97 protein-coding genes, 1 riboswitch and 1 other annotated feature (1 of these 99 only partly in view) are annotated in these 115,343 nt (G+C 39.8%); of the genes, 60 read left to right on the top strand and 37 right to left on the bottom strand.

The features are described from left to right. Positions 1 to 17 precede the first annotated feature (17 nt). A complete protein-coding gene (locus bsdcttw_RS24410; protein WP_185257355.1) occupies positions 18 to 1,319 on the top strand; it encodes a UDP-N-acetylglucosamine 1-carboxyvinyltransferase in 1,302 nt (433 codons plus the stop codon). A 213-nt stretch (positions 1,320 to 1,532) separates the two neighbouring features. Here the strand turns inward: bsdcttw_RS24410 and bsdcttw_RS24405 are convergent, their stop codons facing one another. Continuing rightward, on the bottom strand, positions 1,533 to 2,609 hold the full coding sequence (locus bsdcttw_RS24405; protein WP_185257354.1) for an HD-GYP domain-containing protein: 1,077 nt from the start codon (positions 2,607 to 2,609) through the stop codon (positions 1,533 to 1,535). A gap of 185 nt (positions 2,610 to 2,794) precedes the next feature. Beyond that, a riboswitch (SAM riboswitch) is annotated at positions 2,795 to 2,891 on the top strand. A gap of 163 nt (positions 2,892 to 3,054) precedes the next feature. Here bsdcttw_RS24405 and metK point away from each other — a divergent pair. The 7 genes from metK (at position 3,055) to proS (ending at position 11,007) form a co-directional block, all read left to right on the top strand. Beyond that, complete coding sequence (gene metK / locus bsdcttw_RS24400; protein ID WP_185257353.1) at positions 3,055 to 4,242, top strand: methionine adenosyltransferase; 1,188 nt, start codon at positions 3,055 to 3,057, stop codon at positions 4,240 to 4,242. Between the two features lie 202 nt (positions 4,243 to 4,444). Further along, complete coding sequence (locus bsdcttw_RS24395; RefSeq protein WP_185257352.1) at positions 4,445 to 5,944, top strand: sensor histidine kinase; 1,500 nt, start codon at positions 4,445 to 4,447, stop codon at positions 5,942 to 5,944. A 1-nt stretch (position 5,945) separates the two neighbouring features. Further along, positions 5,946 to 6,635, top strand: a complete 690-nt coding sequence (locus tag bsdcttw_RS24390) for a response regulator transcription factor (protein WP_185257351.1) — start codon at positions 5,946 to 5,948, stop codon at positions 6,633 to 6,635. 81 nt (positions 6,636 to 6,716) lie between these two features. Continuing rightward, complete coding sequence (locus bsdcttw_RS24385; protein ID WP_185257350.1) at positions 6,717 to 6,995, top strand: TM1266 family iron-only hydrogenase system putative regulator; 279 nt, start codon at positions 6,717 to 6,719, stop codon at positions 6,993 to 6,995. A gap of 98 nt (positions 6,996 to 7,093) precedes the next feature. Further along, entirely contained in the window at positions 7,094 to 7,939 is an 846-nt protein-coding gene (locus tag bsdcttw_RS24380; RefSeq protein WP_185257349.1) for a cytidylate kinase family protein, read from the top strand. Positions 7,940 to 8,116: 177 nt separating this feature from the next. Beyond that, positions 8,117 to 9,199 carry an AI-2E family transporter gene (locus bsdcttw_RS24375; protein ID WP_185257348.1) on the top strand — a complete coding sequence of 361 codons (1,083 nt, stop codon included), beginning with the start codon at positions 8,117 to 8,119 and terminating at the stop codon, positions 9,197 to 9,199. Between the two features lie 43 nt (positions 9,200 to 9,242). Then, positions 9,243 to 9,444, top strand: a binding site (T-box leader). 129 nt (positions 9,445 to 9,573) lie between these two features. Next, positions 9,574 to 11,007 (top strand): proline--tRNA ligase, encoded by a 1,434-nt coding sequence (gene proS, locus bsdcttw_RS24370; protein WP_185257347.1) that lies wholly within the window; start codon positions 9,574 to 9,576, stop codon positions 11,005 to 11,007. 142 nt (positions 11,008 to 11,149) lie between these two features. On the opposite strand, the gene bsdcttw_RS24365 is transcribed toward proS, so the two are convergent. Both bsdcttw_RS24365 and bsdcttw_RS24360 read right to left on the bottom strand, forming a co-directional pair. Continuing rightward, positions 11,150 to 11,749, bottom strand: a complete 600-nt coding sequence (locus bsdcttw_RS24365; protein ID WP_185257346.1) for a nitroreductase family protein — start codon at positions 11,747 to 11,749, stop codon at positions 11,150 to 11,152. A 75-nt stretch (positions 11,750 to 11,824) separates the two neighbouring features. Further along, complete coding sequence (locus bsdcttw_RS24360; RefSeq protein ID WP_225903746.1) at positions 11,825 to 12,268, bottom strand: MarR family winged helix-turn-helix transcriptional regulator; 444 nt, start codon at positions 12,266 to 12,268, stop codon at positions 11,825 to 11,827. Between the two features lie 245 nt (positions 12,269 to 12,513). On the opposite strand from bsdcttw_RS24360, the gene bsdcttw_RS24355 reads away from it, so the two are divergent. Next, the gene (locus bsdcttw_RS24355; RefSeq protein WP_185257345.1) at positions 12,514 to 12,981 is read left to right on the top strand and encodes a hypothetical protein; all 468 of its coding nucleotides are present in this window, start codon (positions 12,514 to 12,516) and stop codon (positions 12,979 to 12,981) included. Positions 12,982 to 13,052: 71 nt separating this feature from the next. Here the strand turns inward: bsdcttw_RS24355 and bsdcttw_RS24350 are convergent, their stop codons facing one another. Beyond that, positions 13,053 to 14,117, bottom strand: coding sequence for an iron-containing alcohol dehydrogenase family protein (locus bsdcttw_RS24350; RefSeq protein ID WP_185257344.1), 1,065 nt, complete (start codon positions 14,115 to 14,117; stop codon positions 13,053 to 13,055). A 261-nt stretch (positions 14,118 to 14,378) separates the two neighbouring features. On the opposite strand from bsdcttw_RS24350, the gene bsdcttw_RS24345 reads away from it, so the two are divergent. The 3 genes from bsdcttw_RS24345 to bsdcttw_RS24335 all read left to right on the top strand — a co-directional run bounded on the left by bsdcttw_RS24345 (position 14,379) and on the right by bsdcttw_RS24335 (position 17,059). Beyond that, entirely contained in the window at positions 14,379 to 14,732 is a 354-nt protein-coding gene (locus tag bsdcttw_RS24345; RefSeq protein WP_185257343.1) for a hypothetical protein, read from the top strand. A gap of 199 nt (positions 14,733 to 14,931) precedes the next feature. Beyond that, entirely contained in the window at positions 14,932 to 16,005 is a 1,074-nt protein-coding gene (locus bsdcttw_RS24340) for an NADH:flavin oxidoreductase (RefSeq protein ID WP_185257342.1), read from the top strand. A gap of 280 nt (positions 16,006 to 16,285) precedes the next feature. Beyond that, positions 16,286 to 17,059 carry a LytR/AlgR family response regulator transcription factor gene (locus bsdcttw_RS24335; protein WP_185257341.1) on the top strand — a complete coding sequence of 258 codons (774 nt, stop codon included), beginning with the start codon at positions 16,286 to 16,288 and terminating at the stop codon, positions 17,057 to 17,059. Here bsdcttw_RS24335 and bsdcttw_RS24330 read toward each other — a convergent pair. Further along, positions 17,056 to 18,372, bottom strand: a complete 1,317-nt coding sequence (locus tag bsdcttw_RS24330) for a sensor histidine kinase (RefSeq protein WP_185257340.1) — start codon at positions 18,370 to 18,372, stop codon at positions 17,056 to 17,058. The genes bsdcttw_RS24335 and bsdcttw_RS24330 overlap by 4 nt on opposite strands. A gap of 219 nt (positions 18,373 to 18,591) precedes the next feature. Between bsdcttw_RS24330 and bsdcttw_RS24325 the strand changes: the two genes are divergently transcribed. From bsdcttw_RS24325 to bsdcttw_RS24245, 17 genes are all read left to right on the top strand, one after another. Further along, the gene (locus tag bsdcttw_RS24325; RefSeq protein ID WP_185257339.1) at positions 18,592 to 18,750 is read left to right on the top strand and encodes a hypothetical protein; all 159 of its coding nucleotides are present in this window, start codon (positions 18,592 to 18,594) and stop codon (positions 18,748 to 18,750) included. Positions 18,751 to 18,927: 177 nt separating this feature from the next. Then, positions 18,928 to 21,117, top strand: a complete 2,190-nt coding sequence (locus tag bsdcttw_RS24320; RefSeq protein WP_185257338.1) for a peptidase domain-containing ABC transporter — start codon at positions 18,928 to 18,930, stop codon at positions 21,115 to 21,117. A gap of 243 nt (positions 21,118 to 21,360) precedes the next feature. Beyond that, positions 21,361 to 21,603, top strand: coding sequence for a hypothetical protein (locus bsdcttw_RS24315; RefSeq protein WP_185257337.1), 243 nt, complete (start codon positions 21,361 to 21,363; stop codon positions 21,601 to 21,603). Between the two features lie 73 nt (positions 21,604 to 21,676). Then, entirely contained in the window at positions 21,677 to 21,868 is a 192-nt protein-coding gene (locus bsdcttw_RS24310; RefSeq protein ID WP_185257336.1) for a hypothetical protein, read from the top strand. Between the two features lie 73 nt (positions 21,869 to 21,941). Beyond that, positions 21,942 to 22,565, top strand: coding sequence for a CPBP family intramembrane glutamic endopeptidase (locus bsdcttw_RS24305; protein ID WP_185257335.1), 624 nt, complete (start codon positions 21,942 to 21,944; stop codon positions 22,563 to 22,565). 75 nt (positions 22,566 to 22,640) lie between these two features. After that, a complete protein-coding gene (locus tag bsdcttw_RS24300; protein WP_185257334.1) occupies positions 22,641 to 23,081 on the top strand; it encodes a hypothetical protein in 441 nt (146 codons plus the stop codon). 130 nt (positions 23,082 to 23,211) lie between these two features. Further along, entirely contained in the window at positions 23,212 to 23,940 is a 729-nt protein-coding gene (locus bsdcttw_RS24295; RefSeq protein ID WP_185257333.1) for a CPBP family intramembrane glutamic endopeptidase, read from the top strand. A 26-nt stretch (positions 23,941 to 23,966) separates the two neighbouring features. After that, positions 23,967 to 24,260 (top strand): hypothetical protein, encoded by a 294-nt coding sequence (locus bsdcttw_RS24290; RefSeq protein WP_185257332.1) that lies wholly within the window; start codon positions 23,967 to 23,969, stop codon positions 24,258 to 24,260. A gap of 134 nt (positions 24,261 to 24,394) precedes the next feature. Beyond that, positions 24,395 to 26,266 carry an HlyD family efflux transporter periplasmic adaptor subunit gene (locus bsdcttw_RS24285; protein WP_185257331.1) on the top strand — a complete coding sequence of 624 codons (1,872 nt, stop codon included), beginning with the start codon at positions 24,395 to 24,397 and terminating at the stop codon, positions 26,264 to 26,266. 14 nt (positions 26,267 to 26,280) lie between these two features. Then, positions 26,281 to 27,681, top strand: a complete 1,401-nt coding sequence (locus bsdcttw_RS24280; protein WP_185257330.1) for a GumC domain-containing protein — start codon at positions 26,281 to 26,283, stop codon at positions 27,679 to 27,681. Positions 27,682 to 28,411: 730 nt separating this feature from the next. Then, the gene (locus tag bsdcttw_RS24275; protein WP_185257329.1) at positions 28,412 to 29,290 is read left to right on the top strand and encodes a CPBP family intramembrane glutamic endopeptidase; all 879 of its coding nucleotides are present in this window, start codon (positions 28,412 to 28,414) and stop codon (positions 29,288 to 29,290) included. 132 nt (positions 29,291 to 29,422) lie between these two features. Beyond that, a complete protein-coding gene (locus tag bsdcttw_RS24270) occupies positions 29,423 to 30,757 on the top strand; it encodes a CCA tRNA nucleotidyltransferase (RefSeq protein ID WP_185257328.1) in 1,335 nt (444 codons plus the stop codon). A 110-nt stretch (positions 30,758 to 30,867) separates the two neighbouring features. Further along, entirely contained in the window at positions 30,868 to 31,944 is a 1,077-nt protein-coding gene (locus bsdcttw_RS24265; RefSeq protein ID WP_185257327.1) for a protein kinase family protein, read from the top strand. Positions 31,945 to 32,094: 150 nt separating this feature from the next. Beyond that, positions 32,095 to 33,549: a PEGA domain-containing protein gene (locus bsdcttw_RS24260; protein ID WP_207726466.1), complete on the top strand. Its 1,455-nt coding sequence runs from the start codon at positions 32,095 to 32,097 to the stop codon at positions 33,547 to 33,549. Positions 33,550 to 33,697: 148 nt separating this feature from the next. After that, positions 33,698 to 34,102 carry a protease complex subunit PrcB family protein gene (locus tag bsdcttw_RS24255; RefSeq protein WP_225903745.1) on the top strand — a complete coding sequence of 135 codons (405 nt, stop codon included), beginning with the start codon at positions 33,698 to 33,700 and terminating at the stop codon, positions 34,100 to 34,102. Positions 34,103 to 34,477: 375 nt separating this feature from the next. Continuing rightward, the gene (locus bsdcttw_RS24250; RefSeq protein WP_225903744.1) at positions 34,478 to 34,723 is read left to right on the top strand and encodes a Veg family protein; all 246 of its coding nucleotides are present in this window, start codon (positions 34,478 to 34,480) and stop codon (positions 34,721 to 34,723) included. Positions 34,724 to 34,894: 171 nt separating this feature from the next. Continuing rightward, positions 34,895 to 36,463, top strand: coding sequence for a DUF3794 and LysM peptidoglycan-binding domain-containing protein (locus tag bsdcttw_RS24245; RefSeq protein ID WP_185257325.1), 1,569 nt, complete (start codon positions 34,895 to 34,897; stop codon positions 36,461 to 36,463). A gap of 107 nt (positions 36,464 to 36,570) precedes the next feature. On the opposite strand, the gene bsdcttw_RS24240 is transcribed toward bsdcttw_RS24245, so the two are convergent. The 3 genes from bsdcttw_RS24240 to spoIIR form a co-directional block, all read right to left on the bottom strand. Beyond that, positions 36,571 to 37,158 (bottom strand): hypothetical protein, encoded by a 588-nt coding sequence (locus bsdcttw_RS24240; protein ID WP_185257324.1) that lies wholly within the window; start codon positions 37,156 to 37,158, stop codon positions 36,571 to 36,573. Positions 37,159 to 37,580: 422 nt separating this feature from the next. Then, positions 37,581 to 38,462: a 4-(cytidine 5'-diphospho)-2-C-methyl-D-erythritol kinase gene (gene ispE, locus bsdcttw_RS24235; RefSeq protein ID WP_185257323.1), complete on the bottom strand. Its 882-nt coding sequence runs from the start codon at positions 38,460 to 38,462 to the stop codon at positions 37,581 to 37,583. Between the two features lie 134 nt (positions 38,463 to 38,596). Next, the gene (spoIIR, locus tag bsdcttw_RS24230; protein ID WP_185257322.1) at positions 38,597 to 39,361 is read right to left on the bottom strand and encodes a stage II sporulation protein R; all 765 of its coding nucleotides are present in this window, start codon (positions 39,359 to 39,361) and stop codon (positions 38,597 to 38,599) included. 346 nt (positions 39,362 to 39,707) lie between these two features. On the opposite strand from spoIIR, the gene bsdcttw_RS24225 reads away from it, so the two are divergent. The 3 genes from bsdcttw_RS24225 to bsdcttw_RS24215 are packed head-to-tail and all read left to right on the top strand — an operon-like array spanning position 39,708 to position 42,074. Then, the gene (locus bsdcttw_RS24225) at positions 39,708 to 40,793 is read left to right on the top strand and encodes a D-alanine--D-alanine ligase family protein (RefSeq protein ID WP_185257321.1); all 1,086 of its coding nucleotides are present in this window, start codon (positions 39,708 to 39,710) and stop codon (positions 40,791 to 40,793) included. After that, positions 40,783 to 41,610, top strand: coding sequence for a glutamate racemase (gene murI, locus bsdcttw_RS24220; RefSeq protein WP_185257320.1), 828 nt, complete (start codon positions 40,783 to 40,785; stop codon positions 41,608 to 41,610). The genes bsdcttw_RS24225 and murI overlap by 11 nt, the downstream gene beginning before the upstream one ends. 38 nt (positions 41,611 to 41,648) lie before the next feature. Then, positions 41,649 to 42,074, top strand: a complete 426-nt coding sequence (locus tag bsdcttw_RS24215; protein WP_185257319.1) for a DUF1934 domain-containing protein — start codon at positions 41,649 to 41,651, stop codon at positions 42,072 to 42,074. A 41-nt stretch (positions 42,075 to 42,115) separates the two neighbouring features. On the opposite strand, the gene bsdcttw_RS24210 is transcribed toward bsdcttw_RS24215, so the two are convergent. The 5 genes from bsdcttw_RS24210 to bsdcttw_RS24190 all read right to left on the bottom strand — a co-directional run bounded on the left by bsdcttw_RS24210 (position 42,116) and on the right by bsdcttw_RS24190 (position 49,681). Further along, positions 42,116 to 42,577 (bottom strand): hypothetical protein, encoded by a 462-nt coding sequence (locus bsdcttw_RS24210; protein ID WP_185257318.1) that lies wholly within the window; start codon positions 42,575 to 42,577, stop codon positions 42,116 to 42,118. A 68-nt stretch (positions 42,578 to 42,645) separates the two neighbouring features. Then, positions 42,646 to 43,377, bottom strand: coding sequence for a lysophospholipid acyltransferase family protein (locus tag bsdcttw_RS24205; protein WP_185257317.1), 732 nt, complete (start codon positions 43,375 to 43,377; stop codon positions 42,646 to 42,648). Between the two features lie 147 nt (positions 43,378 to 43,524). Continuing rightward, positions 43,525 to 45,531, bottom strand: coding sequence for a leucine-rich repeat domain-containing protein (locus bsdcttw_RS24200; protein WP_185257316.1), 2,007 nt, complete (start codon positions 45,529 to 45,531; stop codon positions 43,525 to 43,527). A gap of 133 nt (positions 45,532 to 45,664) precedes the next feature. After that, positions 45,665 to 47,668 (bottom strand): leucine-rich repeat domain-containing protein, encoded by a 2,004-nt coding sequence (locus bsdcttw_RS24195; protein ID WP_185257315.1) that lies wholly within the window; start codon positions 47,666 to 47,668, stop codon positions 45,665 to 45,667. A 15-nt stretch (positions 47,669 to 47,683) separates the two neighbouring features. Then, a complete protein-coding gene (locus bsdcttw_RS24190) occupies positions 47,684 to 49,681 on the bottom strand; it encodes a leucine-rich repeat domain-containing protein (RefSeq protein ID WP_185257314.1) in 1,998 nt (665 codons plus the stop codon). 335 nt (positions 49,682 to 50,016) lie between these two features. Here bsdcttw_RS24190 and bsdcttw_RS24185 point away from each other — a divergent pair, with 335 nt between their 5' ends. From bsdcttw_RS24185 to ileS, 7 genes are all read left to right on the top strand, one after another. Next, on the top strand, positions 50,017 to 51,474 hold the full coding sequence (locus bsdcttw_RS24185) for a nicotinate phosphoribosyltransferase (RefSeq protein ID WP_185257313.1): 1,458 nt from the start codon (positions 50,017 to 50,019) through the stop codon (positions 51,472 to 51,474). A 199-nt stretch (positions 51,475 to 51,673) separates the two neighbouring features. After that, the gene (locus bsdcttw_RS24180) at positions 51,674 to 52,876 is read left to right on the top strand and encodes a M15 family metallopeptidase (protein WP_185257312.1); all 1,203 of its coding nucleotides are present in this window, start codon (positions 51,674 to 51,676) and stop codon (positions 52,874 to 52,876) included. A 371-nt stretch (positions 52,877 to 53,247) separates the two neighbouring features. Then, a complete protein-coding gene (locus bsdcttw_RS24175) occupies positions 53,248 to 53,484 on the top strand; it encodes a hypothetical protein (protein WP_185257311.1) in 237 nt (78 codons plus the stop codon). 221 nt (positions 53,485 to 53,705) lie between these two features. Continuing rightward, positions 53,706 to 54,089 (top strand): winged helix-turn-helix transcriptional regulator, encoded by a 384-nt coding sequence (locus bsdcttw_RS24170; RefSeq protein WP_185257310.1) that lies wholly within the window; start codon positions 53,706 to 53,708, stop codon positions 54,087 to 54,089. A gap of 67 nt (positions 54,090 to 54,156) precedes the next feature. Then, positions 54,157 to 54,726 carry a cysteine hydrolase family protein gene (locus bsdcttw_RS24165; RefSeq protein WP_185257309.1) on the top strand — a complete coding sequence of 190 codons (570 nt, stop codon included), beginning with the start codon at positions 54,157 to 54,159 and terminating at the stop codon, positions 54,724 to 54,726. Between the two features lie 350 nt (positions 54,727 to 55,076). Beyond that, complete coding sequence (locus tag bsdcttw_RS24160; protein WP_185257308.1) at positions 55,077 to 55,328, top strand: hypothetical protein; 252 nt, start codon at positions 55,077 to 55,079, stop codon at positions 55,326 to 55,328. A 463-nt stretch (positions 55,329 to 55,791) separates the two neighbouring features. Continuing rightward, the gene (gene ileS, locus bsdcttw_RS24155) at positions 55,792 to 58,992 is read left to right on the top strand and encodes an isoleucine--tRNA ligase (RefSeq protein WP_185257307.1); all 3,201 of its coding nucleotides are present in this window, start codon (positions 55,792 to 55,794) and stop codon (positions 58,990 to 58,992) included. An 88-nt stretch (positions 58,993 to 59,080) separates the two neighbouring features. Here the strand turns inward: ileS and bsdcttw_RS24150 are convergent, their stop codons facing one another. Continuing rightward, the gene (locus bsdcttw_RS24150; RefSeq protein ID WP_185257306.1) at positions 59,081 to 60,241 is read right to left on the bottom strand and encodes a DUF6709 family protein; all 1,161 of its coding nucleotides are present in this window, start codon (positions 60,239 to 60,241) and stop codon (positions 59,081 to 59,083) included. A 341-nt stretch (positions 60,242 to 60,582) separates the two neighbouring features. On the opposite strand from bsdcttw_RS24150, the gene bsdcttw_RS24145 reads away from it, so the two are divergent. From bsdcttw_RS24145 to bsdcttw_RS24090, 12 genes are all read left to right on the top strand, one after another. Next, on the top strand, positions 60,583 to 63,027 hold the full coding sequence (locus tag bsdcttw_RS24145; RefSeq protein WP_185257305.1) for a glycogen/starch/alpha-glucan phosphorylase: 2,445 nt from the start codon (positions 60,583 to 60,585) through the stop codon (positions 63,025 to 63,027). 15 nt (positions 63,028 to 63,042) lie between these two features. Next, positions 63,043 to 64,800, top strand: coding sequence for a methyl-accepting chemotaxis protein (locus tag bsdcttw_RS24140; protein ID WP_185257304.1), 1,758 nt, complete (start codon positions 63,043 to 63,045; stop codon positions 64,798 to 64,800). Between the two features lie 77 nt (positions 64,801 to 64,877). Further along, the gene (locus bsdcttw_RS24135) at positions 64,878 to 65,762 is read left to right on the top strand and encodes a M23 family metallopeptidase (RefSeq protein WP_185257303.1); all 885 of its coding nucleotides are present in this window, start codon (positions 64,878 to 64,880) and stop codon (positions 65,760 to 65,762) included. A gap of 388 nt (positions 65,763 to 66,150) precedes the next feature. Beyond that, a complete protein-coding gene (locus tag bsdcttw_RS24130; RefSeq protein ID WP_185257302.1) occupies positions 66,151 to 67,992 on the top strand; it encodes a glycerophosphodiester phosphodiesterase family protein in 1,842 nt (613 codons plus the stop codon). Positions 67,993 to 68,090: 98 nt separating this feature from the next. Then, positions 68,091 to 68,555: a hypothetical protein gene (locus bsdcttw_RS24125; RefSeq protein WP_185257301.1), complete on the top strand. Its 465-nt coding sequence runs from the start codon at positions 68,091 to 68,093 to the stop codon at positions 68,553 to 68,555. A 173-nt stretch (positions 68,556 to 68,728) separates the two neighbouring features. Next, a complete protein-coding gene (locus bsdcttw_RS24120; RefSeq protein WP_185257300.1) occupies positions 68,729 to 71,038 on the top strand; it encodes an AraC family transcriptional regulator in 2,310 nt (769 codons plus the stop codon). Between the two features lie 520 nt (positions 71,039 to 71,558). After that, a complete protein-coding gene (locus bsdcttw_RS24115) occupies positions 71,559 to 72,476 on the top strand; it encodes an ABC transporter permease (RefSeq protein ID WP_185257299.1) in 918 nt (305 codons plus the stop codon). Positions 72,477 to 72,613: 137 nt separating this feature from the next. Then, a complete protein-coding gene (locus bsdcttw_RS24110; protein WP_185257298.1) occupies positions 72,614 to 73,492 on the top strand; it encodes a carbohydrate ABC transporter permease in 879 nt (292 codons plus the stop codon). Between the two features lie 60 nt (positions 73,493 to 73,552). After that, entirely contained in the window at positions 73,553 to 75,166 is a 1,614-nt protein-coding gene (locus tag bsdcttw_RS24105) for an extracellular solute-binding protein (RefSeq protein ID WP_185257297.1), read from the top strand. A 163-nt stretch (positions 75,167 to 75,329) separates the two neighbouring features. Further along, the gene (locus bsdcttw_RS24100; RefSeq protein ID WP_185257296.1) at positions 75,330 to 76,769 is read left to right on the top strand and encodes a phosphoglucomutase/phosphomannomutase family protein; all 1,440 of its coding nucleotides are present in this window, start codon (positions 75,330 to 75,332) and stop codon (positions 76,767 to 76,769) included. A gap of 16 nt (positions 76,770 to 76,785) precedes the next feature. Continuing rightward, complete coding sequence (locus tag bsdcttw_RS24095) at positions 76,786 to 79,413, top strand: GH36-type glycosyl hydrolase domain-containing protein (RefSeq protein WP_185257295.1); 2,628 nt, start codon at positions 76,786 to 76,788, stop codon at positions 79,411 to 79,413. 148 nt (positions 79,414 to 79,561) lie between these two features. Beyond that, complete coding sequence (locus bsdcttw_RS24090) at positions 79,562 to 81,763, top strand: copper ion binding protein (RefSeq protein ID WP_185257294.1); 2,202 nt, start codon at positions 79,562 to 79,564, stop codon at positions 81,761 to 81,763. A 502-nt stretch (positions 81,764 to 82,265) separates the two neighbouring features. Here the strand turns inward: bsdcttw_RS24090 and bsdcttw_RS24085 are convergent. The 10 genes from bsdcttw_RS24085 to bsdcttw_RS24040 form a co-directional block, all read right to left on the bottom strand. Continuing rightward, positions 82,266 to 83,186 (bottom strand): ABC transporter ATP-binding protein, encoded by a 921-nt coding sequence (locus tag bsdcttw_RS24085; protein WP_185257293.1) that lies wholly within the window; start codon positions 83,184 to 83,186, stop codon positions 82,266 to 82,268. 1 nt (position 83,187) lies between these two features. Next, a complete protein-coding gene (locus tag bsdcttw_RS24080) occupies positions 83,188 to 84,294 on the bottom strand; it encodes an ABC transporter ATP-binding protein (RefSeq protein ID WP_185259946.1) in 1,107 nt (368 codons plus the stop codon). Positions 84,295 to 84,341: 47 nt separating this feature from the next. Continuing rightward, positions 84,342 to 85,403 (bottom strand): oligopeptide ABC transporter permease, encoded by a 1,062-nt coding sequence (opp3C, locus tag bsdcttw_RS24075; protein ID WP_225903743.1) that lies wholly within the window; start codon positions 85,401 to 85,403, stop codon positions 84,342 to 84,344. After that, complete coding sequence (locus bsdcttw_RS24070) at positions 85,396 to 86,337, bottom strand: ABC transporter permease (RefSeq protein ID WP_185257291.1); 942 nt, start codon at positions 86,335 to 86,337, stop codon at positions 85,396 to 85,398. Before bsdcttw_RS24070 ends, opp3C begins: the two co-directional genes overlap by 8 nt. A gap of 185 nt (positions 86,338 to 86,522) precedes the next feature. Continuing rightward, positions 86,523 to 88,235, bottom strand: a complete 1,713-nt coding sequence (locus bsdcttw_RS24065) for a peptide ABC transporter substrate-binding protein (protein ID WP_225903742.1) — start codon at positions 88,233 to 88,235, stop codon at positions 86,523 to 86,525. A gap of 392 nt (positions 88,236 to 88,627) precedes the next feature. Then, entirely contained in the window at positions 88,628 to 90,379 is a 1,752-nt protein-coding gene (locus tag bsdcttw_RS24060) for an NADH-dependent [FeFe] hydrogenase, group A6 (protein WP_185257290.1), read from the bottom strand. A gap of 30 nt (positions 90,380 to 90,409) precedes the next feature. Beyond that, complete coding sequence (locus bsdcttw_RS24055; protein WP_185257289.1) at positions 90,410 to 92,197, bottom strand: NADH-quinone oxidoreductase subunit NuoF; 1,788 nt, start codon at positions 92,195 to 92,197, stop codon at positions 90,410 to 90,412. A gap of 3 nt (positions 92,198 to 92,200) precedes the next feature. Beyond that, positions 92,201 to 92,575, bottom strand: coding sequence for a (2Fe-2S) ferredoxin domain-containing protein (locus tag bsdcttw_RS24050; protein ID WP_185257288.1), 375 nt, complete (start codon positions 92,573 to 92,575; stop codon positions 92,201 to 92,203). A 131-nt stretch (positions 92,576 to 92,706) separates the two neighbouring features. Then, the gene (locus tag bsdcttw_RS24045) at positions 92,707 to 93,264 is read right to left on the bottom strand and encodes an ATP-binding protein (protein ID WP_185257287.1); all 558 of its coding nucleotides are present in this window, start codon (positions 93,262 to 93,264) and stop codon (positions 92,707 to 92,709) included. Positions 93,265 to 93,272: 8 nt separating this feature from the next. Next, positions 93,273 to 93,767 carry an NADH-quinone oxidoreductase subunit NuoE family protein gene (locus bsdcttw_RS24040; RefSeq protein ID WP_185257286.1) on the bottom strand — a complete coding sequence of 165 codons (495 nt, stop codon included), beginning with the start codon at positions 93,765 to 93,767 and terminating at the stop codon, positions 93,273 to 93,275. A gap of 362 nt (positions 93,768 to 94,129) precedes the next feature. On the opposite strand from bsdcttw_RS24040, the gene bsdcttw_RS24035 reads away from it, so the two are divergent. The 5 genes from bsdcttw_RS24035 to bsdcttw_RS24015 are packed head-to-tail and all read left to right on the top strand — an operon-like array spanning position 94,130 to position 97,268. Continuing rightward, entirely contained in the window at positions 94,130 to 94,480 is a 351-nt protein-coding gene (locus bsdcttw_RS24035; RefSeq protein ID WP_185257285.1) for a DRTGG domain-containing protein, read from the top strand. Beyond that, positions 94,477 to 94,902 carry an ATP-binding protein gene (locus bsdcttw_RS24030; protein ID WP_185257284.1) on the top strand — a complete coding sequence of 142 codons (426 nt, stop codon included), beginning with the start codon at positions 94,477 to 94,479 and terminating at the stop codon, positions 94,900 to 94,902. The genes bsdcttw_RS24035 and bsdcttw_RS24030 overlap by 4 nt, the downstream gene beginning before the upstream one ends. 16 nt (positions 94,903 to 94,918) lie before the next feature. Next, entirely contained in the window at positions 94,919 to 96,202 is a 1,284-nt protein-coding gene (locus tag bsdcttw_RS24025) for a [Fe-Fe] hydrogenase large subunit C-terminal domain-containing protein (RefSeq protein WP_185257283.1), read from the top strand. Between the two features lie 21 nt (positions 96,203 to 96,223). Then, positions 96,224 to 96,559 (top strand): DRTGG domain-containing protein, encoded by a 336-nt coding sequence (locus tag bsdcttw_RS24020; protein ID WP_185257282.1) that lies wholly within the window; start codon positions 96,224 to 96,226, stop codon positions 96,557 to 96,559. After that, entirely contained in the window at positions 96,552 to 97,268 is a 717-nt protein-coding gene (locus tag bsdcttw_RS24015; protein ID WP_185257281.1) for a PHP domain-containing protein, read from the top strand. The genes bsdcttw_RS24020 and bsdcttw_RS24015 overlap by 8 nt, the downstream gene beginning before the upstream one ends. Here the strand turns inward: bsdcttw_RS24015 and bsdcttw_RS24010 are convergent. From bsdcttw_RS24010 to bsdcttw_RS23995, 4 genes are read right to left on the bottom strand one after another with little or no spacing between them, the layout of a single operon-like run. Continuing rightward, on the bottom strand, positions 97,265 to 98,725 hold the full coding sequence (locus tag bsdcttw_RS24010; protein WP_185257280.1) for a 4Fe-4S dicluster domain-containing protein: 1,461 nt from the start codon (positions 98,723 to 98,725) through the stop codon (positions 97,265 to 97,267). The genes bsdcttw_RS24015 and bsdcttw_RS24010 overlap by 4 nt on opposite strands. A gap of 26 nt (positions 98,726 to 98,751) precedes the next feature. Continuing rightward, entirely contained in the window at positions 98,752 to 99,924 is a 1,173-nt protein-coding gene (locus bsdcttw_RS24005) for a SpoIIE family protein phosphatase (RefSeq protein ID WP_185257279.1), read from the bottom strand. A 17-nt stretch (positions 99,925 to 99,941) separates the two neighbouring features. Beyond that, positions 99,942 to 101,693 (bottom strand): [Fe-Fe] hydrogenase large subunit C-terminal domain-containing protein, encoded by a 1,752-nt coding sequence (locus tag bsdcttw_RS24000; RefSeq protein ID WP_185257278.1) that lies wholly within the window; start codon positions 101,691 to 101,693, stop codon positions 99,942 to 99,944. Between the two features lie 4 nt (positions 101,694 to 101,697). After that, positions 101,698 to 101,949: a (2Fe-2S) ferredoxin domain-containing protein gene (locus bsdcttw_RS23995; protein WP_185257277.1), complete on the bottom strand. Its 252-nt coding sequence runs from the start codon at positions 101,947 to 101,949 to the stop codon at positions 101,698 to 101,700. Between the two features lie 333 nt (positions 101,950 to 102,282). Here bsdcttw_RS23995 and asnS point away from each other — a divergent pair, with 333 nt between their 5' ends. After that, positions 102,283 to 103,674 carry an asparagine--tRNA ligase gene (gene asnS, locus bsdcttw_RS23990; RefSeq protein ID WP_185257276.1) on the top strand — a complete coding sequence of 464 codons (1,392 nt, stop codon included), beginning with the start codon at positions 102,283 to 102,285 and terminating at the stop codon, positions 103,672 to 103,674. Between the two features lie 250 nt (positions 103,675 to 103,924). Here the strand turns inward: asnS and bsdcttw_RS23985 are convergent, their stop codons facing one another. The 8 genes from bsdcttw_RS23985 to bsdcttw_RS23950 all read right to left on the bottom strand — a co-directional run bounded on the left by bsdcttw_RS23985 (position 103,925) and on the right by bsdcttw_RS23950 (position 111,642). After that, on the bottom strand, positions 103,925 to 104,434 hold the full coding sequence (locus bsdcttw_RS23985) for a QueT transporter family protein (RefSeq protein ID WP_185257275.1): 510 nt from the start codon (positions 104,432 to 104,434) through the stop codon (positions 103,925 to 103,927). Positions 104,435 to 104,668: 234 nt separating this feature from the next. Next, the gene (locus bsdcttw_RS23980; RefSeq protein ID WP_185257274.1) at positions 104,669 to 105,688 is read right to left on the bottom strand and encodes an aromatic acid exporter family protein; all 1,020 of its coding nucleotides are present in this window, start codon (positions 105,686 to 105,688) and stop codon (positions 104,669 to 104,671) included. Between the two features lie 68 nt (positions 105,689 to 105,756). Then, the gene (locus bsdcttw_RS23975) at positions 105,757 to 106,344 is read right to left on the bottom strand and encodes a UbiX family flavin prenyltransferase (protein WP_185257273.1); all 588 of its coding nucleotides are present in this window, start codon (positions 106,342 to 106,344) and stop codon (positions 105,757 to 105,759) included. A 17-nt stretch (positions 106,345 to 106,361) separates the two neighbouring features. After that, positions 106,362 to 107,123, bottom strand: a complete 762-nt coding sequence (locus bsdcttw_RS23970; RefSeq protein ID WP_185257272.1) for an ABC transporter permease — start codon at positions 107,121 to 107,123, stop codon at positions 106,362 to 106,364. Next, positions 107,120 to 107,896: an ATP-binding cassette domain-containing protein gene (locus bsdcttw_RS23965; RefSeq protein WP_207726465.1), complete on the bottom strand. Its 777-nt coding sequence runs from the start codon at positions 107,894 to 107,896 to the stop codon at positions 107,120 to 107,122. The genes bsdcttw_RS23970 and bsdcttw_RS23965 overlap by 4 nt, the downstream gene beginning before the upstream one ends. 89 nt (positions 107,897 to 107,985) lie before the next feature. Then, positions 107,986 to 109,017, bottom strand: coding sequence for an ABC transporter substrate-binding protein (locus bsdcttw_RS23960; protein ID WP_185257270.1), 1,032 nt, complete (start codon positions 109,015 to 109,017; stop codon positions 107,986 to 107,988). A gap of 62 nt (positions 109,018 to 109,079) precedes the next feature. Then, a complete protein-coding gene (locus bsdcttw_RS23955) occupies positions 109,080 to 109,952 on the bottom strand; it encodes a UbiA-like polyprenyltransferase (RefSeq protein WP_185257269.1) in 873 nt (290 codons plus the stop codon). Next, positions 109,927 to 111,642, bottom strand: coding sequence for a menaquinone biosynthesis decarboxylase (locus tag bsdcttw_RS23950; RefSeq protein ID WP_185257268.1), 1,716 nt, complete (start codon positions 111,640 to 111,642; stop codon positions 109,927 to 109,929). The genes bsdcttw_RS23955 and bsdcttw_RS23950 overlap by 26 nt, the downstream gene beginning before the upstream one ends. Before the next feature lie 161 nt (positions 111,643 to 111,803). Between bsdcttw_RS23950 and bsdcttw_RS23945 the strand changes: the two genes are divergently transcribed. The 3 genes from bsdcttw_RS23945 to bsdcttw_RS23935 are packed head-to-tail and all read left to right on the top strand — an operon-like array spanning position 111,804 to position 112,934. Continuing rightward, positions 111,804 to 112,121: a PadR family transcriptional regulator gene (locus tag bsdcttw_RS23945; protein WP_185257267.1), complete on the top strand. Its 318-nt coding sequence runs from the start codon at positions 111,804 to 111,806 to the stop codon at positions 112,119 to 112,121. Continuing rightward, positions 112,114 to 112,701: a DUF1700 domain-containing protein gene (locus tag bsdcttw_RS23940; RefSeq protein ID WP_185257266.1), complete on the top strand. Its 588-nt coding sequence runs from the start codon at positions 112,114 to 112,116 to the stop codon at positions 112,699 to 112,701. Before bsdcttw_RS23945 ends, bsdcttw_RS23940 begins: the two co-directional genes overlap by 8 nt. Beyond that, entirely contained in the window at positions 112,698 to 112,934 is a 237-nt protein-coding gene (locus bsdcttw_RS23935) for a hypothetical protein (RefSeq protein ID WP_185257265.1), read from the top strand. The genes bsdcttw_RS23940 and bsdcttw_RS23935 overlap by 4 nt, the downstream gene beginning before the upstream one ends. A 31-nt stretch (positions 112,935 to 112,965) precedes the next feature. Here the strand turns inward: bsdcttw_RS23935 and bsdcttw_RS23930 are convergent, their stop codons facing one another. Next, positions 112,966 to 115,343, bottom strand: the 3' portion of a protein-coding gene (locus bsdcttw_RS23930) for an ABC transporter permease (protein WP_185257264.1). The gene runs 913 nt beyond the window's last position; the window shows 2,378 of its 3,291 coding nt (coding positions 914-3,291); its start codon lies off the right edge, out of view; its stop codon occupies positions 112,966 to 112,968.

Below are 115,343 nucleotides of genomic sequence, written 5' to 3'. Positions count from 1 at the left end.
CTGATAAGAGGTGTGTGATGGAACAATATATAATAAAAGGCGGTAGGGCCTTACAGGGAGAGGTCACTATTGGCGGCGCAAAAAATGCGGCACTTGGAATCATATGTGCGGCTATTATGACGGATGAACCGGTGGTTATCGGCAATTTACCGGATATCGGTGATATTAATGTACTTTTACAGGCCATTGAAGAAATCGGCGCGAAAGTGGAAAGAATAGATGAGCATACAGTTAGGGTAGATGGAAAATACATTGATTCCGAAATCGGAATTGATTATGATTTTATACGTAAAATCAGGGCTTCTTATTATCTTTTAGGAGCACTTTTAGGAAAGTATAAAAAAGCTCAGGTTGCATTACCCGGTGGCTGTAATATCGGCAGCAGGCCGATAGATCAGCACATCAAAGGTCTTGAAGCATTAGGAGCCGTTGTAAAAATTGAACATGGAATGATAAAAGCTAAAGCCGATGCCTTAAAAGGAAATCATATTTATCTGGATTGCGCCAGTGTTGGAGCTACCATCAATATCATGCTTGCAGCCTGTCTTTCGGAAGGAGTTACCATTATAGAAAACTCTGCGAAGGAGCCACATGTAGTAGATGTTGCGAACTTCCTGAACAGTATGGGTGCTAATATAAAAGGTACCGGAACGGACGTTATCCGTATTAAAGGTGTTGAAAAATTAAACGGCACAGATTATACAATCATTCCCGACCAGATTGAAGCCGGAACCTTTATGTTTGCGGCTGCAGCTACCAGGGGAGATGTTCTGATTAAAAATGTTATACCGAAGCATCTGGAAGCATTAACTGCCAAACTCATAGAAATCGGGGTGCAGGTAGAAGAATATGATGATGCCATTCGGGTAAATGCAAAGGGAACCCTTGGGCATACCCATGTCAAGACTTTGCCTTATCCTGGGTTTCCGACAGATATGCAGCCACAGATAGCAGCAGTGCTTGTTACTTCCGAAGGAACCAGTATCGTAACCGAGACACTATTTGAGAATCGACTTCGCTACGTAGATGAGCTTTCCAGAATGGGAGCAAATATCAAGGTGGAAGGGAATACCGCGGTTATTGTAGGAGTTAAGAACCTTACCGGAGCTATTGTCAGTGCACCCGACTTAAGAGCCGGAGCTGCCCTTGTAATAGCAGGGCTTACAGCTACGGGCTTTACTCTTGTAGAACAGGTTGAATATATTGAAAGAGGCTACGAGAACTTTGAAAAAAAGATGCAGGGACTAGGCGCTATTATGGCCAAAGTAGATGAGGAAGACGAAAAGGCTATCCAGAAGTTTAAACTTAAGGTAAGCTAATCAGATAATGATAGAGAAAAAGCCGGCAATATGAACTGCTCTATAAGTAGGATATGAATATCTAACTTATAGGACAATTCATTTTACCGGCTTTTATATGTTTTATTTACATTCACGACATATTATTATAGAACTATATATGAATTGTGTTATACATATATATGATAAATGCAACAGGTTATAAAATGGCTATAAATGGGTCACTGCAACCTATTATAAGATGGCTTCCACAGTCAGATCTCTTTCTTTTGATAAATCAACAAAGCTTGAATCAAGCTGAATCACAGGCTTTGACAGGGCATGCTGATTAATCAGACGAATTTCTCCTTCTCTGCCGTTACTTAAACGAACACGGTTACCAACATAGGCCTGTACTATCTTTTCCAAAAAGATCAGTATGTATGTGGGATCGTATTTCTGGAGTCCTTCCGATTCAAACACCGAGATTGCTTCAAAAGGGCTAAGGGCAGGGCGGTACACTCTGGAGGAAGTCATAGCATCGTATACATCAAGGATTCCGATAATCTTGGCAAAAGGCTCAATCTGATCACCTTTCGTTCTATAGGGATACCCGCTGCCGTCACATCTTTCGTGATGCATCAGGGCTACATTTGCAATTCTGGGGTCCAGGCCTTTATTCTTTAGAACATTATAGCCTTGAATGGTATGAGTTTTTATTGCTACATAGTCACTGGGAGATAATTTTTCCTGTTTGTTGATTAATTCTCCGGGAAGGGAGAGTTTACCAATATCATGGAGTAAGCCTGCCAGTGCTAGAGTTTCCAGTTCGCTTTTGGGAAGCTTAAGCCATTGTCCGAATACAGTCGCCAATAGAGATACATTCATACAATGGACATAGGTTATATCATCATATTCACGCATACAGTGAAGCATATCAAATACATGTAATCCATTTCTGCTTTTTTGCATCAGGTCGGAGGTATGCGCTAGAAGATTATCCACATCGATAGGTTCATTCTTGTCTGTCAATTTGTTTAATTGATTCTTAAAAGAATCCACTTTTTTGGTGAATTCGGAATGAAATTCCTTGAACTCAGCACTTTGGCGAACTTTTTCAGAATAACTTGATTCTTTCACCGGTACTTGTGGTTCATCTGTGTCAAGGACAATATTGAATTCGCTAACAGAATTAAATTTCAATCTTGTAATTATACGGTCAGTTAATTCTACTCCTTTGGATATTACCAATTGATTGTTTGAATTATAGACATCATCTGCTACTACTAAACCGGGCTTTGCCTGCCTTATGGATATTCTTTGTTTACTCACACTAATACGCTCCTATCCGCGTCTTTATCCGGCGCATATGGCTGCAGATGTTAAGGCATCTGTCAATACCAATATATAGCTTAAGTATAGAAAAAACACCGAAAGATGTCAATAAAAAAATGCTTGACAAAAGCTGACTAATACTATATTCTCATTTACGTAACATAAAATTTTATAAATTATTTCTCTTATTCAGAGTGACGGAGAGTAAAGGCTCTATGAAGTCACGGCAACCCCCTTTGCGGAAGGTGCCAACCTGAGCGAGTAATCGAACAATAAGAGGATTTGATGTATTTTTCAAGTCCACTTAGCAGGACTTTTTTTATTGCATAAAATAATCCTTGCAAAGGTTTTGCACAAGAGATAGGAAGAGAAGTAACCACACTTTTCATTGAACGCGTGCCGCAGGCTGTTTGCAGGCTGGCAGGCACAGATTGGAGATGACATGAACAAATTATTATTTACTTCAGAATCAGTTACAGAAGGGCATCCCGATAAAATATGCGATCAGGTATCGGATGCGGTATTAGATGCTATGCTAGAACAGGACCCTATGAGCCGTGTCGCTTGTGAAACAGCGATAACAACAGGACTTGTACTGGTAATGGGAGAGATCACTACAAAGGGCTATGTTGACATTCAGAAAATCGTACGTGATACCATTCGTGAGATTGGATATGACAGGTCTGAGTATGGCTTTGATGCAAATACTTGCGGTGTTATGGTTGCTCTGGATGAACAGTCACCGGATATTGCCATGGGCGTTAATAAGGCACTGGAAGCCAAGGAACACACGATGTCCGAAGATGAGATAGAGGCAATCGGTGCGGGAGACCAGGGTATGATGTTTGGCTTTGCCAGCAATGAGACGGAAGAATACCTTCCTTATCCCATATCTCTGGCCCACAAATTAACCAGACAGCTTACCAAAGTTCGTAAAGACGGCACACTGCCTTATTTAAGACCCGATGGAAAGTCCCAGGTTACAGTGGAGTACAATGAAGAAGGAAAACCCATACATCTGAATGCAGTAGTTCTATCTACTCAGCATGATCCCGATGTTACCCAGGAACAGATACATGCAGATATCAAAAAGTATGTCTTTGAGGAAGTTCTTCCCACAGAGCTCTTAGATGACAAGACAAAGTTCTTTATTAATCCCACCGGACGTTTTGTAATCGGCGGACCCAACGGAGACAGCGGACTTACAGGCCGTAAGATAATTGTTGATACCTACGGCGGATATGCACGTCACGGCGGCGGTGCTTTCTCCGGTAAGGATTGCACAAAGGTAGACCGTTCAGCAGCTTATGCAGCCCGCTATGTAGCAAAGAATATTGTGGCAGCAGGCCTTGCAGATAAATGCGAAATCCAGTTATCCTATGCTATCGGTGTGGCACAGCCTACATCTATCATGGTGGATACCTTCGGAACAAGCAGCTTAAGCTCAGAACAAATAGTTGAAATCATCAGAGAGAACTTTGACCTTCGTCCTGCAGGAATTATCAAGATGCTTGATCTTAGACGTCCTATCTATAAGCAGACAGCAGCTTACGGACACTTTGGCAGAAATGACCTTGATTTACCTTGGGAAAAGACAGATAAAGTGGAATTACTGAAGAAATATTTATAAATACCGGCAATAACGGCAGGAGGCACAAAGCATTAGCTTAAAGTGCCTCCTTTTTTTGTTTATGAGGCAAAGAATTAATCAGAAAACCCTATAAGTTCATAAAATATTTAGAAAGCTCATAGTTATTTTCGGTGTAGAACTATCAGGCATATGGTATAATACGAATAGAAACAATGGAATAATTTGATAGGAGGTCATTACCTTGAAATTAAAGAGCAGGCTTTTTACAGCCTTTCTTATTATAACTACAATACCTCTTATGCTGGTTTGCCTTGCCTTAAGCATTATTATCGGGTATCAGAATAATGCAATAAAGCAAACCTATGATGTTAAGACGAATTCAATCACCGCTATTTCTAATCCGGTACAGCTATTAAGCCGTTTGACCCGGGGTGTATATAATGAAATTGTTCTGACAGCACAAAAGGATCCGGAAAAGTTCGGGGATGAAGAATATATCAGCTATCTTCAAAAAGAATTAAAAGGAAAGTACTCCTACATTGCCGTTCGAAAGGACGACGACTTTATTTATGCCGGTGATACGGACAGGTTCGATAGAATAATAACAAGTATGCCTGCATTTGGAGAACACACGGGAAATGCAGAAGGCGGGTTATATGTTGACGGTAAATACCCGCTTTTATTAAAGCAGCAGGATTTTTATTTCGCAGATGGGTCAAAGGGAAGTATATTTATTATTACAGAGCTTGATACCCTCATTCCTCAGTTTAAAGCTTCCGCTATTCAGCTCCTGTTATCTCTGGTATCTATTGTTATCCTTACGGCTTCCGTATTGATACTATGGATATACCGAAGTATAATTATTCCTATTAATACACTTCATGCTGCTACCAATGCTATGAAGGAAGGGAATCTGGATTATTCTATTGAAGGTGACCCGGAGGATGAGATTGGAAGACTTTGTGTGGACTTTGAAGAAATGAGAATCCGATTGAAGGAATTGATTGATGTCAGGCTTCGCTACGAACAGGAGATGCAGGAATTAATCAGCAATATTTCTCATGATTTAAGAACTCCGATAACGGCAATAAAAGGCTATGCGGAGGGTATTATGGATGGTGTCGCAGACACCAGGGAAAAACAGGAGAAATATATAAAGACTATTTATACTAAGGCCAATGATTTATCCTCACTGGTAGATGAACTTTCTTTTTACTCCAAGATTGACTGCAATACCATGCCTTATACTTTTTCCTGTATTAATTTGGGTAATTATTTTGAAGACTGTCTGGGAGAGATTACTCTCGATCTTGAAGTTAAAAATATTGAAGTAGAGTACCATAATGAAACGGATCCGAGTACGATTGTCAATGCAGATGCAGAGCAATTAAAGCGCGTAATCAGCAACATCGTCGGAAATTCCGTAAAATATATGGGAAAGAAGCAGGGACGTATTAGCATACGGATTATGGAGGGTTCAAGTTTTAACAGAGCGGAAGAAGTTGTGATCAGCATAGAAGATAACGGACCGGGAATTGCAGAAAAGGATATACCTTTTATATTCGAAAGATTTTACCGGGCAGATGCTTCCAGGAATTCTACCAAGGGAGGTACCGGTCTTGGACTTGCTATTGTAAAGAAGATTATAGAGGACCATATGGGAACTATATGGGCCGAAAGTGAAGAAGATAAAGGAACTACCATTTATTTCACATTAAGAAAGTGCAGGGAGGATGTCTAGGATGAGCAGAATACTGATAGTGGAAGATGAGATGGCAATTGCAGAGCTGGAGAAGGATTACTTAGAGCTTAGCGGCTTTGAGGTGGAGATTGAAAACTCCGGAGACCAGGGGCTTACAAGAGCCTTAAAGGAAGAATTTGACCTGATAATATTAGATCTTATGCTTCCCGGTATGGATGGGTTTGAGATATGCAAGAATATCCGAAGCGAAAAAAACATTCCTATTCTTATGGTTTCTGCTAAGAAAGAGGATATTGATAAGATCAGAGGACTCGGCATGGGTGCAGATGATTATATTACTAAACCCTTTAGTCCAAGCGAACTGGTGGCAAGGGTAAAAGCACATCTTGCCCGCTATGAACGGTTGATCGGTGACAGCGCCAGGGAAAACGAAGTTATTGAAATCAGAGGCCTGAAGATTGACAAAACAGCCAGAAGAGTATACGTTAATAATGAGGAAAAGAGCTTTACTACGAAAGAATTTGACCTTCTTACATTTCTTGCGGAGAACCCTAACAGGGTTTATACCAAAGAGGAGCTATTCCAGAAGATATGGGACATGGATTCCATAGGAGATATTGCCACGGTTACCGTGCATATCAAAAAAATCAGGGAGAAGATTGAGTTCAACACTTCAAAACCTCAGTATATTGAAACCATATGGGGCGTGGGATATCGTTTTAAGGTGTAGTAGAGTTCGGGGCATTTATTTGGTACAGAATAATATTAGATTGTTATGTCTATATTAGAAAAATGAAAAGGAGAGGCGAAAATGGAGACGAGGATTGCGTTAGTTGGTATTATTGTTGAAAATCTGGAGCAGGTAGAGGAGGTCAACCATATTCTTCATGATTTCGGAAAGTTCATCATCGGCAGAATGGGGCTTCCAATCAGAGACCAGCAGATGAACATTATCAGCATTGTAGTTGAGGCTGACAATAACACCATTAATTCCTTATCAGGAAAGCTTGGTATGTTAGAGGGAATAAGTGCAAAAACAGTTTATTCCAAAGCGGGGGCACCTCAAAACGAAGATGTCTTAGGGCTGTAATACGTTACTCTGACGGGCTTTACTTGTGGCATATAGCGTGTTATAATGTTAACCATTAAACTTTTAAGACAAGCTTTTGGAAACAATAGGAGGACACTATGCATATCACAATAACAGGAAATCTGGGAAGCGGCAAATCTACAATCTGTAAGATATTGGAGGACAAGTACGGCTTTGAGATTTATTCCACAGGGAAGGTTCAGCGGGAGCTGGCGAGACAAATGAACATGACGACCCTTGAGATGAACCAGTTAATGTGCAGTGACCATAAATACGATAACATGATAGATGACACAACCGCCAGAATCTCCAGAGAAAATCCGGATAAGAATATTATTTTTGACTCCAGGCTGGCCTGGCATTTTGTAGAAAAATCTTTTAAAGTATTTCTTGCCGTGGATTTAAATGTTGCCGCAGAAAGAGTTATGAATGACAACAGAGGAACAGAAGAGCAGTATTCTTCCTTAGAGGAAGCAAAAGAAAAGCTTTATATGAGAGCACAGACAGAGAATGTACGTTACAAAGATATTTATAATTTGGAATACTTTGATTATTCCAATTATAATCTGGTTGTAGAGAGCACATACTCCTCTCCGGAGCTTATTGCTTCAACAATCATGAAAGAAGCAAAAGATTATTATGCTCTGGTAGCTGACAATCATGGTCAGATGGTACAGACAACCAGAGTATTGTTATCTCCGAAATCTTTATACAAAGACGAAATCGGAAATGAAGAAGCAGATATCTTAAAGGATAAGATTTCAGTTTATGAAAAGGCAAAAGAACGCTGGGATGCTAATCTTGTGGATGCTAACCTTCCGGAGGTTAAAATCATTGCAGAAAAGAACGGAGATAGTTATAAAATCTTAAGCGGATTAGAGGATGTAAAGGCTGCGAGAGAAGCCGGTATTCCATTTTTGTTTACAACCTTAAATAATCAATAAAGCCAATCTTTTGAAATTGATGAAATAATCACCTAACATACAAATAAGGTTTTGGAAGATAATAAAAACAGAGGTATTTAATCAATACCTCTGTTTTTATTTTTATTTCTTTGGTTCTATTCCTTAAATTAATTTTATCGGACAATATTTATGGAGCACAGAAAGGAGGCAGCTATTATGTTTAAGGTAAATAAAAAAGTAAAGATATTAGGGGTTGTTATTCTTACGGTTACAGGAGTGTATATCGGATTGGAATATGTGCTGCCTCTGTTTGCTCCCTTTATTATTGCATATCTAATAGCTGCGGCGCTTCTGCCCCTTGTGAGGTTTCTAAATCAAAAACTAAGGCTACCAAAGCTGTTAGGGGCAATCTTGTCATTGTGTTTACTAAGTGCTCTAGTCGGTTTTATCGTCTATTATGTATGTGATATGCTGTTACAGCAGGTGGTAGCATTACTAAAGAATTTCCCGATCTATTTAGCTGTTTTGACCGGTTATATCGATTCTCTTTGTTCCGGATGCGATAAAGTACTGGGTATAAAGCTTGGTACAGTGCAGAATTTTATTTATACCAATTTTGATGGGGTATTGATCGTTATTAAGAATAAGATAATGCCGGTGATTACCACAAGAAGTATAAATCTTCTGATTGGAATGGTAGGTTTTATTGGTATTCTCCTAATTATGCTGGTTAGCATCTTACTGCTGATTAAGGATGAGGAACAGTATAAAGAAGGGGTAAGAAATTCTTACTTCTATAAAGATATTCAGATAGTCACCTCAAAACTATCCCATATGGGAAAAGCATATCTGAAAACCCAGGGTATTATGTTACTGTTTATCTCTCTTATCTGTACCCTTTCCATGTTTTTGATTCATAATAAATACGCTCTTTTAGTCGGGATTGGTATCGGAGTAGTTGATGCCTTTCCTATACTCGGCAGCGGTATGATATTAGTACCGTGGGCAATTATCAGCCTGTTTCAGAAAGACGTCTATTCGGCAGCTATTATCCTGACAGCATATGTTAGCTGCATGCTTTTACGAAATACAGTAGAGCCGCGGCTATTTGGAAACCGTATAGGTATTAAGCCGGTTTATACTATGATGGCAATGTATGTAGGAGTTAAGGTATTCGGTTTATTTGGCTTTCTCCTTGGGCCTGTGGGTCTGGTTATGATAGTAACCATCATAAAAGAAGCTGTAAACCGGATCGATGGACGTAAAGTACCGGAAGTAACGCCAGATAATCAGGAGTAAAAAAATAGATTGACAAAGACCTGGAGGTGGCATAAAATCAATATACAAAGCAATGATAAGGAATAGTATATAATATTTGTCCTCCCAGAGAGAGAATAGATTGGTGAGAGATTCTCAGGATAAACTTATAGAACCTACCTTGGAGCACTGTATGAAAGTATGGCGTAGAACCGGCGTTAACGGTGTCAAAGTGAACTGGGAACAGTTAATTAGGGTGGTACCGCCGAGGTCTTTCGGTCCCTTGTGGAGGAAGGACTTTTTTTATTGCCTTTTTACAGCAGCTTAAGTAATGTCGCTTCCTCCTATTACCTTTATTAATAAAACCTGTGTGAAGGAGATATGATTTCACACAAGATCTGAAAGGAGAAACCGTTATGGCGAAAGAAAAGAAGCTGGTGGAAGCAATTACCTCCATGGAAGAGGATTTTGCCCAGTGGTACACAGATGTAGTTAAAAAAGCGGAATTGATCGATTATTCCAGCGTAAGAGGGTGCATGATTTTAAGACCCGGCGGCTATGCTATCTGGGAAAATATCCAAAGAGAATTGGACAGAAGATTTAAAGAAACTGGGGTAGAGAATGTTTATATGCCTATGTTTATACCGGAAAGCCTGCTGCAAAAAGAAAAGGACCATGTAGAAGGATTTGCTCCGGAGGTTGCCTGGGTAACACATGGAGGGTTGGAACCCCTGCAGGAGAGAATGTGTGTTAGACCTACCTCTGAAACACTTTTCTGTGACCACTATTCTAATATTATACAATCCTACAGAGATTTGCCCAAGGTATATAACCAGTGGTGTTCTGTTGTACGTTGGGAGAAGACTACAAGACCTTTCCTGCGTTCCGTAGAATTCCTGTGGCAGGAAGGACACACAGCCCATGCTACAGCGGAAGAAGCAGAGGAGAGAACAATCCAGATGCTGAATCTTTACGCTGACTTCTGTGAAGAAGTACTTGCAATACCAATGATTAGAGGTAAGAAAACCGACAAAGAGAAGTTTGCCGGTGCAAAAGACACATATACCATAGAAGCTTTAATGCACGACGGTAAAGCACTTCAGTCCGGAACCAGCCATAACTTCGGAGACGGCTTTGCTCATGCTTTTGATATCCAGTATACGGATAAAGATAATAAACTCCAATATGTTCATCAGACATCATGGGGTATGACCACCAGACTTATCGGTGCTGTTATTATGGTGCACGGTGACAACAGCGGTCTCGTACTGCCTCCCAGAGTAGCACCTACTCAGGTAATGATTGTTCCTATCGCACAGCATAAAGAAGGAGTTCTTGAAAAAGCTGCAGAACTTAAGAATAAATTGGGTGCCTTCCGCGTAAAAGTAGATGATACCGATAAGAGTCCCGGCTGGAAATTCAGTGAGCAGGAGATGAGAGGAATCCCCATCCGAATTGAGATTGGACCGAAAGATATCGAAGAAAATCAGGCAGTTATCGTACGCCGTGACACCAGAGAAAAGCTGGTAGTATCATTAGACAGCCTGGAAGAAAAGGTAGGAGAAGTTCTTGAAACCATGCAGAAAGAAATGCTTGAGAGAGCCAGAGTCCACAGAGATTCCCATACTTATCAGGCTGGTAACTTTGAAGAGCTAAAGGAAGAAGTTGCTACAAAACCCGGCTTTGTAAAAGCAATGTGGTGCGGTGACCAGGCATGTGAAGATAAGATAAAGGAAGAGACCGGTGCTACTTCCAGATGTATGCCCTTTAAGCAGGAAGAAATCACAGATACTTGCGTATGCTGCGGTAAGAAAGCAAAAGCTATGGTTTATTGGGGCAAAGCTTATTAATAAGCACTGAATACTAAAGGCAATATGTAGTGAAACAGGATAATATGTTTTAAAACGGAAATGAGGCAAGGTATAAAACCTTGCCTCATCTTTTGGAGGGGAGTTAAAAGGGGTTAATCTATCGAAATTTTTAGGAATAAGCTTAAGCTCCAAATACCTTAAAACGTTCTTCCAGTGGTACAAAAGATTTCTCACCGGGAGCGGCGGTAGGTTTACCAAAAGGCATCTGGCCGATTAATTTGTAGGAAGCAGGAAGATTCCATTCCTTCTTAACAGCTTCCTCAATCAGTTCGTTGTAGTGCTGGAGGGAGGCACCGAGTCCTTCATCTTCCAATGCAGTCCATACGACAAGCTGTAACATACCATTTGATTGCTGAGCCCATACAGGGAAGTTATCTTTGTATAGGGAGTATTCTTTTTGCAGATATTCTACAATACCGTTATCATCAAAGTAGAGGACAGTTCCATGTCCTGCCTTAAAGGATGCAATCTTTTCCTCTGTGGAAGCGAAGCTCTCTGCAGGAACAATTTTTCTTAAGGCTTCCAGAGCGATATCCCAAAGCTTATCGTGTTCGCTTCCGAATAATAATACAACCTTGCTGCTCTGAGAATTGAAAGCGGAAGGAGAATGCTTTACGGCAAGCCCTACAATTTCTTGAATTCTTTCATCGGATATGGGTGATTCTTTACTAAATGCATATACAGTACGTCTGTTTTCAATTGCTTCTAAAAAATTCTTCATGGTAAATCCTCCTGATTTAATATAATAATATTGTGTTTAAAAATGTATTTTGCTATACCCTGTCAGTCTAAGATTTTATAAGCCTGATAGTTTTGTTAGAATTTCTCTTAAGGTTTTTTTCTCTGCTTCTGGCAGCTTATCAAAGATTGTATTAATATTATCCAGATAACGGGGAATCAGATCATCCATCAGGGCTTTTCCTTTATCGCTTATTCGAATAAGCTTTACTCTCTTATCCTGAGGATCTACTGATTGCTGTACCAATCCATCCTTTGCCAGATTATCAATAACAACTGTCATGTTGCCGCCGGTAGCAAGTATCTTCTCAATGATGTCGCTAATTCTTAAATCTCCAAGATCTCGGAGGACTTCCAGAACTTCGAACTGGGAGGCGGTAAGTCCGCTATCCTTAATAACACTGAGCTCTTTCTTATGAACACTTTGGCTGCATCGGTTCAATATCCGCAGGGTCTGCATATTCAATTCGGTTTGTGTATTTAATAATGATTTATTTTCCATGGCTCTAATATACTACTAACTAGTAATAATGTCAATAGGGTAAAATTAAATTTTATAAAATATATTTTCGATAAATTAATTATAAATAAAATGAATGCTAGCCATAAGGATATGTACTGTTATGAAGATAGTACAAGCAGTAGTTGACTACTTGGATAGTATAAGTATAATAGATATTATTCCATATAAAAGTAAGCAGAAAAATTACTTTGTATCTAAATGATATGAGATAAAAAGGAGGAGATATGAAAAAACGTATATATATAATTGGGTTAATTGCATTAACAGTCGTAATAATTGTTACATGTATAAAGTTTGTAGCAAAATACAATGAAACAAAAGATGGTGTATGCGCGTTTTATGGAAAAGACGATGAATGGATGGCAACCTATACATCTATTAAGATAAACGGAACAAATCATGATTCACTCTATTTTGAGTATATTGGATATGACGGAAAAAAAGATTATATCGATAAGATCTCTTATACATTGCAAGATAAGAATTTTAATATACCACAATTTGAAACAATAGATTTTAAGAATAGTTACGATGTACATACCTTAATAACAGATGCCAACGAGTCATTAATGGATGTAAGAAAGCAATATGAATTAAAGTTAACGATTAAGTCACTAAAAGGCGCTCATTATCTGGTATTAAAGAGGGTAGGAGTCCATTATTACAGTGCAGAGCAGGATGAAGACGAGTAAGTCACTTCCAGCATATCGCTATCCAAAAGTTCCCGTATGATAAGCATGCTCCTACCCCCCTTTACATGTCATTACTTAAGTACCCTTCGTAGTATGTCATTTTCTCTTAGAAGCATTTTAGCTTTCAGACGATTCTCTTCCACATGGATAAAGGTATGTCTGTTTACTTTAATAGATGGTGCAAAATCAATTGCCTCTTCAAAATCATCAGCCTTCATACCCAATGTTTCAACGTAATCAAAAAAGCCTGTTTCGCTTAGGAATTTCTCTATTCTCTCATACCGGTGCTCTTGGACTAAACTCATCAGATAGGTGGCAACGCCAACTTGGATTCCGTGGAGCTGAGGAAAAGCTACAACTTTATCGAGGGCATGGGAGATGAGATGTTCACTTCCGCTGGCAGGTGCGCTGCTGCCGGCTATTTCCATGGAGATTCCGCTCATAGTCAGAGAGTCCACCATTTCCTTTAAGAAATACTTTTCGGTAATATCGGTATAAGGCATACGTACAATACTGTTGACGGACTTTCGGGCAAGCATTGCAGCAAAATCGTCTACCTTCGCTTTGTGATTATGCTCTTCAAAATACCAGTCATAAATAGCAGTAATCTTTGATACGATATCACCCAGACCGGAGTATATAAATTTTGCCGGGGCATTTTTTATAACATCAAGATCGACGATTAATCCAAAGGGCATGGCTGCTTGTACGGATGTTCTCTTCCCGTCTATAATCAGCGAACACCCTGAACTGGAGAAGCCGTCATTAGAGGTGGAAGTAGGAATACTTATAAAATGTACATTATTGAGAAAAGCAATGTATTTGGAAGCATCTAATACCTTACCGCCTCCGACGCCTATAATAGCATCAATATTTTTGGGAAGGGTAAAGGCTATTGATATCAGGCTTTCCAGGCGGATATCATCATAATCATAAGTATTCAGCAGGTTGAGGGAGGGCTTTTTTTGAATAGAATCCAGGATAACTTCTCCGAAGAGATCCCTTATTCCCTCACCAAAAAAAACTGCAACATTCGAGATTCCGGCCCTCTCAATATAGGAACCCACATGTACAAGTCTGTTACTGTCGACCTCCATAATAGTTGGTATTTCTATTCTGTGCATGGATATACCCATAATAACTCCTTTCGTGAATACCTAATCATTCATTGTATATTGGTAAAGCATAATTGAAAAAGTCTGAGCTTTCAACCTGTTCTCTTATAAATGTATAATTAATTTTAATCATTTGCAAGACATTATTAGTATTGACATTCATTATTTTTTATAACGATTTTAGCTGCCGTGTTTAAGAAAGGTATTGCTTATAGTTAAATATTTACTGTATAATAATACCATGGATTTGGAGTGCAGTATAGTCTTATGAGGAGGAGTTTCATGACATCTGATAATAAAATTGATATTATCATACCGGATAAATATTTTAAAAATCCAATGGAAGAACCGATTATCGGATTTATTAAGTATTTAAGAGAGCAAGGAAAAGTCTGTGAGTTTCTTGGATTTAATGGGAAGCCGGATAGGCCACTTGGGACTGTGTTTTCATCCTGGTATAATGATTATGTTGTGATAATCGATGGGATAAAATATTATGGGGGTGTGGGCGGAAACCCTGATCCCAATTACTATGCAAACTTTTTTGTTGTTAATGACGAAGAGCATGATTATATTGAAAATTATCTGGAAAAAAGGACGAATCAGATCTTAGTTGCACTTGGAGATAGAAGCTAATTACTTTTTGCTGCTGGTTACGATGGATAGTGTTTTCAAGAAAAACTGCTTGACAATTATAGATGAAACGAATAATATATGCATATACATATAATATGAATTCCAAAATATAATTGAATGAAAAAGAGAACAAGAGCAGGAACTCAACCTATGTATATCAATGGATTATACAATAAATATCTATTAAAGGAGCGACTAAATGAGAACATTATTTGATACCACTGAACTATCAGGTATGCGGATGAAAAACAGAATAATCCGCTCGGCAACCCATGACGGAAGAGCAGATGAAAAAGGACATACCACACAAAAGTTGCTTCAACTCTATGAAAACCTTGCAAAAGGCGGAGTTGGCACTATTATAACCGGATTAACAAATGTTACAGATGCAGAAAAGTTAGTTCCTGGTCAAATGGGAATTTATGACGACTCTTTTATTGAAGAATATAAGAATTTGACTGATATTATCCATAGCTATGATACAAATATCATAGTACAGCTTGTGTGCAACGGGGCACAGAATAAAAGTACCTTAGAGGGTGAATTATGGGGTCCAAGTGAAGTAACTGATCTGGTATATCAGACAGTACCAAAAGAAATGACCATAGAAGATATTCATAAGATGGAGGAGGCTTTTGCCAATGGAGCCGCTAGAGCAAAAAAGGCAGGGTTTGACGGAGTGCAAATCCATGTTGCTCATGGATATCTTCTGAGCAGATTTCTTACCCCTTATTACAATCGAAGAACCGATGAATACGGCGGTACCATAGAAAACAGAGCAAGAGCTGTAGTGGAAACCATACAGCGGGTAAGAGCAGTAGTAGGAGAAGAATATCCGGTGCTTGTGAAAGTCAATTGTGATGACTTCATGGAAGGCGGGCTTACCTTTGAAGATTGCAGACATGTCTGTAAAATGCTGCAGGATACCGGGGTAACAGCGATTGAAATCAGCGGCGGTATTCCATCAGCGAGGGTGAATGAGGGGACTATTAGAAAAATCACTCCTGAAACGGAATCCTATTTCAAACAGTATGCTGCACAAATTGCAGAAGAAATTGATATTCCGGTTATATTAGTAGGCGGAAACCGGGATTTTACCAAGATAGAAGAGGTAATAGCAAAAACGAACATAGAATATATATCCCTTTGCCGGCCATTTATACGAGAGCCGGAGCTGGTTAACCGCTGGTTGAGCGGAGATAGGACACCGGCAAAGTGTATATCCTGTTCGAAGTGCTTCGGAAAAGAGACAAATTGTATCTTTAACAACTAAGATAAATACCAAAGAGTCAGCTTTTCCCGATAGGTAATCAGCAAAGTTTTGGGCCTGGTTCATATAGGTAAGTTAATAATAATATGTTTTATAAGAATAGGTAAGTTTATAAGAAAGATGCTCGCAGTTTCACTAAGTGAGCATCTTTTTATATGGAGCGGTTTCATTATTTGGCTAAATACCACTGTTTTTATGCAGAATAGCATACAGGGGTTGATTTGGTTTCAGCTTCCTATTAAAATATAGTCATAAAGAGATACCATTTGAAAGAAACTCCATAATGAAAAGGATAAGGGATATGCTAAGTCAATATCGAATCGCCATATGCGATGATGAAATCTATTATCAGGATGAACTGAGCAATTTGTTAAAGACCTATGAAAATGAAAGCGGAAACAAGCTGGATATATGCAGATTCAGCAGCGGAGAAAAATTGCTGTCTCAGTATGAGGAAACCATTTTTCATATCCTGGTGCTGGACATTGAAATGGGTGGGTTATCCGGTATGGAGACCGCTAGAGAGATTAGAAAAAAGGACGAGGATGTCATAATCATATTTGCAACCAGCTTTGATAATTATGCGCTGGGGGCTTTTGAGGTAAATGCTCTTAATTACCTGGTAAAGCCGGTGGATTATACAAAGCTTAAGAAAGTTATGTCCCTTGCTACGGCAGCCATTGACTTTAAGAGAGACCAAATCAGTGCCAGAAAGAGATATCTGGAAGTTAAAATTAAAAACACAGATGTATACATCGAAATAACGAAGATAAAATATATAGAAAAGAAACGCAATACAAGTATTATCCGCACCGGAGATAATGAATATGCCTGCTATGAGACACTGTCCCAATTATACGAGAAATTGGACGTTAATAAATTCTGCTATGTTCACCAAGGTTATATTGTGAACTTTGACATGATACAGGAAGTCGGTAAGAACACCATAGTCTTAGCAGACTACATAGAAGTACCGGTCAGCAGAAAGTATTATAAGGACATCAAGGAACGATTTATGAATAGGATATATGTAAAGCTCCAGGAGCAGACATTCTAATAATTAGGAAGCATAATTCTGACCGTAAAGATGGAATTATCATAGGTATAATGGAAGTCACCGCCGTACCTTTCGCATACATCAGAGACGTTTAATAGCCCTACCCCATGAAATTCGCTATCTTTTTTAGAGGTTACCAGGCGTCCGTTCTTCTTCATAGGACTTGCCAGATAGGGGTTTTCACACTGGATAACAAGATAGGTATCTGCCTGTGTGATGGAAACGGCTAGGTATTTACCTGCCCTCACCTCTTCCTGTGCTTCAATGGCATTATCCAGTATATTGCCAAGTATTATCGTAAAATCCATATCTGTTAATTTATATATTTTCTCAAAGGCAGCGGTATAAGTAAACCCTATGCCTTTTCTTTCACACTCTACTTTTTTTGATTGAAGAATAGCAGAGACAGTAGCATTATTCGTAATAATCAAATCTCCGGCAGATTTCGTAACAGCTGTAATCCTTTCCAGATAGGAAAGAGCCTCTGTATAATCCTTTTGCTCCAAGCGCCCTGCAATAATATTCAGATGATTTTTAAAGTCATGTCGAAGAGACACCAGTTGCTTGGATTTCTCACTTAGTTCTTCATAATAACTCTGTGCAAGTTCATATTTTTGCTGCTGTAATTGTTTCAGGGCTGCTTCCTGAAGAGAGTCAACGATTTTTTCGTAGATGGATAGGATTAGTACAATCATTAGAATATTTATTAGGAAAATGATTGTAACAATATTCTCCAATGCTTCTTTTGAAGAGTTTAAAGTATAGATATAGATTATAAAAGTACTTAATACAAAAATAATTAATCCTAAGATTAGATAAACATACCTCTTATAGGGATTGTTAACTGGTTGGTGCTTCAGCTTTTTATGATGCAGATAGAAGCAGGATATTATATAAGCCAGAGTATTAACTATGATTCCTTTAAGGTTTTGATAAAAATTATTATCAAACAAGCCAATCAGGCCTGATAAAAAATCCATAAAAAAAGATATTACGATAAAAGCAATTCCAGATAAACCATAAAAAATGAGAAAAAACTTGAGTACAAAGAGAAGGCCTTTTTTAAATTCTGTAATGTAAAAAAGGTTGATGTACAATAAATAACTTACAAACAGCAAAGTAGTAAAGATAACGGTATCGATTGATAGAATGCTTAGTAAGATTTGTACCGGGATATAAAAATACAGCCGTTTTATATACAGTTTATCTGATTGAGAACGTGTCAGAAAATAATCACAGTATTTATCTAAAACTAACAAAGCCAATAAATTATAAGTAATATCAATGCTTACAGAAACAAAATTACTATTCATAAAATATCTCCTAAGTAACATAAGAACTATCATCGAGTTTCGATGTATAGTTCTATTTTATCACAAACCTATTGTTATTTTAATCCTAATTAGAAAAAAATGTTTATCACCAGTCTTTCTGATAACATACCAAATAGCATGGTTTATTTACCGAATAGCACGGCTATATTGTTGATGTGATAAAAAAGTGGTAGATTCGACTTAAAAGGAGGTAGAAAGATGAATAAGAAAAAAGTAAATATTGAGATGAACGATAATTTATGTGAACTTAAAGTAGATGAATTAGAAAAAACCGTGGGGGGAGATGCCTTTTTTAAAGTCATTGTTACAAATGTATGCCAGGAATTTAAAGATATTTTTAAATACTTTGATAAATAATACATATGCAGACTGTAACCAATTACCACGGTGTTTTTACCAAATAGCACATCTGCATTGTACATACTCCTAAAAAGTGGTAAATTTTTGTCAGTGAATAAAGCTAAAAAGTAAAAATAGGTTGGAATGTATACGAATTATAAACAGCATTTCTTGCCATTAACAAAAGAGGAATCTATGTTTCGTAAATACTACTGTATCAAACAACATGATATGACAGATTGCGGTGCAGCCTGTCTGGCGACCATCTCAAAACAGTATGGTTTTAAAACATCCATTACAAGGATAAGAGAAGTTGCCGGTACAGATAAGCAGGGAACCAACGCTTATGGTGTAATAAAAGCAGCAGAGCAGCTCGGCTTTAGTGCGAAAGGGGTAAAAGGTGATAAGAATGCCCTTTTTTCCGAGTTCCCGCTGCCTTGTATTGCCCATGTGGTAGTGGATGGTACCCTGCTTCATTATGTCGTGATACATAAAATAACAGCCAAAGAAATTATACTTGCGGACCCGGGTAAAGGAATCGTCAAATTAACGCCGGGAGAATTTATGGGCGAAGGAGCGGCAGAGGGAAAGGCACCCCACTATCAATGGACGGGAATCCTTATTCTTATGGTACCCGGACAGAATTTTGAAAAGGGAGATGAGACCCAGGGGTTGTTTGAACGCTTCTTATATCTGCTTTTGCCGCAAAAGCGTCTTTTATGCCATGTGTTTATTGCATCTCTTTTAATAACGGCCATGGGGATACTAGGTTCCTTTTATTTTAAAGTGCTATTGGATGATGTGTTATCGGCAGGATTGGTTAAAACCCTTCATATATTGTCAATCGGAGTAATTTTATTAAATCTGTTTAAGGTGGTTTTATCGGCTTTTCGTTCTCATTTGATGTTGTATTTGAGTCAGAAGCTTGATATTGCACTGCTGCTTGGGTACTACAGACATGTATTGAAGCTTCCCATGAATTTTTTCGGAACCAGAAAAGTGGGAGAGATAATCTCCCGATTTAACGATGCCTCCAAGGTAAGAGATGCCATATCAGGGGCTACCCTTACCATTATGATAGATACTCTGATGGCAGTAGCCGGAGGAGTAATACTGTATATGCAGAATGCCTATATGTTTGGCGTAACTGCTATCGTGATTGTCTTATACTTCATAATAGTTTTGAGTTTTAATAGATGGTATAAGAAGTTAAACCAGGCCCAGATGGAAGACAATGCACAGCTGACCTCCTACATGGTCGAATCCTTAAACGGTATTCAGACAGTGAAAGCCTACAATGCTGAGAGAAAAGTAGAACTGGAAACAGAAAAGAAGTTCATAAGGCTTCTAAAAAGTGTATTCCGGCTCAGTTGGGTAAGTAATCTCCAAGGTTCTCTCGTAGGTTTCACCGAATTAACCGGCGGCATTGTCATTCTGTGGGTGGGTGGCTACCAGGTTATCAAAGGAAATATCTCTATCGGGCAGCTAATAGCCTTTAATTCTCTTTTGGCGTATTTTCTTGACCCGGTGAAAAATCTAATAAATTTACAGCCCCAGATGCAGACAGCTGTGGTTGCAGCAGACAGACTTGGTGAAATACTTGACCTGGAACCGGAAAGAACAGAAGGTGAAAATAAGAAGATAAGTCCGTTGAATTTAAAAGGGGATATAGAATTTAAGAATATTACTTTTCGTTATGGAACCAGAAGACCGGTTCTGGAGGGAGTTCAGATATGTATAAGACAAGGAGAGAAGATAGCACTGGTGGGGGAGAGCGGTTCCGGTAAGACAACACTATCGAAATTATTATTAAATCTCTATCAAGTGGAAACTGGTGAGATTTTAATTAACGGCTATAACATCAAGGATATTCAGATGGAAGCCTTGAGGGAGAGAATAGCCTATATACCCCAGGAAACCTTTCTTTTCAGCGGAAGTATTATGGATAATCTGACGCTGGGATTGGAGAATGTTACAACAGAAGAGGTAATGGAAGCCTCCAAGAAGGCACAGGCCCATGATTTTATAAACGAGCTGCCTTTAAGGTATGAAACGAGACTGGAGGAGAACGGCTCCAATTTATCGGGAGGACAGAGGCAGCGCCTTACCATAGCTAGGGCAATTTTAAAAAAGCCGGATATATTAATACTTGATGAAGCTACCAGTAATCTGGATTCTATTACAGAGAGAGCAATTGAGAATACAATTGAAGACTACAGCAAGGATATGACGACGATAATTATAGCCCACAGGTTAAGTACGATTAGAAGGTGCGACAGGATTTATGTAATGGAGAAGGGCAAGGTCATTGAGGACGGAAGTCATCAGGGACTGCTGGATAGAGAAGGGCAGTATGCATTGCTTTGGAGGCAGCAGGTAGGTTGATTAAATCATAAGGAGAAAACATATTGAAATATTATTGAATAAGATTGTCTAATTGAGGCTTTAATGATAATTGATAATATGAATAAAAAACAGATTGTAAGTCATAACATACATCCAAGGCCTATAAAAAGACTAGAAAGAATAAATAAAATAAAAGTATAGTATCATATCTCTCTATTACTTTGAAATATACGTTCACCTTTTATATTTATGTTATAAGACCTTAAGTAGGGAGGATGATATATGATGGAAACAGATAAAGAGAGTAAAGTAGCCTTTTTTAATAAACCATTAAAAATATACGCTTTTATAAGCTTATTTATGACTACTGTAGTTTCGGGAATTTTTACAATTTTCAACATAGGCGAAGAAATAACTTTATATTACTACAGTTTTTATACAATATACAATATTTTTTTTATAGTCTTGGTAATAATTAGAATTCCTTATTATAGAAAAGAAAAAAATGGACATAGCAATACTTGAAGAGTTATTATGTTTATGTAATGCTCATCTTGCCTTGAAAGATATTCAATTTTATGATTGATTGGAGGAAGGGATGATTAATTTAAAAAAAGCTTTTTCCGACGGGTATCTGATTTTTTTTATCGGAATGTTGGTGACGACAATATGTATTCCATCTGATAACATTTATGTAAATATAATCATTGCTCCAATTGGGCTTGTCCTTTTAATTTTATCTGGTGTAATTATGGTTAAAAATTATATAAAGGATAAGAAATCCAATTAAACTTATGAATCGCAGGACAAACATAGTTCTGACAATCACAATAAGAAAAGCGTATTGCCACAGAAGGAAATGAATGAAAAGGGATAAAATTGCAGAGCTATTTAAAACGAAATCGGCCGTATACTTAATTTTATTAGGAATCGGCTTTGGCTTAAGTATTACGATGTCCTTGAACATACTATATATAATAAACGCACATATGCTGACTGCGTATGCTGAAAAAATTTCTAAAATAACAGAAGGGGGTAGCTTTTGGGGAAGAGCAGCCTTTATATGTCTTGTTGGGCCTGCTATTGAAGAATTGCTTTACAGGGGAGTTTTATTCCGGGTCTTAAAACGATTTTTGCCATACATATGGGCATGTTTAGTACAGGCAGTCATATTTGGAATATCCCATTATAATCCGATCCAGTCTATTTATACTTTCGCTCTTGGATTAATTCTGGGCTACGTTTATTATAAATATCAAACAGTCATTGCGCCTATTTTTGTACATATAGGATACAATATAAGCGGTTTTCTTTTTCCTCAGTTTTTAACAATATATGTAATTTCGAGAATAAAGAATACAGTGATATTACTTTTGATAACAGTCTCTGTTTTACTCATTGGCATATTTCTTTTCAGGAGATATTTTTATAAGGTTAAGAACTCCATACCACAATTTAGAAACTACATAGAAATGCAAATTGACTAGAATAAGAAGCCATCATGAATTTACCGAGAAGGACATAAATGGAGTCATTATAAAAGTCTTGAGGAGGTATTAAGCATGAATATTGATACATTTAAAAAGGTTTCTCTTTATTACTTTGAAATATTGGGTACTATATTTACTTTCTATATCATCCTTTTGCTTATATTTAGTAAACAAAAACCTCATATTATAGAACTATGTATCATATTGCTTATTCTGTTTATCACATGTTTGGGAATGGGAGGAATTGGCTCATATTTAGCAAAGCAAGAATCGGTTTTGTATACCAGTTTAGATAGAGCAAAGACAATAGAGATGGTTTCAAACATATTAAATAAAGCAGGTTATAGTTGTGGAGATAAAACAACAGATAAAAGTAGTGGAGAATTTATTTATACATCAACATCTCGAAATACGAAGTTTTATGGTAATGTCAGCGTTTTCATGCACAAGGATGCCATTGAGATAAAAGCTCCAAGAATACTTTATTTGAAATATCTAAATAAAATGAAATAACGTAATGTACAGAAAAGCAATGTTCAAACATTATCGTTTTTTCACTCTTGGTAGTTTTCAACAGATTTGATAATTACAAATGGTATGGAATTAGATTGGAGCCATAATGAATTCACAGGAAAAGATAAATATGGAATCAATAAAAAAGAGCTCTATATGGTTTTTTGCGGTTATAATAATCGATAGTTTATTCACCATGTATGTGAAGACTGGTATAGCTGCTATTATTACTGTTTTGCTATATTCCACATTGATATATATTCTGCATAAAGAACATACGAAAATACAGTTAAATAGCAAGCGCAAATATTCCTTTAAACAGATTACATATATGATATTCTTTACCTGCATGATTTTAGTTTGTTATAGTATTTCCGAAGAAAACTTGTTATCATTTTTGTTTCCAGGTCATAGCTCCCAGTACCACTTTAAGGGGATAGAGATAGTTTCAGCCGTAATTTTTGCACCTATTTCAGAGGAATTATTATTCAGAGGTATTCTTCTGAAACAACTTAACAGAAAATACTCCTTTCTAGTCGCCAATATGATTCAGGCTATTATATTTGGAGTTTTGCATTTTGATATATATGCTTTTATTTTTCTTACGTTCTTTGCCTTTATTTTGGGAATTGTTTATAAAGAATTCAATATTTATTGTTGTATGCTAATGCATTCACTCAATAATCTGCTGGTGGTTCTGGAGGTATATTATAAGTTTAATATAGTTAACTATAGTGTTATCGGACAGTTTCTGTTGGGCTTCACATTTTTAGCAGTAACAATAGGTTTTCTACTGATTATTACGAAATATCCCAAGGCGAAACGAAAAAAAATCAATATGAAACAGAAAGGCGTATAATACATATTACACGTTAGGTTAATCTTATGAAAAAGCTTATGAGATATCAGGTATTATCCATCGTATCATGCATTTTCTTAGCAGTTGGACTTATAATCAATACAATAGAAAAAACCTCCGGTCTAACTAAACTACTGCCTATACCGCAGGTATGTTATGGCGTTGCCTTTATTCTGCAGTTGCTCACTTTTTTCATCATCAGAAGAAAGAGAGAAGTATTTGAGGGTAAGGCTGCCGAAAATAGAACAGCTAAATTTATGGCTATCATATCAGCCGTTATTTTTATTATTCTGGCTATTGTCTTCATCCTTTCTCTATAAAATAGATATCAATTCTGCCAATCACCACGCATTTCTTACCAAATAGCACATTCATATTGTCTGGCGTCTAAGAAAATGTTAAATTCCTCATATAGTTATGCGCTCAATAACACAAAAGCAGAAAGAGTTTACCAATGAAACCAATTATACTGAATTTAAATGAAATGTCAGACAGCAGGGAAGTGTACGAGTCAAAGCCAAATATATTTCTTTCCCTGTTTGTTTATCTTGTGCTTGGAATTTTTGTCATTGCACTTATCTGGATGTATTTTGGCAGGATAGACGTTGTTGTGAAGTCTGAAGGGATTCTGCGCCCCAATAATCAGGTGGCAACAGTTGTAAATAATTTTGCCGGAACGATTAAGAAGGTTAATATTCAGGATGGACAGAAGGTAACAAAGGGAGACATCCTTTATGTTATCGAACATGAAGACCTGTTAAAGCAAAAGACTTACTATGAAGCACAACTGACAGAACTTACAAAGGAGATCGACAATCTGCAGACCTATAAGAAGTCTGTTGAAGATGGCAAGAATTATTTCCCTAAGAGCGAAGAAGAATACTACTTAAAATACCGTAGTTTTTACATAAATTATATCATATCTGAAAAGGATGTCGATTATAAAGAAAAAGCGAGACATCTGAATCAAGTCTCTATCAAGAAGCAGATAGCAAGTGAAAAGGAACGGCTGCATAATCTTGAGAAGCTTGAAGAAGCAGTTAACACGGAGAAAAATCCCTTCTTGAATTCAGGCAGTGAGAAGGAATACTACGACCTCTATACCAAGTATCTGAGTGATTATAAAACCCTGGTTCAAAAATATGACAGTGCCAAATTAGAGATACAGTTATCGACCACTGCAGAGGGTGTGGTGGACTCTCTGGATTATTATTCCGAGAGAAAGCATGGCTTAAATCTATTGATGCAAAGTATAGAACAGGGGAAAGACCTGTTTACAGACAGCAGCAGCTACAGTCTGCAGTACGATGAATATCAGAGTAAGCAGGAAGAACTGAGTGCCGGTTATAAACAGGCAAAAGAGGACTATGAGATTAATAAAGCTCTTGAGGGGCTTGCAGTTACTGAATGGGAGGTTGAACAATCAGAAACCAAGGTTCAGGATGCAAGGAGAGCAATTGATGCATATAAGACCTCCTGTTTAAAGGACATTAAAAACAGCATCACTGAAACAGAGAAAAGTATAGAGGAACTAAAACTGTCAAAGAAAAGCACTTTGACGAAGGGAGCGCTTCTCTCTAAGAATGAAGAGGAAAGAGGAAACGCTTTACTCAATTTTAGACTAAATTATCTGGTGGATCTGCGAAGTAAAATTACTGCTTTAAAGGATAGCACCTTATCACTTACCGATAATCTAAACAATCTGAAATTGGAAAATGACAAGTCCCTACGGACGGGAGCAAACAAAAAGACAGATGCCTCTTTGGAAGAATATATAAACACAGAGATTAGTACTACCCTTAATAATATAAAAGAAGACGTAGATAAAAAAGATGAGCTTACAGCAGCCATTGAAAAACTTGATTTTCAGATAAAGGAAGCTACTGTAAAAGCAGCAAGGTCCGGAGTTGCGAACAGTAGTGTGGAGCTGGTAAAAGGTGATACCCTGAATGCTGGTGTTACAGTTATGACGATTATGCCGGATAATGAGAGCAGCTATAAGGCTAATATTTATGTCAGCAATAAGGATATTGGTAAACTAAAGGAAGGAATGCGGGTAAAATTTAATGTCTATGCCCTGCCCAACAGTGAATATGGCTACCTAAACGGTAGAATAACAAAGATATCCAAGGACCTTAAAGTAGATGAGAAGAATGGGGGAGGCTATTATTTGGTAGAAGCCTCGATTCATGAAAAATCTCTGTATGATTCCAAAGGAAAAGAGTTATCTTTGAAAGCAGGTATGTCCTGTCAGGCGCAGATGATAACAGAAAATAAACGTATTCTTAAGTTTGTACTGGAAAAGATGAACTTCCTAAAGGATTAGGGGAATAAACACAGATGAGAAGTGAGAATTGTAATAATGGTATAGGTTATAGAAAATGGCTATTGGTTTTCTTCCTTGTTATTAGCCTTTACAGCTGTCTTTTTGTTATGAAGGCTTCTGCAGAAAGTATAATCTATGTTCTGCAAGGAAGCGGAAAGGTGTACGACTGGAAGGATGTTATGAGCCGGTATGAGATTTATGGAATGGATTATCAGATAAATCTTACAGGCTATCAGCTTGAAGCAGCAAAAGCATTAACCGCAGATGAAACTTATTCAAAGGCCCAGTCTGATTATCTTACTATTCAAGCTAGGATACAGGAACTCAACCTGGCAAGGGAAAGCCTTCTAAATGCAAGAAATACAGCAGCAGCACAAAGTGTTGAATTAGAGGGGCCAGGAGGTGAGGCTTCAGATAATACAGGATTGACGAATGAGAACCCTGGCGAATCAATCGTAAATAAGTTAGAAGGAATAACTCCTGACTCTCAGATGCAAATCAGTGATATCGATGCTCAGTTGAATGCTATAGAGGCACAACTAGCTTCCTATCAGCAGAGTGCTGCCACATTTTCTAAAAATGCATCAGATGATAAATTATCCAGGGACCTTGCTGCCTTCTATAAAGACTATCAGGGCTTATTAACCCAGGATGGGAAACATAAAGTACTTCATAGTTTTTTGCAAAACTGTCTTAACCTGATGGTAGGTCAGGAGCAGATGAAATACGATTCACTGAATCAGGAGTATATTAATTTACAGAAACAAATTGAAGAAATTAAATATCAATATGGTTATTCCACCAAAGGGCAAGTTGACGAGATTTCCTTAAATCTCTCGGAAAACACCCGGGTATCCGCCCAGAATCAGGAGAATTATAATCTGCTGAATTCTTATATTAAACAAGAGACAGGACTTTCTGAAAGTGATACAATCCAATATAATATAGTATTAAACCACAAGAACTATACGGTAGCAACGGAGATAAATTCCTTTGTACAAAGTACTCCTTCTTATTTACAACTTAAGAATATGGAAACCAGTTATCAAAATTACCTTACATCGGGGGGGATTACAAACACTGCTTATCAGAACCAGATTGGACTTACGATAAAGAGTTATCAATTGCAGGAAGTTCAACTGCAAAGAAAGATAGGGAACTTTGTACGTAAAGCAATAAATTTTTATGATGATTCCTTTCGAAAAATGACATCTATAAAGCAGAATCTAGAGATAGCCGATAACAAATGTAAAGCCATCGAAGAGAGTCAAAAATATAAGAAGGCTTCCAAATTGGAGGTGAAAAAGGCTTATCTGGACAGGCAGTCTGTTAGTTTGAAATATTATAGCAGCTGCATGGAGGTACTGATGTGGGAAGATATTCTGGAAAATAAAATTTATCTGGAAGATGAGTAAAGATGAAAACGGAGGTATTTTCTCTCATGAGCAATAAAAAGCTTATAATAATTATTATTGTATCTGTACTTCTTAGTATACTTATTGTGTTACTAAAAAATAATGGGCAGGGAGTAGATTTTTCTATATTATGCTACGGGCTTATTATGGCTTGCTTTTTCTTTTGTACATTTACTTTGGTATATTATAGTGTAAGAGACTTAAAATATATCATGCTAAAAAATTATAAGATCCATCGCTATTATAATATACCAGAAATAGGGGTAAGAGTATTTCAGATAATAACTTTGGTGCTCTATCTAGTTATTTGTTTGCTCTGTTTTATTCGTAAGGACCTTGCGTGGCTCACACAGTTTGGCCTTAGTTGTAGTTGCTTATATTTTTTCTCATTCTCTATATGCTTTCTATGCATTTATAGTAATGAGGATATTGGCCGGGTTGTAATATCTAACAAAGAAATAGAATATAAAAACATCCTCAATTATAACATAAAAAAATTCAACAATAATGTATCTATTCTTGAGATTATTACAGAAAATAAAAATTATAAAATAAATGCTTCCAAGAAAATGGTAGAAGCTTTCCTCATAGCATATGAAAAAAATAACGGACCTAAGGTTTATTAATTCTTAAATATTAAATGCTACTGAGAGATAACCTTGCATAAAGACATTCAGCATGGTAAAGTGAGTTAAGAACACAATGACAGACTTGACATAAAGGAGATTATATGAATAAAGCAGGTAAATATTTGGGAACAGTACTGCCGCTTTTGTTGGCGTTAGCTATACAGGTATTAGGAGCTGCTTGGATTGGAATTGCTTATTCCGTAGTAAGAATGTTTCAACTGGCTTCCCGGGACGGAGCAGATCTATCCAATGCAGGATTAGATATTGTTACCGAAGTGCAGGATCCCCAGTTTCTTATGGTGATATCGGCGGTATTTGGAATTGTTGGAATTATTGTATTTGGGTTATGGCTGAGGCACCTTAATAGAGGGGATAATACCCGTGTAACAGCAAACCATCTTACGGTAAAACAGACAGGGATTATCATAGTGCTTGGAATCTTTCTTCAGATTGGGCTTTCCATCGTATTAACTGTGATTTCAAACTGGCAGCCCGGCTGGTTCAAAGGATATGGTGAACTGATGGAGAAGCTTGGTATGGGCAACTCGCTGGCTTCCTTCTTATATGTGGGAATCATAGGACCCATAGCGGAGGAGCTGATCTTTCGAGGTGTTACTCTTGGTAAGGCTAAAAGGGTTATGCCCTTTTTTGCAGCCAATATCCTGCAGGCACTTCTTTTTGGAATTTATCATATGAATATCATCCAAGGCACTTATGCTTTTGCTATCGGTCTTTGCTTTGGACTTGTAAGGTTCACTTATAATACACTGAAAGCTTCTATTGCCCTTCATATGTCCGTTAATCTAAGCGGAATTTTTCTAGGTTACATCCTTTCAGATAGTGTACTGCTTAATCCGGTCTCAGGAGGATTGCTATTTGTTGCTAGTGCAGTTGTTATAGCGGCAAGCCTGATATACTTTATCCGCCTCTTAAAGAATGTTGAGATAGAAGAAGAGTTATATACTTTCGAAGAGAACTAACCCATAAAAAAAATTTGTTATCCTTCCGGACTTCGGCTATAATAAAGATAGTAAGTCAGGAAGGATAGTGTGTAATTAAAAGGTATTTTATTTTAATTATATTGCGCAAATGCGTGTCACATGAGGATTTTAATGAGAATACAATTGCCAAAAGATGTGGATTATATTATAAAAGAGCTGCAAAAACATGGATATGAAGCTTATGCGGTAGGAGGCTGTGTAAGAGACGTTATATTGGGAAGAGAGCCGGAAGACTGGGATATCACTACTTCTGCAAGCCCGCAGCAAGTAAAGGAGATATTCCGAAGAACTATCGATACCGGAATCTTGCATGGTACGGTTACGGTTATGTTTGACAAGAATGGTTATGAGGTCACTACTTACCGCATTGACGGGGAGTATGAAGATAATAGACATCCCAAGGAAGTTACTTATACCCCTTATCTTTCTGAGGACTTAATGAGAAGGGACTTTACCATAAATGCCATGGCTTACAATGAGGAAAGCGGAATGGTTGACATTTTCGAAGGGCTTATGGATCTAGAGAATAGGTGTATCCGCTGTGTGGGAAGTGCCGAGAAGCGTTTTGATGAGGATGCCCTTCGTATACTAAGGGCGGTGCGTTTCTCTGCCCAGCTGGGTTTTACAATAGAGGAAGAAACCCTTATGGCGGTTCGCAAGATGGCTGGCCATTTACGCAATATCAGCGCAGAGCGCATAAGAACGGAATTAAATAAGCTTCTGCTTTCACCGAATCCCGACAGGCTCCTATCAGCTTATGAACTTGGAATTACAAAAATTGTTCTATCTGAATTCGATAGGGTGATGGACACAAAAAAAACAACCTATCTAGGAGAAGAACCTCTTGGAAATTATGCACTAAGGTGTTTAAAGATTCTGGAAAATACAGCGGCTGTTTGGAGCACAGATAACGATGAAAGCAGCAGCGTTTATCTGAGTAAAGAAAAAGAACATTTGGTAATCGCCTGGTCGATTCTCCTTCATGGCCTGGCAGCTAATGAGGCGAAAGAAGTTTTAAAACGCCTTAAGTTTGATAACGAAACGATCGATTATGTTTACCGGATGATTACCTGGTATAATTACGAGTTTATATTAACCCCTTACGGAATGAGAAAAGCTGTCAGTAATATTGGAAAGGATTTAATGGACATGCTTTTTTGTATGAGGAAGATTCTCATTCAGGGGGAGGAAGACAGTCTCGATTGTGAAAAAGGAGAAGGTCTTAAACAGGCTCAGAGTCTCTATGAAGATATCCTTAAGCGAAATGAATGCGTGGAATTAAAAAACTTAGTGGTGAATGGTAAGGATCTAATCGAGCTTGGAATTAAGCCTGGAAAAAACATGGGACTGGTATTAAAAGAACTCTTGGAGGCCGTTCTTCGTGAGCCTTCCCTGAATAATAAGGAGAGTCTTAAAAATTTGGCGGTAGAAATAATATTACCCTAAAAATAATTTTGAATCCATAGGATTCCTGTCATGAAAAGCCTCATTATATCATAGGATTAGAAGAGACACCCTATGAAGCGGTGCAATAGTTTGAGTCAGGAGGCTTTCCTATGGAGGATAGAAATCTGGAGATATTTAGACAATATAATATAAAGATTTATAACACATACAGAATCAGGGGGGCATTTATAGCAGAGACGGATAAGGGACTCAAGCTGTTGAGAAGCTTGGAAAGCTCGAAGCCAAGGGTGGAATTTGAGAATACCCTTTTGGAGATTTTAAGTGATTTCCCTTATGTGGATTTATATATGAGAAATAACGCCGGAGAGCTCATTACAGAGGATGGAGCGGGAAATAAGTACCTGCTTAAGAATTGGTATCCGGGGGAAGAATGCAATCTAAGAAATGAGTCGGATATTGCATGCGGAGCCGCTAATCTTGCAATGCTGCACAGTATCTTAAGAGAAGTGCCTCTTTCCGAAGAGCAGGTTAGTAAAAATACCGGACCTGATCTTTTGGAGCTTTTTGATAAAAGAAACCGTGAGCTTAAGCGGGTAAGAAGCTATATCAGAGAAAAGAAAAAGAAGAACGAATTTGAATTGTGCTATATTAATTGCTATGATGAGTTCTATGAGCAGGCTAAAGAAGCAACAAGACTACTCCTTGAGAGTAATTATAAAGATCTCATGCAGGAGGCGAAGGAGCACTGCTATGTCTGCCATGGAAATTATACGTATCATAATATTATAATGGTAAATTCTGCTCAAAATGCAGCAGCTATGCCAAGGACCCGAATAAGGGAAGATCTTATATCAGCTGCGGTTTTTAAAAACAAGCCGACGGTAGAAATGGCAACTACTAATTTTGATAAGGCAAGCATAGGAGTACAAATTACGGATTTATATTTTTATATCCGGAAATGTCTGGAGAAAAATGATTGGGATGTTGATATCGGAAGTATGATAGTAAATTCATATACAGATGTTCTTCCTCTTGATAGGGATGAAAGGAAACTTTTATACATACTTCTCCTATATCCCGAAAAGTTCTGGAAGATTACAAACTTTTATTACAATGGTAAAAAATCCTGGGTCCCTCAGAGAAACATTCAGAAGCTTCTTGGAACGTGGGAGCAGTCCAAGGGAAGGAAGAAGTTTTTGGAATGCCTTGCAAATACCCTGAACTAAAGCACTATAGCTCTTACTGTAGTATTTCTTGAGTTTTTACGAGGTTTGTCTTATAATTAGGAACAGTAAAACATAAAAAGATACCGCAAGCTTGCTTGCGGTACTACTTTAAATAACAGTGTGAATGCGCTCTTGCGATGAGGGATTACTTTGGAAGATAAAAGACCTATTAAGAGAAAACAAAAGAGTAATAGTTTTATATTTCTGCTTTTTGGAGGTTTCCTCCTTATAATGATTGTGAGCTTAGCGGCTTTGCTGCCTAAGTCCTCTGATGAAAACAGTTCATATGATAATGGGCAGAAGACAACAGAGGATACCCGGATGGAAAATAAAAAAGAGGTAACTGCTATTATCACAGGCAGGGATGACATGATGCCTGGCTTTTATCTCCGGAATATCAATGACGGACAGGATTTCAGCCTTACTTTAACGGAAGGCTCTGTTATAATGGACAAGTATGGAAAGAATGTGATGGCAGACAGTCTTAAGATCGGTGATCTGGCAGAGATATCTTATGATGGTGATTCCAACAGCATTGTTGAACTTAAATTATGGGATAAGGCATGGCGTTATGAAGGAATTCAGAACTGGAGTGCAGGCCCCGGGGAAGGAAGCTTTACGATAGCTGACAGGCTCTATCAATACCCTGATTATCTTTTTGTGACGAGAGAGGGCAAAAAACTGACCCTGAATGACCTTGACAAGAGTGATGAGCTAATGGCTATAGGATACGAGAAGACTATTTATTCAATTCTAGTAACGAAAGGGCATGGAACCCTGCGCTTTAAAGATTATGGAGATTTTCTTGGAGGAACTGTTTACATTGGTAAAAGAGAGGTTCTTCCTATTATAGAGGATATGACAGTTACCATTAGAGAGGGAGACTATGATATCACCATGGAAAAGGATGGCTTTACCGGCACGAAATCAGTATCCGTGCTGCCAGGTAAGGAAACTGAGGTAAACATGGGAGAGTTTAAGAAGCCTGCTCCGCAGACGGGTAAGGTTACTTTTCATATATCACCTCTTGGGGCACAACTGTATGTGGATGACCTTTTGGTATCCTATGATATTCCCATTGATATAGAATACGGAGACCACAGTATAAAAGCTACTCTTGGAGGGTACAAGGATTATACCGGAACTCTGAAAGTGAAGGAAGAGGAAAAGGATATATTTATCAAACTAGTGGAAACAGATAATACCAAAGAAGAGAGCAGTGCACAGGAGAATTCACAGACAGGTTCCGGCAAGGATGGAACCAATAACTCCGGAACAAATAGCAACAGTAACAATAATAATACAGGTTCAAATAGTAATTCCACCGGAAATGGCAGTTCGGACAATTCTACTGATAATGGAAGCAATACATCACAGACAAGTAGTAAGAATTATATTTATATCCAGAGCCCCGATGGTGCTTCCGTATATGTAAACGGTGAATTTAAAGGTATCGCACCGGTTAGCTTCCCAAAGACGACTACCGGTCAGCTCTATATTACTTTTATCCAATCCGGTTATGACACTAAGACCTATACTGTTGAAGTAAAAAATGACGGGGAGGATGATAAACTTAATTTTCCTGCCCTGGAAGCTTCCGATTAGATTATGGTATAATCCCGGCTTCCCTGCATAGAATACTGTAAGTAGATATATGCGGAAGTTAGTGTGAATTATTGGTAGACATAATTCACAAACACCGGGAAAGGTAGCAGTTACGGTGAAAGTGCGAATACTCAAAGGAAAAATACACTTGATAAGCTTTTTGCTTATCCTATTTGTCGGCAGCTCTGTTTTCTTAACTGGATGTAAGTCGGATGATACAGGCGGTAAAAAAATTAAGGATTTGGAATTTACGATAGTAGAGGATGCTGATGTGCCCGAACCCCTTATGAAGATAATCAATGAAAAGAAAAAGGAACCTTTTAAGCTTTCTTATTCGGACACTGATAATCTTTACATAGTAGTTGGGTATGGTGAACAGCCTACGGGAGGTTATAGTATCAAGGTAAATGAAGTTTATCTTACAGATAACGCAGTTGTAGTAGATACGGATTTAATTGGACCTGGTGAGAATGAACAGGTTACCAATGCTCTTACCTATCCATATGTAGTTATTAAAACAGAATTTACCGATAAAACTCCAAAGTATAAATAAATAGAAGTAAAAAGGACTGCCGGAAGAGCATTTATATTCAGAGTGCTCAAAAAGCAGTCTTTTTGTGTTAAAATCATAGATTATGTATAAAAATTAATAATAATACTTTTAAAGTATGTGCATTATTCTGGTAAAATTGGGTATAATAGCACCCAGAAGTAAAAAATTAACAAGTCCTATTTACTTTTTACTTAACAATCTATTGTATTTTATATAAACAAGTAGGAAAAACGTCCTGAATTGTCAGAATATTATTTGACATTCACACTATTTCATGCTATAGTTAGATTGTTTCTGTGTTTAATATTTATGTACCGAATTATTGGTTTGTATTATGACCCTTAATATAAAAGGCACACCCATAAGGAGGCTGTTATGATGATGAAACAAGCAGATGTAAGCAAAGTTCGCAGAGAAGTAGTCAGTCACATAGGAAGCAGAGTTAAAATTAAGGCTAACAGGGGCAGAAATAAGATTGACATAACAGAAGGAATTATAACCGAGACCTATCCGAGCATCTTCCTGGTAAAAATAGAAGATGGTTCAGCTGATACATTTAAGACATTATCTTTTAGCTATGCGGATGTTTTAACCAAAGACGTGCAGATGATGTTATGCTAGTTATAGTATGAGTAGCGTAAGATAATACTGCAGAATAGATTTAAATAGAGTAAAACAAGTGGATTTCTGATATTAAGGAATCCCTTTTTTTATGCCTTTCTATGAATTCTTTATTCATAAATATTATTTCTAATGAATATGATATGGTATAAGACAAGGAGGGATATTTTTGTGGAACTGATAAAGAAAAATGTTCATATGAATAAATTAAAATGTCAAACCAGCCTTCAGCTAACACTGGATGACGACTTTAATGTGCCGGATGCAAAGCCTGACATTTATAAAATTATTAAAGAACAAGGCGCAGTTAAAATCAACGATGTAAAAATGTCTAATGGTAAGCTAATGGTAAATGGTTCTCTGCATTTTGATGTCCTTTATCTCAGTGACGAAAACGCAAGACCCTTACATAATATGTCAGGTGAAATTCCTTTTGATGAATTGATTCATTTGGATGAAGCCTGTGCCGGTGACGATGCTGTTGTAAATTGGGAACTGGAAGACCTGACTACAGGTTTAATCAATTCCAGAAAACTAAGTGTAAAAGCAATTGTCTGCCTTACCGTATTGGTAGAAGACCTATACGACGAAGCCACCGCTGTAGGAGTTGAGGGCGACGGAGATATCCAATACCGGAATAAGACAATTACGGTTACCGATGTGGCTGTGGATAAGCGGGATACTTACAGAGTAAAAGACCAAATCCATCTTCCTACCAACAAAGGAAATATTTCAGAGATTTTGTACAGTGAGGTGGAGCTTCGCAATGTAGAAGTTCGGCTATTGGAAGATAAGTTTGCAGTTAAGGGAGAAGTTGTCGTATTTTTTATCTATGCAGGTGAAAGTGAAGATACCCCAATTGATTATTATGAGACGGAGATTCCCTTCAGTACAACCATAGACTGCAACGGCTGCACAGAAGACATGATCGATAACATTACTTTTACTATCAGCGGAAAGAGCCTTGAGGCAGTACCGGATGCTGATGGCGAAGAGCGTATGGTGGACGTAGAAGTTGTGATAGATATGGCTATTAAAATGTACGAGGAAGAAGAACTGGAATTATTAAACGATGTTTACTCACCCTACAAAGATCTGGTTCCTGTAATGAAAGAAGCAAATTATGAAAGCCTCCTGGTTAAGAACAACAGCAAAGTACGTGTAAATGACAGAATTCGTGTTGCTGCCGGGCAGCCTGAGATTCTGCAGATATGCCATGCCTCGGGGGATATCAGGCTGGATGATCTGGAAGTAACAGATAGCGGTCTTGAAGTAAGCGGAGTGATGGAAGTTCAGATTCTCTACATCTGCCCGGATGACAAGAGACCTTTAAACTCCATAAAAGGGATCATTCCATTTAACCAGACCATTGAAGCCAGGGGAATAAGGCAAGACAGTATCTATCGTGTAAAACCCTCCTTAGAGCAGCTTAGTGTTATGGCTCTTGACGGCGAAGAAATGGAAGTAAAAGCCGGAATTGGTTTAAGTTCCATTATTTTTAATTCCTTGACGGAACCTATTATTGCGGATGTGGAAGAACACGAACTGGATTATGATAAATTAAAAAGTATGCCTAGCATGGTAGGTTATGTGGTTAAAAACAACGATAGTTTGTGGAGTATTGCGAAAAAATACTATAGTACAGTGGATAAGTTAAAAGAATTAAATGACCTTGCAGATGAAAATGTAAGACCCGGAGATAAATTATTAATAACCAAACGGGTAGATAAAATGATTTAATCACAAGCCTCAAATAATATAGGAGCTGCCGCATAATGATGCGGCAGCCCTTACTATTTCCTATGTAGAGAATTTATGCTATTGTTTTTAGTTTCGGATTATGTCAGTTATTTCGATTCCGCAGGAGGGTTCTTCCAGTTGTTCAGCTTTTCTAATGTGGCATCCAAAGTCTTTTTACAGATATCAGGAAGTTCACCGCCCCATACTTTTGTTGCCTGCTCAAAGCCGGTCTTTACAGCTTCAATAAGGGAATCTGCCTTCTCAGGGTCGCTTCCGGATAAAGCCTTGGCGAATGAGACAAGCCTGTCAGAAGTCTGCTCAACACCCCAGTAGCCATCTTCCGCAATATCTGCCTGGGCCTGCTTAGCTGTTTCTTCATCCACAGAATATTCTTTACTCTGGAGAAAGTTCCACATACCGGCAGCATCAAAGGTTTTTCCCTGGGAGAGCATCATCTTCTGGACAAGGTCCCTAAGCTGATCACTTCTCTTTTGAAGATCTTCCTTTAGGGCTTTGATAACGGCGGTGTTAGGTTCTTTGGTCTTGGTACTGTCAGTACTGCTATAAGAGTCACCGGATGCTTTTGCAGATGATTCATAAACATCGGCAAAGCTGGAAGTAGATTTAGAGGGAGCTTTTTCGGTGGACCTCACAGATGGGATATAAGTAGCTGCTGTAATTCCTTTTACATTCATAATATGCCTCCTTGCAACCAACGCGCCGCAAATATGGGCGCCAGAATAAATTTGTGCAGAAAAAATCGTTTTATCATTTTCCTGCTAAGTTCCATATTACCAACGCGCCGCAAATATAGGCGTCAGAACAAATTTGTGTAGGAAAAATAGCTTATCATTTTTCCTATTAAGTTTCATGCTGCCAACGCGCCGCAAATTTGGGCGCTAGAACAAATTTGTGTAGGAAAAATAGCTTTATCATTTTTCCTACTAGGGTGGTAATATAAGCCAAATAACCGCTTACCATTAATATCGGAAGATTATGAGAAAATAATGAGGTTTTTCAAAGACAAAATAACCTTCCGCTCAAAGTATGAAAATTTGAACCGCAGGTATTAGAATTCATATAAAAAGAAAAGCAAAAGCTCTACAAAATTAATAGCTTATGATAATTTAAGTCTTGGCTGGTACAGGCCTGTTAAATATACCTGTTTCCCAAGGTTTCCGGTTTTAAATTGATAAAATGAGCGTTCTGCCTTCTCTTTACTATCATAAAGTCCAAAAACAGTAGGACCGCTTCCGCTCATTAGGGAAGTAATAGCACCGGAAGCCATTAGTTGTTCCTTAATCTGCCCGATTATAGGGTAATCCTTTACCGTAACTGTTTCAAGAACGTTGTCAAAATGACTTACGGCCTCTCTTAAGTCATTGGTTTTAATGGCAGAGACAATAGCGTCTATGTTTGGGTGCTTAACCGAATCATTTAATTTCAGGTTCTCATAGACATATCGGGTGGATACGTTAATTCCAGGTTTAACAATCAGTACATAACAAAAGGGGAAAGGAGGGAGTGCCGTCAGTTTTTCACCAATTCCTTCCGACAATGCGGTACCTCGCATAAGACAGTAAGGTACATCTGCACCAAGCTTAAGACCCAGAGCCATCAACTCCTCTTTGGGAAGATTCAGATGAAAGAGCCTGTTTAAACCATAAAGCACGGTTGCAGCGTCACTGCTTCCGCCGGCAAGGCCTGCGGCAACAGGTATCTTTTTGTCCAATATGATATGGACACCCTGGCTTATTTGGTAGGTATTCTTAATCAGTGCTGCAGCTTTGTACACCAAATTATTTTCATCTACGGGAAGATAGGGCAGGTTTGTTTTTACTGTTATTGAGGTGTTATTCGTCCGGAGAATAGATACTTTATCATATAAACCAATTGTCTGCATAATCATACGGACTTCGTGGTAACCATCTTCTCTTTTTCTTATTACATCTAGGCCAAGGTTAATTTTTGCATATGCTTTCAGCTTAATGGAATTCATGGATACTCCTTCTGGTGTGAAAGTATTATAGATTCGAAAATCATGTTATTCTATTATAATCTTAGAAAAAGCACAATGCAAGAAAGGCATACAAAAATATTAACAAACAGGCAAAAACATATGGGCAAATAGAATCAATGACCATCCTTAGAAGCAGTCTTCTTTGAGAAATAATCCTTAATTGTCTCAAATAATTTGAATTTAATTTTTATTTCGGCTTTTTTATCAGAAAAGACAGAGTTGTACTCATCTTCTGATAAGACTTGTTTTAGCTGTGCCTTAGATTCTTTTGGGACAACGCTGTAGGTAGCATCTACGAAGCAGAGAGGAGGATACATAATACACCACCAATTCTGGCCCGCAGCTTTTCCTATTTCAATTCTTAAGGCTTCATACTTTCCCGGGGGAAGGGTGAGGTCACCATAGACCTTTAAGGGAAAATATCCTTCTTCCAGGGAGGCAGTAACGGTATAATGATAACCGTTATCTTTGATTACTTTTTCTGCCAGTGCTTCAATGCTGTCTAATTTGACACTGACAAGTTCTTTTGCGGTACTGATATCCGTGACACCGGATAATACCGGATAAAGGCTTGTGGTCACTGCAGATTTTACTTTTAACTTTAAGGCCTGGTCTTCGGTAGAATCACTGTTGGCAATAACGTGAAAACGCAATATTTCAGATGCAATATCCTTTTGCATAGCTTCAGCGCTTTTGGTATAACTGTCATTTAAAGCTCTGACAGATAAGAAAATACAGATTAAACATAATACGAAAGACGCCAGTATATTTCTTAAGTTTCCCTTATCGGATAGAATGATTTTCATATGTAGAAAAAATGAATTCCTGGTATTTTTCTTCCAGTTAGATAATAAAATATGAAAGTCTGGTTGCTTCAACGATTATCCTCCTCTATGTATAGATACATCAATGTATAATTTCTTTTATTTAAGTATAGGCGGGGAAGAGAATATTTAAACAAAAGAAGTGAAAAGAATAAAAACCTTGCGATTTATAAAAAGAAAGAGTAGAATAAAAAAAGCTATAAGTATAAAATAGATATAACAATGCTTATTTTTTGTGCCGGCACTGAAAAAGGTGTGGTGATTTGTGCATAATATCTATATTTTGTAATATCAAAATGAATATAAAAGAATAAAGATAGATTTGAACTTCCTTATGTATATGTAGGTTACAAAATTGTGCCTGTTGCCAAAAGCAGCAGGTATTGGAAAGGATATTAATATGAATAAAAAAACAGTTGCAGTGCTGTTCGGAGGTCAGTCCTCTGAGCATGAGGTATCTTGCGTTTCCGCTACTACCGTTATAAGTAATATTAATGCAGATATATACCAGATTCTCATAATAGGTATCACAAAAGAGGGAAAATGGCTGAAAGTTAGTAATACGGAAGAGATAACTTCCGGTACTTGGAGAAATAATACGGAAACCGCCGTGCTTTTACCGGATGCTTCCTTGAAGAGTGTTTTACTGTTAAATGGTAAAGTATCAGAACTTGTGAAAATAGATGTTGTTTTTCCAGTGCTTCATGGCCTTTATGGAGAAGACGGAACTGTGCAGGGCCTTTTAGAGCTGGCTAAGATACCGTATGTAGGATGTGGTGTGTTAGCTTCTGCCGTATCCATGGATAAATTGTATACCAAAATAATCGTAGACAGCATCGGTATCAGACAGGCAAAATATGTTGCAGTTATGAAGAAGGATCTGACTGATATGGAGGGAGTTGTAAAAACCATTGAGAATGCTCTTTCCTATCCGGTATTTATTAAACCTTCCAATGCAGGTTCTTCCAGAGGTATCTCCAAAGCCGGAACAAAAGAAGAGCTGATTAGCGGTTTAAATCTTGCCGCAGAGCATGACCGCAAAATATTGGTAGAAGAGACGATTAACGGTCGTGAAGTAGAATGTGCAGTCCTTGGCGGCAATGAACCGAAAGCTTCCGGCGTGGGAGAAATTGTTGCAGCTGCAGATTTCTATGATTATGATGCAAAATATAACAACGCTGAATCTAAGACGATTCTCTCTCCTGAATTACCGGCAGGTGCAGCGGAAACAATCAGAGATTATGCCTTAAAGATCTTTAAGGCAGTGGACGGACATGGTTTGTCCAGAGTAGACTTTTTCGTAGATAGAAGTACCGGAGAAGTGATTTTTAACGAAATTAATACCATGCCCGGCTTTACCTCAATCAGCATGTATCCCATGCTTTGGGAAGGCAAAGGAATCGGGAAGCCTCAATTGGTTGAAAAATTATTGCAGCTTGCCTTTGCCAGATCAGTTGAAGCAGGAGGAGAAAGAGATGCCTTGTAACGCACCTATCGGTGTATTTGATTCCGGCATCGGAGGACTGACGGTAGCGAGAGAAATTATGCGCCAGATTCCGGATGAAACAATAGTCTATTTCGGAGATACCGCAAGAGTTCCATACGGAAGTAAATCACAAAAGACCATTATTGCCTATTCCAGGCAGATTATAAAATTTTTACAGACAAAGGACGTTAAAGCTATTGTTATAGCTTGTAATACAGCAAGTGCTCTGGCCCTTGAAACAGTAGCAAAGGAAGTATCCATTCCGGTAATCGGAGTGGTGAAACCGGGAGCTAAAGTGGCTTCCATGACAACCAAGAATGGTAATATCGGTATCATTGGTACAGAGGGTACAATTAACAGCGGTATTTATAATACTTATATCAAGGAACTGAATCCGGAGGTCAGAGTTTATGGGAAAGCATGTCCCTTATTTGTGCCCCTGGTGGAGGAGGGATGGCTGACCGACCCGGTAACAGTAGAGGTAGCCAAAAGATATATAAGCAGTCTGCTAGAAATTAATATTGATACGCTGGTACTTGGCTGTACACATTACCCTCTTATCAGAAATATAATCGGTTCCATTGTAGGTGAAGATGTAAGGCTAGTAAACCCGGCATATGAGACAGCTATTGAACTAAGACAGGTTCTTATACAGGCTGGTCTTGAAAATATAGGCCCACACAAAGAGCATAAGTTTTATGTAAGCGACGGAGCGGATAAATTCAAACGTTTTGCCAACACGATACTTCCCTGTGATGTGGTTGAGACAGAAGACGTTAATATAGAGAGTTTTGCAGATTCGTTGGGGCACTTTTGATTTGAATCCGCGCCAAAGCGCGCCACCTGGAGGTTTTCATGAAAAAAGATGTATTGGTTTCCATATCCGGACTTCAGTACGAGATTGATAAGGACGAGCCTATCGAAGTAATATCCATAGGACAGTATTATAATAAGAACGGAAAGCATTATATCTGTTATGAAGAGATACTGGAAGATATGGAAGGTATAACCAGCTGTACGGTAAAAGCTGCAAATGAGCAGATAGACATTATTAAAAGAGGCTCCAATAATGTCCATATGGTATTTGAGACCGGAAAGAAGAATAGTACCTTTTACAATACTCCTTATGGAGACTTGCAGATTGGTATCTATACTACAAAGATACAATTGGAGGAAGAGGAAGACAAATTGTCACTTCTGATTCATTATAGCCTTGATATCAATTATTCCTTTGTAGCAGATTGCCAGATACAAATGAAAATAACATCAAAGAAGCAATAAAAAAAGAACCGCCGTATTTGTTAAAATACGCCGGTTTTTTTTTAGGAATTTCCCTTTTTTACAAATTTGCTTGTAAGTCTTGCAAATAATTTTTTCTTTTCAGGCTTTACGTCCAAATTAGCACGTAATCCCTTTACATCCATGATATAGATACCGTTCATAACGGCCTTCACTTCCTTTTTTACAGGAATGAGATCGAAAATCTTATCATCGCACATTAAATTCATAATCTTAGGTCCGATTTTTGCTTTCACAATAGGAACCTTTGAACGGCGCAGATACTTGGGAGTCTGATCCACAACAATCTTTGGCAGATCGGCTTCCGTTAGTTTTATGCGCTTTTTATCTATTACTAAAATAGATACTGATTGTGCGCCTGCCCTCATCTGGGCTTGACCTTCTTCAGATCTTTTCTGGAGCTTTCTTCCGTAGATGGAAAGGACGATGAGTGCCGCAAGAACTACAACCAGAACTACAATTAATATTATCCAACCAGTGCTCACATTCTACCTCCTTCCCCGAAATTTGCAATGGATTTATTGTATCATTATTTGTGGAAAAGTTCAAGAGATTAAACAAGCCCTTCTTCATTTTTCTGAAGCATTGTCCGAATGATATTCTGAACATGGGACCCAAGGAATTTACGCTCTTCTTTGGTTAATGTATCAGGATAAACCGGTGCTCCGTATTCAATTGCCACATGGGCTTTTCTAATCCAGGGAAAGTGGTTTTCGAACAGGTTGTCTGTATTGGTAATTGCTACCGGGATAATAGGGCAAACAGCCTTTTCTGCTATCTTTAAACTGCCTTCTTTAAAGGGGAGCATTTCTTTGCCGTGGTTTCTGGTTCCTTCCGGTGAGATAAAGACAGAATAACCCTGTTTTATCATATCAACTCCGGTAAGTATCATCTTAAGACCTTCTCTGGGATTATCCCTGTCTAAGAACAGGCAGTTCAGGTACTTCATCCAGACCCTTAGTATTGGAATTTTCTTGATCTCCTTCTTAGCTACAAAACCTGTTAGTGTGGGTACCGTGGTGTAACCAAGAACAATATCGAAATAGCTGCGATGGTTAGAGACATATAATACAGCAGTATCCTTCGGAATATTTTCAAGACCTTTTACCTCACAGCTGGCGCCGCTAAGGAAAAGTACCACACGAAAGGCCCATGAAACAATCCTTTGGGAAGACGCAACCTTCTTTCTGGGATTGATTTTGCCAAGCAGCATTTCGTATAGGAACAAAGGGAGACTGACAATAAAAAATACTAGTAAAAACAATACGGTGATTAAGGTTCTCATAAACCCTCCTGTGATGGTTTCGTTATAATCATTATATCATATGAAGGTAGTTTGCTCAATTAAATTAGATGTATGTTAAACATTTTAGGCTAGTACTGCCAGCATAAAAGAGGGTGCTGAAATAGGTGTTATTTATACTGGGCAGTGCTAAGACAGGCTCTTTGTTTTATAACCTTTTTTCTTTGCAAACTCATAGGCATTGGAGCCTTTAGAGCAGATGATAACTTGAAGACCTGCACCTTCAAAAGCGGAGGAATCGATTTCGATTATGGATTTTGGTAAGGTTATTGTCTTTAGGGAAGTGCACTGTTCAAAGGTCTGAAATCCCAGTCTTTTCACGGTATTTGGTACAATAACATTGCTTAAACTTTCACAACCCCAAAAGGTCCTTGGAGGAATGAAGGTAAGACCCTTCTCTAAGTTAACTGTCTTGAGATTCTTACAGAAGAGGAAGACATAAAGGCCCATTTCCCTTATCGAGGCTGGTATGTTGGCAGTCTTCAGATTATAATTATTTTCAAAAGCATTGGCTCCGATTGATGTAACTGTGCTTGGAATATAAATGGACTCCAGGCTGCATCGGGAGAACGCACGATCTTCTATACTCTTGATTGTACTGGAAAATTTCACGCCTTTAATTTTGGAATTGCTAAAGGCTAATACACCAATACTTGTCATTCCTTCCGGTAGTATTACGATATCTGTGAATTGAGTTTCATCGAAAGCATAGGTTGCAATGCTTTTAACATCCGCCGGAATCTGGTAAGTAGATTCATCACCATAGTATTTTAATAAAAAATGATTGACTATTGCAGCTTTGTCCGGGTAGGAATAGAGCCAAGGATTGGATTTAAAGGCATTTCCTCCGAATTCCTTCACACTTTTTGGAATATTCAGTTTTTCAAGATGGGTGCATTCCGAAAATGCAACATCTCCGATGGTGGTAAGCCCTTCCGGCAAGGTGACATCTGTCAGTTTTGAGCAACCCTTAAAAACACCCAAAGGCAGCGTTTTAATGCCACTTGGAATGATGATTTTAGTCAGGCTGGTGCATCCGCTAAAGGCTTTTGTTCCGATATGTTTTAGATTATCCGGTAAAGTAACTTCTTTAATTGAGGTATTGCCTTCAAAGGCGTTGCTTCCAATATATTGAATGGCAGCCGGCAGTGTTACGGAAGTATCCCTGCCATTGTACCGGATCAGAATTTTACCGGCGGTAAGGATACTTTTTTTAGGATTAGTAAGCCAGGGGGTTTTTGAAAAAGCATCACTGCCCACCGAAATGAGAGAGGCGGGAAGATTTATTTCCGTAAGCTTAGTGTCTCCTGAAAAGGTACCATCTCCTAATGACAGTGCCCCATTTTTTATAGTAACACTTTTTAGGCTCTGGCAGTTAGCGAAAGCATACTCGCCGATATTTTTAATGGTACCGGGTATTACAACAGAGGTAAGGTTATAACATCCTGCAAAGGCATTATTTTTAATAGTCTGAATGCCGTCTTTTAAAGTTAATTTTTTTAAACTGGAGTTGGAAAGGGCCATAGTGTCAATGGTTTTGACACTTCCCGGTATGGTTAGCTCTGTCAGGCGGTAGCCAATATTAATAAGTGATTCCTGCAGAATGATCTTTACATTATCCGGTATGGTTAATTTGGTGCTGTCCCCTATATATTCCTCCAGAGCACCGTTTACAACACTAAAACCGTTCTTAGCATTCTTTTTCTGCCAGGGAGTACCTCTGAATACGGCACTTCCGGTAATTTGTGTATCACTGGGAAGGGTTACCTCCGTAAGATTGGAACACCAGATAAAAGTACCTCCCTGAATTTCTTTAACACCTTTTTTTACTGTCACTTTTCTTAAATTACTGCATTTTTCAAAAGCAGAGTCCCCGACTGTTTTTACAGTTCCGGGAATAGTTACTTCTTTTAAGGAGGTATTGCCGGAAAATGCACCCGCAGCAATATACTTTATATTGGACGGCAAGGTCAGTTTGGAAGCGTTTCCGCTGTATTTTACCAGGTAACCGTCACTATCGATTTCGAACCCGCTTCCTGCGGCGTAGCCAGGTATTGGGCCTGATAGCGGAAATAAACTAATAATCAGTAAAAGTATAATTATCCGGCAAAAACCGGTTCTTTTGAATAAATCCATGCTCTCTCCCTTTGTATGGTTGCTATTAATTGATAAACAGAAACTGTTTCTGTGTATTCTTGAAATTGCTCCTGTCTACTCCAAAAATTCTACCGGTAAATCTGTGATATTTTGTTAAGTCAATGTTGGGGTATCACGAAATCTTCTTTGTCTTAATATTGTTCTTTAACGCAAACTTATAGGCCTCGGAATTCGTGGAACATATCATTAGGCTTACACCGGAATTTTCAAAAGCTGTCGAAGCTATTTCCTTTACAGAGCCCGGAATCGTTATACTCTTTAGGCTATAGCAGTTTTCAAAGGCCTGGAAATCTATTTCTTTGACGGTAGTTGGAATATTGATACTGTTAAGGCTGGAGCAACCCCAGAACATACGATTGGGAATTAAGGTAAGCCCTTTTTTAATAGTTACCTTGGTGAGGTTCTCGCAGAACAAGAACATAAAAGTACTTGGATTATTGAGGGAACCTGGGATAACAGCAGATTTCAATCTGGAAGAACTTTCAAAAGCATTAGTTCCTATATCTGTTACGGTATCCGGGATTGTCACGGATTTTAAATTGCATCTTGAAAAGGCAAAGTCACCTATTACAGTAAGATTTTTGGAAAACTCAATGGATTCCATTCTGGAATTCGCAAAGGCATAAGGATCTATCACTTTCATTCCTTCCGGTAATATTACTTTTTTTGTAAATTCTATGGAATCAAAAGCATAGGGTGTAATATGCGTTACGGTATCAGGAATCTGATAAACCTCATCGTCGCCATAATACTTTATCAGGACATGGTTGATGATTGCAGCCTTATCCGGATAAGAGAAAACCCATGGGTTCGAGCGGAATGCATTAAGTCCAAATTCCTTTACTGTCTTTGGGATATTCAAATTTTTCAGGCTGGTGCAATTAGAAAAGGCACCATCTTCAATGGAGACAAGGGAATCGGGAAGGGACACCTCAGACAGACTGGTACATCCTGAGAAAACACTATTTGGTAGCATAGTAATTCCGTTGGGTATAATAATCTTAGTCAGCTTTGTACAGTCAGAAAAGCTGTTAGCGCCAAGCTCTTTTAAGGAGGCCGGCAATATAACTTCCCGCAGGGAATCGTTGCCTGACAGTGCATCTCCCGCTATGTATTGGAGAGAATCCGGTATAGTTAAGCTTGTTTTTTTACCGTTGTATTTTATTAAGATCTTACCGGCAGTTAGGAATTCCTTTTTTGACTTCTCAAACCAGGGCGTTTTGTGAAAAGCTTTCTCTCCCACGTGGGTAATGGAGGTTGGAAGATTTATTTCTGTTAATTTATAGTCCTCGACAAAAGCCCCTTCTTCAATGGAAGTGGCTCCCTGTTTTATGGTAACGCTCTTTAATTTAGGGCTTTGCATAAAAGAGTACTTACCAATGGATTTTACGGAACCCGGGATTATCAATGTTTCAAGATTTCTACTGCGGGCAAAGGCAGTGTCACCAATGATTTCAACACCTTCTTTGATCGTTAGTTTTTTCAGTCCTGAGTCCGACAGGGCATCCTTATCAATTACCTTTACATTACCGGGGATTGTAAGTTCCTTTAAATCATAGCTGATGTTAAAAAGAGCGCCGTATAAAATTTCCTTCACGTTGCTCGGAATAGTTAAGGTAGTACTGTTTCCGATATATTCCTCTAGGTATCCGTTTACGACACTGAATCCGTTCTTTGCATGGCTTTTCTGCCATGCAGTTCCTCGAAATACATTTCCTCCGGTTAGTTTCACATTACCTGGAATAGTGACATCCGTAAGATTGGTACAAAAGATAAAAGCTGCCCCGTATAGTTCCTGTACACCTTTTTTCAGTGTAACCTTTCTAAGGTTCGTACATTCCCTGAAAGCTTCAGAACCGATTATTTTAACATTCCCGGGAATAGTAACTTCCCTTATGGCAGTGTTATAGGAAAAGGCATTCATTGCGATCCATTTAACGTTAGAAGGTATAGTTACCTTTGTATCTTTACCGTAATAATGGTAAAGAACACCGTCTGAATCAATATCGAATTGCTGGGTTGCAGCATAGCCCTGCCCTGTACTTACTAATGGCAGCAGGCTGATAATCAGCAGAAATGTAAGTGCTCTTCGTATGAACTTTTTCTTGTTAGTCATCATAAATCCTCCCTGTTATTTAATATTCTTAGTCTTAATGTGCTTTTCTTTTGCAAACGCAGATGCAGCGGAACCCGGGGCACAAATAATTAGTTTGGTACCTGCATAATCAAAAGCACTAGAGTGTATTTCTTTTACGGAACTGGGAATTGTTATGCTCTCAAGCTTTTGACAGTTCTGAAAAGCCTGGAAGTTGATTAATTTTACCGTATTGGGAATGGAAATACTCTTTAGACCGGTGCAGTTCCAGAACATACGCTCAGGAATAAAAGTAATGCCGGTCTTTAGGGTAACCTTGGTCAGCTTTTCACAGTCTGCAAAGATATAGGTTCCCATTGCCTTTAGAGAACCGGGCAGAACAACAGATTCCAGGCTGTAAGAGTTTTCAAAAGCATTGGAGTCTAATTCAGTAACGGTATCCGGGATTATTACAGACTTTAAGTTGCATCTGGAAAATGCATATTCGCCTATTACTTTCAGATTTTTGGAAAACTCTATGGATTCAAGTCTGGAATTAGCAAAGGCATAGGGTTCTATGGTACGCATTGCTTCTGGTAATATTACTTTTTGGGTGGTATATGCATCTGCAAAGGCATAGGGCGAAATATGTTTTACCGTATCAGGTATCTGATAGACAGTATCTCCTGCATAATAGCTAAGGAGAATATTATTGATGATAACAACTTTTTCGGGATAAGAAAAAATCCAAGGATTTGAGTAAAAGGCATTTATACCAAATTCCATTACCTTTTTAGGGATATCCAGCTTTTCTAAATGGGAGCATTCATAGAAGGCCTCCTCCCCAATTGAAGTAAGGGAATCCGGGAGGATTACCTGAGACAGATTGGAGCACTTATAAAAGATTCCATCTGGTAAGCTGGTAATACCCTCAGGGATGGTGATTTTCGTTAAATTCTCGCACTTGGAAAAGGAATTAATTCCAAGTCCCTTCAAAGTATCCGGCAATATGACTTCCTGTAAGGATGTGTTTTCAGAGAAAGCATTTCCACCTATGTATTGAATAGATGAAGGAATGGATAATGTAGATTTCTTACCATTATATTTTATTAAGATTTTTCCCGCAGTTAAAAATTCCTTTTTGGATTTTTCGAACCAGGGTGTACCGTTAAAGGCATCTCCGCCTATATGTATAATACTATCCGGCAGATTTACTTCTGCTAATTTTTCATCTCTGTAAAAAACACCATTTTCAAGGGTGGTAGTACCTTTCTTTATGGTAATGCTCTTTAATTTTGGACTATAAGCAAAAGCATTTTGACCGATAGATTTAACGGAGCCTGGTATTACTACGGATTCAAGATTCTGACTGCTGGCAAAGGCACTCATCCCAAAAGTTTGAACACCTTCTTTTATAGTTAATTTCTTTAATCCCAAGTTAGATGCCGCACTGTCATCAATAATCTTAACTGTTCCGGGAATAGTAAGCTCCTTTACATTGTTGGTATAAGTAAAAGCACCACCCAGCATAACTCTTACATTACCCGGTATGGTTAAGACAGAACTGTTTCCGATATATTCCTCTAAATATCCGTTCACTACGCTAAAGCCGTTCTTTGCGTGTTTTAACTGCCAGGCAGTGCCTCGAAAGACATGGCTTCCGGTTAACTTTACATCGCTTGGAATTGTAACGTCCGTAAGATTAGAGCACCAGATAAAAGCACCTGACTGTATTTCTTTTACGCCTTTTTTTATGGTGACTTTTCTTAGACTTTTACAGCCATAGAATACATCCTGACCAATTACTTTCACATTACCCGGGATAATAATTTCTTTTACATAAGTGTTTGATGTAAATGCATCTGCTATTGATTTTACATTAGAAGGTATGGTTACCTTAGAATCTTTTCCATAGTAATGAAGAAGAACACCATCGGAATTAATATCAAAGTCCTTGCTTGCTGCATAACTCTGCATGGGTTCCATTATTGGCAGCAAGCTGATGATCAGCAGTAATATTACTGCTCGTTGTAAGATCTTTCTTTTGTTAGTCATAATAATCCTCCCTGTTAATATACCCTTATACTCTTGTGAATCTTGGAAGTGCCACAAATAAACTGCGATACGACATTGTGAAAACGAAAACATAAAACAAAATCATTATATAAGATTTCCTCATTTTTGAAAAGATGACAAATTTAGACTTTATTCATAATTTACAATTTCCTTAAAGTTAATTAAAAATGCTTCAATTTCTTGTACTCTACGAATAATGTGTTATAATAACTAGGAAAGACCGTTACCTGTTTAAGAAGGGGTATACGGTCTATACTATGGATAAAAAAAGGGAATATAGGATAAGAATGCGAAATTTCCGGAAAGAAGGAATTATGGGAAGAGAGAATCTGACACTGCTGACGGACTTCTATGAACTGACTATGATGCAGGGATACTATAAAAATAATTCTAATGAAACGGTTGTATTTGACGTGTTTTATCGGAACAACCCCTCTGGCAGCGGGTATTCTATATGTGCCGGATTAGAACAGGTGATTGAATATGTCAGAGATCTTTGCTTTACGGATGAGGATATCAGTTATTTAAGAAGTCTTAAGATGTTTGAAGAGGACTTTTTGAGTTACTTGAAGGACTTTCATTTTACCGGGGATATCTATGCGGTAGAAGAAGGCACGGTAGTCTTTCCGATGGAACCTTTGCTTAAGGTAATTGCACCGATTATTGAAGCACAGCTTATAGAGACTGCAATTTTAAATATTATTAATCATCAAAGCTTGATTGCTACTAAGGCTTCCAGAGTCTGTTATGCAGCCAAGGGAGAACCGGTTATGGAGTTCGGACTTAGAAGAGCCCAGGGGCCGGATGCCGGGATCTATGGAGCCAGAGCGGCGGTAATAGGAGGCTGTGTCGGTACCAGCAATGTTTTAACAGCTAAGATGTTTGATGTGCCGGCTCTTGGAACCCATGCCCACAGCTGGATTATGAGCTTTGAAGATGAGATTACGGCTTTTCGTGAATATGCTAAGTTATATCCCCAGAATACCACGCTTTTGGTGGATACCTATGACACACTTCGTTCCGGTTTGCCAAATGCTATCAAGGTGTTTAACGAATTAAAAGAAGCAGGGAAGATGCCATTAAAATACGGAATCCGTTTAGACAGCGGGGATCTTGCCTACCTTTCCAAAAAAGCCAGAAAGATGTTAAATGAAGCAGGGTACTACGATGCAACAATTGTAGCCTCCAGTGACCTTGACGAATACTTAATAGACTCCCTTAAGACCCAGGGAGCCGCAATTAATTCCTGGGGGGTTGGAACAAACCTTATTACCTCCAAGGACTGTCCTGCCTTCGGCGGTGTGTACAAGCTTGCTGCTATAAAGAAGGGGAAGGAATTCATACCAAAGATAAAATTGTCTGAGAATCAATGGAAGATAACTAATCCCGGTAATAAGACAATATACAGAATATATGAAAAAGAAACGGGTAAGATTAAAGCAGATTTAATCTGTATGGCAGATGAGGTCTATAAGGAGGAATATCCCCTTAAGATTTTTGACCCGATGGCAACCTGGAAGAAGACCTATTTAAAAGGCGGCAGTTATACGCTGCGTGAGCTGCTGCGCCCCATCTTCTTACAAGGAAAATGTGTGTACGAATCACCCAGTGTCATGGATATCAGAGATTATTGCCAGAGGGAGCTTGATACCCTTTGGGATGAGACCAGACGACTTGTAAATCCCCATGATGTATATGTGGATTTATCGAATGACTTATATCAGCTAAAGCATACTCTGCTTGACAGCATTAATATAGCTGGAAACAATTAAGGGATTGTGTTTTATTAAAACTGGATGTGAGTGTGGATTATAAATGGCAATTTCACTTATGCTTGAATGCGCCTAGACCCGATTGATAGTAAGTGTAAAATAAAAGACAGTTCACGTCCGATAGGGAGCGGCCTTATGGCCAAATGTTCGTTTATGTGAAGATTGTAGGACAATTTCCACATACAACATGGAGGAATATATGCTAAACAATAGGAAAAAGACCAGAAGAATGAAAAGAAGAATGAGAAGGTTTCTCTTAGTGGGGCTGCCGGTTATCCTTATAGGCAGCATGGGCTATTTTTCCTTGAAAAGATTATCAAGCGCAAGTGAGTCTGCAGCTTCCGGTCATTTTTATAACAATTCATCATATAAGGACAATGACAGCGAATATGATAAAGATGATGACAGTTCTGTTAAGGGGGATACTCCTGTGAGTAATCCAACCAAAGAAGCTGAGATAACCGGTAATGATAATGTGGAACTGGATACAACGCCTGACAGTCTGACGGTATTAGTAAATAAAGAATTAAGGCTGCCCTCGGACTACGTTCCGGCAGATTTAATGGTACCTGATGTAAACTTTTCAATTTCTTATTATGATGAAAAAAAATTAATGCGAAAACCTGCCGCCGAAGCTCTAAAAGAGCTTTTTGAAGCTGCGGAGAGGGATAATCTTTCCCTTTGCGGTGTTTCGGCATACCGCTCGTATAAAAGACAGTATGAGATATTTACCAATAATGTAAAAACACAGGGAATGGGACATACTTTACAGTATTCAGCTGTTCCGGGGTATAGTGAACATCAGACAGGCCTTGCAATAGATATCTCGACAAAATCTGTAAACTATCATATTGATGAATCCTTTGCCAGTACAGATGAATACCAATGGTTAATTGAGAACGCACACTTATATGGCTTTATCATACGTTATCCCGAGGATAAGACCAGTATAACCGGCTATTCCTTTGAGCCATGGCATATACGTTATGTTGGAAAAGCTCTGGCTAAATACCTTTATGAGAATAATATGTGCCTTGAGGAATACTACAAATTCACGCCAAGCGAGGATTATAGTGAGAGCATAAATTATGATAATCTGGAGGAATACGGAATCAATCCGGATGATGTTAAGGTTCCTACAAAAGCACCGGTGAAAACACCGACGCCGACTCCGACTGAAACCCCGACACCCAGTGAAGAGCCAAGTGCCACTCCAACTCCTTCTGTAAAACCTACCAAGAAACCTGATAAGGTAACACCGACTGTGACAGCTACCCCGACACAAGAGGTAACAGAAACACCGGAGATTACACCTACCGAGGAGGTAACGCCGAGCCCTACGGATGCAACAAACGCACCGGCGGATGGAGATGCAGGTGGTGCAGATACGCAAACACCCTAGTATTAATTAACAGAATAATTATATCAAAAGCTTAGCTGCCAAGGGTAGAAAATACCTTCGGCAGCTTTTTATGTTATAGGAAGTTATCCTTCGGAAAACTGACGAAAAAAAGTAGCCTGCTAATAGCGGGGATGAGAAACAGACATTAGTAACACAAATTAATGGGAGAATAAAACAATAGAGAATTATAATGGTACAATGTCGTCAATAAGGATATATAAAGGTGCGACGAAAAAACTAGATAATAGCGAAGGTGAAGCACAAAGATGAATACAAAAAAATTTACCAGAATATGTATGATCTATTTGCTAAATAACCTGATTATAATATAATGGAGCTAATGGATGAATTATATTAATAGGAGTGGTTCTATGGATAATAAAAATGGAATGAATCTGTTTACTGAAATATATGGTTCTGAGAAGAAAGTAAAATTATTGCCTGTTATGTGCTTCTTTTTTATATTATTAGCTGGTTCGCTTACATTTATAAGCAATCCAACTTTAAAAGCAGCATTTGCAGCGATGGCAGTTTTGATAGCTCTAGGAGTTACAGTGTTTTCTATATATAGGATAATAAGGTTTTTTATATTAAGAAAACATAGGTAATTTAGGGCCGTAATCACAATACAGAATAACTTTGTGAATTTGGCAAGTGTAATATTGAGGACTTGACTTTTTATTTTTTAATAAAAAAAGTAGTGTTGAACTAAGCTTTAATTCTTTTATAAGTAATTTATTATTGGTTTAAAGTTATAAAGAGGTTTATATTATTTTGGGTGTAGGCGTTTTCATAAATCGGTAGATATTATTAAATGGTGGTGAATGGAATGAAAATAAGAGATGATTATACCTGCCCGCTAGAGATTGTTCATGATATTATCAAGGGCAAATGGAAAACTATTATTTTATTTCAGCTGAAGGATGGCCGTGTGCAGCTATCAAAATTAGAGAGGGATATTGTAGGCATCAGCCAGAAGATGCTCCTGCAGCAATTAAAGGAGCTGCAGGAATTCGGACTGGTGGAGAAGCAGGTTTCCACAGGGTATCCGCTGCATGTGGAATACTTTCTGACAGAAGGCCAGGGCAGAAAGATATTGGAAGCCATCACAATCATGCAGGAAATTGGCATTGATTATATGGTTTCACATGGTATGACGGATTTTCTCGATAAAAAAGGTATATGCTACAAGGCAGAAGATACCCACAAATAAGTGGGTAATTTACTTTGGAATTGAAACTGCTATAATTACTTCTATCAATAGGTAGAGGTGAACAGATATGAAAAGTGCATTACTTTTAATCGATATCCAAAATGATTATTTTGAAGGCGGAAAATGTCAGTTATATCACTCAGAGGAAGCAGCAGTACATGGAAGAGAGATATTGGAGGTATTTCGAAGAGAGAAGCTGCCGGTATTCCATGTACAGCATATCAGCGCCAATAAAGACGCCACATTTTTTCTTCCCGGGACAAAAGGAACAGAGTTTTATGAGAGCGTGGCTCCCTTAGTACAGGAAAAGGTTTTTATTAAACATAGTCCCAGTGCTTTTTTGCATACTGGTTTGGCTGAGGCACTTCTTGAACAGGGCATTGAACATCTTGTTATTGCAGGTATGATGAGTCATATGTGTGTTGATACAACGGTAAGAGCGGCACAGGAATACGAATTTTTGGTTACACTGATAAGCGACGCCTGCACTACAAAGGACTTGATATCAATGGATGGGGGAGTAATTCCTGCACAGACGGTACATGATGCCTTTATGGCAGCACTTAATAATACCTTTGCAAAGGTACTGGATACGAAGGATTTTATAACCCAATTCGAGAGTGCAGAATTAATGTAGGAACTGTAATGTACCAACACAGCAAACATATAGACAATTAAATGGGAATACACAGATAATTGAGAGGTTTGTTTTGGAGCGTTGCAGCGAGTTTGGCGCTTTTTCCGCTTTCTGAAACGGCTGTTGCCGCTTTAGTGGAATAGAGAACCAGGAGCTAAAGAACAGCTCCGACAACAAAGCGGAAAAACAAACCTCTCAATTATCGTCCGCTACCAATAGGTTTTTTCATGCATTTGTAATGAAAATCCCGAAGGTGCATATTGTATTGAATGGCTGATTAAAGTATAATAGAGAGGACATCATAAGTAGACCGAACGAAAATTACTATATATAAGGAAGGAGAATAAGAAATGAAAACGAAAACTATTGTTTTTCAAGAAGCAAATGATCTTTATGAGTTCAACCGCCAGGCAGAGAGGTGCAAGACGGATGTCAGAGTAAAGACCCAGAGCGGGACCTTCGATTTTGACGCCAAGACCCTCTTAGGACTTTTCTTTGCACTGAATTTACCTTCCATTGATGTTTATTATGAGGAATCGGAAACGGAATTTGATGAATATCTAAGCAGTCTGGAAGAAAACCCTGACACAGAAAATGCATAAAATAGGTTAATGGACTTTTCATTAATCCCGGAACTTTGAGATTGACAATTAAATATTTTTATACTATTATTATGAATTATAATATAATAAATATCACAAAAAAACTATGACGGAGAGAGTAGAAATCAGCGAACCTCAAAGCGAGCCGGGGAGAGTGAAAGCCTGGTACCAGTAGCGGATTTACGAAAATCACTCCCAAGTTGCAAGCCGAAAGCCTTCAGCCAGTAAGCCGAGCCGGTATCTGTCGTTAAAGAGAAGCATATCATGTTCCTTTTAGGGAAAACTCTAGAGGAAACGTATGTAAATAGGTGGTACAATGAAGCACGAATGCTCTCATCCTGTTTATGGATGGGAGCTTTTTTTATTCGTAAGGTAAGCTCGTCCCTTAGGTTAGTAACCTAGAGACAGGCTTGAGGCAAAATGGAAGTTAGATTATTTGTTATAAAGTGAAGGAGGATATCACATGTACGATAAGGTCTCTACGAATCTGAACTTTGTAGAACGTGAAAAAGAAGTACTGAAATTCTGGAAGAATGAAAAAATCTTTGAGAAGACCATTGAAGAAAGAAAAAACGGAAAACCCTATACCTTTTATGACGGCCCCCCGACAGCTAACGGAAAGCCACATATCGGTCACGTTTTAACCAGGGTTATTAAAGATATTATACCCAGATACCGTACTATGAAGGGTTATAACGTTTTAAGAAAGGCCGGCTGGGATACCCACGGATTGCCTGTGGAGTTAGAAGTTGAGAAAAAGCTAGGTCTTGATGGGAAAGAACAGATTGAAGAATACGGTCTTGAACCCTTTATCCATGAGTGTAAGGAAAGTGTATGGAAGTACAAGGGTATGTGGGAGGATTTCTCCGAAACTGTAGGATACTGGGTAGATATGGAAGATCCTTATGTTACCTATGATAACAACTTTATTGAATCCGAATGGTGGGCCTTAAAGCAGATTTGGGAAAAAGGGCTGTTATACAAAGGCTTTAAGATTGTACCCTATTGTCCGAGATGCGGAACACCTCTTTCCAGTAATGAAGTAGCAATGGGCTATAAGGATGTAAAAGAAAAATCCGCTATCGCCAAGTTCCGTGTAAAGGGAGAGGAAAATGAATACATTCTTGCCTGGACTACTACTCCCTGGACACTTCCTTCTAACGTAGCTCTTTGCGTGAATCCGGTAGAAACCTATGTGAAAGTCTCTGTAAACTTAAATGCCAAGGGAGATATCATAAAAGCGGACAGTGAAGACAGAGAAGCCGTAAGAACAGAGAAGTACATTCTGGCGGAAGCGCTTTTGTCTGTTATCGATGGTGAATATACCGTAGAAGAGACCTATGTAGGTACAGACCTTGAATATAAAGAGTATGAGCCTTTATTTGACTATGTAACGCCGGATAAGAAGGCTTACTATGTAACCTGTGACACCTATGTAACTTTAACAGATGGTACCGGTGTTGTTCATATTGCTCCTGCCTTTGGTGAGGATGATGCCAATGTAGGCCGCAGATATGACCTGCCCTTCGTACAGTTAGTAGACGGAAAAGGTGAGATGAAGCCGGAAGTAACAGATTTTGCCGGAATGTTCTGTAAAAAGGCAGATGAAGGGATTATCAAATTACTCGCTTCCAAAAACCTGTTATTTAAGACCTTAAAATTCGAACACAGCTATCCTCACTGCTGGCGTTGTGATACACCGCTTATTTACTATGCAAGAGATTCCTGGTTCATTAAGATGACAGAGGTAAAAGATCAGCTGGTAGCCAACAATAACACCATTAACTGGATGCCGGAGAGTATCGGACAGGGAAGATTCGGAGACTGGATTAAGAATGTTCAGGACTGGGGTATCAGCCGTGATCGTTACTGGGGAACACCCCTTAACATCTGGGAATGTGAGGACGGACACCGTCATGCTATCGGAAGCATTGAGGAGTTAAAGTCCATGTCTTATAACTGCCCGGATAATATTGAGCTTCACAGACCATTCATCGACGCGGTAACCATTAAGTGTCCGGAATGCGGTAAGGAAATGAAGCGAGTAAAACCCGTAATTGACTGCTGGTTTGATTCCGGTTCCATGCCTTTTGCTCAATGGCATTATCCATTTGAAAACAAGGAAATGTTCGATAAGAATTTCCCTGCTGACTTTATCAGTGAAGCGGTTGACCAGACCAGAGGCTGGTTCTATTCCCTGCTTGCTATCTCTACCCTGATATTTGAGAAATCCCCTTATAAGAATGTTATCGTTCTTGGGCACGTTCAGGATGAGAATGGACAGAAAATGTCTAAGTCCAAAGGTAATGCAGTGGATCCTTTTGAAACCCTCTCCGAACACGGAGCCGATGCAGTACGTTGGTACTTCTATGTTAACAGTGCCCTATGGCTGCCTAATCGTTTCCACAGCGGAGCAGTGACGGAAGGACAGAGAAAATTCATGGGAACCTTCTGGAATACCTATGCATTCTTCGTACTCTATGCCAATATCGATGAATTCGATGCTACAAAATATACCCTTGACTATGAGAAGCTGTCCGTTATGGATAAATGGATGCTCTCTAAGTTAAACACTCTTGTTAAGACCGTAGACAGTCACCTGGAAAGCTACCGTATTACAGAGGCAGCAAGACTCCTTGACGATTTTGTAGACGAGATGAGCAACTGGTATGTAAGAAGAAGTAGAGAGCGCTTCTGGGCAAAGGGAATGGAACAGGATAAGATTAATGCTTATATGACCCTCTATACTACTTTGGTTACATTAGCAAAGATATCTGCTCCTTTTATACCTTACATGACAGAAGATATCTATCGTAACCTGGTGGTGAAGATTGATAAAGAAGCTCCTCAGAGTATTCATTTGTGTGAATTTCCTTCCTATAAAGAGGAATATATAGACAAAGAACTTGAGAAGAACATGGAAGCACTCCTCGAAATCGTTGTATTAGGCCGTGCCTGCCGTAATACGGCAAATATCAAGAACAGGCAGCCTATCGGCACTATGTACGTTAAGGCTGATTATAGCTATCTTGATGAAAAGGGTGAAAAAGCAGAAGGTCTTCCTTCATTCTACCTTAATATCATTGAAGAAGAGTTAAATGTAAAGAAAGTAATCTTCACACAGGATGTCAGAAACTTTACTTCTTACAGCTTTAAACCTCAGCTAAAGACATTAGGTCCGAAGTTTGGTAAGCAGATTGGCGCGCTTCGTGGAATTCTTGCCGGACTTAACGGTAATGAAGCAATGGATGAAATCAATACTACCGGAAAGCTTAAAGTAACCATAGAGGGAACCGACAGCTACCTGGAAAAGGATGACCTGTTAATTGAAGCAGCTCAGACGGAAGGGTTTGTATCTGATTCCGATAAAGGAATAACTGTAGTTCTGGATACCGGCTTAACACCTGAATTGATTGAAGAAGGCTTTGTAAGAGAAATCATCAGTAAGATTCAGACCATGAGAAAAGATGCAGGATTTGAAGTAATGGATCACATTCTGGTTTATCATAAAGGGAATGAGGTCATCAAAGGAATCTTTGATAGAAATATGGCAGAGATCAAATCTGAGGTTTTGGCTGTTGAAGTCTTCGAAGACAGCAAGGGCTTTACGAAAGAGTGGAATATTAACGGTGAGAATGTAGTTCTTGGAGTAGTAAAGAAATAAATAGATCAAAAATGAGGCTGTTGTAAAAGGAGGTCCTGCTTAGCAGGATTCCTTTACAACAGCCTTTGTTTGCTTCGTACAGGATTAGTTAATACTGATCAGTTGTTTCCTGAGTGTTATCACTATTAAGATTATCTTCCATATGTTCGAGCTCATGTTTTCGCGAAAGAGCGAGGTTTACAAAGGCAGTATAGTCTTTTTTATAGAGCTTCTTAAGATCATCGGAATAGCCGCACATTACAGGCAGTGTGGTTGCTATTTTTTCAATCAGCTCTGTTGCAATAGCTGCTTTCGGAAAATTGATGGATATAGGTGATTTCATATCTTTAAAGTAGAATAGTATTTGATAGGACTTGCTTATAGTAATAAAGTGGGATTTATGCTTAACGGTATTTAAATGTACCCAGATTAAATCCCTGGTTGGATGAATTGCAAGAGGATGATTAATCTTGCCGATTATATAATCCGTGGTAATCAGTCCGGTGTAAGCCGCAGGTCTCAAGACGGACATATAGAGATAACGTTCGCCGGCTATTTCACTGTTAATACGATATTCAATATCTTCTGGATTGCCGATTTTTGCGAGCTTTTTATAAAAACCGGAATATTTGTAATTTATCTTAATTAAAAGCTGATAGATGAATACGGAGGCGGATATCAATAGTATTAACCCCATAACCAGGAAGAGAAACTGGTCGCCCAGACGTCCATGTTCTGTGAGGGTTACACAGATTTCAGGTATGCTCTCCCGTACTGTGGAAGGATCTACTTTGTAGGCTTTGCTCAGACTTGTAATCATTTCTTCATAAGCTTCCTGATGGTACTGGTCATCGCCTAGAGCTTGCAGGTTGGCTACTGCAGTTACAGAGCTTAATTCTTCATCGGACATATCAAGATAATCCTTTGGCAGCAGTGCCAGAAGATAACCGTCATCATAATAGATTATACCATACACCTGGGATAACTTTTCCTCACTGGTCTTAACGCCATTAACAGTATCATAACTGTAAATGGCATAATCCAGAAAATAAATATCGGCATTCTTTAACTGGAAGTAATATTTATCCTTCGCATAAAGGTCCTGAATTCCAGTAACGCTGGTTCCTTCTGCCAAAGGAGTAAATAAGGTGCTCCATTTCTCTGATTCGCTAAGGAAGCCTGCAAGGGCTATGAATACAAAGACAAGGCTTATAAACATAGGGCTCCATGCGTTTTTTCGAATGATTTTTCTTAAGTAGTTTTGTTCCATGTTAACCTCTTTTCTTCTTGGGAGGTCTATACCAACTCCCACCTATTTTACTTGCTTAAAGCAAGATACGCTTTTTTATTATACCATATTAAAATAAGGTTGTAAGGCAAATCGAGCAATTAGTAGGATATTACTATATCAATATGTACAGGTAAGATAGTATTGTAGTTGTATATGTGGACAAAATACCTTTATATGGCTGTTTTTATTGTCTTAAAGTTTTCTCTTGTGTAGCAGGTAATGCATAAGATATAATGTGAATAACTAAAAACGTTGGATTGGTGTTGCAGTACGAAAGAGAAATGCAGATGCTACCATGGTGCTGACAGATAGGAGGATATATGCAGGAATTTGATAAGAAGGAATTTATTAAGAATGTAGAAGAATATATCGGTGTATTTTTTCGAAGACCTATTGAAGATGCCACCAAACAGCAGGTATACCAAGGCGTGGCCTATACAGTAAAAAACATGATTATAGATGACTGGCTGGAAACGCATAAGGCTTATGAAGAGCAGGATTTAAAGACAGTTTATTACCTTTCCATGGAATTCTTAGTAGGAAGGGCTTTAGGAAATATGATTACCAATTTGAAAGCGGATTCATCCATCCGGGAGGTATTGGAGGAACTGGGTTATGACCTGGAAAATATAGAGGATGAAGAGCCGGATGCGGCTCTTGGAAACGGCGGTCTTGGAAGGCTTGCAGCCTGCTTTCTGGATTCCCTCTCCACTCTTGGCTACCCGGCTTATGGATGCGGTATCCGTTATAAATATGGGATGTTTGAACAAAGAATAGAAAATGGTTACCAGGTAGAGGTACCGGATAACTGGCTAAAGAATGGCAACCCCTTTGAAATTAAAAGAAGTGAATATGCCACTACCATTAAATTTGGCGGTTATGTAAGAATGATTCGGGATGAATTTGGTAATGACCGGTTTATACAGGAGGATTATCAGTCAGTCCGTGCAATTCCATATGATATGCCCATCCTGGGTTATGGGAACCATGTGGTGAATACTCTTCGTATCTGGGATGCAGAGGCCATTGACACCTTTAATCTGGATTCTTTTGATAAGGGAGAATACCAAAAGGCAGTTGAGCAGCAGAATCTTGCCAGGACCATCTGTGAGGTGCTCTATCCCAACGATAACCATATAGCCGGAAAAGAACTCCGCTTAAAGCAGCAGTATTTCTTTGTCTCAGCTAGTATCCAGAGGGCTGTGGCAAAGTACATGGAAGCACATGAGGATATTCATAAGCTTTATGAAAAGGTGGTCTTCCAGCTCAATGACACTCATCCCACGGTAACGGTTCCGGAATTAATGAGAATACTTCTTGATGATTACTATCTTGGCTGGGAGGAAGCTTGGGAAATTACATCAAAGACCTGTGCTTACACCAATCACACAATTATGTCGGAAGCACTTGAGAAATGGCCCATTGACCTGTTTAAGAAGCTTCTGCCCAGAATCTATCAGATAGTAGAAGAGATTAACCGCAGATTTATTATGCAGATTCTCTCAGAATACCCTTCTGAAGCAAAGAAGATAGAGAAGATGGCTATTCTTTATGACGGACAGGTAAGAATGGCTAACCTTGCTATTGTGGGAAGTTTTTCTGTAAACGGTGTGGCTAAACTGCATACAGAGATATTAATGAAACAAGAGTTAAAGGATTTCTATGAGATGTTTCCCTGGAAATTCAACAATAAGACAAATGGTATTACCCAACGAAGGTTTTTGCTTCACGGCAATCCCCTCTTAGCCTCCTGGATAACCGGGAAAATCGGAGACGGCTGGATTACAGACCTCTCTCAGATGGAGAAACTGTTGCCATATATAGAGGATGAACAAAGCCGAAAAGAATTCATGGAGATTAAGTACAAGAATAAGGTAAGGCTTGCAGCCTATATCAAGGAAAAGAACGGGATTATAGTAAATCCGGATTCAATCTTTGATGTGCAGGTAAAAAGACTTCATGAATATAAAAGGCAGCTTCTTAATATTTTGCACGTAATGTATCTGTATAATCAGCTCAAAAGTAATCCTGAGATGGAATTCTATCCGAGAACCTTTATCTTTGGCGCTAAAGCATCTGCCGGTTATGAAAGAGCAAAGGCAATTATTAAGCTTATAAACAGTGTGGCTGAGGTTGTAAATAACGATGAAACCATACAGGATAAAATAAAGATAATATTTATAGAGAATTACAGGGTATCCAACGCAGAGATCATTTTTGCCGCAGCCGATGTATCTGAGCAGATATCAACAGCCAGTAAGGAAGCTTCCGGTACCGGCAATATGAAATTTATGTTAAACGGCGCGTTAACACTTGGAACTCTGGACGGAGCCAATGTAGAGATTGTAGAAGAAGCAGGAGCAGAAAATGTTTTTCTCTTTGGCCTTCATTCTGATGAAGTAATCGAGTATGAACAACATGGAGGATACAGCCCAAGAGAACTGTATAATTCCGATAAGGATATGAAACGTGTGGTAGACCAGCTGGTGGATGGAACTTACAGTACGGATAAGTCATTATTTGCAACGCTTTACGATTCTTTGCTGGCAGGAAGAGGGGGAGAACCTGCTGACAGATATTTCATCCTAAAGGATTTTAAGTCGTATTTAGAAGCCCAGAAAGAGGTTGAGAAAGCGTATCTTAAGAAAGAGAGCTGGGCAAGGGCAGCCATGAGAAATACTGCTAAGTGCGGAAAATTCTCATCAGACCGGACAATTGAAGAGTACGTTAGAGACATCTGGCACCTAAATAAAGTACACTTATAAAATCAGGAGGCACATATGAAAAAAGAGAAGAAGATACGATTTACCCTAAGGCTTAAGTTAATTATCATTACGTCCGTATTATTGATAATACCTTTATCAGTTGCTATTATCACCGGATATTTCGTATCAAAGGGAGAACTGGACGATAAGGGAAAAGTTATCTTAAAGAATAGTGTCCATCAGGCAATGATGATGATAGAGGATAAGAAAAAAGCAGTGGAAGCAGGTTATATTTCTGCTGAGGATGCACAAGAAGCTGTTAAACAATATTTGCTTGGGGAAAAAGACAGCGAAGGAAAGCGTCCCATTAATAAGAATATCAATCTTGGAGATAACGGGTACTTTTTTGTATACGATGAAAAAGGTCTTGAAGTAGCTCATCCTTCATTGGAAGGACAGAATGTATGGGAGACGAAAGATAAGAGCGGAAGCGGAGTGTATATTGTACAGAAGCAAATCAAGACTGCCATGTCAGGCGGGGGATATGTTACCTATACATGGACCCTGCCCGGCAGTGATACCCTTGGCAAGAAGATTACATATCAGGAATATGATAAAGACTGGGGATGGATTGTTGCGGCAGGCACCTACATGAATGACTTTAACCAGGGCTCCTATAATCTCCTGAAAATGCTCCTGATTGTAATGGGAATAGCCTTGGTATCCGGTATTGCGGTTATCATTCTTTTTGCCGCTCACATTGCAAAACCTTTAAAAACAATCAGCAATACCCTGGATCAAATGTCAAAGGGAAATCTGTCCCTGACGGAAATCCATGTTAAGAATAAGGATGAGATTGGTGCGTTGTCTCAGGCCTATAATACCATGTTAATGAATATCAGGCGTTTGATTGGCACAGTGAAGGAGTCCTCCAAAGAAGTTATGGATTCCTCGGACTTCCTTACTAAGATAACCGATGAAACAAAGAGAGCAATCAATGAGGTTGCAATAACGATTCAGGAAGTGGCCCAGGCAGTTGGAGATGAGGCCATGAATACCCAGTCGGCATCGGACAAAGTAGGAATGCTGGCCGAAGGAATTGAGGCAGTAGCAGAGGAAGCCTTCTCGACGGATGATATGGCTGAACGGACCAGCAGCTTAAGCCGGGATGGTATCGGTGTGATTGAAGACCTTATGAAAGCCAATAATAAGGGGAATGAAGCAATTTCTGAAATTGGAAGAGCAACCATACAGGTAAAGATGAGTACTGAAAAAATAAGTGTAATTGCCGAAACCATAACTCAGATTGCAGGACAGACCAATTTGCTTGCTTTGAATGCATCTATTGAGGCCGCCAGAGCAGGGGAAGCCGGTAAGGGCTTTTCAGTAGTTGCGGATGAAATCAGAAAACTAGCGGAAGAATCCAATAAATCCGTGGAAGAGATTAAAGGAATCATCAAAGAAATTCAGGATTATGCTGTAGTATCCACTGCAACAATGGAAAAGGTTGAGGCTGTGGAAAAAGAACAAAACCTGGCTGTAGATAGTACGAGAAAAGCTTTTGAAGAAATTCAGGATGCCTTAAAAGAGTTGGTCGATCATGTAGAGAAAATTAATAAAGAGAGTAATTCCATGAGAAATGGTAAAAATGAAATTATAAGAATCATGGGAGATATTACAGATTCAACCCAGGAGACATCAGCTGCGGCTGAAGAAGTATCTGCATCCTCTGAAGAACAGCTTGCACAAATGGAAGAAGTTATGACGCAAACGAATAAACTAAAGGAATTATCCACCCGGTTATTAGAGGAAGTTAATCAGTTTGAATTATAGAAGAAAAGCAAAAGAAAAATAAACGAAGCTGAATAAAGAAATCATTTCTGGTGACAATATATCTAGAGGTGATGATAATGAAAAAACATAGCTTAGCTGAATTTTTCAAAAGCAAAAGCTTTTATGTGTTATTGGGTGTCGGCGCATTAGCTATCATTGCTATAACGGTAGTCAGCCTAAATCAGCCCTCAGGAAAAGGCGGAGGACAAAATCTAGCTGATTTAAATGAGCCCAACAAGAATGTAGCAGATGGCGGCTCTCTTGGAGCTACAGACATTCCTGATAACACAACTCCCTCGGACACTGCTAAAAATGAGACTGGCAGTTCAACCGACGGAAAGCAAGAAGCCAAGGTAACCCCAACTGAACCAGGTGGTACCGGAAAAGATTTAGAGGGTTCAGAAGTTACGGATGACCCTAATTTAAAGAATGCAGAAGCTGATAAGGCAAATCAAACCGCTGCTGCTGACAAGGGTAAGAAAGAAGAAACCGCAAAGGCATCTGATGAAACAAAGCAGGTTTTAAACCCGGATACTCTGTATTTTGACACAGAAAAAGGTTTATCCTGGCCTATTAACGGTGACGTACTGTTAAACTACAGCCCTGACAGAGTAATTTATTTCAAGACCTTAGAGCAATTTCGCTGCAATCCTGCTGTTGTGATTCAAGCGAAAGAAGGAGCTGAGGTAACCAATGCAGCTACAGGTATAATCACTTCTATAACAAAGGAAGATGAAACAGGTGTTACTGTGAAAGTTAACATCGGAAGCGGTTACAGCTTGGTATACGGCCAGCTTGAGGAAAACAAAGATCTGAAAGTCGGCGATGTAGTTGAAAAAGGTGCTGTTCTTGGGAAAGTTGCAAAACCTACAATGTACTATTCTGTTGAAGGCAGCAACCTTTATTTTATGGTAGAAAAGGACAGTGAGACCGTAGATCCTACGTCCTTGTTAAAGAAATAAAACGAATAAGAACAAGAAAGGCTGCTCTTACCGGGTTCAGCCTTTTTTTGTGCTGCTTAATGGGTAAAAGCCGTTTCAAAAGGAACAATTACCTGCTCCGGGAATATAATAATAGCAGGAAAGCAGTTATTGGTGATTATCAACGAAACAGGTAAGAGAGTCCGAGCGGAAAAGACCATATTACATATCTAAAAAATTCGCAGCCGAACTTCTCATACTTTAAGTCTTCACCTTGAAAAGCACAAATATATTCGGCTGCTTGACATAGATATGCAAAAAGGTGGGCGAGCGAAAATTTTTTTTGCCGCCCATTTTTTGATAAGCTTGACTTATGGATAGCTATGTGTATAAAATGATATGCATAGATTTCTACGACAAGGAAACGAATATGGATAAAAATCAACAAACCCCTAAAACAAACTTATTAAAAAAGATACTTCATATATATTCTAAAACCTTAAAGATAATCCTAAGAAATATTCTATATCTGATAGCAGGACAGGTAATATTGATGGGAATCGCTTATTTTCTGCTTTTTCCTTTCATTAATATGATTATAGATGATACTCTCAGGCTGACTGGCTACAGCTATATCACAGCGGGCAACCTCTTTCGGTTTCTAGTGCATCCGATTACAATCCTGATGCTGCTTCTTTTATTTATCGTTATTGGTATCTTCCTGACCCTTGATATATTATTTCTGATTACCTTTTTTTCGCTGACCGAAAGAGAACAGAAATTAAAAGTTGTTATGCTGGCAAAGCTTACGATCTACCGCCTTTTTTATTGTATAAAAAAGGGCAGAATGACCGCCTTGTTTACTTCCTGGGTTCTGACGGTAATAAGCAGTGTCCCATTTCTTATGTTCGCGGTCTGGCGTTTTCGGAATTTTAAATATTATATGGAGGAAACCCCCAGCCGATATCTCTTCTTTGGAGTCTTTGTTTTGGCTATTGGTATGCTGCTGTTCCTTTATTTTATCGGTCCATACTATTACCATAGCCTTTTAACCGAGCGAAACGGCTTGTTAACTGTGAGCAGAAAAGATATAAGGCCTCACGAACGAAGAAATCTCCTGATTTCTATTGGCGGATGGAATACGCTGCTGGCTGCTTTTCTCTTCCTGATTTATATGTTTACTATGGCCATGACTGCGGTTCTGGTATCAGGCTTTTCAGACCGGCTGGAGGCGACCTCTACCTTTATTGAGGTTTATGACCGTATGAGTGTCTATCTTGCACTGGTGATTTTTGTATTTGGTATTACCTCCAATATGGCATTGATTTCTTACACCTTTCATCGACACAGAAAGCTTAAAATTAATGGGCATGAAGAAGCGGAGGATTTCTTTAAGCCTGCCTATTCTTATAAAAAAATAATATACTTTTTAATTATTACTCTGTTTACCATAAATGTGTACTACTTTTATCAGGTGGTTCACAATGGTTCTGCTTTTGACTATATGAACCTGCAGGATGTTAAGGTCACCTCCCATCGAGGTTATTCTCATTCTGTACCGGAGAATACCCTTATGGCCGTCACAAAAGCAATTGCTGAGAAAGCCGATTATGTAGAAGTGGATATAAGGGTAACCAAGGATGGAGAACTGGTACTTTTACATGACCCCAGTCTTAAGCGGACAACCGGATATAATAAGTTCATCTGGGAGGTCCCATATGAAAAAGTCAGTCAGCTGGATGCAGGCAGTTGGTTTGGAGAGGAGTTTGCCGGTACAAAGATTCCTACATTAAAGGAGCTCTTTGAGCTTGCCAAAGGACAGGTAAAAATTAATATGGACCTGAAATACCGGAATGACTCCGAGGACCTTGCAAAGAAGGTAGTAGCTTTAATGAAAGAATATGACATGGAAAAGCAATGTGTCATTACTTCCACCAGTATTCACTGTTTAAAGCAGGTAAAGGAGGAAGACTCGGATATCAGGACGGGACTTATCACTTATGGCATTTACGGAGGAATAATTAAAAATAAAGCAATTGATTTCTTTAGTATGAAAGCAAGTCTTGTTATAAAGAATACAGTAAATGAAGCACATAAAAACGGCAGAGAAGTACATGTCTGGACTGTCAATACCAAAAGTGAAATTGAAAGATTAAAAAGAATCGGCGTGGATAATATTATAACAGATAATCCGGCTTATGTAGTAAAAGTGCTTAAGAATAATGAATCGGATAAATTTCTTACCACCTTGTTAAAAATCATAAAAGATTGAATTATACAGTTATTTCTATTGACTGTTAGGCCAGAAAATAATACTATAGTAATAAGAATTAGTTTCGTAAGGGTTAGTAGGGCTAAGGAGGAGACAATATGAGTGAAGAGACAAAAGAGCTGGCAGCAAAGCTATTCAATGGTGTTTGGGCTTTGATGGATAAAGAGGGTAGGACGGAAGAGGAAAATTACCTTATGGTTCATATGGCCCATGCATCTTTATATCATTGGATGCAGGTGGGAACACCTCATAACATCTATGTGGGAGAATGGCAAATATCAAGAGTATATGCACTCCTTGGCAACTTTGATTCTTGTTTATACCATGGTAAGAGAGCTTTGCAGTTATGTGAGGCAAATGGCTTTACAGGCTTTAATTTAGCCTATGCTTATGAGGCCTTAACAAGGGCTTATCTGGTAAAGGGCAATAAGAGTGAATGTACAAAATATCTGGAGCTTGCTTTAAGAGAAACAGAAAAAGTGACCGAAAAAGAAGATAAAGAACTTCTTGCAAAGGATTTGGACGAGCTTCAGAATAAGATCATAATTCAATTTATGAATTAGAAATCAGAGAAGGAATATATTCAGGCAGGGCCATAAAAGCCCTGCCTTTTGTATGCGTAAATTTAGGACGATATTTTTATATAATATGGATTTTGTGCAATTGTGGAAAGTAGCAATGGACATTATAATAGATGTAACTTATGACAAGCAGAATAGAAAGAGGTCTTTGTCCAATGAACAGATTAAGAAACCAGCTGAACCGAATTGATACCATATTTAACCGTATGATAGCCTGTTTTGTTATTCTGGTTGTAATGGTAGTGTTGATAATAGGAGGAGTATTAACGATACAGTTCTCTTATAACTACAACCGGAAAATAGAAGAGTTGGAGCAGTACCGTCTGGAGTATCTGGAGCATAAGATCAATAATTTATTTGAAGAATCGAATCGGATTATTCAGGAGATTACTAGTTTGGGCAATAAGGACAAGGAGATTCAAAGTTTCTTGTATCACCCAATGAAGAATGATTTCTTCAAGGCAGTTAACCTATTGAAATATTTGCAGACACTAAGTACTCAAAATGATTCCTTTGTATCAAGCCTCGAGCTTTATGTTCAGAATAATGATGTTTGGATATCTACTTTTACCGGTATTAATTATACGGACGAGGATTCTAAGAAATTCAAAGCAGAGCTTGATATCTTTGGTTCAGAAGTACAGTTTCAGGGAAGTAAAAGATGGGTTTCGGACCGGGTTATGAAGTACAGTATGAGAGAAATACCAGTGTTTTCTGTTACCTCTGGATACCCCCTCTATACAGAGGAGGAATCCAGATACAAGGGATATGTAATCGTTAATATAAAGAAGGAGGTCTTACAGGAGCTATTACAGGATTACCTGACAAGAGGACTGGATGCTGTAGCTATTATAGACAGCAAGGGGAATGTTATTGATGCGGAGGGAAATGTAGCAGGCTTTCAGGCTTTTAGGAATAGTAACAAAAGTTATATGGATGAGCTTCTCCTGGGAAAGGTGAAGAATAATTTTTATACGGTAAAAGACCATATTGTTATGAGTCAGCCGGTTTCCATGGGAGATTGGACGATTGTCAATCTCGTCTCCACCAAAGAATACTTTGATGAGACAAGGGCAATTCAGACCAGGATTGTGATTATCTCCTTGCTGGTTGTTCTGTTCGGTATGATACTGTCCTACTGCTTCGCCAGAAAATTATATAAGCCTTTCCATACGGTTATGAGCAGATTACTAAAAGCGAAATTAAATAAAAAGGCGAGAGAAAATGAATACTACTACATAGACCGGGCAATGGAAGAGCTCTATGACAAAGCAGTAGAAAAAGAAAAAGTGCTAAATGACAATAAAAACATTATAAAAAGTGATTTTGTTGTCAGACTTCTTACAGCTAAGCTAAGCGATAAGAAATCCATGGAGGATAAGCTGAAGTTCCTGGGATATTCCAGCGAGTATACCTGGAACTATGTTCTTATGATAAAAGTCCATCCAAAGATATATAAAAATCTGGATGAAATCGGGAAAAATCTAATTATATATAATATGATAAATTATTTTGATAATTACAAAAACGAGTCGTTGCAGTGCTTATCGGCTGATTTGTTTGATGGGAAGGTCTGTGTAATTGTATCGGAAATAGGTCCTGGAAAAGAAGAGTTAAAAGCCCTCAGAAATAAATTCACCGATTATATGATGATGAACTTTTCTATTAATCCTATTATATTGCAAAGCAGTAATTTTGAGGAGCTGGGCTCAGCTCACGAGGCATATCTTAGCCTATTAAAACTATCGGAATATATATACTTTCTTCCCAGGGCGTATTTTATTGATGCAAATGAGCTGGGAGACAGGCTGAAAGAACAAAGGAAGACCATGGACTGTCATTATGAAACCTTCAGTGAAGCTCTGGTTAACAGAAACCTTGAGGTTATCAACAAAATATTAAAGGATTTTATAGACGAGGCCAGTTCCCTGTCCGTGGCAACAAATTATTTGAATGGTGCTGTCTTAAAGTATTTATTTATCTACAACTATTACATGAGAGATATTATGAAGGGGAAGAACAATGAAACAGAGCATTTTAAAGATTTTAACGACCAGTATGATGTGGAAGATTTCTATTATTGGTTCATAAGCCTGATAGAGAACACCTTTGATGAATTGAAGAAAGTAGAAAGTAATCCATCCCAGACGGTAGCGGACTTGATAGAAAAAGTTATTATGGAGAATCTGGAAGAAGAACTTTCCTTAGAATTTATTGCAGAGAAGGTCTTCCTAAGTCCCAAATATATCAGCCGCATCTTTAAAGAGGAAAAGGGTATCAATATCACGCAGTTTATTACGGATTGTAAGCTGAAAAAGGCTGCAAAGCTCCTTATAGAATCCAATATGCCTTTAGATGAATTGATAAAAAAGATTGGCTTTGGCAGTTCCAACTATTTTATTAAGAAGTTCAAGGAGAAATATTCCGTCACACCGGTTCAGTACCGACGCAATTCCATTATGTAATAAACGGCTATGTAGAAAATGAAAGACTGTAAAAGAGAGCTGCTTTAAGTTTCTGTCCTATGAAAATTCAATTAATATTAAATCCTAGATTAAGTTATGCAAAGAATTGTTATAAAAATTAGAAGAGGCGGCCTGGTTTCTATGATACGCCAACTGAAAGACATTTGTCAGAGCTGTATGTGTAAAACGAACAACCTATGTACGATTAACATATACAAACCCGCTATGAGTCTGGAGGCATGGTAAAAGGAAACCAGGCTGCTTCTTTTATTTTTAGGAGTATAATTTTGACGTCAAATTTTTGATTTAATAGTCCTTAAAGCCGCCATTAAACAATAGTAAAGAACGTTTCGTGGAAATAATGAGTAAAAGCAGAAATTTTACCATTCCATATAGCTCTGCGAAAAGAGATACTTCAGGAAATTCTGCCCGGATGGGGAATATTTTCAATTGAGATTCATTGTGATTCCCTCTATGATGGGGGTGTAACGTTACTGAGTAAAAAGAGAGGAGGTTGAAGATGTTTTTTAAGAAATTAAAAAAATACAGGGTTGAATTAAAAACTAACATGTGGTTGTATCTGATGTTCTTGCCGGTCTTTCTCTGGTATGTGCTATTTTCTTATTTGCCCATGGGCGGTATGGTCATCGCATTTCAGAAGTATGACATTGTAAAAGGAATATTACATAGCTCCTGGGTTGGATTGAGAAATTTTAAGATACTGTTCGATGATCCATATTTTTTCCGTTTGTTTCGTAACACGCTTCTAATGAATGTATATGGAATAGTTTTTGGTTTTCCACTGCCTATTATATTAGCCATTGCTTTTAATGAAATACGCAGAAAGAGATTTAAAAAAATCACGCAGACAATCAGTTATCTGCCTTATTTTATATCTTCCGTAGTCGTTATGTCCATGGTAATACAATTTGTTTCAACAACAGGATTAGTGAATGTATTCCTAAACCATCTGGGAATCAAAAGTATTTTCTTTTTGCAGGAGGCCAAATATTTTCGGACTATCTTTATCAGCACGGGAATCTGGCAGGGAACCGGCTTTGGAGCCATTATCTACATGGCAGCACTGGCAGGTATCTCAAATGACCAGTATGAAGCGGCAACCGTAGACGGAGCGGGGAAATTCCAGAAGATGCTCTATATTACCTTGCCGGGACTTGCACCTACCATTGTAATTATGCTGCTGATTAATCTGGGTTCCATCCTAAACGTTGGTCACGAGCGTATCATTCTGCTTTACAATCCTTCTATTTATGAAACTGCGGATGTTTTTAATTCCTATATCTATAGAGAAGGCATTTTGAATAGAAGATACAGTTATGGTCAGGCAATGACCATCTTCCAGAATGTTATAGGCTTTGCCTTAGTGTATACGGCAAATAAGATAACCAGGAAATTAGACGGAACTACCCTGTGGTAATAATTGGTGTATTTTCTTACCCTTATTTATACACAGGAGCCAAGAGTGAAAAACAAATCTTTCACTCCCCTTAATTTAAGATGCGTGGATTAGCACACTTCATTGGTGCTAGATTAGCACGCAGATGGGAGCCAATTATGAAACAAAAAATGGGTATCAGTGAAATTGCTTTTGTGAGTGTATGCTACATTATTATTTTATTTGTATGCGTCGTTACACTCTATCCCTTTCTTTATCTGATATCAGCATCCTTAAGCTCGGCTGCCAGTGTTATGCGAAACGAAGTATTTCTGATACCAAAAGACTTGACGGTTAGAGCCTATACGGTGGTACTTAAATACAAGGGAATCTGGACAGCCTACGGAAACACAATATTTTACACCGGAATCGGCACTTTACTTAGTCTGGGGTTAACGATTCTGGCAGCTTATCCACTCTCCAAGGAAAGGTGGGCACCCAGAAAGCTTATGAGCTTGTTTGTGGTATTTACTATGTGGTTTAGCGGCGGTATGATACCTTTTTACCTGGTTATGCGCAGCCTTCACTTATTGGACAGTCGTTTGGGGATTTTGTTATATCCTGCTATCAGTGCATTTTATGTTATTATTTTCCGTACACATTTTCAAAGTCTTCCGGTATCCCTTGAAGAGTCGGCAAAACTAGAGGGAGCAAATGACTTACAGATACTAGTTAAGATTCTGGTGCCCTTATCAAAGCCTATCATGGCAGCCGTAGCGCTTTATTATGCGGTCAGCCGTTGGAACTCTTACTTTTGGGAGATGCTCTTATTAAATGATGATAAGAAAGTACCGGTACAGGTGCTGCTGCAGCGAATTATTATATCCAGTCAATTGGGGCAGGATATAGCAAAGGCATTGTCTCCCGGCGAGGCAACCATACCGACTACTATAAAATTTGCGGCGATTATGGTAACTACAGTGCCTATAATCGTAATTTATCCCTTTCTGCAAAAGTATTTTGTAAGCGGTGCTTTAGTGGGCAGTGTAAAGGAATAAACAGCAACAACGCAGGCTTGCCTGCGATATATAAAAGTAAAATTTAAGAGGAGGATTTGTATGTTATTACAAAAAGCAAAAAAATGTATCAGTTTGGTTCTGGTATTGGTGCTTGCAGTCGGCATGCTTGGGGGATGCGGCAAGGACACAAAGAAAGAGAAGTCAGGAAATACGAACACGGCAGTAAATGTTACTTCAGAACCTAAGAGCAGTGAACCGGTGGAAATCTCCATGTTTCTGCCCAGCCGTCTGCCCGAGGCAATCTATAACAAAGACACCTTGACCTTTAAGACCCTGGCAGAAAAACTGAATATTAACCTAAACATTGAATCCGTTGTACAAAGCGAAGCAAAGCAAAAATTCAGTGTAATTGTCTCTTCCGGTGATTATCCGGATGTCATGGCAGGTACGGTAGGCGATGTAAATACCTTTGGTATGTCAGGCGCTTTCATGCCACTGGATGATCTGATCAATCAATACGCACCCAATATTAAGAAGTATCTGGTAGAGAATAAAGAAGCCATGGCGCAGTGCGTTGGCAGCGACGGTAAAATATATGGAATCCCCATGTTATCTGCAATTCGTACGGCAATGGGATATAATATCCGTATGGATTGGTTAAAGAAGCTGAACTTAGAGGTTCCGGTTACCGTGGATGACTGGTACAAAGTTCTGACCGCCTTTAAAACAAATGATTTAAACGGACATGGTGCCGGTGATGTTACTCCATTGATTCTAGACCGTGCTTGGGAAAATTATTTTATGAATTTTGCAGATGCCTGGGGAATAGAGCTTAACGGCAATAATGATTATTGGATGATAAAAGACGGTGAAGTAGCTTTTGCGCCTATTCTGCCGGAAGCAAAGGAATTCTTGGGTACTATGGCAAAATGGTATAAGGAAGGACTTATTGACAGCGAATTTATAACAAGAGAAGACACCAATAACTACCATATCTTAAACAACAAAGCAGGTGCTACCTGTTATTGGACCGGATATATTGCAGGACAGAATACCAATGCCGAGGTTCTGAAAAATGATCCAAATACGAATTGGCAGGTTATACAGCCTCCGGTATTAAAGGCAGGAGATGCACCAAGAACTTACAGCCAGCAATCTTCTATTGTTGGTTTCTCCTGGGCAATATCAAGTTCAGCAAAAAATGCAGAAGATATTATTAAGATGTTTGACTATGTTTACAGTGATGAAGGCTCTCTGCTCTTTAATTTTGGTATCGAAGGTGACAGCTATGAGATGGTAAATGGCGCACCTCAATATACGGATAAGGTAAATAACAGTGAAGGCGGCCGTGTTAACTGGCTGCGTGCCAACGGGTTACAGGCATTAATCGGTATGAGACAGATGCCGGAATATGAAGCAGCCTCCTGTGCAAATGATGATGTAAAAGCACAGCTCTTTAACTATATTGACAACAATTATTTTTATCCTTATAACCCCACTTTAACTTTAACAGCAGCAGAACAGGAAATCTACGATGTTAAGATGAGTGCTATTAAGACCTACGTAGATGAAGAGCTTCTTAAGTTCTTTATCGGTTCAAGACCCATTGAAGAGTTTGATGATTTTGTTTCAAGGGTAAAAGAGTTAGGTATTGATGAGATGACGACTTTAAAGAAACAGTCCTATGACAGATATAAATCCGTAGCAGAATAAGAATAGCATAGAAAGAGCTGTTGCATTTAAAATCTGCAGCAGCTCTTTTGCGCAGTAAGAATACTGAAAAACGAGCTTAAATATATAAATCGATGTATAAGAAAGCAAAAAGACATTCGTACAAAGAACACAGAATTTACAGTGAAAACAGAAAGGGGAAAAGATGTTAAGGTTTGGTACTGGTGGATGGAGAGCGATTATAGGAGATGAATTCACAAGGGATAACATAGAATCACTTGCGCAAACCATTGCAAATTACATAAACAACCAGGCAGATACAGTGAAACCTGCCGGATTCGTTATAGGGTATGACAGACGGTTCCTCTCCCAAAGGGCAGCGGTATGGATGAGTGAGATTATTGCAGCAAACGGTCTGAATGTTTATCTGATAAATGAGGTGGCACCAACACCTCTCATTATGTATACCATTGACAGCTATGGCCTTACATATGGATTAGCCGTAACAGCAAGCCATAACTCATCGGATTATAACGGTGTAAAATTCTTTGTTGACGGAGGGAAAGATGCCCCACAGGAAATAACAGACCAGATAGAGACAGAGTGGAACCGGTTGATGCCGGACGAGATTAAAAGGGTAGAGTATGAAGCGGCAAAGAGTCTAGGTAAAATACAGATTATAGATCCCTTTAACAACTATATAGATAATATTCTAGGTAGTATTGAATTGGAGAAAATCAAGGAAAGACGCCTGAAAGTTTTAATTGACCCTATGCACGGGGTATCCAGAACCTGTCTTGCCGCAGTGCTGGTATCCGCGAGGTGTCAGGTAGATGTTATTAACGACCGTCATGACCCATTATTCGGAGGAAGGCTTCCGTCTCCCTCTGCCAATACATTAAACAAGCTAAAGGATATGGTAGTTGAGAGAGGGTATGACCTAGGGATTGCCACAGATGGAGATGCGGACCGGCTTGGTATCATCGATGAATTGGGTAACTTTATTCATCCGAATGATATACTGGTGCTTTTGTATTATTATCTGCTGGAATATAAGCAGATAAAGGGCAGTGTTGTCAGAAATATTGCTACCACACACCTCCTTGACCGTATTGCAGCGGATTACGGCCAAGCTTGCTATGAGGTTCCGGTAGGGTTCAAACATATCAGCAGCGCCATGGAAGAATATCAGGCTATAATCGGTGGAGAGAGCAGCGGTGGTCTGACGATAAACGGGCGTATCCGTGGAAAGGATGGAATCTTTGCAGCAGCTTTAATGACGGAGTTAATTAGTGTAACAGGAAAAAATCTGTCCGGTCTGCTAGAGGAAATACATAACCGCTATGGTCAGCTATGGTCGGAAGAGCGGGATTACTCCTTCTCGGAAAGAAGAAAGAAAGAACTGTACCGTATTTTATTTGAAGAAAAGAAACTTCCGGCTTACTTAGAATCGGTAAAGCACATCAGTTACCTGGATGGTGTTAAAGTCTACTTTCAAAATGACGGATGGATTATCGCACGTTTTTCCGGGACAGAGCCGGTACTTCGTATATTTGCAGAGATGGAGTCAAAGGAGGAAGCTATTCAGGTAGTAGAGCAGATGGAAACATTCTTAGAATTAAATCAGGTAAAAGCAGCCATATAAGGGGGAGGTGACCGATATGAGGATGGAAGAAAAAATTAATTATTATGCAGAGCAGCTGGCACAAATAAAGAATCAAAAGGAAGGAATCTGCAGACTGCCGGGAGACACCTACTTCCTGGAGGATGGCAGTATCTTATGCTTTCCCCGAAAAGAGGGAGATAACCGCTTTCCTTATGGAGTGCAAGGGTTCAATTTCTGGGCCTATGCTTCCGGATATATGCATGCAAACGATGGATTATTTTCCCCCTTTCTGCGTGCAAATGAAGGACAGGAGCCTAAAATTGCATTTTTTGCAGGCTGGAAGGGCGATTATCAATATGATGTGCTCTCACTGTTAGCAGTACCAAGGCTAGAGGAAACAAAATTTAGAGAGGTGATAAGGTATACTATTTTTACGAGTAACTGTGCCTATTATATTACAGAAGCCAGACAGATGAGGTTCACCCTTCGGGTATTTACAGATGAAAGTAAAAAAATGTACTTTACCGTACTGCTTCAAAATCTGGGGGAAAAAGAGCAGGAACTTTATTTGTCTCCCTATTTTAACCCTTTCTTAAGCAATAGTATTTATGAGAATTCTGAGCATAGGTGGTTTCGAAAAGGAGAGTATAAAGCAGTTTCTGGGAAACCGGGGCAGTTTGTTTTCTCTATTAATGAGGATTTATCCCGCACCAGGTCTGTTACGAATTATGGCATCCTGGAACAGGAACTGATTCTCTCAAAAGGCTGCTGCTTGCAAAAACAGGAGGCGACAACTTCCAGATATCAATATGTAGGCGGAATCTACAGCAGTTTACACACCGCAGAAGCTTTAAAAGAAGGAACCTTTCAAAAGCAAATTCATACTACAGCCTTTAACGATGTCGCTGTAGCCGGAGAGTTACTGCATTTTCTGGTTCCTGCCGGTGAATCCCTGCGGGCGGAATTTGCTCTTGGCTATAGCATTCATTCAAGTTCTCCGGCTGACCTTGACAGGTTAGCAGAGGAAACGAAGCCTGTTCAGACGGATGAACGGCTGGGGTTAAACTTCAAGAAGGCAGAGAAAGAAGAAAAGTCCTTGCAAGCTGAATTTGGATCTGTTTTAGCAGAAAAGCTTAATGACAGAGCTCTAGAAATAAGAGAATTTACAGGAAGAACCTTTACCTATTTCTTTCAATATTTAAAGCAGCAGGTGACATTCTGCTCACTAATAAAAGGATATGTCCAGTTAGCAGAGAGTTCATTAATAGGGATACGGGATGTGTTTCAGGCCTTGGAGGGGATGCTCTATTATAACCCGGAAGCTGCCAAAGTTAAGATATTAGAGGCGTTAAGCTTTATAGGGCCGAATGGAAGATGCCCAAGGCAATATTCCCTTCCTTCAGGCAAAGATGTAGCGCCGGCTATGGATCTTAGGGAGTTTATTGATCAAGGAGTCTGGGTTATTAATACGTTAATCTCCTATTTAAAGTTTACCGGCGATTATGAAATTCTGGAGGAGACCTGCGGTTATTATGAGATAGTAGATGAAAAAAGAAAAAGTGTCCGGCGAAGTACCAAGGTAGATAGTGTTTTATCCCATATGCTTTGCATTATGGATTATCTCATAGAGAATCAGGACCCGGTAACCGGCTGCATAAAAGCCCTTTATGGTGACTGGAATGATGCTCTTGACGGATTAGGAGTAAGTCAGGACGGCTCCAGCGACTTTGGCAACGGGGTATCTGTTATGGTTACGCTGCAGGTCTATCAAAATCTTCATGATATGGAAGAGCTGTTAACATTACTGGGAGTAGAGGAAGAAAGAATAAAAATCTATCAGCAGATTGCAATTCAGATTGAAAACGGACTTAAAAGGTACGGGGTGACAGAGAATGAAAAGGGTGATAAGCGGATTGTCCATGGCTGGGGAGATAATCAGGCTTATTATGTAGGAAGCTTTCAAGACACAGACAAGGTTTCCAGATATGGAATCACTTCCAATGCCTTTTGGGTAATCAGCGGACTCTATAAAAAAGATAGAAGCTGTAAAGATATGATTCTGGAAGCCTTTGCTCACCTGGATTCGGAGTATGGACTAAAAACCTTTGAGCCTTATTTCAAACCGGATACACCAGGAGTCGGACGAATCTATAAGCTTCCGCCGGGAACTGCTGAGAATGGGGCGGCTTACATTCATGCTTCGGCATTTGGTATTATGGCATTGTTTATGATGGGAGAGGCAGAAAAGGCTTGGGAACAATTAAGCAAGATTCTTCCCTTTACCCATAAGCACCTTTCCTGCTCCCCCTATGTAATGCCAAATTCCTATGGGGAGAACCCATCTTTAAACATTGACGGGGAATCTATGCAGGACTGGCAGACAGGAAGCTCTAATGTGGTATTTAAGATTCTTCTTCGCTTTGTTTTTGGTTTTCAGGCAGAATACAATGGATTTTTTCTACAGCCTGCAGCTTGGGTGCCTTTTGAAAGCTTTCACCTTAATCTGAAATATCAAAACAGCCTGCTGGAAATACATTATTATAACAGGAATAATAAAAGCCGCACATTTTCTGTAAATAACAAATTACATTCACCTATATGGGATGAGAATATGAAGATTCATAAGCTTTGGTTGACGAAAGGTGATTTATCAGATAAAACGGTAATCTTAGTGGAAGACTGAAAAATACTTCTTCTCCATCGTACTCCTCCATGTAATGCCTTAGGCATATTTCAAAAGTAAAAAAATTCTTTTTCATTTCCACACAATCTCCACATCATAAAGTTAAACTGTTACTAGTACTTAGTGAAGGTTTAACAGGAGGAAGAAAATGGAGAATACTAAGATTCATGGAATTCTGATGATAGACGGGATAAAGGATGACCTTAGTGCCGAAAAAATTGAAAAAGCTCTGAATGCTTATGAAGGCGTATTACAGGTTAAGGTGGTTCTACAAAGCTCCAATGTATATCTGACATATGAGAAGGAAAGGGTAAGCCTGGAAGAATTAGCGGATGCGGTAGAGTCTTTGGGTTACAAGGTATTAAACAAACCCGCTCACAGCAGGCAAAAGGACAGAGGGAAGACTTCAGGCAGCACTCTTACAAATCTGGTATTGTCCATTAAAGGAATGTCCTGTATATCCTGTGAAACAAAGATCGAGAAAAGATTAAATGAGCTTAAGGGAGTAGCCAAAGCAAAAGTCAGTTATAAAACAGGAAAGGCAGAACTTACCTATAATTCCAGTCTTATCAGCCAAGATCAGATAGAGAAGGAAATTGAAAAACTGGATTATGGTATTAACAGAGCCGAAACCGGAAAGGCAGAAAAGGGAAGAGATACCCTGAATCAGATTCTTGGAGTCGGAATCATTCTCCTGGCTGTCTACCTCATTCAGAAAAATACGGGAATTGCAACTCTGGTGCCGCAGATTAACCAGAATATGAGTTATGGTATCTTATTTCTGGTAGGAATCCTCACATCAGTTCACTGTATAGCCATGTGTGGTGGAATTAATCTGTCTCAGTGTGTATCCGTACAAAAGCCGGATTCCAATGTAGAAGGAATAGCAAAATACAGACCGGGACTGTTATACAATGCAGGACGTGTTGTTTCCTACACTACAATCGGTGGTATCATGGGAGCATTTGGGTCTGTTGTCAGCATCTCCGGAAAAACCAGAGGAATGGTAGCAGTGATTGCCGGCATTTTTATGGTGCTGATGGGATTAAATATGCTAAACATATTTCCGTCTTTGAGAAAAATAATTCCTCATATGCCAAAGCTTTTCAGAAGGAAATTAGTAACCTCCGGAAAAATGAGAGGTCCCTTTTATATCGGTCTCCTGAACGGGTTGATGCCCTGCGGTCCACTCCAATCCATGCAGCTGTATGCTCTTGGGACGGGAAGTTTTATAGCGGGAGCACTTTCCATGTTGCTGTTCAGCCTTGGAACGGTTCCGTTGATGTTTGGTTTTAGTGCGGTGGCAGGAATTCTAAACAGTAAGTATACAAAGAAAATGATGAAGATTAGTGCTGCCCTGGTGATGGCACTTGGCGTTATTATGTTAAACAGAGGACTTAGTTTATCCGGTATTGACCTGGTCCATGCTTCCAATACCGTGGAAGCTGGAAACACCGCTAAGGTCGAGGAAGATGTTCAGATAGTTACAACCAAGCTTCAGTCCGGAAGTTATGAGCCTATCGTTGTAAAAAAAGGAATACCGGTTAAGTGGACGATTAAGGCACAAAAGAAAGACCTTAACGGCTGTAACGAAACCATAATCATACCAAAATACAACATACAGGCAACTCTAAAGGAAGGGGATAACGTTATTGAATTTACCCCGGAAGAAACAGGGACTATACCCTATTCCTGCTGGATGGGCATGATACGAAGTAGTATTGAAGTGGTTGATAATCTTGATGGCAGTGCTGGCGGTAACGCAAGTGCAGCCCAGAGTACTTCCGGTGCAGGAGCTTCCGGCAATTCATCAGGACAGACAGATAACAGTCAGGGAACAGTAATTGATGGAAGTCAGAACCTTCTGGGAAGTGATAACTCTTCAGCTGGTGTCGGCTCTTCCTCCGGCTGCTGCAGTACGCCTCCGGCAGGTTTTGAGAACGGTAAAATTCCTACAGATAATATTACGGTAGCAGAAGTAAAGGATAACAAACAGGAAGTAACAGTAACTGTTGATGGTAAAGGTTATACACCTGCAGTTATAGTACTGCAAAAGGGAGTAGAAGCTAAAATTAAATTCGATACAAAAGAATTAAACAGCTGCAATAGCTATGTAGTCTTTCCGGAGTACCAGGGACAATTAGACCTTTCACAGCAAACAGAAACTCCCTGGCTTACTATCACAGGAGATTTCACCTTCCAGTGCAGCATGAATATGCTTCACGGCTATGTGAAGGTGGTAGATGATATTAAGAATGTTAACCTGGATGAAATTAAGCAGGAAGTAGCAAATTATACCCCTTCCGCCTCCTCTACAGTGGGCGGCTGCTGCGGAAGCACAGGGGAGTAATATTCTGCGATAAATATAAGGCTTTGGCAATGGGACGGCAACTTACGCAAAGCAAAAAGACTCATGCTTCAACTCCAATGTATAAGAAGTCCTAATTCTCTGGATATTTTGTGCTTGTCATATCCTCAAACAGATAACTCACTTCGTTCAAACAATCTGTTTAAGGATATAGCACAAAATCTTCAGAGAAAAGGACTTCTAATGCATTTCCATAGGCGCATTCGTTCTTTGTGCATTGTGTAAATTGCCTGTTTCCATGAAAGAGACTTTTATGGAGTATAACCTCTTTCTTTTGGTTCTAAAATGAGTAGTATTTTAAAAACAAACTAAAATAAAATAAGTGTAAGGAAACAAATGTGAATATGTTTGACCTTACACTTATTTTTTAGTTTATTGATATATTCTTAAGAAGATAATAAGAACTAGCTTATAGGATGGACGATTAAGGGCTAAGCAGTCTATATAATTTTGTCTCATGTTTGATATAAATAAAGCTATCTTATTATGCCTGCCAGGCTTTTAGTTCAGCTTCTGTGGCAAGAACATAATGCTGGCCGCCCACATGCTGCTGCACACCTTTGTTGTAATCAATGCCGCTGGTACCATAATCATAGGAGATGGCAACTCTTTGCTTTTCCACCTTGGGATTAGCCTGGGGGATAGCAGACAGCAGTGACTTGGTATAGGGATGGATGGGGTTTGAGAAGATCTCGTCTTTGGTGCCGGTTTCTACCATATGGCCAAGGTGCAATACGCCGATACGGTCGGATATATATTTTACCATGGATAAGTCATGGGCGATGAAAAGATAAGCAGTACCGGTCTTTTGCTGGATATCCTTCATGAGATTAATAACCTGTGCTTGAATGGAGACATCGAGAGCGCTGATGGCTTCATCGGCGATAATCAGGTCAGGGTTCATAATCAAAGCTCTTGCAATACCGATACGCTGTCTTTGGCCGCCGGAGAACTGATGAGGATAACGGTTTGCATGCTCTTTTGACAGACCGACCATGTCAAGGATCTGATAGACTTTTTCTTTTCTATCTTCCAGAGAGGTATACATATGGTGGATGTCAAGCCCCTGTGCAATGATATCAATAACCTTTTTACGGGGATTTAAGCAAGCCATAGGGTCCTGGAAGATCATCTGCATCTTTGTTCTTAAATGAGTCGTATCTTTCGCAGAGAGCTTTCCGGAGATATTCACACCCTGGAAAAGAACTTCACCCTCTGTCGGTTCATAAAGTCTTATGATGGAGCGGCCAATGGTGGATTTTCCGCTGCCGGATTCACCAACCAGTCCGTAAGTTTCGCCGGGATATAGTACAAAGGAGACGCCGTCTACAGCTTTTACGATAAAGCGGCGGTTGATACGAAAGTACTGCTTTAGGTCTTTTACTTCTAATAAAGGCTGTGACATCTTATTTCGCCTCCTTTAACATAAAATCAATTCTCTGGCGCAGTTCCGCCGGCATTTCTACCTTTGGAGCATTTTCATGAAGAAGCCAGGTTGAAGCATAGTGGGTATCACTGATGCGAAACATGGGCGGCTCCTTCCGGAAATCAATGTTGAGGGCATAAATATTTCTTGGTGCAAAGGAGTCTCCATCAATCTTATGCAGGAGGTTCGGAGGGCTACCCGGTATGGTGTAGAGCTTGTCGTCACTGCAATTTAAATCCGGCATGGCAGAGAGAAGTCCCCAGGTGTAAGGGTGTTTGGGCTCGTAGAAGATTTCATCTACGGTACCTTTCTCTACTATTTTTCCGGCATACATAACAGCTACATAATCTGCTACCTTTGCAACTACACCCAGATCGTGGGTAATATAAATAACTGATATTCCGGTCTTTTCCTGGATATCTTTAATTAGCTCCAGGATTTTGGACTGAATGGTAACATCCAGAGCAGTGGTTGGTTCATCACAAATTAAAAGTTCCGGGTCGCAGGCCAGGGCGATGGCAATAACAACTCTTTGACGCATACCGCCGGAGAGCTGGTGAGGATAATTCTTCATACGTTTTTCCGGATTGGTAATGCCAACGAGCTCTAAGAGAGATACCGCCTTTTGGTAAGCTTCTTTTTTAGGAGTCTTATAGTGGTAGATCATACCTTCCATAATCTGAGCGCCAACGGTCATGGTGGGATTTAAGGAGGTCATGGGGTCCTGAAAGACCATGGAGATACGCTTTCCGTTTATACGCCTTCTCATTTCCTTTTTAGAGAATTTTAAAAGGTCTTCTTTTACTTCTTCTTGGCCTCTATGGTAAGTAAATTCAATACTACCGCTGTCTATTTTTCCATTGTTGCTTAAGATACCCATAATAGCTTTTACGGTTACGGATTTACCGCTGCCGCTTTCCCCTACAATGGCAAGGGTTTCTCCTTTATAAAGGGATAGATTCATGCCTCTTATGACATTTACCTCACCGGCGGAGGTCTTAAAGGTAATGGAGAGGTCTTTAATGGAGAGAACTTTCGCTCCTTTTTTATCCTGTTTTTTAGTATCTCTACTTTCGTTGTATGTCATATTGCCAGCTGAATTCTCCATAGTATCGTTTAATCTCTCTTCCATGCTTACACCTCCTTCATCTTCGGGTCAAAGGCATCTCTTAAACCGTCGGCCATCAGGTTAAAGCTTAACATGATGATTGCCAGTACGATAACCGGGAATACAATCATGTAAGGATGAGTGGTAAAGGATTTAAAGGCGTCACTGATTAAAGTACCAAGGGAAGCTAGCGGCGGCAATACACCTAGACCAATGAAGGCAAGAAAAGCTTCGGTAAAAATGGCGTTAGGGATGGAAAACATAGACATTACGATTAATTGGCCGAAGATATTAGGCAGGATTTCTTTAAATATGATAAAGAAATCTCTGGCGCCAAGGGTCTTCGAGGCAAGTATAAACTCCTGTTCCTTTAATTTTAATACCTGTGCTCTTGCAATCTTGCTCATGCCAATCCAGCCGGTAATGGCAATGGCTAGAGTTATGGTTAAGAGTCCCGGTCTGAATACGAGAATTAACAGGGTAACAATAACAAGGGTTGGAATTCCGTTTAGGATTTCAGAGAATCTCTGGAGGACCATATCTACCTTACCGCCAAAATAACCGGAGATAAGACCATAGACCATACCAAAGCACATATCTACAATAACGGCAACCAAGGCAATGTAGAGGGAGATACGGGTTCCTACCCAGGTCCTGGTGAAGATATCACGTCCAAGAACATCGGTTCCAAACCAATAATAAACCTTTTCCAGCCCGGTGGTTTTTGAAGAGTCCGAGGAGATATATTTGTTTTGCTCTACAGAACCTTTAGAGGTGTGCATCTTTTCCGAGCCGTCAAAAATTCCGAGCTTTTCAAGGCCTGGAACTCGAGGTGCCAAATTCTGATGAGTGATATTCTGTTCATAGTAAGTACGACCGGTTAGAGAAGGACCCACGATTGCCATTACAATGATAAGAAGAATACCGATGAGACCTGCAACGGCTCCTTTGTTTTTTGTAAAGCGTTTTATAATATCATGCCAGTAGGACTGACTGGCATAAGCTTCATCTATTCGGGAGATTTTTTCACTGCCTACAAGCTCAAAGTCACCCGGCAGAAATTCCATATCTGTATTTGTATTATTCATTGCCATCCCCCTTTACAAGTCTGATTCTGGGATCGATAACACCATAGAGGATATCGACTACCAGCATAATTCCAATATACATTAAGCTGTAGATAAAGGTCAGTGCGACTACAACATTATAGTCATTGGATTGTATGGCTGATACTAAAAGACTTCCGATACCAGGTATGGAAAATAGTTTTTCAATTACAAGGCTTCCTGTCATAAGACCGACTACCAGAGGAGCCAGAACCGTTATAATAGGGATGAGAGCATTTCTTAAGGCATGGCGGAAGATAAGCCGGAAGCTGTTGATGCCCTTGCTTTCTGCAAGGAGCATATAATCGGAGCCAAGGACCTCCAGCATCTCTGTACGTGTAAACCTGGCAACCGTAGCAATGGTAAACATACAGAGGGAGATTGTAGGGATAACCGAAGAATCAAAAGGATTCTTTGCATCATAAAGGATAGGGAACCATTTTAAGCGGAAGCCCAGTCCATAGCTTAATGCCATAGCAAATACATAAGAAGGAAGGCTGACACCTAATACGGATATGATGGTTGTAATGGTATCATATATGGTATTGTGCTTTATTGCAGCGATTAATCCAAGTATTAGACCTATTGCAGTTCCTATCAGAATGGCTTGGCCGCCAAGTCTTAAGGAGATTGGAAGCCTGGTCTGTAAGAGAGATGTAATAGGTGTGTTTTTCGATATGGTATAGGAAACTCCGAAATCACCGGAGAGCATTGCTTTGATATAATTTATAAACCTTATAAACATTGGCTTATCCAAGCCGTATTTCTTATTCAGGATTGCCTTTTGTGCAGCAGTCAGCTTTTCATCGTTAAAAGGTGAACCTGGCATAAACTGAAGCATCAGGAACAATACCAGTAAGATAACGATTAGTGTTACTATAGAAATTGCTACCCGTTTTAAAATATATTTTTTCACGTAACCCACTCTCCTTACCATATACAATACATAAATGACGCTGTTACAGGTGGGTTGCACCTGACAGCGTCATAATATATATGGATATCTCTTTCTTTCATAAAATATTTCAACTATCATGAAATGCAGTTCATTGTCAAAAGCTTAAATCAGAATCAATTTTAGCTTTATCACAGATAGACTGCTTATTTCTTGGTTGCATCCTTATAGATACGGTTAATACCTACGGAATGGAATTCAATGCCTTCAACACCGCTCTTAATCATAACGGCATCGCCTTTCTGGTATACAGGGAAGATAACGGCATTATCCATTGCAATCTTTTCTGCGTTCTTTAAAGCATCCCATCTCTTAGCAGGATCTAAGGCAAGCTCGCCTTTCTTAGCAGATTCAATAATAGCATCATAATCAGAATTGGACCAGAAACCATAGTTATTGGAATTACCGGTTTCCCACATATCCAGATATGTCATAGGGTCTGCATAGTCAGGACCCCAACGGGTAAGGCCAAGTTCAAAGTCACCGGACTGCATTCTTTCTACACGGTTTTTCTTCGGCATGGTCTCTATCTTAATCGTAATGCCGGGAAGTGTGGTCTGAATTTCAGATTGGATGAACTGTGCAACATTCTGTGCGGATTCCGTATCTTCTACAATCATCGTGTAAGTTAATTTGTCTATACCAAGCTCTGCCTGAGCTTTTTTCCAGTAATCTAAGGCTTTAGCCTTATCTGTAGACAGGTAAGTTCCGGTAGTTTCACGGAAGTCTTTTCCGTCAGGTCCGGTTGCAAGGAGAGTAGGAACAGCAAAATCAGCTACGATGGAACCATCTTTTAAGATGTTGTTTACAATAGCAGATTTATCATATGCTAAAGCCAATGCCATACGTAGATTTAAGTTCTCAAGACCTTTCACTTTCTGGTTGGGAGAGATATACCATAAGTAACCTGCCATTATATTGTGGAATTCCGGATCTGACTGGAATTGTTCCACCTGTTCACCGGAAAGGGTAACAACATCCAGGTCACCGTTCTGGTAGGAGAGCATAGCAGTTTGTGAATCTTTGATTACCTGATAATTGATACCATCAAGGCCTACTTTGCCGGTATCCCAGTAGTCAGGGTTCTTTGCTAAGGAAATTGTGGTTGCAGCGGGTTCATAAGAAGTTAATTTAAATGCACCGTTGCTTAAGATAGTATCCGGTGAAGTACCGTAATTGTCACCCTGCTGTGTAAAGAAAGCTTCATTTACCGGCATAAAGGAAGGAAATGCCATCAAGGATTCAAAGAAAGGAACAGGAACATCAAGCTGAACCTCTAAGGTCTTATCATCCTTTGCAGTAACGCCTAATTCACTGGGCTCCTTCTTTCCTGCAATGATATCAGCTGCATTCTTGATATTTGCGATTTCAGCTATGAAAGAATACTCACTTGCTACTTTCGGATCTACCAGTCTTCTCCAGGCAAATACGAAATCAGCGGCAGTAACGGGGGTTCCGTTAGACCACTTGGCATCTCTTAAGGTAAAAGTGTATGTAAGTCCGTCATCACTTTTTTGAACGCCTTCTGCCATTGCAAGAGCCGGAAGACCGGACGCGTCAATGGTATAAAGACCTTCGGTTGTATCTGCTAATACTTCAAAAGAAGTACCGTCTGTTGCTATCTGAGGATCAAGGGAAGCAACCTCCACGTCAAATTGAACATTTAATACATTTCCACCAGCGGTATCTGTGCCGGCATTGTCTGTAGCAGTGCCATCATCTGTGCCTTCTGTAGCAGCAGGCGTATCAGTCCCTGCATTACCGGTCTCTGTTTCAGCATTCTTACCACCGCAGGCAGTTAAGGATAATACTAAAACAAGAGAGAAGAGTAATGCCATAAATTTTTTCACTTTAATCACAAATGCTCCTCCTTTTTTAAGTACAAAAAAAGCCGCAGAAAGGAAAACCTTTCGCGACTACTTTGTCTCGTAATTATTATGGCTTAATTATATTATATAAATTGTATTTGTCAACTAATATTTGAATTAAATTAGATTTATTTGCATTTTTATTACTGTATACAAACTATACCGAGGAACAGCCTCTAAAAAAACGTATGTTAATAGGGGTTTTTAGAGAATTTCCTGTTGATATTTTTTGTATTACAAAAATGAAAAATTGATTTTTAAACATGGGAAATAATGTATACCGGAATCCTGGATAAACAAAGAAAACCCGCTGAGATTTTCTATACCGGTAAAACTGGTGTATTATGAAAAACAGGGGGTTTTCTTTGCTTGAATTTTATTTATTATTTTTCGCTGTTAACAGTTCTCTTAACATAACTTGTATGAAGAACCTCATGAGCTTTGTGGCTGCCGGGTTTACCGAAATACTCAGCATAAAGCTGCTTGATAGCAGGATTCTCATGGGATTTTCTATAAGGCATGGAGCTGTCAAGGTCATATAAAACCTTAGCACGCATAGAGCGGATATCATTAAAGTTACGAACACTTGCAGGTACCTGAGGCATACCGCCGCCGTTTACACAGCCGCCGGGACAACCCATGATTTCGATAAAGTGGTATTCTGCTTCACCATTCTTAACTTTTGTAAGAAGCTCTCTTGCATTGGAAAGACCGGAAGCAACAGCTACCTTTACATCCATTCCGGCTACATTGTAAGTAGCTTCTTTGATACCTTTTGTACCTCTTACTTCAGAGAAATCAAGCTTCTGTAATTCTTCGCCTGTTAATTCCTCTACAGCGGTACGAAGAGCAGCTTCCATAACACCACCGGTAGCGCCAAAGATAACACCGGCACCGGTAGACATACCAAGAGGTGAATCAAATTCTTCATCCGGAAGGGAGAGGAAGTTAATACCTGCACGGTTTATCATTCTTGCAAGTTCTCTAACGGTAAGTGAGATATCAACATCAGCTACACCAGCAGCATTCTGGTCATCTCTTCCTACTTCGAACTTCTTAGCAGTACAAGGCATGATACTTACCATTACGATATCCTTGGGATCAATGCCCATCTTCTCTGCATAGTAAGTCTTGGCAGTAGCACCAAACATCTGCTGAGGAGATTTACAGCTGGAAAGGTTCTCTGTCATATCAGGGAAATAGTGTTCGCAGTATTTTACCCAGCCTGGTGAGCAGGAGGTAATTAAAGGCAGCACACCGCCATTTTGTACACGGTCAAGGAACTCATGAGCTTCTTCCATGATAGTTAAATCAGCAGCAAAATCGGTATCAAATACCTTAGCAAAACCAAGTCTTCTAAGAGCGGATACCATCTTGCCTTCTACGTTAGTACCGATAGGAAGGCCGAATTCTTCGCCAAGTCCTGCACGAACGGAAGGAGCTGTTTGAACGATTACATGCTTTGTAGGATCTGCAATTGCTTTAAAAACATCAGCTGTATAGTCTTTCTCGGATAATGCGCCGGTAGGACATACTGCAATACACTGTCCGCAGGATACGCAGCTTGTGTCACCAAGGCCCATATCAAAAGGAGATGCGATATTAGTCTTGAAACCACGGGCATTGGGTCCGATAACACCAATACTCTGAACTTTATCACAGACAGCGGAACAGCGTCTGCAAAGAATACACTTATTATTATCGCGGTACATATGTGCTGCGGAATAATCGATTGCGTATTCAGGATTTTCTCCGTCGTAACGGCCTTCGTCCTCTACTTTTAAATCCTTGCATAATTTCTGTAGTTCACAATCACCGCTTCTTACGCAGGATAAACATTTTCTGTCATGAGTGGAAAGAATCAATTCCAGTGTTTTCTTTCTGGAATCCAGTACTTTAGGGGTGTTAGTCCATACTTCCATCCCTTCATTTACGGGATATACGCAGGAAGCAACAAGGCTTCTTGCGCCTTTTACTTCAACAACACAGATACGGCAGGCTCCGATCTCATTGATTTCTTTCAAGTAGCAAAGAGTAGGGATTTCAATATGCGCTAACTTTGCAGCTTCCAGAATTGTAGAGCCCTTTGGTACAGCGATTTCCATACCGTTGATTTTTATATTAAGGGTTTCCATCTTTAACCTCCTATAATTAGTAGAATGGGTTTACTGTTTGGAAATAGCGCCGAAACGGCATTTTTCCATACATGCTCCGCACTTGATACACTTGTTCTGGTGGATGATATGAGCTTCTTTCACTTTTCCTTCGATTGCGCCATTCGGACATACTCTTGCGCAAAGAGTACAGCCTTTACACTTATCAGCATCAATAACATAGGAAAGAAGAGCTTTACATACGCCGGAAGGACATTTCTTATCAACAACATGGGCAACATACTCATCTCTGAAGTATTTCAGAGTGGAAAGTACCGGATTAGGAGCAGTCTGACCTAAGCCGCAAAGTGAGTTGTCTTTGATGTAGTAGCAGAGTTCCTCTAATTTATCAAGGTCTTCTAAGGTTCCCTGTCCGTTTGTAATCTTCTCAAGAATCTCATAAAGTCTCTTGGTACCGATACGACAAGGTGTACATTTTCCGCAGGATTCATCCACGGTAAACTCTAAGAAGAACTTTGCGATATCAACCATACAGTTGTCTTCATCCATAACGATAAGACCGCCGGAACCCATCATGGAACCGATACTTATCAGGTTATCATAGTCAATAGGGATATCATAGTGCTCTTCAGGAATACATCCGCCGGAAGGACCACCGGTCTGAGCCGCTTTGAATTTCTTTCCGTTAGGAATACCGCCGCCGATTTCTTCTACAACATCTCTTAAAGTTGTTCCCATAGGAATTTCTACAAGACCGGTATTCTTAATCTTACCGCCTAAAGCAAATACCTTGGTTCCCTTGGACTTTTCGGTACCCATAGCGGCAAACCACTCCGGTCCGTTTAAGATAATCTGAGGAATGTTAGCATAAGTTTCTACGTTATTTAATATAGTAGGTTTTCCAAATAAACCTTTCTGTGCAGGGAAAGGAGGTCTGGGACGAGGCTCACCTCTGTTACCTTCGATAGAAGTCATAAGAGCTGTTTCCTCACCGCATACGAATGCGCCGGCACCAAGTCTTAAGCCGATATCAAAGTTAAAGCCTGTTCCGAAGATATCTTCTCCAAGCATTCCATATTCTCTTGCCTGAGCAATAGCAATCTCAAGACGTTCAACAGCAATAGGGTATTCAGCACGTACATAGATATAGCCCTGAGATGCGCCGATAGCGTAACCTGCAATTGCCATAGCTTCTAATACTACATGAGGGTCACCTTCCAGAACGGAACGGTCCATGAATGCACCTGGGTCACCTTCATCTGCGTTACAGCATACATATTTCTGGTCTGCATCATTTCCTTTGGCAAGCTTCCACTTTAAGCCGGTAGGGAAACCGCCGCCGCCTCTTCCGCGAAGACCGCTGTCTAAGAGGGTCTGTATAACATCATCGGGTGTATTTTCGGTAAGAACCTTACCAAGAGCGGAATAACCGCCGTTTCCGATGTATTCTTCAATGTTTTCGGGGTTAATAACACCGCAGTTACGAAGAGCAATTCTGTGCTGCTTCTTATAGAAGTCAGTTTCATTTAAAGATTTGATTCCTTCTTCTGTTACGGTTTCTGTATAAAGAAGGCGCTCAACAGGTCTTCCTTTTAATAAATGCTCGGATACGATCTCCGGAATGTCTTCTTCCTTTACCATGGAATAGAAACAGGCATCGGGATAAACAATCATAATAGGACCGAGGGCACAAAGACCATGGCAGCCTGTCTGGACTACAGATACTTCGCTTTCCAGTCCGTTTTTCTTGATTTCTTCCTGCAGGGCATCAATAATTTTAACACTTCCGGAGGAAGTACATCCTGTGCCGCCGCAAACTAAGATATGTGAACGAAACATGTATTATATCCTCCCTTCGGAACTGATGATGTATTTATCAACTACCTTGCCGCCGATAAGATGCTTCTCTAACACTTCCATTGCTTTCTCCGGTGTCATTTTTACATAGGTTACTTTATCTTTACCGGGTTCAAATACTTCAACAATTGGTTCATACTGGCACAGTCCGATACATCCGGTCTGTACAACAGCGATATTGGTAAGATTTTTTTCCTGAACTGCGTCGGAAAGAGCAGTCAGTACGGGTCTTGCACCACTTGCAATACCACAGGTAGCCATACCGACTACTACTCTGGTCTGGCTGGCAGTTTCAGAGCGAAGACCAATCTGGCCCTGCATTTTTTCTCTGATGGCCTTTAACTCTTCAAGAGTTTTCATAAGAGATCCTCCTTATTTTTTTATAAAACGTAAAATACGTAATAGTTATTCGTATCGTTAAAAACTTATCAAACTTTGCGAAATAAACACGGGATTGTTTCATTTTTATCAAGAGTTTAATAATTTACAATTTAAAAGTAGATGTCTTCGTTTACTTCTGCGTGATTTTCTATTAAAAAATCCTTTATAAAAGAAGCAACCTGGGGGTCTCCCAGAGGGACATCCTGAAGTATACAGCGCAGTTCTCTTGTGTCCAGAACAAAGGATTTGTCATCCACTTTGTAAGTATAGAGAAAATCAATGTCCGGGTTAAAGGCAACAAGGCTGTATATAGTACTTGTCATATCACCTAGAGGCATTCGATCAATGTGACTGAGGCGGAATACGGCTTCAATCTTAGTTCCTGCTCCCAGAGCAGAATCGAGGTGAAATTCACCATCGCAGCTTAAGGATGCCTGTTTGAAAAATGGGATTCCAAGACCTACCTTTCTGGTAGTTCTTGTTGTGTAAAAGGGATCCTGTGCATTAGCAGCTTGTTCTTTTGTCATTCCGCAGCCGTTGTCATTGATGGATATCTTGAGAAAATCAGCAGCTTGGTTGATTTCAACTGAGATTTCAATCAGACTGGCATGGGCATTTATCGAATTTTGTACTATATCTAATATGTTTAATGATATTTCAGTCATCATGGAACAGGTTACTCGTATTTTGCTAAGATATCCTTTACATCGTCAACAGTAAGTCTTCCATATACATCACTATTAATGGTAAGTACAGGGGCCAGTCCGCAGGCACCGATACAGCGACAGGCATCTAAGGAGAATTTGCCGTCAGGGGTACATTCGCCGCCTTCAATTTGAAGCAGCTCAGAAAGCTTGTTAAAAATATCTCCGGAGCCCTTTACATAACAGGCTGTGCCTAAGCATACGGAAACTTTATATTTTCCTTTGGGGTTTAAGGAAAACTGTGAGTAAAAGGTTGCCACTCCATATACTTTCTCAAGAGGAATATTCATCTCGTTTGATATAATAGTTTGAACCTCTATCGGTAGATAACCATAGATTTCTTGTGCTTGTTGCAGGATGGGCATTAAAGCACCTTTGTCATTTTTATGTGTATTAATGACTTTAAGAAGTTCCGTTTCTTGCTCCTTGGAACCGCTGAAGGGAACTGTTTTCTTCTGGGAACTCATTCTTTAACCTCCTTGATTTTTTAGCTGTTAATTCGCTACCTGCCGAATACAAAAGTTACTGTTTCGACAAACAACATCAGTATAGCATGATATTGATAAAAAATCTACAGGTATATTAATTTTAACAAATGTTACATGTGATAATAATTGTAACTCAGGGAAATACTTCCTTATCTCCGTAATTGCCTTTAATCAATCCCCCGAATCCCCTGGTATCTATAATTTGGCATCGTGCCTTAGCCATACTGGGGCTTGATTAACATTGAAAAAATCCCACACCAATGGTATACTGAGGATAAATTACAAATAGACATAACTCTGTTAAAAAATAGACATATCCGTGATTGCGGGAAAGGGGTAGCATGACTATTCAGGATGTAATGGAAATATTGGGTGCGGAACTAATCTGGGGAGAAGAGTACTTAGACCGTGAGGTACATACGGCCTGCGGCTCTGATATGATGAGTGATGTTCTTGCTTTTGTAAAGGATCAATCCGTACTGCTTACAGGGCTTTGCAATCCGCAGGTAATCAGAACTTCAGAAATGATGGATATTATCTGCATTGTATTTGTAAGGGGCAAGGTGCCGGATGAGATGATGGTGGATCTGGCAAAGGAGAGTCATATTGTTCTTCTTGGTACGAAACGTCAGATGTTTTCCGCCTGCGGAAGGCTTTATGAAAAAGGGTTAAGGGGAGGTGCATCCCATTGAGTCAGCATATTGAACTGAACTATCATGTATCAGCAGATGATTTTACGAGAGCCGGAGAGGCCTCCAGTGATGTGAAATCCAAGTTAAAGCAGATGGGAGTCAGTCCGGATGTGGTGAGAAAGGTTGCCATTGCCATGTACGAAGGCGAGATTAATATGGTAATCCATGCTCACGGCGGGGGAATCAAGGTTACCATATCTCCGGAAGAGATAAAGATGGTATTAAAGGATAAGGGACCTGGTATTCCGGATATTGACTTAGCGATGCAGGCCGGTTATTCCACCGCACCGGATAAAGTAAGATCCCTAGGGTTTGGAGCAGGTATGGGGCTGCCCAACATGAAGAAATATTCGGACGAAATGGATATAGAGACAGAACTTGGTATTGGGACTACTGTAACCATGTCAGTCAAGTTGCATTAGTCGGATAGGAGAGGGTATGGATAAGTTTTTTACTGCCGTTCGCCTGCAGGAAGAATTGTGTAAAGGGTGCATAAACTGTATTAAGAGATGCCCTACCGAGGCTATCAGGGTTCGGAAAGGAAAAGCTGTCATTACGAAAGAGTTCTGTATTGACTGCGGGGAGTGCATACGCATCTGCCCCCATCATGCAAAACTGGCGGTATATGACTCAATCAGCATATTAAACAACTATGAATATACAGTTGCACTTCCGGCACCGGCTCTTTACGGGCAGTTTAATAACCTGGAAGATGTCAACATTGTACTAACGGCTTTGAAGAAATTTGGCTTTGATGATGTTTACGAGGTCAGCGGAGCAGCAGAGGTAGTCTCTGCATTATCGAGAAAATATATAGAAGAACATGAGGAAGATCTGCCGCTTATCAGTACGGCTTGTCCCTCTGTGGTGCGTCTGATCAGAGTTCGCTTTCCGAATCTCATTGAGCATCTTCTTCCTATTAAAGCACCTGTTGATCTGGCTGCTTCTCTGGCAAGAGAAAAAGCTATGAAGGATACAGGGCTTCCGGCGGATAAGATCGGAATAATCTTTATCTCACCCTGCCCTGCCAAGGTAAGTGCCGTAAAAGATCCTCTCGGATATGAAAAGAGTGATGTGGACGGTGTACTTGCTATCAAGGATATCTATCCCAGACTGTTAAGTCTGATGAAAGAAGTGGAAGAGAAGGAAGAGATTGAGGATCTTACCATATCCGGTAAAATTGGTATCAGCTGGGGAGGTACCGGCGGAGAAGCAGGAGGACTGTTAACGGATAATTATCTTGCCGCCGATGGAATCGAGAATGTAATCAAGGTATTGGAAGATTTGGAAGACCAGAAATTTTCCTCCCTGGAATTTATTGAACTGAATGCCTGTAACGGCGGCTGCGTGGGAGGAGTTCTTACCGTAGAGAATCCCTTTGTAGCAAAGGTTAAGTTAAAAAGGCTTCGTAAATACATGCCTGTTGCCTGTAACCATCTGACAAAAGTGGAAGTGAAGAATTGGCAATGGACAGAAGGGGTTACCTATGAACCGGTATTTAAGCTGGGTCTGGATATGGAAGAGAGTATTGCCATGTTAGCGAAGGTGGAAGAACTTCATGATAAGTTCCCCGGGTTAGACTGTGGTTCCTGCGGGGCACCGACCTGCAAGGCTCTGGCGGAGGATGTAGTAAGAGGAGTTGCTAGTGAACAGGATTGTATTCACATCTTACGGCAATTCATTCATAAAATATCCGGAGAGATCAGTAAACTGGATAATTAAAGGATAGAAAGGGATTGGGGTATGACAGTAAAAGAGCTTCTTGATCAGAATCTGTTTCAATTGATAAATAAGGGAGATAATGCAGAGCAGGTTATTACGACACCTTATTGCTGTGATTTGTTAAGTGTTGCTATGGGTAAGGCGCCAAGCGGAGCGGTCTGGGTAACCGTCATGGCAAATGTGAATACGCTGGCAGTTGCCGCATTGGCGGAGGTTGCCTGTATCATTCTGGCAGAAGGGGTACTGGCAGATGAACAGACCTTAAAGAAAGCAAAGGAACAGGGAATTACGGTACTTTCAGCTGGTGAACCGGTATTTGAAACCGCCCTGAAGGTACATCAGCTGCTAAATGCTTAATCTTTCCTATGACCTTCATATTCATTCCTGCCTGTCCCCCTGCGGAGATAATGACATGACCCCGGGTAACATTGCCGGTATGGCAGCGGTAAAGGAGCTTGATGTGATAGCGCTTACCGACCATAATACCTGTAAGAATTGCCCGCCATTTCTAGAACAGGCAGAAAAATACGGTATTCTTGCAATACCAGGGATGGAGCTGTGCACCAGAGAAGAGGTGCATGTTCTGTGCCTTTTTGAAGAATTAGCGGCTGCTATGGAATTCGATGACTATGTTTATGGGCATCTGATGAAGATAAAGAATAAAGAAGCAATCTTTGGAGAGCAGCTGCTTGTAAACGAAACGGATGAAGTGTATGCAAAAGAAGAATATCTGCTGATAAATGCAGCAGATATCGGATTTGATGAAGTAGCGGATCTGGTGAAGCGCTTTCGGGGAATTATGATTCCCGCACATATTGATAAGAGTTCTACCAGTCTTCTGTCCAATCTTGGCTTTATCCCGCCGGATGCCTCCTTTACCTGTGCGGAAGTAAAGGAGGAGAAAGAGACAAAAAGCTTAAAAGCATTGCATCCCTATCTTGAGCACTGCAGGATTATCTATGATTCGGATGCCCATTATTTGGAGCATATAAGTGAACCTGTGCATTTTCTGCCTGTTAAGGAAAGAAGCAGAGGTGAGGTACTAAAAGCTCTGACGTCCCTTTAAACCCTGCGGTGCATGGAAAATTCCAGTTCTTTATAAGAGTCCATGTTCTCATGAATACCACGGCTGTCGGCTTTCCCAAAGAGTTTATCCCGGTTGACGGAAGCAGTTCTGCCGGTTAAGACACTGCCCGGTCCGTTCTGGCAGCCGCCCTCACATGCCATACCTTCTAAGAAATCTTCCGGAAGCTTTCCTGCCTTTAAAAGCATGAGAGCTTTCTTGCATTCTACGGCACCATTACATTGTTTCACCGTAATAGCTGCATTTTCTTCTCTTTCCTTTAAGGATTGAAGAACAGAAGCGGTTACGCCGCCGGATACACAAAACTTCTTTCCATAGATACTTCCCTGCTGGATATCGGCAGGAGCAGGTGTTAGTTCCACCTCTTTCGCATGAAGCATGGCAGTGAGCTCATCCAGAGTAAGGGCATAATCAGCGCCTTCCAGAGCAATGGTATCAAGAACTTCACCCTTTTTTGCAATACAGGGACCGATAAACACACAGACAGCTTCCGGATAGAGTGCTTTTATCAGTTTGGCAGTAGCAGTCATAGGTGATATGGTGGTTGACATATTCTCAAGGACCTGGGGAAAATGCCTGCGGATCATCTTTACAAAGGCAGGGCAGCAGGAGGTAGTCATTTTCTTTCCTTCCTGAAAAGCCTCCGCCCATTCTTCGCTTTCACTGGCAGCCACAAAGTCAGCACCAAGTGCTACTTCGTATACACCGGCAAATCCTAAATGTTTTATTCCTTCTGATATGGAAGCAAAGGAAATATCAGCCCCGAATTGTCCCTCCCAGGCAGGCGCTAACATGGCATAGACCGGGCGGGGAGAATTCAGTAGCAGGTCAATGACATCAGTGATAAAGGAACGGTCGGAAATAGCTCCGAAAGGACAGTTCTTAATGCAAGAACCACAGTCGATGCAGCGTTCTTCATTAATTACTACTATATTATTCTCGTCCATGGTAATGGCATCAACCGGGCAGCTTTTCTTACAGGGACGCATCAGATCGGCGATAGCATTATAAGGGCAGGCCTGAGAACATTTTGAACATTCTTTGCATTTACCCGGGTCTATGTAAGCTCGGTCATGCAGCATGGTGATGGCGTCGAAGTTACAGGCAGCCTGGCAGCGCTTTCCGACACATTTCTGGCAGTTTTCCGTAACGACAAAACGGGTAATGGGGCAGCCTTCACAAGCAGAGTTAATGACCTGAACAATGTTTTTGTTATCTTTTCCGGCGGAGGGAGACTTCCCTTCTGCTAAACGTATTCTTTGACGGATGATTTCTCTTTCTTTATAGATACAGCAGCGAAAGTTCGCCTGAGGACCGGGAATCAATTCAAAAGGAAGGGCCTCCTTTTTCTCGTCCAATTCGCCCTGAAAGGCCAGCTTTGCTACCTGATAAAGGACTTCTTGTTTTATTGCGTCAATATTGGTATCGTTTCCAAACATTTTATTTAACCTCCATGTTTGTGTACTTAATAATAGTATATGTTAACTTCCTTCCCGAGAGAGCTGATCGCTTCTTTCAGCTGCTCAATCAGGTGGAGACGGATGCTTAGGTTAAAGGGAAGGGAAGGATTCTGGTGTGCTTCATTCATTGCTTTTCCTACATAGAGATTTAAAACGGTACAATCCTCAATGATGTAACGGGCCACCATGGAGCCTCCATTGTCCTTGTCTAGTTCTTCAAAAAATTGTTCATCCACAGGGCCATCTTTGTAGCGCTTTACTAAATCCAGGGCTCGTGATAAGGTCAGTACACCTTCCGTAACAAGATCGATTCCTTCCATGGTCGCAATAGGAGGAAGAGAAGGGTCTGTATAATTTAATGAAGTGACAAGAGGATGTTTTAAAATACGGGAAGCAATATTTGCGCTGGTGCCACCGCATATAATTTTCTTTCCCTGACTTTCAATAAACTCCCGTATTAGTTTCCGGTCGTCTTCCGGATTCCGGGGAGGACCGGTGAATAAGTCAATTTTCTTGGCGGCGGTAACCCGTAGAACCGCTACGGTCGTATCATCTCCCGGCAGGCTAAGATACAGGTCATCGCAGGCTTTGATCAGTGTGTTGGCAAGCCTTGAGGCGGAAAGGGTTTCTTTTGCTGCTAAGAGAGCATAATCTGCAACATTGTTCCAGTTCCAGCCGAAATTTAATAGGTTTCCCACGCCGGCGTGGATTACACCATCGCTCATCAGAATAAAACAATCATTTTGCTCTGCCTGAAAACGGCATTCTCTTATAACTTTATTTTCCAGAACACGTTCCGTAAAGGGAAGAGAAAGAACCTTGCCCTTACGTATTACGATGCAGGAAGGATTATCGAATTCAGCCAAATATACCTGCCCGTCCTGAAATACCTGTAGTATGCTAAAGGTGGAATAGGCTACCTGCCTTACCTGACAGACCGGAAGTGTTTTGGCGATGGTTTCAATACAATCATCGATGGAGGCACCATTTAGAAACATGGTCCCTAAGATTTTGGAAGTGAGAGTGGCCAGGATATTAGCCTTAACACCGCTTCCCATGCCGTCTGCCAGAATCAAAATGTTAGAATCGCTGGTTTTTAGCATTTCCACCTTATCACCGCATAACTCTTCTTTTACCTTATTTAAACTTTTATATGCTGCGTCAATACTTACATTCATTTTCCATTACCCTTCCATTATCTGCCGGAACGACTTTTATCCGGAGCATCCTGACCGTCATAGAGGATGGTGTCACGAAGCTTTGTCAGAGTAACCTTTGTTTCTGCGGTAGTTTCTCCTAACAGTCCTGCTATTTGTTGGGCGACCATCATCTGTTTGTCGATAACCTTCTGAGCCATTTCGATGGTATCCATCTTTACCTTATAAGCTAACTGATTCTTTTCCTCTTCTGCTGAGATGTCCTGCAAAACACCAAGAACACCTTTTAACTTCGGAATGTATACAATGTTCTGGAGTACGGTAATACCGGGGTCTTTTAAGGTAACCTTCTTACCAAAAACGGAGTTCTTTGTATTGATTACTTCTTCAAAATCAGTAGAATCCAGCAATTCATATAAATACATATCCAGAGCTTTTGCACGGGAGAGATGAAAATACTTTTCTGCTGCAGTATTAAACTCGGCAATCCGCATATCGGAATCTGCGATAATGAGGATATTGGGAGTGGTATCTAAGACGACATTGGCCATTGACTGAGCCTTTTCGTGCATATAGGGAATACACATGGTAAGCTCTGCTTTACCCTGAAATACGGCAATGGCTTTTTCTCTGCAGCTTCGATAACCGCAGGCACCGCAATTTAATTCATCTCCTATGGTAACCTTTCCAATCTTCTGAAGGATAGCAGTAATTTCTTCCTCGGAAGGCATGGGGTCTTTGGGAGAACGGTCAAAAAAGGACCGTTGAAAGGAGATATCTTTTCCACGTTCAAAAAAGCTCTCTTCCTTTTGGGGAACCTTAGGGATAGCTTCTTCCATATCAAGTTTTACTTTAAAACGGGATATAAGCTCTCGGTTTATTGCAGAACCTTTAATACAGCCGCCGCTGCAGATATCTGCCTCGATAAAGCTGCCGCTTACTTCGTTTCGTTCCATGCTTTCGAATAGTTCGATACAGTTTCGGATGCCGTGGACATAGAACTTGCGGTATGGAACACACTCATTCAAGGTTGTAACAACGGCCGAAAGCACACCACTGCTGATAGGATAGAGGCGGTTTACCTTAGGGTCCGGATTATCAAAAGGAGAATCCGGCAGAGTATTTATCTGTATATCTTCTTCTGCCAGCCACTCCTCAAGTTCGGTAAAATTAATGACAGCATCAATAAACCCACTGGTTCTGGCATCGCTTTCGGCCTCTCTTTTTTTAGCTATACAGGGACCCAGGAAGACGATTTTCGCCTTTGGATTAATGGTTTGACGGATTAATTTACCGTGGGCTATCATGGGAGAATCTACCGGAGCCATATATTTCGTAAGGGAAGGGTAATATATTTCGATTAAATCATTAACACTGGGACAGCAGGTAGTAATAATATTCTCCATCTTACCTTCTGCCATCAGCTTATTATATTCTGCCGTTACAAAAGCAGCACCTTCGGCAGTTTCCCGTACGGAGGTAAAGCCAAGCTTTAACAGGGCGGAAACAACCTGCCCTGGAGTTTTGAATTTTAGAACACCAAGGTAAGAGGGTGCGAGAGAGACGATGGTTTCATAACCGTCTTTTATATAACCCTTGACCTTTTGCAGGTCACTGACAAAGTACTTGGCATTCTGGGGACAGGCTTCCAGACAGTGACCGCACAAAATGCATTTGTCATTCATAATCTGGGCCTGTTCGTGGTTTACTGTGATAGCTTTTACTTCACAGGTTCTGACACATTTATAGCAATTTCTGCATTTCGCTTCTTTAAAACTAATGACATTCATTCAGTTAGTCCTCCCTAGGAAGGCACTCTAAAACCTCCTGCATAAAGAACTCCCTGGTATTATCCGGATTTAAGGAATAGGATTTATCATCCACTTTTACACAGACACCTTTCACACATTCTCCCATGCAAAAGGAGCCGGTAAGCTGTACCTGATCCTCGACTTTATATTCTTTAATAAGAGTTTCCAGTGTATGTACAATTTCTCTTGAACCCTTTAAGTGACAGGAACTACCGATACATATTGTAACTACCATTATCATATCCTCCTTACAACATACAAATTAAAAAGATTGTCTGAAATTTAACAATCTCTAAAAGATTCTAGCACTTTACGCAGGAACTGTCAAAGGATAAATGAGGGTTTTATTCGTACCAATGAAATATTGTGAGATGTTTCCTGAAAACTGCATTTAATAATAGGAATTATAGTAAATAATGATATCAGTAAATAATATCTGCTTTAGGTCACACAGCCAAAAAGCATAGGAGAATTGTGCCCACAGTAGGGACATATATGATTTTCATTGGTAATTCGCCTAAACTGTGGTATAATATCTATTATTCTATAAAACAAAGGAGCCCGTAAAATGGAACTAATAACAATCCGGGAGCTGTACCGGGAAAAAGAGAAATTTATCGGAAAGGAAATCACAGTAGGCGGCTGGGTAAGAAGTATCAGAGACTCCAAGGCATTTGGATTTATTGTACTTCATGACGGAACCTATTTTGAGACCCTTCAGATTGTATATCATGATACGATGGAGAACTTTGCCGAAGTATCCAAGTTGAATGTCGGTTCTGCCCTTATTATAAAAGGAGAATTGGTAGCAACACCGGATGCAAAGCAGCCTTTTGAAATTCAGGCAGTTTCTATAGAAATAGAAGGAGCCTCTCAGGCTGATTATCCTCTTCAGAAGAAGAGACATAGTCTGGAATTCCTTCGTACCATCTCTCACTTAAGACCCAGAACAAATACCTTCCAGGCTGTATTTCGTGTTCGTTCCCTGATAGCTTACGCTATTCACAAGTATTTTCAGGACAGGGATTTTGTTTATGTTCATACACCTCTAATAACCGGTAGTGATGCAGAAGGTGCCGGTGAGATGTTCCAGGTTACAACACTGGATTTAGAGAAGATACCTTTTACTCCTGAGGGCAAAGTGGATTTTAAGGAAGACTTCTTTGGCAAGGCAACAAATCTTACGGTAAGTGGACAGTTAAATGGTGAGACTTATGCGATGGCTTTTCGTAATATCTATACCTTCGGACCTACTTTCCGTGCAGAGAATTCTAATACCACCCGCCATGCCGCAGAGTTCTGGATGATTGAGCCGGAGATTGCCTTTGCAGACTTAAAGGATGATATGGCTTTAGCAGAAGGTATGATTAAGTTCGTAATCCGCTATGTACTGGAGAATGCACCCGAGGAAATGAAATTCTTCAACGAATTCGTAGACAAAGGCCTTCTTGAGAGATTGACCCATGTTATGAATTCTGACTTTGGACATGTTACTTATACGGAAGCAATTGAACTTCTGGAAAAGAACAACGACAAATTCGAATACAAAGTAAGCTGGGGCAGTGACCTTCAGACAGAGCATGAGCGTTATTTAACAGAAGAAATCTATAAAAAGCCCGTATTCGTAACGGATTACCCGAAGGATATCAAAGCTTTCTATATGAAGTTAAACGAGGACAACAAGACGGTAGCAGCGATGGACTTACTAGTTCCAGGCATTGGTGAAATCATTGGAGGAAGCCAGAGAGAGGACGATTATGACAAGCTGACTGCCAGAATGGACGAGCTTGGTCTTAAGAAAGAAGATTATGACTTCTATCTGGATTTAAGAAGATACGGCTCTGCAAGACATGCAGGCTTCGGACTTGGCTTCGAGCGTTGTGTAATGTACCTTACCGGTATGGGCAATATCAGGGATGTGGTGCCATTCCCTCGTACAGTTAATAACTGTGAGCTGTAAGGGAAAATTATAACCTGAGCAAATATAAGGTACCATACAGAAAATAATATAGTGTAAGATATGTAAAACAATGTGTATATTGAATCCATAGATAAAGGAAGTTTATAAAAGTTAATAAACACAGTTTTAAATAAATTATGAAGTTAAGAAATAGCGAAAGCCGTAAAACAGAAATATATGTTTTACGGCTTTATTTTAATAAGACCTTGGTAATTGTTTTATATTATATTCATTTCAAATTCGGTATATATCAATACCGGTTCTTTTTGTTAAAGACAAACCTCTTCGGGAATATAACATCTTTGTATTGATTTAAGACAAGTAACAGGAAAATTCCCAATACCCCACAGGATAATACTTCACCGATACCCACTGTCGCCATCATGAGAGGAATCGGAAGAGTAAGCCCATATGCATAGCGTAATACCCAAGGGATAATTACGGTATTGGATAAAATGGGGGGCAGAGGAACAAGAAACTTATTACGCCGTAACAGATAGGAACCTGTAGCACCAAGTAACGTCGCCAGTGTACCAAAGATAATGTCCAGCATATCGGCACCGCCTAAGAAATTACCTAATAGGCAGCCAATGGCAAGTCCCGGAATAGCAGCAGGTGTAAAAAAGGGCAGTATGGTCAATGCTTCCGCAATTCGTATCTGAATATTGGAAAAGCTGATAGGCTTAAACACAAAGACCAATACCACATAGATGGCAGCGATAAGCGCAGCCTGTGTGATAAAGAGTGTTTTGTTTTTCATATGAAATTCTCCTTTAGTTTTGTTTTACGAGTGGAAGGTCACGAACACTCGGTTAATTTGCCCTTAAGACCTTGTTTTTATGGGCATTTGCGACCATATAAGTATAGCATGAAAATAGGGGTTGTCAAGTGTTGACAATCAAGGATATAAAAATCCTGTTCTATATTCATAATGAAAGAAGCCAAGCGCAAATAAGTAACGATTAAAAAGATATTCCAGCAGCAAGGAGGTTTATTACTGTTCATTCCAGTATTTTCGAAGCTGTGAATCTGTCAAAGACAGAGCAAATTCTTTCTTTAGCAATAAAAAAGTTTCCAGTTCATTCAATATCTGGAATAGGATTGCCCGGTTTTCAAACTCTTCGCGGCTATTTGGAAGAGGGTCGGTCTTGAATTCCAGCTTTATTTCTTGCAACCGTATTAATAGACCAATGGCGTTATTATACTCGTGAAAAGTTTCTGCTATATGACCTATGAATTCTGAAATTTTTTGTGCCTGAACGGGAAAGGTTTCAATAGAATTAATGTTGGAACTGATTCTCTTTAGAATGGTAGTCTGATTCTTTCTCATCTGCATGTATTGAATATAATACCTGGTGTCTGACAGCAAAGTATTATTCATGTTCTCATAAGCTCTGGAGAGTGCTTCCTCTAAGTGAGTATCTAAGGATAGAAATTCTTCTGGTGAAAGGGTTTCCTTCCCATGATGAAAGAGGGTAATAGATAGATGGCTTAGAATAACCTTCATATCTTCTTCAATTGATAGCTGATCCCGCTTGATTGCACCGGTGTTACGAGGAATATAGAGATTGAGAAGAACGCCGATTCCGGCACCAATGACTAACAGCTCCAGTTCATTTTTAATCCAGTAAAGGTTTACGGACTTCTCAATCAGAAAATGAGTGGTTAAAACGGCATTCATAGCAATCCCATCTTCCAGCTTTAGAAGATAACATGCGCCTACAAAGAACAAAAGAAAAATTCCAAAGGAAAATGCATGGTAGCCCAGTAAACGAAAGATAAGAAGTGCAATTACAACGGATAAGAGAAAAGAAAGAAAACGCTTTCCTGTAATAAGCAGCGTTTCTTTCTTGGTGTTCTGGATACTTAGAAGAGTGATTATTCCGGCAGAGGCACTGTAATGAAGCCCCAGCCTGTCTGCCAGAAGAATAGCAAGGCAGCTGCCGGCGGCTATCTTTATCAGCTGAATATAGTTTAGTTTCTTAATCAGATTTTTAGGGTTTGGCCAATTCATAAGACGCTCCCTTCTTTGGTGGTGTTTCTATATTATCATATTATAATAGGATTATCAAAAGCCTTGAATTATTCTCCCCATCTTCGAAAAGCTTCGACCTCGATATGAAATTTATCCAGTACCTTTCCAACGATTTGCAGATTCACATCTTCCATTGTAGCAGAGTTACTGTAATAAGGTATTACCGGCGGCATGATATAAGCTCCGGTTTCTGCAAGGCTCAGCATATTTCTTAAGTGAATGGTGCTTAAGGGGCTTTCTCTTGGGACAAGCACCAGCGTTCTTCGTTCTTTCAGAGTTACATCGGCTGCCCGAAGAAGGAGATTATCGGAGTAGCCGCAGGCAATACCAGCCAGGGTCTTCATGCTGCAGGGGATGATTACCATTCCTTCGGTGGCAAAAGTACCGCTGGCAATACGTCCGCCGTAATCCTCTAACGCATAGTTATAATCTGCCAATGCTTCTAGCTCGGACAGAGTATAGTCTGTTTCCTGGGCTATGGTCATCCGGGCACCATGGGAGACAATTAAGTGGGTTTCCCAATCGATAGCGGATTTCATCTGCTTTAGAAGTTCTATTGTAAGCGGGGCACCGCTGGCACCACTCATTCCCACTACCAGCCTTTTTTTGTTTTTAGATATAGGGGTATAGTCCATGGTGTAGCACCTCCGTTCTATTTTATAAATTCTGTGGAATTCCATCTGCATATACGGTAGGAAAGATAATCGATGGAAGCAAATAATAAGAAGCCGATTGCTCCAATGGTAATAATACCGATATACATTTCAATATAATTAATCCGTGACCAGGCATCCAATATGTAATAACCCATACCATAAGTGGTTCCATAACCTTCAACAAAGAACAGTATGGAAACAGCAGCTCCAAGGGATACTCTAAGACTTGTAAGCAATTGAGGAAGGATTGCGGGCAGGGTTACATGGCAGATGATAGCCAGGCGGCCGGCGCCGGTACTTCTGATGAATTGATACATGGTCTTATCGATTGCCTGAATACTGTCTCGTACAGAGATAATAACCTGAAATACAGTTACCAATACCATGATTACTATTTTTGAACCATCCCTCATTCCAAGAAGCAGCATTGCAACCGGCAGCAGAGCAGTCTTTGGTATCGGATAACTAAAGTAAACTAATGGGTATAAGAGGCGGTTGGCCAGCTTTGAATAGGCTAAAAGCATTCCGACAGGGATACCGATAACCAGGGAGATAGCCAGTCCGGCTCCGATTCTTCTTAAACTGTATAAGATATGTATCAGCATATGGTCTTTTAAGATTAGCGGAAAGTGCCGGTATACAAGGAGCGGATTAGGTATGACGGAAATATCCGTTAAAAGGTATGCAATAAACCATATGATATTAATCGATAGAAAGCCCTGTAAGAAGATTATCCAATGTTTTATTAGTTTATTCAAATTATATCCACCCTTTCCCCTGCCGTCATTAAATGCTCTCGTAGCAGCTGCTTTTCTGCCAGGTATACGGCGTTATCAGACTCAAACTGTCCGAAGAATGGATTCGCTTTGTGGTATTTTACAATACCTCCCGTGGCACTAAAAACACAGACTGTACTGCCAAGATAGAGTGCTTCTTCGATACTATGGGTTACCAGGATTGTGGTGGGCCGCTGGTTTTTCCACACTTCTAAAAACAACTCTCTGGCTTCGGTTCTGGTGATTTCATCCAGAGCAGAAAAAGGCTCGTCCATCAGCAGCAAATCCGGCAGCAGGAGAAAAGCTCTGGCTATGGCGCTTCTTTGAAGCTGACCGCCGCTTAATTGATTGGGATATTTATCTAGGATGTCTTTAATATTAAGGGCTTCTGAAAGACGGTTTAATTCTTCTGTGTGGGTGTACTTGTCATATTCCTTACGGATTTTTAATGGCAGCAGACAGTTCTGCCGTATGGTTTTCCAGGGTAACAGCCCGCAGTTTTGAGGGATATAGCCTATTTTATGTACCTTTGGGTTTAACGGACAGTATTGGCCTTTGTCGGTAAATTCCATGGTCCCTTCCTGAACTGGAAGGGAGCCGGAAAGAGCATTAATCAAGGTGGATTTACCACAGCCGGAAGGACCAAGGATTGCCAGGGACTCTCCCTTTTCTAACTGAAGGGAGAGGCTGCTGATTACCGGCAGGTCCTCCGATTTGGATTTATAACGAATGGACAGATCATTAATAATTAGCATCATAGCTCCTATTGCAAGCTGCATTTTTCAGCAGGTTGCTGGCAGCCTGCTCCTCTTGCCATAAATCAGGGTGTGAAGTATCTGTAAGCTTACTTTGAGTATACATCGTAAGTCAGCTGTTCATAAGTCAGGTCAGAACTGCAAAGACCTTTTTTACTTGCCCAGGAAACAGCGGATTCTACATCTTCTTTCGGAGGCAGTTTGCTTTCACGGAAAGGTTCGATGGTGATGTTTCCTTTCATTTCTTCCGGATATCCTACCGTTTTAATGACGATATCCTCGTAACTTGATATGTCAGTTTTATTAATATAGGCAACGGCTTCGTTATAGGCCAGGTATAAATTCTTAATGGCTTTGTTCTTTTTCTCCAGTACTTTTTCCGGGAAAGCAGATACGGCAGGATAGAGGCCAATATCGTTAGCGCTGCCAAGGTAGACAGCTCCTTCCTTCAGTACGATAGAGGCAAATGGTTCCGGCAGCAAACCTAAATCAATCTTTTTATTACGAAGCAGTTCAACACGGTCAGGAATGCGGGGAACGATTTCCTTTACAACAGCATCACTATCCATTGAATTTTTCGCCAATAGCTGGTCTAAAGTATAGTCGATAAGAGTATTTTGAGAGATAGCAATACTTTTGCCCGGAATATCTTTGATGGAGGTAATTCCACTGTCTTTTCCTGCTACCAGCACATAATCGCCATCGGTAATTCCTGTGATTCTGACATCATAATCAGCATTCTGATAGATACATACACCTATGTAGTCTGTTAATACACCGTCCAGTTCTCCTGCGAGAAACGCTGCATCACGGTCTTTGGCAGAGGTGAAAGTTTCTAACTGTAAATCAAGATTATATTTATCAGCAAGTTTCAGTTCATTTATCATAACGTAAGGAATTACATCATAAGAGGACATCATTCCGATACGAAGGGTGGTCTTCCCGGCAGGCTCTGTATTGCTTTCTGTGGCAGCAGCAGAATCCTGTGAAGCTGAATTAGCAGAGGTTTGCTGCTCTTTTGAGGAAGAATTTGTTTCTGTTGATGTTTTCTTAGCCTGACAGCCGGAGAGAACCAGTATAATCAGGCAAAAGGTGAGGAGTAGCTGTAATCCTTTTTTCATTGTAAGAAGTATCCTTTTCATGTATTATTTTTTACTTTTCAAAATTTATAGGTATTTTATCTTTATAAGAACAATGCGTCGAATACCCCGCAGATTAACAGTACGATGCTAACTAACTGATTGATACTGTAGGAGGCAATATTGACGTTGCTTAAGTTTGTCGGTGAAACCAGGCGGTATTCCATTACAAATAGACCTATAATAATAAGAAGTCCTGCAAAATAGATTCCTCCCAGTGCTGGAGCTAAAAGTCCGGTTACTGTCAGGCACAGAACTGTTATAATATGTAATACCATAGCTATTTTTAAGGCACCTTTGACACCGAACTTAACCGGAATGGAATGAAGGTCATTTGCCTTATCAAAATCATAATCCTGTGAGCCGTAGATAATGTCAAAACCCGCAACCCATAAAGTGTTGGCAGCTCCCATAAAGAGCGGCAGCAGACTAAGCTTTCCGGTTACCGCCAGCCAGGCGCCAACCGGCGCACAGGCACAGGTAACTCCTAAGACCAGGTGACATAGCCAGGTGAAACGTTTACAGTAGGAATAAATAATCATAAGGAATAATGCAATCGGTGATAGCAGAAAACAGATTAAGTTTAACTGATAGGCACCGATTAACATAACAAGAAAGCAAATGGCAGCAAAGAATATGACTTCTCCCCGTTTTACTTCTCCTTTGGGTATCTGACGTCCGGCGGTCCTTGGGTTCCTGGCATCTATTCTGGCATCAATAACACGATTAATTGCGTTGGCACCGGTTCTGGCACCTAAAAAGCAAACTAATATCCAGAACAGGGTAGAAAGCTTTGGCATTCCTTTTGCAGCTAAGAGCATAGAGAGAAGAGCGAAGCTGAGAGAGAAGATGGTATGGGAGAACATTACCAGCTTTCCGTATTCTTTTATTTTATTTATTAATTTCACCAATATCATATTGCTTCCACCTTTCACTAACCAGCTGTTTTATCTCTTGTGTCATTTCAATATCCTTCGGCCAGTCTCTGGTCAGACCCTCTTCCTTCCACTTCTTGGTGGCATCAATACCGATTTTACCATTAACTAGAAGCAAATCTCTTTTGGCGTCAATGTTATTAAAGACCTTCCACATTACGGTGGATAAATCAGAGGTATTAACCTCAGAATCCACGGCAATTACAAACTTATCCTTATGGCGGTTCATATATTCGCTTAGGGATTTTTTTGCCTGGGAAGGATGTTCTTTGTGAACCCCTAGAATATGAAAGGTATTGGTAACGGAGTCAGAATTCACGGCTGTTCTGATCCCTGTTGCATCTATTCCGAGGCGATTTCCATATAAGGCTTCATTAGAGGAGTGATCCAGGGCATCCAGAGGGCCTTCGGACAGGATAAGGCTTTTCTCTCCATCCACATTGGTCCGCACAGCCTCCCATACTTGCCCGATATCCTGTACATCCACTGCAGAATCCACCACAATGATTAATTTTGTGTACATCATCTGCCCCATTCCCCAGATGCTGTTCATAACTTTTGCGGCGGCTCCGGGATATCTGGACTTAATGGATACGATAGCACAATTGTGAAAGACGCCTTCAAGGGGCAGATTCATGTCTTTCAGCTCGGGGATAATCATCCGAAGCATTGGCAGGAAGATTCGCTCTGTTGCCTTTGCCATATAACAATCTTCCATAGGAGGCTTTCCGACTACCGTAGCAGGGTAAATAGCATCCTTTCTATGAGTGATACAAGTAACATGGAAGCGGGGATAATAATCTGCAAGGGAATAATAGCCGGTATGATCGCCGAAAGGACCTTCCAATACCAACTCTTCCGTTGGGTCCACATAACCTTCCAGTACAAACTCTGCATTGGCAGGGACATAGATATCATTGGTGACGCATTTTACCATCCGTACCCGGGATTTTCGCAGCCATCCGGCTAACATCATCTCATCCAGCATGGGAGGCATAGGAGCGGTGGACGCATAAGTTATGGCCGGGTCACAGCCAAGAGCCACGGATACCGGCATTCTCATGCCCTGTTCCTGATAGCTTTTGTAGTTTTGTGAACCATCCTTGTGTTTGTGCCAATGCATACCGGTGGTGGTTTTATCAAGAAGCTGCAGCCGATACATACCTACATTCTGGCGTTTGGTGCCAAATTCCTTTGTGAAGACCAAGGGCAGGGTCATGAACTTGCCGGCATCTTCCGGCCAGCATTTCAGGACGGGAAGAGTATCAAGGTCAACGTCCCTTTCGATGACTTCCTGGCATTGTCCCCGCCTTTTGGACCTGGAGGGGAGCGCATTAAGAAGCCGCAGTAACCTGGGAATGCTTTTTATTAATCTCTTAAATGAAAGATAATTCCCCAGATCAAGATATTCGGATATCAGGGAACCGAGCTCGTCCAGATTCTTTGTATCTAATCCCAGGCTCATACGGTCAAAGCTGCCCATGGCATTAATCAGAAGCGGATACTTCGAGCCCTTTACCCTTTCAAATAGCAGGGCGGGGCCGTGAGCTTTTGAGACCCGATCGGTAATTTCTGTAATCTCAAGTTCGGAGGAAACCTCGGTGAGAATTCGTTTTAATTCACCGCGTTCTTCCAGCTCTTTTATGAATGAATGTAAATCCTTTTGTGACATACGGCACATCCTTTTTATAGAAAGAAATAGTTAGTATTATTTAGCAAATAAACATATATATACTAAATCAAATTGAGCAGCTATTCAAGAGTGAATTCTTAAAATACCTCTTGACACGTTATATTATGTAATATATAGTATGATACATAAGGAGGCATTACATGGATATTCAGTTAAAAAAAGGATTACTGGAATTTTGCGTTCTTTCGGTTTTGAAAAAGTCCGACTCCTATGGCTACCAGTTAATCAAGGACATTTCTACCTGTATTGAAATATCAGAATCAACGCTTTATCCAATATTAAAAAGACTGGAAAATGGTGCTTACCTGGAGACATATTCCGTTGAGCATAACAGTCGGTTAAGAAAATATTATAAGATTACAGACAAGGGAAAGGACTATGTCAATGAGTTCATAAATGACTGGAAAGAGGTCATGGAGATTTATTATTTTATCAGAGGGGAGAGAAAATATGAATAGAAGTGATTTTATAAAGGAGTTGTCATATCATTTGCGTAAAATGACTACTACTGAAAAAAACAAGTTTATAACCTATTACGACGAAATAATATCAGATTATATTGAGAATGGAGTGCCGGAAGAAGAGGCTGTCGGCAAAGTCGGCATCCCTAAAATAATAGCAGAAGAGCTATTAGAGAATTATGATTATGTTAAAATGCAGGGACCTTCAACAGGCAGCAGAATTTTGAATGTATTTCTTTTAATCTTAGGATTTCCATTATGGGGAAGTTTACTTCTGGCCGGTATTCTATTGCTACTTTCATTTTATATTGTCCTCTGGTGTGTACCCCTTGTTACCGGTGCCGGTTGTGTCGGATACTTTTCAACGTGCATTATCGGCATTATAGGAGCTCCGTTCATTATGGCGGGCAGCTTATCCGTTGGCATGGTACAGTTGGGCACAGCAATTGCATCTTTTGGTATTTCAGTCCTGTTGGGAATGGCAACCTTAAGCTTATCAAGAGTAATAATAAAACTAACCAAGCAGTTTAATAATAAATTAGTATCGCTATTTAGGCAGAAGGTGGTGATAAGATGAAATGGAACATTTCAAGAAAAATGATTATTCTTATTAGTCTCATAACAATTTTAACAGGTTTTGTTATTTCTGTTGCCGGATATGGCGTTGAGGGTTTTAATTACAGCCATTTTAAGGAGAAGGCAAATAGTAGTGCATGGTATCAAACCATTCATGCAAATGACGATAACCTCTGGTATGGAATAAAGCTGGGCGATGATATTAATTTATTTGTAATAGGAAGCAGTGACTGATTTATGCTGAAGAAAAACAGGAACTACAGGTCTATTCAACAGATTTAAGGGATTCCGTCATATTTACTTTCTCAATCTTAGGAAGCAGTACAAAATTCACCAATACGGTCAGAGCAATTGTTATCAGCAGGGCATAGAAAAAGCTCGCCGGTAATATCCGTATATTGAAAGCTACTGCTTCTATTTTAATCTGTTCCATGACAAAACGGTGGAGCAGGATACCGGCCGGCAGACCTACGATTATACTGATAATGGTTATTGCGATATTTTCCCTGAAGACATAACTGTAGGTCTCGGAAGGATAAAAGCCAAGAACCTTAATGGTAGCAATCTCACGGTTCCGTTCTGTGATATTTATGTTGCTCAGATTGTACATAACCACAAAGGAAAGAGCACAGGCGCAGGCGATTACCAGCCAGACAATATAATTAAGGCTGTTCATCATATTGGTGACCCGGTTCCTGGTATCGGCAGTGACAATTATACTGGAGGCACCGTAATCTTTCATGAGTCTGGCAGACACATCATAGAGTTCCTTGGAATCTGTCGTGGCATAGGCTGTCTTATAAGAAGATTTTTCTCCAAAGATTTTCTCGTAGGTAGATCCGCTCATATACATATAGTTATAGGCGTAATTCTTGAATATACCTCCGATGGTAACAGTATAATTCTCCGCCCCGTTAAGGTTAAGAGTCATGGTATCTCCGATTTTTACTCCCTCATTTTCTGCCAGCCGGTCATTAATAGCAACATAGCCGTAGTCCGGAAAAGGGACTGTCTTCCCGTTTAGATGGAGTCCGATGACCTTTGTGATATTAGGGTCATCACTTGCAATTACATTCACCTTCTGGCTTCCCTTTTTGTTCGTGACCTCATAGGTATCGGTAGTAATAAATACACATTGGGTAAGCAGGTCTGCGGTATCTTTTTTAAAGCGAGACATTTCCGCCTCTGTCTGTGCCTTGGGAAAAGATATGGTGTAATCGTAGAGCATAATAGTACCGAACTGGTCATCTGCAATATTACTGATGGAATCATTTAACCCTAATCCGGCTAAAAGTAATGCGGTGCAGCCGCCTGTGCCAAGGACCATCATAATAAGGCGTTTTTTGTAGCGCAGAATATTTCGGATGGATACTTTATGAAGAAAGCTTATTTTCCTCCACAGAACCGGAATCCGCTCAAGAAGAATGCGTTTGCCGGATTTCGGAGCCTTTGGCCTCATTAACTGCGCCGGTGTCTGGGAAAGTTCTGTCCTGCAGGCAGCGTAGGCTGCGCCTACCGAGCAGAGCAGAGAAACTGCCAGAGTTAACAAAGCCAGGGGTAAGCTGAATACATATTTTATTTCTGCAAAGCTATAAATCATCTTATAAGCCTGCCAGATAGCAAAAGGGAATAGCTTTGTGCCTGCCAGGTAACCCAGGATACAGCCAAGAATCGCCGCACTGCCGGAGTAGGAGATGTATTTCATAGCTATGGTTTTATTGCTATAACCTAAGGACTTCAAAGTCCCTATCTGAGTCCGCTGTTCATCTACCATTCTTGTCATGGTGGTACTGCATACCAGGGCTGCAACGAGAAAGAAGAAGACAGGAAATATCTTTGCAATGCCGTCGACCACAGAGGAATCATTCTCAAAGCTTCCATAACCCACGTTCTTGGTGCGGTCCAGCAGGTAAGAGACGGGCTTTTCTATTTCCTTTACTTTTAACTTGGCATCACTTATTTTAGCTTTCGCGTCATTAAGCTTGATTTTGGCTGCGGAAAGGGAAGATTCTGCCTCTTTCTTAGCCTGATTGTATTTTTCCAGACCGGATGTATATTCCTTTTTGGCAGCTGCCAGAGTTTCTTTGCCTTCTGCGAGCTGTGATTTGTAAATTTCCAGTGATTGACCGGCAGCGGATAGCTGTGATTTGGCAGTGTCCAGCTGTTTCTTTGAAGCAGCAGATTCGGCCTCTGCCGTTTTTTTCAAGGAATCAAGTTGTGACTGGGAGGCATCTAGTTTAGTGAGGGAAGCCTTTAAGGTCCGTTGCTGCTCTATTACTCCTGAGGCCTCTATTTGGGCCAGGGACTGCCTGACCTGTGCTAGTTTCCCGGAGTAAGTCTTATATTCCTCGCTGGACTGGTCTAAAAGGTGGGAGATAGTATCTTCCAGAGAAGCTTCACTTTGTTTTAGCTGAAGGTATTGGTTCAGGACACCGCTCTCTTTTATCTGGTCCAAGGCGGCAGTGACTTTAGAGCGATTGGTGTCAAGTTCCTTTTGTTTGGAGTTAAGGGTATCAAAAGTAGTCTTCCTTTTAGTTTCGTACTCTGACAGAGAAGCTTGATAGGAGGTTAAAGAAGCACTATACTCCTGCTCTTTTTTTTCTATTTCCGTTTTACTGTCTGCCAGCAGCTTTTCTTTTTGGT

The sequence above is a fragment of the Anaerocolumna chitinilytica genome (genome assembly GCF_014218355.1).
In the GTDB taxonomy this organism is placed as follows: domain Bacteria; phylum Bacillota; class Clostridia; order Lachnospirales; family Lachnospiraceae; genus Anaerocolumna; species Anaerocolumna chitinilytica.
Note: the sequence above shows the minus strand (reverse complement) of the source record. Positions and strands in the feature narration are given on the sequence as shown.

Coding starts and splice junctions, on each gene's coding strand:
- bsdcttw_RS24410 (WP_185257355.1), top strand. CDS start 18: ATGGAACAATATATAATAAAAGGCGGTAGGGCCTTACAGGGAGAGGTC.
- metK (WP_185257353.1), top strand. CDS start 3,055: ATGAACAAATTATTATTTACTTCAGAATCAGTTACAGAAGGGCATCCC.
- bsdcttw_RS24390 (WP_185257351.1), top strand. CDS start 5,946: ATGAGCAGAATACTGATAGTGGAAGATGAGATGGCAATTGCAGAGCTG.
- bsdcttw_RS24385 (WP_185257350.1), top strand. CDS start 6,717: ATGGAGACGAGGATTGCGTTAGTTGGTATTATTGTTGAAAATCTGGAG.
- bsdcttw_RS24380 (WP_185257349.1), top strand. CDS start 7,094: ATGCATATCACAATAACAGGAAATCTGGGAAGCGGCAAATCTACAATC.
- bsdcttw_RS24375 (WP_185257348.1), top strand. CDS start 8,117: ATGTTTAAGGTAAATAAAAAAGTAAAGATATTAGGGGTTGTTATTCTT.
- proS (WP_185257347.1), top strand. CDS start 9,574: ATGGCGAAAGAAAAGAAGCTGGTGGAAGCAATTACCTCCATGGAAGAG.
- bsdcttw_RS24365 (WP_185257346.1), bottom strand. CDS start 11,749: ATGAAGAATTTTTTAGAAGCAATTGAAAACAGACGTACTGTATATGCA.
- bsdcttw_RS24360 (WP_225903746.1), bottom strand. CDS start 12,268: ATGGAAAATAAATCATTATTAAATACACAAACCGAATTGAATATGCAG.
- bsdcttw_RS24355 (WP_185257345.1), top strand. CDS start 12,514: ATGAAAAAACGTATATATATAATTGGGTTAATTGCATTAACAGTCGTA.
- bsdcttw_RS24350 (WP_185257344.1), bottom strand. CDS start 14,117: ATGGGTATATCCATGCACAGAATAGAAATACCAACTATTATGGAGGTC.
- bsdcttw_RS24345 (WP_185257343.1), top strand. CDS start 14,379: ATGACATCTGATAATAAAATTGATATTATCATACCGGATAAATATTTT.
- bsdcttw_RS24340 (WP_185257342.1), top strand. CDS start 14,932: ATGAGAACATTATTTGATACCACTGAACTATCAGGTATGCGGATGAAA.
- bsdcttw_RS24335 (WP_185257341.1), top strand. CDS start 16,286: ATGAAAAGGATAAGGGATATGCTAAGTCAATATCGAATCGCCATATGC.
- bsdcttw_RS24330 (WP_185257340.1), bottom strand. CDS start 18,372: ATGAATAGTAATTTTGTTTCTGTAAGCATTGATATTACTTATAATTTA.
- bsdcttw_RS24325 (WP_185257339.1), top strand. CDS start 18,592: ATGAATAAGAAAAAAGTAAATATTGAGATGAACGATAATTTATGTGAA.
- bsdcttw_RS24320 (WP_185257338.1), top strand. CDS start 18,928: ATGTTTCGTAAATACTACTGTATCAAACAACATGATATGACAGATTGC.
- bsdcttw_RS24315 (WP_185257337.1), top strand. CDS start 21,361: ATGATGGAAACAGATAAAGAGAGTAAAGTAGCCTTTTTTAATAAACCA.
- bsdcttw_RS24310 (WP_185257336.1), top strand. CDS start 21,677: ATGATTAATTTAAAAAAAGCTTTTTCCGACGGGTATCTGATTTTTTTT.
- bsdcttw_RS24305 (WP_185257335.1), top strand. CDS start 21,942: ATGAAAAGGGATAAAATTGCAGAGCTATTTAAAACGAAATCGGCCGTA.
- bsdcttw_RS24300 (WP_185257334.1), top strand. CDS start 22,641: ATGAATATTGATACATTTAAAAAGGTTTCTCTTTATTACTTTGAAATA.
- bsdcttw_RS24295 (WP_185257333.1), top strand. CDS start 23,212: ATGGAATCAATAAAAAAGAGCTCTATATGGTTTTTTGCGGTTATAATA.
- bsdcttw_RS24290 (WP_185257332.1), top strand. CDS start 23,967: ATGAAAAAGCTTATGAGATATCAGGTATTATCCATCGTATCATGCATT.
- bsdcttw_RS24285 (WP_185257331.1), top strand. CDS start 24,395: ATGAAACCAATTATACTGAATTTAAATGAAATGTCAGACAGCAGGGAA.
- bsdcttw_RS24280 (WP_185257330.1), top strand. CDS start 26,281: ATGAGAAGTGAGAATTGTAATAATGGTATAGGTTATAGAAAATGGCTA.
- bsdcttw_RS24275 (WP_185257329.1), top strand. CDS start 28,412: ATGAATAAAGCAGGTAAATATTTGGGAACAGTACTGCCGCTTTTGTTG.
- bsdcttw_RS24270 (WP_185257328.1), top strand. CDS start 29,423: ATGAGAATACAATTGCCAAAAGATGTGGATTATATTATAAAAGAGCTG.
- bsdcttw_RS24265 (WP_185257327.1), top strand. CDS start 30,868: ATGGAGGATAGAAATCTGGAGATATTTAGACAATATAATATAAAGATT.
- bsdcttw_RS24250 (WP_225903744.1), top strand. CDS start 34,478: ATGATGATGAAACAAGCAGATGTAAGCAAAGTTCGCAGAGAAGTAGTC.
- bsdcttw_RS24240 (WP_185257324.1), bottom strand. CDS start 37,158: ATGAATGTAAAAGGAATTACAGCAGCTACTTATATCCCATCTGTGAGG.
- ispE (WP_185257323.1), bottom strand. CDS start 38,462: ATGAATTCCATTAAGCTGAAAGCATATGCAAAAATTAACCTTGGCCTA.
- bsdcttw_RS24225 (WP_185257321.1), top strand. CDS start 39,708: ATGAATAAAAAAACAGTTGCAGTGCTGTTCGGAGGTCAGTCCTCTGAG.
- murI (WP_185257320.1), top strand. CDS start 40,783: ATGCCTTGTAACGCACCTATCGGTGTATTTGATTCCGGCATCGGAGGA.
- bsdcttw_RS24215 (WP_185257319.1), top strand. CDS start 41,649: ATGAAAAAAGATGTATTGGTTTCCATATCCGGACTTCAGTACGAGATT.
- bsdcttw_RS24205 (WP_185257317.1), bottom strand. CDS start 43,377: ATGAGAACCTTAATCACCGTATTGTTTTTACTAGTATTTTTTATTGTC.
- bsdcttw_RS24200 (WP_185257316.1), bottom strand. CDS start 45,531: ATGGATTTATTCAAAAGAACCGGTTTTTGCCGGATAATTATACTTTTA.
- bsdcttw_RS24195 (WP_185257315.1), bottom strand. CDS start 47,668: ATGACTAACAAGAAAAAGTTCATACGAAGAGCACTTACATTTCTGCTG.
- bsdcttw_RS24190 (WP_185257314.1), bottom strand. CDS start 49,681: ATGACTAACAAAAGAAAGATCTTACAACGAGCAGTAATATTACTGCTG.
- bsdcttw_RS24185 (WP_185257313.1), top strand. CDS start 50,017: ATGGGAAGAGAGAATCTGACACTGCTGACGGACTTCTATGAACTGACT.
- bsdcttw_RS24180 (WP_185257312.1), top strand. CDS start 51,674: ATGCTAAACAATAGGAAAAAGACCAGAAGAATGAAAAGAAGAATGAGA.
- bsdcttw_RS24175 (WP_185257311.1), top strand. CDS start 53,248: ATGGATAATAAAAATGGAATGAATCTGTTTACTGAAATATATGGTTCT.
- bsdcttw_RS24170 (WP_185257310.1), top strand. CDS start 53,706: ATGAAAATAAGAGATGATTATACCTGCCCGCTAGAGATTGTTCATGAT.
- bsdcttw_RS24165 (WP_185257309.1), top strand. CDS start 54,157: ATGAAAAGTGCATTACTTTTAATCGATATCCAAAATGATTATTTTGAA.
- bsdcttw_RS24160 (WP_185257308.1), top strand. CDS start 55,077: ATGAAAACGAAAACTATTGTTTTTCAAGAAGCAAATGATCTTTATGAG.
- ileS (WP_185257307.1), top strand. CDS start 55,792: ATGTACGATAAGGTCTCTACGAATCTGAACTTTGTAGAACGTGAAAAA.
- bsdcttw_RS24150 (WP_185257306.1), bottom strand. CDS start 60,241: ATGGAACAAAACTACTTAAGAAAAATCATTCGAAAAAACGCATGGAGC.
- bsdcttw_RS24145 (WP_185257305.1), top strand. CDS start 60,583: ATGCAGGAATTTGATAAGAAGGAATTTATTAAGAATGTAGAAGAATAT.
- bsdcttw_RS24140 (WP_185257304.1), top strand. CDS start 63,043: ATGAAAAAAGAGAAGAAGATACGATTTACCCTAAGGCTTAAGTTAATT.
- bsdcttw_RS24135 (WP_185257303.1), top strand. CDS start 64,878: ATGAAAAAACATAGCTTAGCTGAATTTTTCAAAAGCAAAAGCTTTTAT.
- bsdcttw_RS24130 (WP_185257302.1), top strand. CDS start 66,151: ATGGATAAAAATCAACAAACCCCTAAAACAAACTTATTAAAAAAGATA.
- bsdcttw_RS24125 (WP_185257301.1), top strand. CDS start 68,091: ATGAGTGAAGAGACAAAAGAGCTGGCAGCAAAGCTATTCAATGGTGTT.
- bsdcttw_RS24120 (WP_185257300.1), top strand. CDS start 68,729: ATGAACAGATTAAGAAACCAGCTGAACCGAATTGATACCATATTTAAC.
- bsdcttw_RS24115 (WP_185257299.1), top strand. CDS start 71,559: ATGTTTTTTAAGAAATTAAAAAAATACAGGGTTGAATTAAAAACTAAC.
- bsdcttw_RS24110 (WP_185257298.1), top strand. CDS start 72,614: ATGAAACAAAAAATGGGTATCAGTGAAATTGCTTTTGTGAGTGTATGC.
- bsdcttw_RS24105 (WP_185257297.1), top strand. CDS start 73,553: ATGTTATTACAAAAAGCAAAAAAATGTATCAGTTTGGTTCTGGTATTG.
- bsdcttw_RS24100 (WP_185257296.1), top strand. CDS start 75,330: ATGTTAAGGTTTGGTACTGGTGGATGGAGAGCGATTATAGGAGATGAA.
- bsdcttw_RS24095 (WP_185257295.1), top strand. CDS start 76,786: ATGAGGATGGAAGAAAAAATTAATTATTATGCAGAGCAGCTGGCACAA.
- bsdcttw_RS24090 (WP_185257294.1), top strand. CDS start 79,562: ATGGAGAATACTAAGATTCATGGAATTCTGATGATAGACGGGATAAAG.
- bsdcttw_RS24085 (WP_185257293.1), bottom strand. CDS start 83,186: ATGTCACAGCCTTTATTAGAAGTAAAAGACCTAAAGCAGTACTTTCGT.
- bsdcttw_RS24080 (WP_185259946.1), bottom strand. CDS start 84,294: ATGACATACAACGAAAGTAGAGATACTAAAAAACAGGATAAAAAAGGA.
- opp3C (WP_225903743.1), bottom strand. CDS start 85,403: ATGAATAATACAAATACAGATATGGAATTTCTGCCGGGTGACTTTGAG.
- bsdcttw_RS24060 (WP_185257290.1), bottom strand. CDS start 90,379: ATGGAAACCCTTAATATAAAAATCAACGGTATGGAAATCGCTGTACCA.
- bsdcttw_RS24055 (WP_185257289.1), bottom strand. CDS start 92,197: ATGTTTCGTTCACATATCTTAGTTTGCGGCGGCACAGGATGTACTTCC.
- bsdcttw_RS24050 (WP_185257288.1), bottom strand. CDS start 92,575: ATGAAAACTCTTGAAGAGTTAAAGGCCATCAGAGAAAAAATGCAGGGC.
- bsdcttw_RS24045 (WP_185257287.1), bottom strand. CDS start 93,264: ATGATGACTGAAATATCATTAAACATATTAGATATAGTACAAAATTCG.
- bsdcttw_RS24040 (WP_185257286.1), bottom strand. CDS start 93,767: ATGAGTTCCCAGAAGAAAACAGTTCCCTTCAGCGGTTCCAAGGAGCAA.
- bsdcttw_RS24035 (WP_185257285.1), top strand. CDS start 94,130: ATGACTATTCAGGATGTAATGGAAATATTGGGTGCGGAACTAATCTGG.
- bsdcttw_RS24025 (WP_185257283.1), top strand. CDS start 94,919: ATGGATAAGTTTTTTACTGCCGTTCGCCTGCAGGAAGAATTGTGTAAA.
- bsdcttw_RS24020 (WP_185257282.1), top strand. CDS start 96,224: ATGACAGTAAAAGAGCTTCTTGATCAGAATCTGTTTCAATTGATAAAT.
- bsdcttw_RS24015 (WP_185257281.1), top strand. CDS start 96,552: ATGCTTAATCTTTCCTATGACCTTCATATTCATTCCTGCCTGTCCCCC.
- bsdcttw_RS24010 (WP_185257280.1), bottom strand. CDS start 98,725: ATGTTTGGAAACGATACCAATATTGACGCAATAAAACAAGAAGTCCTT.
- bsdcttw_RS24005 (WP_185257279.1), bottom strand. CDS start 99,924: ATGAATGTAAGTATTGACGCAGCATATAAAAGTTTAAATAAGGTAAAA.
- bsdcttw_RS24000 (WP_185257278.1), bottom strand. CDS start 101,693: ATGAATGTCATTAGTTTTAAAGAAGCGAAATGCAGAAATTGCTATAAA.
- bsdcttw_RS23995 (WP_185257277.1), bottom strand. CDS start 101,949: ATGGTAGTTACAATATGTATCGGTAGTTCCTGTCACTTAAAGGGTTCA.
- asnS (WP_185257276.1), top strand. CDS start 102,283: ATGGAACTAATAACAATCCGGGAGCTGTACCGGGAAAAAGAGAAATTT.
- bsdcttw_RS23985 (WP_185257275.1), bottom strand. CDS start 104,434: ATGAAAAACAAAACACTCTTTATCACACAGGCTGCGCTTATCGCTGCC.
- bsdcttw_RS23980 (WP_185257274.1), bottom strand. CDS start 105,688: ATGAATTGGCCAAACCCTAAAAATCTGATTAAGAAACTAAACTATATT.
- bsdcttw_RS23975 (WP_185257273.1), bottom strand. CDS start 106,344: ATGGACTATACCCCTATATCTAAAAACAAAAAAAGGCTGGTAGTGGGA.
- bsdcttw_RS23965 (WP_207726465.1), bottom strand. CDS start 107,896: ATGCTAATTATTAATGATCTGTCCATTCGTTATAAATCCAAATCGGAG.
- bsdcttw_RS23960 (WP_185257270.1), bottom strand. CDS start 109,017: ATGAAAAAAGGATTACAGCTACTCCTCACCTTTTGCCTGATTATACTG.
- bsdcttw_RS23955 (WP_185257269.1), bottom strand. CDS start 109,952: ATGATATTGGTGAAATTAATAAATAAAATAAAAGAATACGGAAAGCTG.
- bsdcttw_RS23950 (WP_185257268.1), bottom strand. CDS start 111,642: ATGTCACAAAAGGATTTACATTCATTCATAAAAGAGCTGGAAGAACGC.
- bsdcttw_RS23945 (WP_185257267.1), top strand. CDS start 111,804: ATGGATATTCAGTTAAAAAAAGGATTACTGGAATTTTGCGTTCTTTCG.
- bsdcttw_RS23940 (WP_185257266.1), top strand. CDS start 112,114: ATGAATAGAAGTGATTTTATAAAGGAGTTGTCATATCATTTGCGTAAA.
- bsdcttw_RS23935 (WP_185257265.1), top strand. CDS start 112,698: ATGAAATGGAACATTTCAAGAAAAATGATTATTCTTATTAGTCTCATA.